This window comes from Nocardioides sp. WJ219, assembly GCF_058559815.1.
The window spans coordinates 674,017-785,033 of the sequence record NZ_JBZUJV010000002.1; the positions used below are offsets into that span (position 1 = coordinate 674,017).

The following is a 111,017-nucleotide window of genomic DNA, read 5'->3' on the forward strand; positions in this document are numbered from 1 at the left end:
AGGACCTGGGTCGTCCCCGCGCCGGTCGCGTCGACGACGACGCGGGTGACGGCACCGGTGACGAGCGGCATCCAGGGCTGGGTGTGCCCGATGTCGGCACCGAGCACCAGGGGCACGTCGAGCCCGCCGAGGGCGTCGAGCACCGCCTCGCGCTGGGTCCAGCCGTCGGCGTCGGGTGCCGGCGTACGACCGACGACGACGGCCGTGGCGTCGTCGAACCAGCCGGCGAGCCGCAGCGAGTGCAGCGAGCGGCCCACCGTGTAGGGGTCGGCCTCGGCGACCTCGAGGAAGACCACCAGTCCGTCGTCGCGGTGGGCGCGCCCGAAGCCCGGCACGTCGCCGTACGGCGTGGCGGCGAGCAGCGACACGATCTCCAGGCAGCCGCCGACGAGCCGCCCGGTCACGTCGACCCCGCCCCCGCCCACGACCTCCCAGGCGCCGGTGCCCTCGAGCGTCAGCTCCTCGACGGCCGGGTCGGCGCGGTAGTCGTCCCAGGTGCCGACCCGGTGCCTGCCGGGGCTGCGCTGGTCGAAGGGGCCGCCGCCCGAGACGAGCTCGGTCCAGTGCAGCAGCCCCTCCGGCTGCCGGTAGGCGGTGTCCATGAGGTTGGTGCCGTGGACCGTCGCCCACCCCAGGCGGGTGGTGAACGGCAGCATCAGCGAGCAGAGGTCGGAGTAGCCGACCAGCCAGGTGGGTGGGAGGGAGGCGAGCTCGTCCCAGTCGAGCTGGTCGAGCAGGTCGATGGCGAGCTCACCGCCCCAGGGCGGCACGACCGCGCGGACTGCCGGGTCGCGCAACAGCTGCATGAGCTCGGCCGCGCGCTGGGCCTTGGGCGCCGAGACGGGGCCGTCGTCGCCGAGGCACTCGCCGACCCGGACGTCGTACCCGCGCCGGCGGAGCCAGGCCACGTTGTGGTCGAGACGCGGACGCAGCTCGGCGCCGACCCCGCTGGAGGGGGCCGTGACGCCGACGGTGTCGCCCGGACGCAGCGGGGCGGGATAGCGGATCGGCATGCCGTCAGCCTGGCAGGGCCTCCCCCCGGCTGCGACGACCCAGGAGGGTGGGTCAGCCCGCGCGGCCCAGCAGCTCGTGGGCGGCGTAGGAGCCGCCCAGCACGACGGCGAGGCCGACGACGGTGACCACCACCGAGTAGACGACCGGACGGCGCTGCGCCAGCGAGAAGGCGCCGCGGTGGCTCCCCGCGACCTCCCGCAGCGTCGCGGGCCCGTCCTCGCGCACCACCGGCGCGTGTGCACCGACCCGCTCGACCAGCGTGGCGAGCGCGTCGGCCGGCCACGTCGTCGAGGTCAGCTGGAACAGCCGCCGTCCGCGGCGACCGCGCGGCACCACCCAGGTCGCCTCCGGCTGCACCGACGTGCCCGAGACGCGCGTCGCGTGCAGCACCGAGGCGACCTCGTCCCAGGCCCAGTGCCGGGTGCTCAGCACGCGGCGGTGCACGAGACCGTCGTCGTGGATCTCGACCGCGACGCGGGACTGGGCGCGGTGGATCGCGATCACCGCCGCCACGCCGACCACGAGGCCGACCGCGGCGCCGATGATCCCGCCCCGGGAGCCCAGGATGATCGCGACCGCGACCACCGCGGCGCGCGGAGCGCCCTTGAGGCGGTTGCCGTCGTGGGTCCGGCGCGAGCGCCGCAGCACGGTCGGGCCGGCCGCGACGCGGGCGCGCCTGGACGTCGGTCGGGAGGGCTCGCTCACGGGTCCAGCGTCGCACCCGACCGCGGCTCGCGGCCGAGGGTCTCGTCCGCGACCAGCCAGGGCAGCAGCGCCAGCAGGCTCACCAGCGCGGTGACGCCGAACGCCCAGTCGTAGCCGGCGCGGTCGGCGACCAGGCCGACGAGCACGGGCCCGAGGATCGCGCCGGCGTCCTGGGCCATCTGGAAGGTGCTCAGCACCGTGCCCCCGCTGCGCTCGGTGCCGACGATGTCGGCCACGGCCGCCTGCTGACCCGGGTTGACCAGCCCCGCACCGACTCCCGACAGCGCCGACAGCAGGAGCAGCAGCACCAGGTCGCCGCTCAGGCCGACGAGGCCGAGACCCACGGCGGTCACGCCGAGCCCGACGACGACCAGCGGACGACGGCCGACCGAGTCGGCCACCCGGCCGGCCACCTGGAGCGTGAGCGCGGTGCCGAGCGCGGCCAGCGCCAGCGCGACGCCGGCGACCCAGGTCTCGTCGTGCACCGCCACCGCGAACTGCGGCAGCACCGCCACCCGGACGCCGAAGTTGCACCAGCCGTTGGCGAACGCCGAGGCCAGGCACGCCCGGTAGGCCGCGTCGCCGAGTGCCTCGCCGAGTCGCATCGGTGGGCCCTGGGTGGCCGGGTCGACCTGGCGCAACCGGGTGCCGGACAGCCGGATCGCGACCACGAGCGCGGCGACGACGAGCGCGGCGGCGTACACGACGAAGGGCAGGCGCAGGCCGAACGTCGCCAGCGCACCGCCGACCACGGGGCCCAGGGTGCCGCCGATGAGGAACGAGCTGGCGTAGGCCGAGGAGACCCGGCCGCGCATCGTCGGCGGCGCCAGCCGGACCAGCAGGGCCATCGCCGAGATGGTGAACATCGTCGAGCCGATGCCGCCGAGCCCGCGGAAGACGAGCAGCTGGGCGTAGGACTGCGCGAAGGCGGTGGCCAGCGACGACGCCGCCACCAGCAGCAGCCCGGTGACGTAGACGGGGCGCTCGCCGAGCCGGGTCACCAGCGCGCCGCCCGCGGGTGCGAACAGCAACCGGAAGAACGCGAACACCGAGACCACGACCGAGGCCGCCGCGACCCCGACGTCGAAGCTGCGGGCGTAGGCCGGCAGCACCGGCGAGACCAGCCCGAACCCGATCGCGATCACGAACGCCGAGGCGATCAGGACCCGCAGCTCCGAGGGGATCGGCGTCCTCGGGGCCTTCGTCGCGCTGGTCACGGGGCGAGGCTGTCGAGCACCTCGCGCACCGTCTCGAGGCCACGCGTGACCTCGGCGTACGACGTCGAGAGGGGGGAGAGCCCGAGCCGCAGGCCGTGGGGGTCGCGGTAGTCGGGGATCACGTCGCGGCGCCACAGCTCGGCGGTGGCCTCGCGCATCAGCGGGTGCTCCAGGGTGACGTGGCCGCCGCGGCGCCCGGCGTCGCGGGGGCTGGCGAGGGTGGCGTCGGGCAGCAGCTCGGCGGCCACGGCGATGGCGTGCTCGGTCAGGCCGACCGACTTGGCGCGGACGGCGTCCATGCCGACCTCGTCGACGAGGGCGAGCATGTCCTGGAGCGCCAGCATCCCGACCACCGGCGGGGTGCCGGAGAGCATCCGGCGCACACCGGCGGCGGGCGCGTACGTCGGCCCCATCAGGAACGGGTCGCTGGCCCCCATCCAGCCCTGCACCGGCTGGGTGATCTCGTCGTGGAGCCGGGCTGCGACGTGCACGAACGCCGGCGAGCCCGGGCCGCCGTTGAGGTACTTGTAGGTGCAGCCGACCGCCAGGTCGACGTCCCAGTCGTCGAGGTCGGTCGGCACGGAGCCGACCGAGTGCGACAGGTCCCAGAGCACGAGGGCGCCGGCGTCGTGGGCGATCCGGGTGAGCGCGGGCGCGTCGGCGAGCCACGCCGACCGGTAGGCGACGTGGCTGAGCACGACGAGCGCCGTCCGCTCCCCCACGGCCTCGGCGAGCAGCTCGGCGGTGACGCCGGCGCTGGTGTCGACGTCGATCCAGCGCAGCGTCAGGCCGCACTCGCGCGCGACGCCGTCGGCGACGTAGCGGTCGGTGGGGAAGTTGTCGCGGTCGAGCACGATCTCGGTGCGCCCGGGCCGCAGCGCGACCGCAGCCCGCATCGCCTTGTAGAGCAGCACGGTCGTCGAGTCGCCGACGACGGTCTGACCGGCCGCCGACCCCAGGCAGACCCGGCCGATCTCGTCACCGACCACCTCGGGCAGCGCGAACCACGACTCGTCCCAGCCCCGGATCAACCGCCCGCCCCACTCCTCCTCGACGAAGCCGCGCAGCCGCTCCCCGGTCACCCGCAGCGGCCGGCCGAGCGAGTTGCCGTCGAGGTAGACGAGCGTCGACTCCGACCCCACGAACCGGTCCCGGTACGCCGCCAACGGGTCCCGCGCGTCGAGCTCGCTCACGTCGGCGACAGTAGCCGCGCCGCACCAGCCGGCCGACGCTGGTCGACCGGTGGTCTCGAGACAGGCGCTAGCGCGCCTTCCTCGACCAGCGTCGGTAGCCGTACGCCGCGCCTCCTCGACCGCCGCCGGTGATCCACGCTGGTCGAGGAGGTTCCGCTAGGAACCGTCTCGAGACACCCGGCACGGCCCTTCCTCGACCAGCGTCGACCACCGTCGGCGGGGACAACCGGGTCGACACCCGGCCGGTCCGGACGGTAGACAGCGACCCGTGGAGATCCGCCGCCTCACCCTCGATGACCTCCCGGCGTCCAACCGGCTGTCGGCCGAGGCGTTCGGGCGGCGACCGGGCAGCAGCCCGCCGCCGGTGCCGACCGAGCTGCCGGCCGGGCGGGACGTGTGGCTCGCCGTCGACGGCGACGACCTGGTCGCGCGGGTGGCGGGGCACTCCTACGAGTCCTGGTGGCACGGCGCGCGGGTGCCGACGTGCGGCGTGGCGAGCGTGGCGGTGGCGTCCGAGAGGCGGGGCGAGGGGGCGCTCCGCGCGGTGTTCGAGGCGGCGCTGGGCGCCGCGGTCGAGCGCGGCGAGGTCCTCTCGACGCTCTTCCCGACCGCCACCGGCATCTACCGCCCGCTCGGCTACGAGCTCGTCGCGTCCTACGACACCGTCGAGCTCGCGACCGCCGAGCTCGCCGCCGTCCGTCCGCCCGCGGCCACGCGCACCCGGCGCGCCCGGGTCGACGACGTACCCGCCGTCAAGGACGTGTACGACGTGTGGGCGGCCGCCCAGAACGGCCCGCTCACCCGCACCGGCCCGCGGTTCGCGGCACCCGACCAGGAGCTGCTCGACGACGTCACCGCGGTGAGCCTGGCGGTCGAGGGCGACCGGGTCGTGGGCTACGCCGTGTGGGACCGCGGCGACGGCTACGACCCCACGTCGTCCCGGCTCGTGGTGCACGACCTGGTGGCCGTGACCGCCGACGGCTACCGCGCGCTGTGGCGGATGCTCGGCAGCCACACCTCGGTGGTCGGCTCGGTCCGCGTGCGCACCTCCGGCGACGACCCCGCGCGGCTCGTGCTGCCCACCGCCACCTGGGACGTCGTCGGCCGCAACCCCTACATGCTCCGCGTCAGCGACCCCGCCGGGGCCCTCGCCGCCGCCGGCCTCGAGCTGCCGGGCGTCGCGGCCGAGGTCGACCTCGCGGTGACCGGCGACCCCCTCGGCGTGGCCGACGGTGGCTACCGGCTCACGCTCGGCGACGAGCCGGGGGTGTGCGAGCGGGCGGTCGTCGGTGACGACGTGCCGACGTTCACGCCCCAGGGCCTCGCGCTCGCCTACGCCGGCGCCCAGTCGTGCGCCAACCTCCGGATGGCCGGCCACCTCACCGGTGCCACGACCCACGACGCGCTGCTCGACGCGCTCCTCGGTGGCCGCCCGCGGCACGTGCGCGACTACTTCTGAGACCACGTGGGCAAGGGTGACCCCATGAGCACCCCCGGCGACCAGCCGGCGCCCCACGACGGCAGCCGCCCTCCTCCGCCCACCCACGCGCCGCCCACCCACGCGCCGCCCACCCACGCGCCGCCCACCCACGCGCCACCGCCGGCCTCCTACGCGCCGCCGCCGGCACCCCACGCGGCACCCGGCCCGACGGGCTACGTCGACGTCGACCCCGGCTCGGCCGGGCTCGTGCGCGAGGAGAAGCTCGGCTGGGCCCTCCCGCTCGCGCTCCTGGGCGCGCTGACGATGGTGGTCTCGCTGTTCCTCGACTGGGTCGAGACCCAGCTCTTCGCCTCCTACGAGCCCGACACCGTCGGCCCGCTCGAGAACCGCCAGGAGTACACGAGCCTGTTCGACGCCGTCGACACGGTCGAGGACGTCACCGGACCGGACCCCGCGGGTCCTGACGTGGGTCCGTGGGCCGAGCTCTTCTTCCCCCTGCTGGCGATCGTGCTCACCGTCGCGTGCGTCGTGCTGGTGCTCGCCGCCGCCGTCGGGCTGCGCCGCGCGGCACTGACCAACGCCGCCCGGATCGCCGCCGTGGTCGTCGCGGTCGCCGCCGGGTGCGCCGCCGTGCTGGCCGTCTACAGCCTCGGCTTCACGCCGTCCAGCGGCGGCGACGCGCCCACGACGATCCCCGTGGATCCCGGCGGAGGGCCCGTGCCGACGTTCCTCGCCTCCGAGGTGCAGCCCTCGACGGGCCTCTACCTGTGGGTCGGCGGCGCGGTCCTGCTGGCCATCGCCGGTGCGCTCGGCCCGCGGATCGTGCACCGGCTCCCACCCGGCGCCCAGCCGTCGTACGCGGCACCGCCCGGCCAGCAGCCGTACGCCGGCCAGCCCGGCTGGGCACCCCACGCCGGCACGGCGTCGGCCGGGATCGTGAAGCACACCACCCAGGTCGTGGCGATCGTGCTCACGGCGATCGGTGCGGGTCTGTGCGTCCTGGGCTACGGGTTCCTCTCCTGGGCCCAGGGCGACGACTGGGTCACCTTCAGCGACCTGGGCGAGGCCGCCCGGGACCAGGGGTTCGTGGACCGGCCGGTCGCCGAGGCCTACTTCGGGTGGCTGGGCTGGGTCGTGCTCGTCCTCGCCGTCGTCGCGACCGTGCTCGTCGCGCTGGGCAAGAAGCCGACCGGCGTCAACCCGCGGGTGGTCCGGCCGATCCTGGCCATCAGCGCGGGCCTGGGCCTGCTGGCGCACCTCGCCGCGCTGGTCGAGATCGACACCGACTTCGGGGTGGCGGCCTACCTGGTGGGGCTCGGGCTGGGCCTGACGTTCCTCGGCGCGTTGCTGCCGCTGCGCGCCCGGGCCCGGGTCGCGGTGCGGCACGGCGGGCTCACTGGAAGCTGACGAACCGCACGGCCGGCCTGAGCCGGCGCACGTCGCGCGCCGACATCAGCGGCACGTCCTCGTCGTAGAACAGCTTGAAGCCCATGTGGAACTGCTCGGCCCGCTCGACGGTCGTGTACGTCGCGAGCTTCTGCCCCGGCGTGCCGAACCCGTCGACGTGCTGCACCATCGCGAGGCCGGGGCGTGCCGCGACCCGGTCGATGCCCTGGACCATGTCGGTGCGGAACTGGTGCAGCACGAAGAGCTTCTCCGGCAGCCGGTGCCGGCGGACCAGGCCCGCGAGCCAGCCCGAGACGAGGTCGACCTCGCTCGCGCGCACCGAGCCGATGACCTCGCCCGGCACCTGGTCGCGGCCCATCCGCCACTCGGGGTCGAGCGCCAGCCCGACGTGCGGCTCGCGCAGCGCCCACTCCCAGCGGCGGGCGACGTCGACGAAGCGCGCCCGCCCCGGCTGGAGGTCGAGCAGCAGCAGGGCGCCGGCGCGGCGGGCGGCGACGACGTACTGCTGGACCACGGCGCGGGAGACGTCGTGGCTGTAGTCGCCGTCGGGCCCGGGGGTCGCGTCGGCGACCGTGACGATCAGCTCGTAGACGGGCTGGACCACGGCCCCGGACCGGGCGAACGGCCGGGCGGCCGCGGTGAGCCGCCGGTGCATGGTGGCCGGGTCGGTCTCGCCGAGCACGCCCAGCGAGCCGGTCCCGCCGGTGCCGTAGTAGGCGACCAGGAACCGGCCCTCGCCGAAGATCCGGCCGTTGGCGGCGTGGGTGGGCGGCGCCGCCCGTGCCGGCCGGCGCGAGGACGGGGCCGTCGCCGACGGCGCACCCGACGGGCCGGCGCCCTCCCTGGCCGACGTGCCGGCGCGACCAGAGGCCCGGGCACCGTCGTCGCCGTCGACCAGACGTACGACGCCCGCGGTCGCCAGCAGCAGGAGCACCGCCGCGACGACCGCGCGGGCGGCGAGGGCGTCGCGGTCGGTGGAGCGGGCGGGCGCGGTCAGGAGGTGACCGCGCCGTGCGCAGCGGAGGTGACCGTGCGGGCGTACTTGCCCAGGACCCCGCGGGTGTACCTCGGCGGCAGCGGCTCCCAGCCGACCCGGCGCGCCTCGAGGTCGTCGATCTCGACCTCGAGGGTCTTGTTGAGCACGTCGAGGGTGATCGGGTCGCCGTCGCGCACGAACGCGATCGGGCCGCCGTCGGAGGCCTCCGGGGCGACGTGCCCGACGCAGAGCCCGGTCGTGCCGCCCGAGAATCGGCCGTCGGTGAGCAGCAGGACGTCCTTGCCGAGCCCGGCGCCCTTGATGGCGCCGGTGATCGCGAGCATCTCGCGCATGCCGGGGCCGCCCTTGGGGCCCTCGTAGCGGATGACGACCACGTCCCCGGCGACGATGCGGCCGGCGGCGAGGGCGTCCATCGCGGCGCGCTCGCCGTCGAAGACGCGCGCGGTGCCGGCGAAGACGGACTCGTCGAAGCCGGCCGACTTCACCACCGCACCCTCGGGGGCCAGCGAACCGGTGAGGATCGTGATCCCGCCGGAGGCGTGGATGGGCCGGTCGATCGCCCGGATGACGTCGTCGTCGAGCGGCGGCGGCGCGAGCGCCTCGAGGTTCTCGGCCATGGTGCGGCCGGTGACGGTGAGGCAGTCGCCGTGCATGAGGCCGGCGTCGAGCAGCGCCTTCATCACCACGGGGATGCCGCCGATCTTGTCGACGTCGTTCATCACGTAGCGCCCGAACGGCTTGAGGTCGCCGAGGTGCGGGACCTTGTCGCCGACCCGGTTGAAGTCGTCGAGGGTGAGGTCGACCTCGGCCTCGCGGGCCATCGCGAGCAGGTGGAGGACGGCGTTGGTGGAGCCACCGAGGGCCATCACCACGGTGATCGCGTTCTCGAACGCCTCCTTGGTCATGATCTGGCGCGCCGTGATGCCCTCGCGGAGCAGGTTGACCACGGCCTCGCCCGAGCGGTGCGCGAAGCCGTCGCGGCGGCGGTCGACGGCCGGCGGGGCGGCGCTGCCCGGCAGCGACATCCCGATCGCCTCGGCGACGGCGGCCATCGTGTTGGCGGTGTACATGCCGCCGCAGGCGCCCTCCCCGGGACAGATCGCGCGCTCGATCTTGTCGACCTCCTCGCGGCTGATCTTGCCGGCCAGGCAGGCACCGACGGCCTCGAAGGCGTCGATGATCGTGACGTCACGGCCGTCGACGCTGCCGGGCATCGTCGAGCCGGCGTAGAGGAACACCGAGGACAGGTCGAGCCGGGCGGCGGCCATCATCATGCCGGGCAGCGACTTGTCGCAGCCGGCGAGCAGCACCGATCCGTCGAGCCGCTCGGCCATCATCACCGTCTCCACGGAGTCGGCGATGACCTCGCGCGAGACCAGCGAGAAGTGCATCCCCTCGTGGCCCATCGAGATGCCGTCGGAGACCGAGATCGTGCCGAACTCGAGCGGGTAGCCACCCGCCGCGTGGACGCCGTTCTTGACGGCCTTGGCGAGCCGGTCGAGCGAGAGGTTGCAGGGCGTGATCTCGTTCCACGACGACGCCACGCCGATCTGCGGCTTGGCGAAGTCGTCGTCGCCCATGCCGACGGCCCGGAGCATGCCGCGCGCGGCCGCCCTCTCGAGTCCGTCGGTGACGTCGCGGGAGCGGGGCTTGATGTCGGGCTTCTCGCTCATGCCTCCAGCCTAGGTGCGCCACCCCGTCGCCCGTGGCGGGACCGGTGCGCGCGAGACACCGAGGTGACGGTGGTCGAGCCGCGCGGACGAGGACTGCGCGAGCCGAGGCCCCCTGCTGGCTGCCTTCCCTCGACCACCGTGGGTCGGTGACCACCGTTGGTCGAGGAGGTTGCGCCAGCCACCGTCTCGAAACCACCGGAGGATGCACACCTCGCCGGGTCTCGACCCGGGCTCGCTGGCGCGCGCCCGGTCGACCACCGTCGACGGACGACGTCCGGGCCGTCGTTACGGTGGCCCGGTGCCCCGCCCGTCCCCGATCGTGCTGGTGCTGGTCGGGATCGCGTCGGTGCAGCTGGGCGCGGGGGTGGCCAAGTCGCTGTTCGACGACGTCTCGCCCTCGGCGCTGGTCTGGCTGCGCCTCGCCACGAGCTCGGTGATCCTCCTGGCCTGGGCCCGTCCGCGCCTGCACGCACCGTCGCGGCAGGACCTCGCCGTGCTGCTCGGCTTCGGGGCCAGCCTGGGCCTGATGAACCTGGCGATCTACCAGGCGTTCGCGCGCATCCCGCTCGGGATCGCGGTCACCATCGAGTTCATCGGCCCGCTCACCCTCGCGGTCGCCGGCTCGCGCCGGGCCCGCGACCTGGTGTGGGTGGGGCTGGCCGCGGTCGGTGTGGCGCTGCTGGGGGCCGAGCGCGCCGACCTCGACCCGGTCGGGGTGCTGTTCGCGCTGCTGGCCGGGGCGTGCTGGGCGTCGTACATCTTGTTGTCGGGGGCCACCGGACGCCGCTTCGAGGGCCTCGAGGGGCTCGCGCTGGCCAGCGTCGTCGCGACCGTGCTGGTCACGCCGTTCCTGCTCGTCGGCGACGCCGCCGCGGGGATGCTCGACCCCCGGATCCTGCTGCTCGGCGCGGCCGTCGGGCTGCTCTCGTCGGTCATCCCCTACAGCTGCGAGCTCGTCGCGCTGCGCTCGTTGCGACCGGCCGTGTTCGGGATCCTGATGTCCCTCGAACCCGCGGCCGCGGCACTCGCCGGCCTGCTCGTGGTCTCGGAGACCCTGAGCGTGCTGCAGTGGGCGGCGGTCGGCTGCGTCGTCGCCGCCAGCATCGGCGCGACCCGGCAGGCCGGGGTGCTGCGCGAGCCCGTGCCGGACTGAACCGGGTGATCCCGGCCGTGTTCACGTGTTCGTCACGCCAGGATCACGACAGACGGCGGATGCGGGCGTAGCGTCGTCCCATGCTCGGTACCCCCCTCTCGACCGGCCCCTTCCGGGGTCTGGTGCAACGCCTCCAGGACTGGCCCGTCGCCTCCCAGCAGCAGGCCCGCCGCAACGCGATGATCGCCTCGACCTCGTGCGCCAAGCGCCGCGCCGAGCGCGAGGACGTCGCCGACTACCTCGCCTCGCTGTCCGCACCGATGTCCGCAGCGATGGCCGCCCCGACGTCCGACGACACGCCCCACGCCACCCGGCGGCGACACGCGCACCACGCCTGACGCCCTCCGGTGGGGCAGAATCGGCGCCATGCCGACCTCCGCCGCGCACGCCGTCACGGCTGCGACACCGGCCTTCCGCGACATCCTGTCCGACGACGGGACCCACCTGCGGGCGTGGACCAACGACCCCGACGGGCTGATCGACGGTCCGACCGTCGTGCTCTGCAACGGCCTCGGCACCAACGCCTGGTGCTGGCCCGCGCTCCTCGACCCCGGGTGCGGTGTCCGGGTCGTGTCGTGGAACCACCGCGGCGTCGGCGGGTCCGAGCGACCGGTCGACCCGACCCACGTCGAGGTCGAGCACTTCGTGGAGGACGGCCTCTCCGTCATGGACCACTTCGGCATCGAGCGCGCCGTGCTGATGGGCTGGTCGATGGGCGTCAACACGATGTTCGAGCTCGCCGCCCGCCACCCCGAGCGGGTCACCGGGCTCTTCGCGGTCGCGGGCGTGCCCGGTGACACGTTCTCGACCATGCTCGCCCCGCTGCGGCTGCCGCGGGTGGTCGCACGCGCCCTCACGGTGAACCTCTCGCGGGTGATGTCGCTGGCCGGCAAGCCGCTCACCCCGATCGTCCGCGCCCTCCCGGTCGGCCCCCGCGTGGTCGCGCTGATCTCACACTCGGGGTTCATGCTGCCCGTCGCCGACCCCGGGCTCGCCGCGGTCGCCATCAAGGAGTTCCTCACCACGCCCGTCGACTGGTACTGCCACCTCGCGCTGAGCACGTCGCGCCACATGCGGGTCTCGCTCAGCTCGATCGACGTACCCGCGATGTTCGTCGCCGGCCGCTGGGACCTGCTCGCCGGCTCGCGGCACATGGAGTCGGCCGCGGCCCGGATGGACGACGCCGAGTACGTCGAGCTGCGTGCCTCCCACTTCGTGCAGATGGAGAAGCCCGACGTCGTGCACCGGCTGCTGCTCGAGTTCCTCACGAAGGTCGGCTGACGCGCGTGCGGACCCGCAGTGGGGCGGCGCTCGCGCTCGCCCTGACCCTCCTCGTCGCCGGCTGCGACCAGGGCGGCAACGAGACCGACCTGGAGATCTCCGGGACGACGCCGCCGGCGTCGGAGTCGCCGACCACCCCTTCCGACCCGGCGTCGACCCCGCCGCCCCCTCCCCCGACGTCGTCCGCCCCGGGCGGACCGCCGGAGGTCGTCGGCACGATCGCGACCGACCTCGAGGCGCCGTGGGGGCTCGACTTCTTCGCCAACGGCGACGCCATCGTCACCGAGCGCGACAGCCGCCGGGTCCTCCGCGTCACGCCGGCCGGCGACGTGACCGAGCTCGGCGTCGTCGACGAGGCCGTCCCCGCGGGCGAGGGCGGGCTGCTGGGCGTCGCCCTCTCCCCCGACTTCGCCGAGGACTCGCTGGTCTACCTCTACGTCACCACCGCCGAGGACAACCGGGTCCTGCGCGCGCCGCTGACCGACGACCGGCTCGGCGAGACCGAGGTGCTCCTCGACGGCATCCCCAACGCGTCCATCCACGACGGCGGCCGTCTGGCGTTCGGTCCCGACGGGTTCCTCTACGTCTCCACCGGCGAGTCCGGCGAACCCGAGATCTCCCAGGACCGCGACTCCCTCGGTGGCAAGGTGCTGCGGTTGACCCCCGACGGCGACCCCGCCCCCGGCAACCCCTTCGACTCCCCCGTCTACTCCTGGGGCCACCGCAACGTCCAGGGCCTCGCCTTCGACGACGCCGGCCGTCTGTGGGCCTCGGAGTTCGGCGACTCCGCCTTCGACGAGCTCAACCGGATCGACGCCGGCGCCAACTACGGCTGGCCCGAGGTCGAGGGCGAGGGCGGCGCCCCCGAGTTCGTCGACCCCCAGCAGACCTGGGCCACCGGCGACGCCTCCCCCTCCGGCCTGGCCCACCTCGACGGTGAGCTCTGGATGGCGGCCCTCCAGGGCGAGCGGCTGTGGCGGGTCACCCTCGACGGCCGTCGCGCCGTCGACCAGGAGAGCTTCTTCGTCGGCACCTACGGCCGGATGCGCACCGTCGCCGCCGCCCCCGACGGCACCCTCTGGGTGACCACCAGCAACCGCGACGGGCGCGGCGTACCCGCCGACGGTGACGACCGGATCCTGCAGGTGCGGCCGTAGGTCCTGGGTCTGGTGCGGGCGCTGGGGCTTGTGGGGCTCGTGGTGTCAGGGCAGTGTCGGGATTTCACCGGTGAACCGATGAAATCCGCAGACGCCCGGCCCCGGCAGTCACATGCATCCCTGACGCACCAGACGCACCACGCCCCAGGCAGAACCTGAACTTCCCGGGCAATGCATTGACTGGGAAGTTCAGACTTCCCCGGTCCACCGGTGAAATCTCGCCCGGCCGCTCAGCCCCCGTTCGCCTCCCGCTCGGCCTGGTTGCGGATGACGCAGAACTGGTTGCCCTCGGGGTCGGCGAGGGTGACCCAGCCGCTGCCGGGGCCGTAGATGCCGCGGTGGTCGGCGACCTCGACGGCGCCGTGGGCGAGGAGGCGGGCGACCTCGTCGTCGCGGGCGCCCTCGCGGGGGGCGATGTCGAAATGGATCCGCTTGGCCGGCAGCTCGGCGTCGGGCACCTCGAGGAACAGCAGCTGCTGGCCGCTCTCGGGGTCGCGGATCATGCACTCCTCGTGGCCGGGCTCGTTGGGGTCGCCCTCGATGTCGACCCAGCCGAGCACGGGCTTCCACCACTCGGAGAGCTCGTAGGCGTGGTGGCAGTCGATGGTGGTGTGCGAGAGGTACGACGTCATCGCCCCAGCCAACGCAGCCCCGACCGGTGGGGCAAGGCGTTATCGCTCTCAGCGGAACACCAGCACCTGCACGACGTCGAGAGCGCCGCCACCGCTAGGAGATGTCGTTCTCCGCGATCCAGGCCAGGATGCGGTCGGCCAGCTCGGGACGGCACACGACGAGGTCGGGCAGGTAGACGTCGTCCTGGTTGTAGCGCAGCGGGCTGCCGTCGATGCGGCTGGTGAACAGGCCGGCGGCCCGGGCGACGGCCACGGGTGCGGCGCTGTCCCACTCGTACTGGCCGCCGGCGTGCACGTAGGCGTCGGTGACGTCGCGCGCGACGGAGAGCACCTTGACCCCGGCCGAGCCCATCGCGACGAGCTGGGCGTCGAGCTCGCGGGCCAAGCCGTGCACGAACTCCGGCGGGCGGCTGCGCGAGACCGCGATCCGCGGCGACTCGCTCGTGCTCGGGGGTACGACGGGCGGCGCGCCGGTCGTGAACGTCTCGCCGAGGGCGGGCTGGGCCACGGCGCCCGCGGTCAGGTCGTCGGCACCGCGCTCCCACAGCGCGACGTGCACGGCCCAGTCGTCGCGCGGCGGCTCGGAGAACTCCCGGGTGCCGTCGAGGGGGTCGATGATCCAGACCCGCTCGGAGGTCAGCCGGACCTTGTCGTCCTTGCCCTCCTCCGACAGCACGGCGTCGTCCGGCCGGTGCTCGGCGAGCAGCGTCATCAGCAGCTCGTGGGCCGCTGCGTCACCCGCGTCCTTGAGCTCGCGCCCGGTCAGGCCCTCAGCACGCACCTCGAGGAGGCGACGTCCGGCCTCCTCGGCGAGCCAGGCGGCCAGCACGTGGTCGTCGGTGGCGGCGGACTCCGGCGGCAGCGAGGGCTCGTAGGGCACGGCACGACCCTAGTGCCCGCCGGGCGGGCCGGGCGGGGTGCCTTCCCGCGCCGGTCTCGACTCAGTCTCGCTGGCGCTCGCCCGGCTCGACCACCGTCAGCGCCGGGTCAGAGCCGGGTCAGAGCCGCATCAGAGCCGGGTGGCGGTGCGCACCAGCCCGGCCACGCCGGGCGACCGGCTGTGCCGCGGCCAGGCGATCAGCGTATGGACGGTGGGGGCGTCGGGGACGGGCACCGCCGTGAGCTGTTCGTTCAGCTGCGCCCGCACCGAGTCGGGCAGGACGACGGACGCTCGGCCGAGCGCGACGAGCTGGAGCAGCTGGGTGTGGTCGCGGACCTCGGCCCCGGGCCCGGCGGCGTACGTGCCGTCGCGGTCGGGCCAGCGCGGGGTCGGCAGGTCGGGCAGCGTGGTGGCCTCGGCCAGGGAGATCTCGGTGCGGGTGACGAGCGGGTGCCCGGCCGGCAGCACGAGCACCTGTCCCTCGGAGGCGAGCTCCTCGGTGTCGAGGCCCGACGGGTCGTCGTAGGGGAGGTGGAGCAGGGCGACGTCGGCGTGGCCGTCGCGGAGCAACCGGCCCTGCTCCCCCGGTCCGCACAGCAGCACCTCGACCTCGACGGCGTCGGGCTCGGCGGCGTAGGCGTCGAGCAGCTTGGCGACCAGCTCGCTCGAGGCACCGGCCTTGGCGGTGAGCACCACCGCGGGTCCGCCGGTGGCCTCGCGGGCCGCTCGTCGGGTACGCCGCTCGGCGGCCTCGACCGCCTCCAGCGCCGCCCGTGCCTCGCCGAGGAGCACCTCGCCGGCCGGGGTCAGCGTCACGCCGCGCGGGGTGCGGTCGAGCAGCACCACCCCGAGCCGGCGCTCGAGCTGGGCGACGGCACGCGAGAGCGGCGGTTGGGCCATCCCGAGGCGCTCGGCCGCCCGGCCGACGTGCTGCTCCTCGGCGACCGCGACGAAGTAGCGCAGCTCCCGGGTCTCCACCTCGTCCAGGTTACCCCTGACCTGGGGCGATACCCGTGCGGTATCGGTGGTGACCGGATCGGTGTTGGAGCCGACCGACGCCGGCGGACACGCTCGGACGCATGACCACCAACCCCGACATCCCGACCACTCCCACACCCACCGGCGACCGTCCCGTCGTCGCCCTCGTCACCGGAGCCAACAAGGGCATCGGCTACGAGATCGCCGCCGGCCTCGGCCGCCTCGGCTGGCGCGTCGGCGTCGGCGCCCGCGACGCCGTACGCCGTGAGGAGGCCGTCGCCAAGCTGCGCGCCGACGGTGCCGACGCGTTCGGCGTACCGCTCGACGTCACCGACGACGCGAGCGCCGCGGCCGCCGCGGCGCAGCTCGAGGCCGAGGGGGGCCTCGACGTGCTCGTCAACAACGCCGCGATCACCGGCGGCCCGGAGCAGCTGCCCACCCGCGTGACGCCGGAGACGATGCGCGCCGTCGTCGAGACCAACGTCGTCGGCGTCATCCGCGTGACCAACGCGGTGCTGCCGATGCTGCGTCGGTCCGCGGCCCCGCGCATCGTCAACGTCTCCAGCAGCGTCGGCTCGCTGACCCTGCAGACGACCCCCGGCACCGAGACCGGGCCGGTCTCGGCGGCGTACTCGCCGTCGAAGTCGTTCCTCAACGCCGTGACGATCCAGTACGTCAAGGAGCTCGAGGGCACCGGCATCCTGGTCAACTCCTGCTGCCCGGGCTTCGTCGCGACCGACCTCAACGGCTTCCGCGGCACCCGCACCCCCGAGCAAGGCGCCGCAGCCGCCATCCGCCTGGCGTCGCTGCCCGACGACGGCCCCAACGGGGGCTTCTTCTCCGACGACGGCGTCGTCCCCTGGTGATCGCCTGACGACGGTCGGGCGCGGGTCCGCCGGCCCCCACCGCGGCGTCGCTACCACCCGGGCGGGGGGGAGCGGGGAGGGCCGGATGCCCCCTAGCGTGACGAAGGGGCCGGGCCGGCCCTCCCGACACGGCAGCGCCGTCGATCTTCGACAGGACCCATGACCTCCTCCCCCCTCGTACCCGACCTGCTGACGATCAATGCGTCAGGGTCTCGTGGCGCGCTCGCGGAGATCAGCCGGGACGAGCGTGGGGACCGCACCCGCGCGCTGCTGGCGGAGGCGGCGACCGCCGACGCCGACCGCCGCGACGTGCTGCTCGGCGAGGTCGTGGTGCTCAACTGCCGGGTCGCGGACGCCGTCGCTGCGCGCTACCGCAACCGGGGCGCCCCGCTGGAGGACCTGCGGCAGACGGCGTACGAGGGCCTGGTCAAGGCGGTCCAGCGCTACGACCCGGTTGCCGCCGAGGACCTGCTCACCTTTGCGGTCCCGACGATCCGGGGCGAGGTGCAGCGCTACCTGCGCGACCGGACCTGGATGATCCGGCCGCCGCGCCAGGTCCACGTCCTCAACGCCAAGATCCGCGCGGCGTCCTCGCACCTCGTCGAGGACTTCGGCCGCGAGCCGACCGCCGGGGAGATCTGCGACTACCTCGGGCTGGACCCGGAGGAGTACGAGCACGTGCGCAGCACCATGGCGCAGCTCAAGCACGAGTCCCTCGACCGGCCGCTGAACGACGAGTCCGGCTCGGCCACCCTCGCCGACCTGGTGGACACCGAGGACTCCGGCGACGAGATGCTCGCCGTCGAGGCGCGCGCCCTGCTCGGTCCCGCGCTGCGGCGCCTCAACGACCGCGAGCGTCGCATCGTCTTCCTGCGCTTCTTCGAGGAGCGCACGCACAGCGAGATCGCCCAGGACTGCGGCATCGGCCAGAGCCAGGTCTCCCGGATCCTGGAGCGCGTCATGCGCAAGATGCGGATGTCCATGGAGGAGGCGCCCGACGGCCAGGGCACCACCGCGGCGCGGCGTGCTCCCGTCGGCGCGACCCTCGCCTCGTGACCGACCGCTGATCGACGGCTGACGGCTCAGCTGTTGTAGCGCTGCTGGGTGCGCTCGAGGCCCTCGGTGACCAGTGACTCCACCGCGTCGGCGGCGGTGTCGACCTGGAAGGGCAGTTCCTTGCGCTCGGTGGAGGAGTAGTTGGACAGCACGAAGTCGGCGACGTCCTGGCGTCCCGGCGGTCGGCCGATGCCGACCCGGACGCGGTAGAAGTCGCCGGTGCCGAACGACGAGCGGAGCGACTTCAGCCCGTTGTGCCCATTGTCGCCGCCGCCGAGCTTGGAGCGCAGGGTGCCGAAGCCGATGTCGAGCTCGTCGTGGATCGCCACGATCCGGTCGGGTGCGACCTTGTAGAAGGTGGCCAGCGCCTTGACCGGTCCCCCGACCTCGTTCATGTAGGAACGGGGCCGGGCCAGGACGACCCGGGGGCCGTCGCTGCCGGGCACGCCGAGCCGCGCCTCGGCGACCTCGGCGCGCCCGGTCTTGTGGGCGCGCAGCGGGGTGCCGAGGCGGCGTACGAGCTCGTCGACGACGAGGTAGCCGACGTTGTGCCGGTGCCCGGCGTAGCCGTCACCGGGGTTGCCGAGCCCGACGACGAGCCACACATCGGCCATGTCGTCGGGCTCCTCGTCGGTACGGGGACGGGCGGGCGAGATCAGGCGGCCCAGGTACCACCTGAGCCGGGTGAGGATCACTCGTCGCCGGCAGCGGCCTCGCTGTCGCCCTCGCCGGAGGCGGCCTCGATGGCCTCGTCGGACTCCTCGCGCTCGATGCCGGCCTCGGCCTCGGCCTCCTCGAGCTCGGCCTCCAGCGCCTCGGCGCTGATCTGCTCGGTGACGTTGATGATCAGGGTGTCGGCGTCGACCAGCAGCGTCGTGCCGGCCGGCAGCTCGAGCTCGGAGGCCAGGATCTGGGTGCCCGCGGGCAGGCCCTCGATGCTGACGTCGATCTGCTCGGGGATCGTGGTGGCCTCGGCCTCGACCTGGACGGTCGCGTTCTCGGTGACCACGAGGGTGTCGGGGGCGGCGTTGCCGACGACGTTGATGGCGACGTCGACGGTGACCTTCTCGCCCTTGCGGACGACGACGAAGTCGATGTGCTCGAGGGCGCGGCGGATCGGGTCGACCTGGACCTGCTTGGTCAGCGCGAGCTGCGAGGTGCCCTCGATGTCGAGCTCGAGCAGCGCGTTGGTCCCGCCGCGCTTGAGCGCCATCATCGTGTCGTGACCCGGCAGGGTGACGTGGATGGGGTCGTTGCCGTGGCCGTAGAGGACCGCGGGCACCTTGTTGTCGCGGCGGATGCGGCGGGCCGCGCCCTTGCCGAACTCGGTGCGGGTCTCGGCGGTGATCTTCTCGGTCTCGCTCATGCTGGTGCTCCTCGTGGTGTGGGTCCGTGGGGCCCGGCGGGACGAGGCGCTGCGCAGCAGCACGCCTTGTCGATCACGGAGCTCCCGCTCCCTCGCCGAGGCAACCCGGGAACCTTACGGGAGACCAGCGCCCGTGGGCCAATCCGGCGCTCCTACAGTGACGACGTGAGCCTCACCCTTGCCGAAGCCCGTGCCCGGGCCGCTGCCGTGTCCGACGTGTCCTACGACCTCGACCTCGACCTCACCGGTCCGGAGCAGGGGCACTACGGGTGCCGGGCCGTGGTGCGGTTCTCGTGCAGCGAGCCGACGACGTTCCTCGAGCTCACCGACGCGACCGACGTCGTGGTGACGCTCGACGGCGAGCCGGTCGACGCGGCGTACGACGGCAGGCGGATCACGCTCACCGGGCTGGGCGGCACCCACGAGGTCGTGGTGACGGCGCGGGTGCCGCACGTCACCGACGGCGACGGGATGCACACCTTCACCGACCCCGCCGACGGGGCGACGTACGTCTCGGCGTACGTCGGCATGGACGTGGCCCAGCGCGTCTTCCCGTGCTTCGACCAGAACGACCTCAAGGCACCGGTGTCGCTGGCGGTGACGGCCGACCCGGCCTGGACCGTGATCGCCAACGGCCGGGTCGAGCACCACGACGAGGCGGCGGGGCGTTGGACCTTCACCACGACCCTGCCGATCCCCGTCGCGATGTTCGTGGTGTGCGCGGGGCCGTGGCACTCCCACCGCTGGGAGCACGCGGGGCTGCCGTTCGCGTGGCACGCGCGGGCGTCGCTCAGCGCCGAGCTCGACCGCGACATCGACGACCTCAAGGCGACCACGGTGGCTTGCTTCGACCACTACGCGACGCTGTTCGACGAGCCGATGCCGTTCGACTCCTACGAGCAGGCCTTCGTGCCGGGGCAGAACTGGGGTGCGCTCGAGACGCCGGGGTGCGTGACCTACCGCGACGAGTACCTCCCCCGCGGTCGGGCGACCGAGCGGCTGCGCTCCTCGCGCGCCACCACGATCGCCCACGAGATGGCGCACATGTGGTTCGGCGACCTGGTCACGATGACCTGGTGGGAGGACACCTGGCTGCAGGAGTCGTTCGCCGACTACATGGGGTTCCGGGTCGCCGAGGCGGCGGCCGGACACTCGCACCTGCTGGTCGGGTTCGAGACCACCCGCAAGGTCAACGCCTACCGCGCCGACGCGCGGCGCTCGACCCACCCGGTGGCGCCGGCGGCCGAGGACGTGCCCGACGTCGACGCCGCGGCCACCAACTTCGACATGATCAGCTACGCCAAGGGCAACGCGTCGCTGCGCCAGCTGGTGACCTGGCTCGGTGACGAGACGTTCCTGCGCGGCGTCAACGCCTACCTGTCCCGGCACCGGTTCGGCAACACGGTCCTGGCCGACTTCGTGGCCGCCCTCGACGAGGTCTCCGACCGCGACGTCGTCGGCTGGGCCGACGCCTGGCTGCGCACCACCGGGTTCGACACGATCCGGGTCGAGCGCGAGGGCGACGGGACGCCCGTGCTGCACCGCGACGGGTCGCGGCCGCACCGGCTGCAGGTGGCGTCGTACGACGACTCGCTGGCGCCGCTCGACCGGCAGGTCGTCGACCTCGCCGACGAGCCGGTCCGGCTCGAGGGCTGGACCGGCCGGGTCGTGCTGCCCAACGTCGCCAGCGAGACCTACGGCCAGGTCGCCCTCGACCCGGCCTCGGCCGAGGCGTTCGCCAACGGCCTGTCGGCGGTCGAGGACCCGCTGGCGCGCGCCGTGGTGTGGGGGCAGTGGTTCGACGCGGTGCGCACCCGCCGGCTCGACCCGATGACCTACCTCGGCCTCGTCGCCTGGCACCTGCCGGCCGAGACGCACCCGATGATCGTGACGTCGGTCGTCAGCCGCACCGTCTCGGTCGTGCTCCCCGAGCGCGTCGCCGCCGACGACGTCGCCGCGGCCACCCGGTCGCTGGCCGAGGCCTTCGGCACCGGGCTCGCCCAGGCCCGCGACGAGGAGCTGCGCCTCACCTTCGTCGAGGGCCTCGCCTCGACCTCGACGGACGCCGCGCTGCTGCAGGGCTGGCTCGACGCCGACGGCGTCCACGGCCTCACCTGGTACGCCGCCCTCCGCTGGCGCGTCGTGACCCGGCTGGCCGCGCTCGGGGCCGCCGACGCGGCGTACGTCGAGAGCGAGCGGCTCCGCGACGGCACCGTCGACGGCGAGCTGGGCGCCGCCCGTGCCCTCGCCGCCCGCCCCACCCCCGAGGCCAAGGACGCCGCCTGGGCCGCCGCCACCGAGCCCGGCGTCGCCAACCGCCGCTTCGAGGCGCTGACCGGCGGCCTGTGGCAGGCCGAGCAGCTCGACCTCGTCGCGCCGTACGTCGACCGCTACCTGGCCGAGGCACCCGCCCTCGCCGAGCGCGGCCAGGCGTTCGCCCAGGCCGTCGGCCACGCCTTTCCCTCGGTCCCGCTCACCCCCACCCAGCTCGACGCCGTCGAGGCGGCGCTGCCCGGCGTGACCAACACGATCCTCCGGCGGGACTGGGAGGACGCGCTCGACGACCGGCGGTGAGGCGGGCCTCGGGCGACGGACCGAGGCCCCCACCCGTCCTCGCGAACCGCCAGCAGGGCCCTCACCGGGTCTCGACGCGCCGGTTCGCGTCCTTCGCAGGCTCAGTCCGCGACGGCTTGCTCGACCACCCTCGATCGTCCGGACCTCGTCCCTCGGTCCGGAGCGATCAGGCGTGCCCGTCGAACATCGAGGTGACCGAGCCGTCCTCGAACACCTCGCGGATGGCGCGGGCGACGAGGGGGGCGATCGACAGCGTGGTGAGCTTGTCGAACTCGCGGTGGGGCGGGATGGGGAGGGTGTTGGTGACCACGACCTCGACGGCGGGGCAGTTCTTCAGCCGGTCGACGGCGGGGTCGGACAGGATCGCGTGGGTGGCGGCGATGACGACGCCGGCCGCGCCCTCGGCCACCAGCGCCTCGGCGGCGTTCACGATGGTGCCGCCGGTGTCGATCATGTCGTCGACCAGCACGCACATGCGGCCGGCGACGTCGCCGACGACCCGGTTGGCGACGGTCTCGTTGGGGCGGTCGGTGCGGCGGGTCTTGTGGATGAACGCCAGCGGGGCGCCGTCGAGCCGGGCCGACCAGCGCTCGGCGACCTTGATCCGGCCGGCGTCGGGCGAGACGACGGCGAGGCGCTGGTCGCCGTACTTGCCCCGGACGTAGTCGGCGAGCAGGGGCATCGCCATCAGGTGGTCGACGGGGCCGTCGAAGAAGCCCTGCACCTGGTCGGCGTGGAGGTCGACCGAGATCAGTCGGTGCGCCCCGGCAGCGTGGAACAGGTCGGCCATCAGGCGGGCGGTGATCGGCTCGCGGCCGCGGTGCTTCTTGTCCTGGCGGGCGTAGCCGTAGAACGGCATCACCACGGTGATCCGCTTGGCCGAGGCGCGCTTGAGCGCGTCGACCATGATCAGGTGCTCCATGATCCACTCGTTGACCGGAGCGGTGTGGCTCTGGATCACGAAGGCGTCGCAGCCGCGCACCGACTCCTCGTAGCGCACGTAGAGCTCGGAGTTGGCGAACTGGTAGGCCGACGTCGGCACGATCGGGGTGCCGAGCAGGGCGCTGACCTCGGCGGCGAGCTGGGGGTGGGCCCGGCCGCTGAAGACCATCAGGTTCTTCTCGGTGGTCCGCTGGATGCCGCTCACGCGTGCGCCTGCACTTTCAGTCGTCGGCCGTGGGGTCGTCCGTCGGGTCCGATTCTGCCAGGGCCGCCTCGGCGGCCGACGCCTGGTCGGTCCCCGGACGGCGGCGCGCCGCCCAGCCCTCGAGGTTGCGCTGCGGGCCGGCGCTGACGGCGAGCGCACCCGGCGGCACGTCCTCGCGCACCACGGTGCCGGCCCCCGTTCCGGCGCCGTCACCGACCTCGACCGGGGCGACGAAGGTGTTGTTGGAGCCCGTCTTGGCGTGCCGGCCGACCCGGGTGCGGTGCTTGGCCACGCCGTCGTAGTTGGCGAAGATCGTGCCGGCGCCGATGTTGGTGCCCTCCCCGATCTCGGCGTCGCCGACGTAGGACAGGTGCGGCACCTTGGCGCCGTCGCCGATGACGGCGTTCTTGGTCTCGACGAAGCCGCCGATCTTGCCGCGGGCACCGAGCTGGGTGCCGGGGCGCAGGTAGGAGAACGGCCCGACGGTCGCCCCGTCACCGATGACGGCCAGCTCGCCGTGGGTGCGTACGACGCGCGCACTGGCACCGACCTCGCAGTGCTCGAGCGTGGTGTCGGGCCCGATCACGGCGTCCTCCCCCACCACCGTCGCGCCGAGCAGCTGGACGCCGGGCAGGAGGGTCACGTCGGGGGCGAGCACGACGTCGGCGTCGATCCAGGTGGTGGCGGGGTCCATCACGCTGACGCCCTCGCGCATCCACCGCGTCACGATGCGCCGGTTGAGCTCGGCGCCGAGCTCGGCCAGCTGGGCGCGGTCGTTGACGCCCTGGGTCTGGACGACGTCGTCGATCGGGTAGGCGCTGACGGTGAGGCCGTCCTGGCGGGCCAGGCCGATCGCGTCGGTGAGGTAGTACTCGCCCTTGGCGTTGTCGTTGCCGATCCGCGGGAGCGCCTCGGCCAGGAAGGCGGCGTCGAAGGCGAGGATGCCGGAGTTGATCTCGCGGATCGCCCGCTGCTCGGCGGTCGCGTCCTTCTCCTCCACGATCGCGAGCACGTCGCCCTCGTCGTCGCGCAGCACCCGCCCGAGGCCGAACGGGTCGGGCACCACGCCGGAGAGGATGCTGACCGCCGCCTGGGACGCGGCGTGCTCGGCCACGAACGACCGCAGGCTCTCGCCGGTGAGCAGCGGGGTGTCGCCGGTGGCCACCACGACGGTGCCGGCGGTCTGGCCGGTGGCCTCCATCGCGACGCGGACGGCGTGGCCGGTGCCGAGCTGCTCGTCCTGCACGGCCAGGACGGCGTCGGGCACGACGTCCAGGACGTGCGGGCCGACCTGCTCGCGCTGGTGGCCCACCACCGCCACCACCCGGTGCGGCTCGGCGGCCAGGGCCGCGGTCAGCACGTGGCCGATCATGCTGCGCCCGCCGACGCGGTGGAGCACCTTCATCGTCTTCGACCTCATCCTGGTGCCGCCACCGGCGGCGAGGACGACGACGGTCAGCTCATCGGAGGCGTGGGGCACCGGGTCACTGTAGGACCTGTCGCCCGTCGGGTCCCGTGGAGCAGGTCGCAGGGCCGCTGCGCTCCCACGTGCGGGTGGTACGCCGGCCCGCCCTGGCTGACAGCGTGGCTGGGGCAGCCCGTCCCACGGACGCCTGCCCCGGATGTCGGGCACGTGCCCGACGACGCTGATCTCGAGGAGTCGACACATGTCCGAGAATTCCCCCAGCCCGGCCGGCGGCGCCGCGAGCGTCCGCAAGGCCGTCAGGAAGACGATCGAGCGCGCGGCCGAGCTGGCGCTGCAGCGGCTCGGCGACACCCCGCCCGAGGTCCCCGGAGCGCCCGGGGTCGCGCCCCCGACGCTGGCCGAGCCGACCAAGCCGCGCCCGCCGCTGCCGTCGAAGCCCGACCAGTCGGCGCCGGAGCGACGTACGCCGACCGGCGCCGAGACCGACGTGCCGGCCCCGGCGATGGGCCAGCAGGGCGCCTTCCTGACCACGGCGCACGGGGTGCGGCTGCGCGACAGCGACCACTCCCTCAAGGCCGGCGAGCGCGGCCCGACGCTGCTGCAGGACCACCACCTGCGCGAGAAGATCTCGCACTTCGACCACGAGCGGATCCCCGAGCGCGTGGTGCACGCCCGCGGTGCCGGCGCCCACGGCGTCTTCGTCGGCTACGGCAACGCCAAGCCGATCACCACCGCCGCGCTGTTCGGGCGGCACGTCGAGACCGACGTGTTCGTGCGGTTCTCCACCGTGCTCGGGTCGCGCGGCTCGGCCGACACGGTGCGCGACACCCGCGGGTTCGCGGTGAAGTTCTACACGCCGCAGGGCACGTGGGACCTGGTCGGCAACAACATCCCGGTCTTCTTCATCCAGGACGGCATCAAGTTCCCCGACGTGGTCCACGCGGCCAAGCCCCACCCCGACCGCGAGATCCCGCAGGCCCAGAGCGCCCACGACACGTTCTGGGACTTCGTCTCGCTGCACACCGAGGCCCAGCACCACACGCTGTGGAACATGTCCGACCGCGGCATCCCGCGCTCCTACCGGACGATGGAGGGCTTCGGCGTCCACACCTTCCGCACCGTCAACGCCGCCGGCGAGACGTCGCTGGTCAAGTTCCACTGGAAGCCCAAGGCGGGCGTCCACTCCCTGGTGTGGGAGGAGGCGCAGATGCTCGCCGGCAACGACCCCGACTTCCACCGCCGCGACCTGGCCGACTCCATCGAGGCCGGCGCACTGCCGCAGTGGGAGCTCGGCGTCCAGGTCTTCCCCGACACCCCCGAGGAGACCTTCGAGGGCATCGACCTGCTCGACCCGACCAAGATCGTGCCCGAGGAGCTCGCGCCGGTGCAGCCGATCGGCCTGCTCACGTTGACGCACAACCCGACGAACTACTTCGCCGAGACCGAGCAGGTCGCGTTCAGCGTCGGCAACCTGGTGCCCGGCATCGACGTCACCAACGACTCGCTGCTCCAGGCGCGGCTGTTCTCCTACGTCGACACCCAGCTGACCCGGCTCGGCGGCCCCAACTGGAACCAGCTGCCGATCAACCGTCCCCACGCCCCCGTCAACGACATGCTGCGTGACGGCATGCACCAGACGGCCGTGCACGCCGGGGTGGCGCCGTACAAGCCGAACTCGCTCGACGGCGGGTGCCCGTTCTTCGCCGGCGGCGTCAAGGACGGCGCGTTCGTCGACCTCCCGGTCGAGGTGGCCGAGTCGGCCAAGGTGCGCGCGCTCTCGGCGTCGTTCGACGACCACTTCAGCCAGGCGCGCCAGTTCTGGCTGTCGATGACCGACGTGGAGAAGGAGCACATCATCGCGGCCTACACGTTCGAGCTGGCCAAGTGCTTCGAGCAGGTCGTCAAGGAGCGGCAGCTGCTCGCGCTGGCCAACATCGACCCCGAGCTGTGCGCCCAGGTCGCCACCGGCCTCGGCCTCCCGGCGCCGGCCGCGACCGTCCCGCTCGGCGACCCCGAGCCCAGCCCGGCCCTCTCCCAGGTCGGCGGTACGTGGCCGGTCGAGGGACGCATGGTCGGCATCGTCGTCGACGCCGAGGGCGACCTGAGCGGACTCGAGTCCGTCGCTGACGCCGTCCGCGCCGCCGGCATGGTGCCGCTCGTCGTCGCCGCCCACGGCGGCAAGCTCCCCAACGGCATGGCGGTCCAGCGCGTCTTCACCGCCACCCGGTCCGTCGAGTACGACGCCCTGCTGATCGCCGGACTCCCGGCCCCGGCACCCGACGCCTGGGTCGCCCGCGACGCCAAGGCCGGCGAGGCCACCCCGGCCCCGATCGACCCGCGCGTGGAGCAGATGCTCGGCGAGTGCTGGCGCCACGGCAAGGCCATCGGCGCCTGGGGTGCCGGCACCGCTGCGCTCGAGGCCAACGGCATCGTCCCCGACCCGGCCGCCGGCATCGTCGCCGGCGACGACCCGGCGACCGTGGTCGCCCAGGTCACCGAGCTGCTCGGCGCCCACCGCGCGTGGGGGCGCTTCGCCACCCCCGTCGCCTGACCGACGGCGCGGTCAGCACCGGGCCTCGGGCTGCTTCGGCAGCCCGGGGCCCGGTTCGTCCCTCCGGTGCCGTCCCGTCAGTGGTTCAGCGGAACTGGGTGACCAGCACGTTGTTGGCCTCGTCGAAGCAGCCGGAGTTGACGCGCGCCCGGGTCGCCGTGGCGTTGATCCCCTTCGCCCACACGCTGAGCGTGTGTGCGCCCGGTGCCAGGGCACCGAAGACGGCCGTGAGGTTGCCGTAGTGGAGCCCGTCGTCGCGCACCAGGTAGGTCGAGCGACCCACGGAGGTGGGCTGGTCGTCCACGCGTAGCTCGAACTGCACGGCGCTGGAGCCCCCCTGCTCGGCCGACCACGTCGTCGAGTACTCGAGCCGCGTCCACCGGGCGGAGGCGGTGGCGGTGAAGGTCGCGACGTCGGTGACCTTGCTGTACGTCGTGGGCACCGGTGCGAGGCTGGTGCAGGCCTCCGAGCCGACCCCGGTGACCCGCTCGGCGAGTGCCGCGGAGTCCAGGCCGTCGAGGAGGTCGGCGTTCAGCTTGGTGACCTTGCCGCTGCTGTTGACGGCAAGGGGCGGGGAGCCTGGCTTGACGCGGACACCGAGGGCAGGTCCCACGGTGGTCCGGGTGAGCACCGTGACCTTGTCGGCCTTGTTGTGCTTGCCCAGCACCATGCTCTTGCCGGTGGCGCCGTAGGCGACGTAGTCGAGACAGACGACCAGCATCAGGCCGACTGCGACGGTGGACAGGACCGACTTGATGCGCATGGGTGCTCCTCGGTGGTGGAGTCCCGACGGTAGGACCGCGATCGGCGGTCGCTAAGGCCCGATGAGGTCTTGACAAGACCGTCGCCACCGGGCTCGGGTGGCGAAGGACCCGGGCCCGCGATCGCCGCGAGACGACAGGTCGGACGTGCCCTCCGGGCGCAGGCCACCGTCTGGCTCCCCGGGATGGAGTCGAACCATCGTCGCTAGTCCTGATTCAAAGTCAGGCGGGCCCTGCCGGCAGACCAACCGGGGAATGTGCGGGCAAGCCTAAGCCGTGCGGCCGGCACCGCCGTGGCCAGGACAGTGCGGTAGATCGCATCAACCTGGTTGACGCGATCTACCGCATTGATCCACAGGCAGGGACGATGCCGTGGCCGCGAGGGCGTTCGCGGACGGACGATCGCGGGATGGACGAGGTGGCGCGCTTGCTGCGCGAGCAGGACGGCGTGGTCTCGCGCCGCCAGGTGCTCGCTGCCGGGACCACGCAGACGGCGCTCGCCCGACGGCTGCGCCGCGGCGAGCTGGTCCTGCGCCACCCGGGCGTCTACCTCGAGCACAACGGCCCACCGACCTGGCAGCAACGGGCCTGGGCCGCGGTGCTGCATGCCGAACCGGCGGCGCTGTGCCTCGACTCCGCGCTCCGGGCCGCGGAGGGTCCCGGGCGGCGCGGCCGCGACGACGCCGTCGTCCACGTGGCGGTGGCACGAGAGCGCAAGGTGGTCGAGGTGCCCGGCGTCCGGGTCCACCGGATGACCGACGTCGACCGGCGCGTGCAGTGGCACCTCGGGCCGCCACGCGTGCGCTACGACGACTCCGTGCTCGACGTCGCGACCGCCGCGCGTGACGACCTGGCCGCGATCGCCGTGCTCGCCGACGCCTGTGGCTCGCGACGTACGACGGCGGCCCGGCTGCTGGACCGGCTCGACGGGCGGGCGCGGGTCGCCCGGCGCCGGTGGCTGGCCGACGTGCTGCGCGACGTCGCCGACGGCACCTGCTCGGTCCTTGAGCACGGCTACCAGACCCGCGTGGTCCGGCCCCACGGTCTCCCCCGGGGCGAGCTCCAGGCGCCACGGCTGGTGTCGAGCGGGCTGGTGCTCCGCGACGTCGAGCACGCCGACCTCGGACTCGCCGTGGAGCTCGACGGACGGCTCTTCCACTCCGCGCCGGAGGACGTCGACCGCGACCTCACCCGCGACCTCGACGCAGCCGTCCTCGCCGACCTCCGCACCGTGCGACTCGGCCACGGCCAGGTCTTCCGCGACGGGTGTCGCACCGCCGCCCGACTCGGACTGCTGATGCGTCGGCTCGGGTGGAACGGGCAGCACGCCCCCTGCCCGCGCTGCCCACCCGACGCGCTGCCCTGCGTGGTTAGGTAGGACCGTGGACCTGCCCGTGATGCCACCCGTGCAGCCGATGCTCGCCAAGGCGGTCGCCGGCGTGCCCGACCCGGCCAAGCACACGGCCGGGGGGATCACCGGGCTCAGCTTCGAGCCCAAGTGGGACGGGTTCCGGTGCCTGGTGTTCAAGGACGGCGACGAGGTCGAGCTGACCAGCCGCAACACCAAGCCGCTGACCCGCTACTTCCCCGAGCTCGTCGCCGCCGCCCGCGAGCAGCTGCCCGAGCGGTGCGTGCTCGACGGCGAGATCTTCGTCGCCGTCGGCCAGCGGCTCGAGTTCGAGGTGCTGCAGGAGCGCATCCACCCGGCGGCGTCGCGGGTCGACATGCTGAGCGAGAAGACGCCGGCCAGCTTCGTGGCCTTCGACCTGCTCGCCCTCGGCGACACCTCCTACGTCGACCGGCCGTTCGCCGAGCGGCGTGCGGCGCTCGTCGGTGCGCTGTCCGGGCTCACCGGCCCCTGCTACCTGACCCGCACCACCGACGACCCCGCCGTCGCCCAGGAGTGGTTCCACACCTTTGAGGGCGCCGGGCTCGACGGGGTGATCGCCAAGCCGCTCGGGGCGCCGTACTCGCCCAACGGCCGCACCATGATGAAGATCAAGCACGAACGCACCGCCGACGTCGTCGTCGCCGGCTACCGCGAGCACAAGACCAGCACCCCCGAGCGACCGCTGCTCGGCAGCCTCCTGCTCGGCCTGTACGCCGACGGCGAGCTGCAGCACATCGGCGTCAGCGCGAGCTTCACCGAGAAGCGGCGCGCCGAGCTGATCACCGAGCTGCAGCCGCTGGTGTGCGCGATCGAGGACCACCCGTGGGGCCGCTGGCAGGAGTTCCTCACCGCCAACCCCGACCGGGTGCCCGGCACCCAGAGCCGGTGGAGCCAGGGCAAGGACCTCTCGTTCGTGCCGCTGCGGCCCGAGCGCGTGCTCGAGGTCAAGTACGACGCGATGGAGGGCCGGAGGTTCCGGCACACCGCCCACTTCAAGCGCTGGCGTGACGACCGCGACCCCACCTCGTGCGGCTACGACCAGCTGGAGCAACCCGTGAGCTACGACCTCGCCGAGGTCCTTTCAGGAGGTACGTGATGGCCGACTACGACGTCGTCCTGCTCGTCGAGCAGGCGCTCACCCCGCAGGACGCGGTCCAGGTGCGTTCGCTGCACGAGGGTCTCGACGACCCGGTGACCTACCACGTGCTGCTGCCCGTCGACGACGCCGCGGCCCGCGTCGAGGCGTCGCTCGGGTCGCTGTCGGGGAGCGAGCTGCTCGCCGCGCCGCACGTGCCGATGGAGCACGTCGACCTCGACGCCGTGAGCAAGGAGCTGCACGAGCAGGCCCGCGCCGACCTCACCGCCACCGTCGCCGTCCTGGAGGACGCCGGCGCCACCGTGGCCACCAGCGCCCTGCTCACCGGACCCCCGGTCGACGAGCTCGCCGCCAAGGTCAAGGAGGTCGACGGCCGGGAGACGATCATCCTCACCCGGCCCCACGTGGTGGCCGACCTGTTCCACCTCGACTGGAGCAGCAAGGCCCGCCGCAGGCTCGACGTGCCGGTGCTGCACCTCCTCGAGCACGAGACCTTCACCGAGCAGGCGGGCGGGTCCGAGGGCAACACCGGGATGTAGGTCACTAACCTGTCGCGGGTGAGGTTGCGTCGGCGGGTCGAGGAGTCGCCCGCGACGGTCGACGCCGTGTTCGCCGGCACGCTCGACGGACGACGCCTCTGGCTCGCCGTCGCGGAGCAGCCCGGGACGTTCGAGCTGCGCTCTCCCGACGGCCGAGCGGTGCACCTCCCGGTCGAGGTCGACGACCAGCCCGGCCACCTCTCGGTGCGCGTCGACCTGGCCCCGCTCCCGTCGACCGCCGGTGCCCACGACGTCGTGCTGGTCACGCCCGGTGGCGTCCGGCGCGTGCACGGCGACCCGGGCTCGCGCCGGGTGCCGCTCGCCCCGGGCGGGCGGGCGCGCCACCGGCTCGAGCAGGCCGACGACGGCGCCCTGCGCCTGGTCACCGAGCCGGTCCCCGACGCCCACGAGCTGCACGCGCTGACCGTCACCGACGAGGGGGTGCACCTCGACCTCGACGGGCGCACCCACCTGGTCACCAACGCCGACGGCTCCTGGTCGCGGGTGGTCGTCGACGGCCTGTCCGTACGCCGCCGCGACGACGACCTGCCCGAGCCCGGCCGCTCGGCGCCGCTGCCGTCGGTCGGCCGGCTGCGCCTCCGATGGTCGGGCGAGGGGTTGCTCCAGGCGCGCTCGGCGGAACCGTCGGGGGACGACGGATGAGGGTCGGGTTCCTCGTCCTCAACCTCGACGGCATGGGCGGCACCAGCCGCTCGGCCATCACCCAGGCCAACGCCCTGGTCGCCCACGAGGCCGTCACCGGCGTGCGGATGCTCAGCGTCACCCGCTCGGCCGACCGGCCGCACTACGCGATCGACCCGCGTGTCGGCGTCGAGCACCTCGTCGACGTGCGCGAGCCCGACCCCGACCCGCGCGAGTCGGCCCTGGTGCCGGCGCGGTGGGACGCGCAGTTCACCGCCGCCACCGACGCCGCGCTGGAGAGGGCGCTGCCGGACCTCGACGTCGACGTCCTCGTCACCGTGACACCGGGCCTGCTCACCGCCGCGCTCACGCTGGCACCCGGCCGGGTCGTCGTCGTCCACCAGGAGCACCGCGCCTCGCACGACCGCAGCGGCGGGCTCGAGCCCCTGCTCGCCCAGGCGCCGCGCGCCGACGTCGTCGCCCTGCTCACCCCGAGCGTCGAGTCGTGGCTGTGCGAGCAGCTCGGGGCGATCGCCCCGCCGACCGTGGTGGTGCCCAACCCGCTGCCGCTCGGGTTCGTGCCGCGCGCGGCCCTCGACCGCCGGCTGGTCGTCACGGCGGGCCGCCTGGTGGGCGAGAAGCAGTTCCCGCGGCTCGTCGACGCCTTCGCCGAGGTGGCCGACCGGATGCCCGGGTGGCGGCTGCGCATCTGCGGCGAGGGCCCCCAGCGCACCGAGCTCGTCCGCCAGGTGCGCAAGCACGGACTCTGGGACCGCGTCGAGCTGCCCGGCTCGGTCGCCGACATGAGCGCCGAGTGGGCCCGGGCGTCGGTCGCGGCGCTGGCCTCGCGCACCGAGGGCTACCCGCTGGTGCTGCAGGAGGCGATGGCCGCCGGCGTGCCGGCCGTCAGCTTCGACTCCCCCTCGGGCCCGCGCGAGATCGTCGAGCACGAGGTCAACGGGCTGCTCGTCGCGCCGCAGTCGACGAGCGGCCTCGCGACCGCCCTGCTGCGCCTGGCCTCCGACGACGACCTGCGCGCCCGGCTCGGCCGCGGCGCCCTCGCCACGGCCACTCGCTGGGACGCCCACAAGATCGCCGACCGCTGGGTCGGCGTCTTCGCCGACGCGCTCGAGCGCCGTGGCGGCCGGGGCCGGCTCGAGGCCCGTGCCGGCACGCCGTCCTCCACGTCGGCGCCAGACCCGACCGCGGGGCTCGCCGGCGCGACCGTCGGCGTGACCCCCGCCCGCGCCCGCCACGAGGCGCTCGCCTGGGCGGTCGAGGCAGCCCGGGCGGCCACCGACACCTGGCTGGTCGTGCCGGCCCACGAGCACGCCGCACCGACGGTCGTCGTACCGGCCGAGGCGCGGGGCGCGCTCCTCGACGCGCTCGCCCGTCCGGGCTGCCCGGCGTACCTCTGCCTGCGCGACCCGGCCGAGGCCGGCTGGCCCGAGCGCCGCGGCCCGGTCGCCGACCTCGCCGCCGACCTGCGCCGGGGCCGGACGTCGGTCGTGGTCCTCGAGCCGTGGCCCCACCTCGACGGCGAGCCGACCCTGCTGTCGACGGGCTGTGGCGTCGAGATCGAGCTGTGGGAGACCGACCCCCACGGCGACCTGGTCGCGCCCCGTCGCAACCCCTACGCCGACCGTCTCCCCCGGGCGCTCGTCGCCGGTGCCGTCGACGCCGAGGTCGACGGCGTCACCGTCCGGTCGCTGCCGCTGATGCTGGCGCCGACCGTGACCGAGGTGCGCTTCCCGGTCGACGTCGTCTACACCTGGGTCGACGGCACCGACCCGGCCTGGGACGCCGCGCGCGCCGCCCGGCTCGCCGAGGTGGGCGGACCCGCCCACAGCCGCGCAGCGAGCGGGGCCGCGCGCTACGTCGACCACGGCGAGCTGCGCTACTCGATGCGCAGCCTCCATCTCTTCGCACCGTGGGTACGCCGCATCCACCTGGTCACCGCCGGGCAGGTGCCGGCCTGGCTCGACCCCGACCACCCCACGGTGCAGGTCGTCGACCACCGCGAGATCCTCCCCGCCGACGCGCTGCCGACGTTCAGCTCCCACGCCATCGAGACCGCGCTGCACCGCGTGCCCGACCTGGCCGAGCACTTCGTCTACCTCAACGACGACTTCCTCCTCGGCCGTCCGCTGCGCCCCGAGGCCCTGTTCAGCCCGGCCGGCCTGACGTCGGTGTTCTTCTCCCGGCAGAACGTCGGGCTGCCCGACGCGGACGCCAACGCCGCGCCGTTCCTGCACGCCGCCCGCAACAACCGCCGCCTGCTCCAGGACGCGTTCGGCGCCGTCACCCTGCGCAACCTGGCCCACGCGCCGTACGCCCACCGGGTCTCGGTGCTCACCGCGCTGGAGGAGCGGTTCGGCGACGCGCTCGCGGCCACCGCCCGCAGGCCGTTCCGCAGCGACCGCGACGTCTCGACGCTGAGCTCGCTGGCCCAGCACTACGGGCTGCTCACCGGCACCGCCCACGTCGCCTCGCTCGACGACCACCCGCTGACGTTCGTCAACCTGGCCCAGGCCAACGTCGACGGCCAGCTGCGCCGGGCGCTGCACCGCGAGCAGGACTTCCTCTGCCTCGGCGACCACCACGACCACGCGCTCGACGCCGCCCGGCTCGACCAGTCCCTCGCCGACTTCTTCGAGCGCTACTACCCGATCGCCGCACCCTGGGAGCGTGACTGAATGGGACTCTTCACGAGGCCGACCAGCGCCGAGGCGGTGCACGCCCGCGTCGCCGACGGTGAGCACCTGTGGCTCGCGGTCCGCGGCGCCGACTCCCTCACGCTGGTGCGCGACGGCGGACCCGACGTCGACGTCGACGCCGCCACCGAGACCCACGGCGACGAGGAGCTGCTGACCGCCGTCGTCCCGCTCGCCCGGGCGCTGGCCGCCGACGACAGCCCCACGGTCGAGCTCCGGCTCTGCCACGGTCGCAAGCGCCAGCCGGTGACCGCCGCATGGGCAGCGCGCCCGGCCTCGCCGACGCTCGAGGCACCGACCACCGTCGACCGGCGCTGGCAGCTGTCGGTCCACGACGTCGACGGCGAGGTCGTCGTACGCCGCGCGCCCGCGGCCCCGGTCGTGCCCGTGCTCGCGGTCTCGGCCGTCGACGGCGGCGTCGCCGTCCGTCTCGCCGGTACGCCGTCGCAGGTCACCGTCGCCGGGACGAGCCTGCCGGTGTCCGACGGGGTGTTCGTCGTCGGCACCGTGCCCGACCTGCCGCTCGAGACCAACCTGCCGTTCGAGGCCGACGGCGTGCCGGTGTCGCGGTTGCGCAACGTCGTGCAGCGGCCGCACTACGCCACCGCGCTGCCGGCGCTGCCCGAGCCCGAGGTCGAGCTGCGGTGGCTGCGCGACGGCCGGCTGGCGCTCTTCCGCCGCGAGACCGCGCTCGTCAGGCCCCTCGCATGAGCCCCCGCACGAGCTCGATGAAGGTCGCCTTCCTGGTCGCCACCGTGCACGACATCGGCGGCACGGCCGGCGCGGTGGTCACCCAGGCCAACGCCCTGGCCCGGCGCGGGGTCGACGTCGAGATCCTCAGCGTCCTCCCCGCCGAGGGCGGCACCCACTTCCCGCTCGACCCCGGCGTCGTCGTCCGCGACCTCGTCGACGGCTCGCTCGACCACCTCACCGGACGGACGCCGCTGCTCGTCCCCGACAACGCCGACCCCGGGCTCGACGCGCGCGTCGACGCCGCGCTCGAGGCGGCGCTGCCGTCGCTGCGCGCCGACGTGCTGGTCAGCGTGACCCCCGCGATGCTCTCCTACGCCGTCCAGCTCGCCCCGGCGCGCACGGTCGTCGTCCACCAGGAGCACCGGTCGTCGCACTCGCGGCCCAACAGCCGCCACCTGCTGCTCGACGTCGCCCGCCGCGCCGACGTGGTCGCGATGCTCACCGAGCCGATGGCCCACTGGCTGCAGGCCGAGCTCGGGCCCGACGCCCCCGAGGTCGTCGTGGTGCCCAATGCGCTCGCCCCCGGCTACCGACCCCGCTCGCCGCTGACCGAGCCGGTCATCGTGTGCGCCGGCCGGCTGGCCAGCGAGAAGCAGTGGCCGGTGCTGGTGCGCGCGTTCGGCGCGGTCGCCGACCGGATCCCCGAGTGGCGGCTGCGGATCTTCGGCGACGGCCACGGCCGCTTCGAGACGATGGGCATGGTGCGCAAGCTCGGGCTGCACGACCGGGTCGAGCTGCCGGGCCCGACCTCCGACATGCAGGGCGAGTGGGTGCGGGCGAGCATGTCGGCGCTCACCTCGCAGGCCGGCGAGGGCTTCCCGCTGGTGATCCAGGAGGCGATGGCCGCCGGGGTGCCGGTCGTCGCCTACGACATGCCCACCGGCCCGCGCGACCAGATCACCCAGGACGTCGACGGTGTCCTGGTCACGCAGGGCTCCGAGGCCGGGCTCTCGGCCGCGATCCTCCGCCTGGCCACCGACCCGGCGGAGCGCCTGCGGATGGGCGCCGCGGCGCTGACCAGGTCCGCCGACTGGCACAGCGACGCCATCACCGACCGGTGGCTCGAGGTGTTCGAGGCGGCCCTCGGCCGCCGGGCCGCCGGGTCCGGCGGCGCACGCGCCGCTGCCGTGACCTCGCTGCGCACCGACCGCGAGGTGCCTCCCCACCCCGACCTCGCCCCCCACGGCCGCGAGGGCGTCGGGGTCACGCCCGCCCAGGCCCGCCACGAGACCCTGGCCGCCGCCACCGCGCTCGCCGACGGGCTGGGCGAGGTCGCGACCGGGTGGTTCGTGGTGCCCGGCCGCCTCGGCGCCCCGGCCACCGTCGTGCTGCCGATGGCGGCCCGGGCGGCCTACGTCGCCGCGCTGGCCGCCGACGGCGCGCTGCCGGCGTACGTCTCGGTGCACGACCCGGAGCACCGCGGCTGGCCCAGCCGGCGCGGTACCGGCGCCGAGATGGCCGCGCCGCTGCTGCGCGGACGCACCGGACGCCTGCTGCTCGAGCAGTGGCCGACCACCGAGGGCCCCGACGGCGTGCGCGGCACGCTGCTCGGGCGCGGCTGCGGGGTGGCGGTGGAGTTCTGGGAGACCGGGCCCGACGGTGACCTGCACGCCGTACCCGGCCACGTGACCTGGACGCCGACGGTGCCGCGCGGCGCGGCCACCGTGCCGGTCACGGTGCACGACGTCGAGGTGCCGACGCAGCCCGCGATGGCGGTGCCGACCGTCTACGAGTGCACGTTCCCCGTCGACGTGGTCTACACGTGGGTCGACGGCGCCGACGAGGAGTGGGAGGCGCGCCGGGTCGCCCGGCTCGCGGAGGTGACGGGCACGGACCCCACGGTGGCCACCCGGGCCTCCAGCGGCCGGGCCCGCTACGTCGACCGCGGCGAGCTGCGCTACTCGCTGCGCAGCCTGCACCTGTTCGCGCCCTGGGTGCGCACGATCCACCTGGTCACCGACGGGCAGGTGCCCGACTGGCTCGACCCCGACCACCCCCGGGTCAACCTCGTCGACCACCGCGACCTGCTGCCGCCCGAGGCGCTGCCGACGTTCAACTCCCACGCCATCGAGTCGGTGGTCCACCGCATCGACGGCCTCGCCGAGCACTTCGTCTACCTCAACGACGACTTCTTCGTCGGCGCCCCCACCTGGCCGGAGGCGTTCTTCTCCCCCGCCGGCACCGCCGCGGTCTTCCCGTCCTCGACGGTCGTCGGGCTGCCCGGGCAGGGCGTGCTGCCGTGGGCCCTCGCCGCCGACAACAACCGCCGGCTGCTGGCCGAGGCGTTCGGCGCCACCACGGTCAACACCCTCGTGCACGCGCCGTACGCCCACCGGGTCTCCACGCTGCACGAGGTGGCCGAGCGGTTCGCCGACGCCGTCGACGCCACGACGCGCTCGCCGTTCCGCTCCTCCACCGACGTCTCGATGCTGTCGTCGCTGGGACAGCACTACGGCCTGCTCACCGGCGCCGCCCACGTCGGCGAGGCCGACTACGCCTTCGTCGACATCACCGAGACCGTCGTACGCCGCCGCCTCCTCGACCTGCTGCGGCGCGAGCGCGGCGGCTTCTGCCTCGGTGACAGCCACGACTTCGGCCGCGACCCCGCCCAGGTGGAGGCCCTGGTCGCCCAGTTCCTCGAGGACTACTTCCCGATCGCCGCCCCCTGGGAGCGCTGACCAGCCTGACGCTGGTCGAGCCGGGCGAGCGCCAGCGAGCCCGAGTCGAGACCCGGCGAGGCAAGGCACCCTGCGGGGGTCTCGACTCGCGGAGACTTCGTCCCCGCGGCTCGACCACCGGCGGTGACCCACGCTGGTCGAGGAGGGCCGCCAGGCCCGTCTCGAGACCACCCCCGACGCAGGTCTCCACCGAGGGTGGTTTCGAGACGGTTGCTAGCGCAACCTCTTCAACCACCGACACACGCTGGTCGAGCCGGGCGAGCGCCAGCGAGCCCGAGTCGAGACCCGGCGAGGTGCGCACCCTCGGGGTGGTTTCGAGACGGTTGCCAGCGCAACCTCCTCAACCACCGTCGGGGTCGACCGGCGTACGCCCCTAGCGGCGGCGGCCGAAGAGGCCGCGGGGGCGGTCCTCGTCGACCTCGGGGTGGTGCTCGGCCTCGAGCTGCTGCTCCAGCTCGGCGACCTGCGCCTCGTACTCCTCGCGCACGTTGGCACGGGTGCGGCGGCGGACGTGCACCTCGCGGGCCTGGGTGTGGTCGAGGGCGACGCCGACGGCGTGGTCGAAGATCCGTTCGTAGTCGGCGCGGAGCCGGGCCAGGTCGTCGGCGACCGGGGCCGCCGGGTCGTCGGCGAGCCGGCTCATCTGCTCCCACGTGCCCTCGGCGACGACACGGAGGGTGTCGGGCACGTCGACGGAGTCCCACGTGGTCTCGGACCGGCGCAGGCTGGGCTCGATGAACGCGTCGACCCGGGACGCACCGGCGTCGAGGTCGACCACGAGGCCGAGCCGGTCGACCACCGTGTCCAGCACCGGCCGCCACGACGCGAGCAGGTCGACGTAGCGCACGAAGACGCGGTCGTCGGGCCGGGTGACCTCCTCGGTGACCAGGCAGGCGTGCACCCAGCCGGCGATGTTGGCGGTGGCGCGCTGGCGGCGGAAGCTCTCGCCGCGGTCGGTCGGGGTGTAGTGCGTGTCGCGCGACTTGGCGACCTCGACGGGGTGGCGCAGCATCGTCAGGAACCCGAGGCCGGCGCCGCCGCGGGCGGCCGCCTGACGCCACAGGTCGTGGAACCAGAAGGCGCGCGGGTCCTTGACGAGCACCTGCCCGTGGTCGGCCTCGCGCAGCGCCACGGCGAGCCAGTCGTCGAGGGCGTCGGCGTCGTCGGCGGTGGGCAGCTGCCCGGCGAGCGCGGCCGCGTCGGGGCGCGAGTCGAGCGTGCGCACCACCGGCGTCCGCTTGAGCATCGCCTTGTGGAAGTCGACGACCCACTGCGACTCGTAGAACCCGCGCGGGTTGGTCTCGTCGGCCGGCACCTGCGGCTCGGGCAGGTGCAGGCCGAGCATGCTCAGCGCCCCGGCGATGGTGCTGGTGCCGCTCCGCCCGGCGCCCGCGACGACGACGACCCGGCTCATGCGGTGCCCCCTTCGGCCAGGCGCGCCTCGGCCTCGCGGAGCCTGCGGCGCAGCTTGTCGAGCCGCTCGTTCTTGACCGCGAGCCGGCCCTCGAGCTCGGTGCGCAGGGCCTGCAGGTCCGACGACGTCTCGTCGGAGACGATCGCGGCGGAGGTGCGGTAGAGCTCGGCGTACTCGACGTGCAGGGCCTCGAGCGCGGCGACCGCCGCGGGGTCGTGCGGGGCGTCGACGAGGGTGTGGGCGGCGGTCCAGGTGCGGTCGGCCAGGTCGATCAGCACGTCGGGCACCGACAGGCCGTCCCAGGTGGCCGCCGACCGGTTGAGCGAGGTCGTCACGAAGTCGTCGACGGGGTGCGGCCCGGTCAGGTCGCCGGGGTCGACGCCGAGCTGGCCGCAGGCGCGGGTCATCGCCGTACGCCAGTCGCCGATCAGGTCGTAGTAGGGCACGAACGCCCGGGCGTTGCCGCGGGTGGCCCGCTCGGTGACGAACACCGAGTTCATCCAGGCGGCGACGTTGGTGGTCTCGCGCTCGCGGCGCAGCTCGTCGGAGCGGCCCGAGAGGTACGCCGAGTCGCGCGAGCGCACCACCTGGGCGGGGTGGCGCAGCATCGTGAGGCTGGCCAGCTCGGCGCCGGTCGCGGCGACGACGCGCTGCCAGAGCGGGTAGACCCAGTAGGCGCGGGTCTCCTTGACCACCACGACATCGCCGTCGGACCGCTGGGCCAGCTCGCCGGCGAGCCAGGCGCGCAACGTCTCCTCGCGCTCGGGCGTCACGTCGGCCATCGCGACGTCGCCGGCGTCGGGGCGGCTGTCGATCGTGCGCACCGGGATCGCGTTGAGCCAGTGCTTGTGGAACTCCGCGACCCACAGCGGCTCGTAGTAGCCGCGCGGGTTGCGCTCGTCGGTCTCGACCTCGGGCTGCGGGATGTGGAACCCCAGGCGTTTGAGGGTGCCGGCCACGCTGCTCGTGCCGCTGCGGCCGGAGCCCGTGACGACGAGGACCTTGATCACGGACGCGAGGTTATCGGAGCACCGAGGTCGCCGTACGACGGTGGTCGAGCCGCGGGGACGAAGTCACCGTGAGTCGGGACCCCCGCACGGTGCGTGCCCACCCTGGGCGTGCACCGTGCGGGGTCTCGACTCGGGCTCGCTGGCGCTCGCCCGGCTCGACCACCGTCAGCACGACGACGCCGGACGACGCTCGTCAGCCGGCGATGAGCGAGTTGGGCACGAACCGCGGTTCCTTGTCGCGGTCGTCTCCGCCGGGGCGGACGTACTCGAAGCCGGAGGTCAGCACGACCTCGCGACCGGCGCCGAGCCGGCGGCGTACGTCGTCGGCGCAGGTGGCGTGCATCGGGGGCGCGTGGAACTCGTTGCGCGCGACCTCGCGGGCGTCGCCGACGAAGGCGATCGGCCGGCCGAGCGGCCGACCGCAGCCGCCGCAGACCCGCGACAGGGCGCACTGGGTCACCTTGCGGCGGACCAGTGCGCCCTCGTCCCAGGCGAACATGGTGCTCACGCGCGCGCGTCGGCCTGGGAGCGCGACCAGCTGCCGAGCTCGAGGCGCCGGCCGTGCGTGTCCTCGTGCCGGACCCGCTCGCTCTGCTCGATCGTGACGCCCTCGCCGGTGGGCGGCCGGTCGTCCTTGGTCCAGCCGTTGGGCAGCGAGAGCTTGTGGATGGTGCGCAGCACCTGTCCGTACTGCTTGTGCAGCGGGCCGGTGGTGTAGGGGATGCCGTACTTGTCGCACAGCGCCCGGACCTCGCCGGAGATCTCGCCGTAGTGGTTGCTGACCAGGTCGGGGAAGAGGTGGTGCTCGATCTGGTAGCCCAGGTTGCCGCTCATGATGTGGAGCAGCTTGCCGCCCTCGAAGTTGGCGGTGCCGAGGATCTGGCGCAGGTACCACTCGGCGCGGGTCTCGTCCTCGAGCTCCTCCTCGGTGAAGTGCAGCGCACCGTCGGGGAAGTGGCCGCAGAAGATGATCATGTAGGACCACACGTTGCGCATGACGTTGGCCGCGACGTTGGCCTTGAGGGTCGACTTCCACCGCCTGCCGCTGAGCGCGGGGTAGATGACGTAGTCCTTGAGGGCCTGGTCGCGACCCTTCTTCGCGATCTGCTTGAGCTGACGCTTCATCTCGACCGGGTCCTTCTTGCCCTTCCGGATCGCCTCGAGGTCGAGGTCGTGCAGGGCGACGCCCCACTGGAAGAGCCCCGCCAGCAGCGCGTTGAAGACCGGCTGCCCGAGGTAGTGGGGGTGCCACTTCTGCTCGCGGGCCATCCGCAGGATCCCGTAGCCGATGTCGTTGTCGTAGCCCAGCACGTTGGTGAACTGGTGGTGGATGTAGTTGTGGCTGTGCTTCCACTGCTCGGCGGGCTGAGCGGTGTCCCACTCCCACGACGACGAGTGGATCTCGGGGTCGTTCATCCAGTCCCACTGGCCGTGCATGACGTTGTGGCCGATCTCCATGTTCTCCAGGATCTTGGCCAGGCCGAGGGAGATGGTGCTGGCGGCGACGATGGGGCGCCGGTACCTCGCCTCGAGCGGCGAGCTCACGAGCATGCCGATGCGGGCGGAGGCCGCCATCCAGCGCTGGGTGCGGATCACCCGGCGGATGTACGCCGCGTCCTTGGCGCCGCGGGCCTCCTCGACCCGCTCGCGGATGGCGTCGAACTCACGTCCGAGCGCCTCCACGTCCTCGGTGGTGAGGTGGGTGTACTCCTTGACGTCGGCAATCGCCACGTCGGACTCCTTAGGTTCGGGCTGTCGGTCGGGTGGGTCGTCGATCAGATGTTGAGGGTGCAGGCGCCGACCGGGACGGTCACGCAGGTCTGCACCTGCTCGTTGGGCTGGTCGTACTCGTCGCCGTTGCGCAGGTCCTTCACGGTGCCGGAGATCTTGGTGACGGTGCAGGTGTGGCAGATGCCGACCCGGCAGCCGTAGGGCATGCCGACGCCGGCCTTCTCGCCGGCCTCCAGGACGGTGGTCGCCCCGTCGACCTCGGCCTCCTTGCCGGTGTTCTGGAACGAGATCACGCCGCCCTCGCCGCCGTCGCTGCCGAGCTGGAGCGAGAACCGCTCGATGTGCAGCTGGTCCTCGAGGTCGGCGTTCTCCCAGTGGCCCTCGACGGCGTCGAGCATCGGCGCCGGGCCGCAGGCCCAGGTCTCGCGCTCGCGCCAGTCGGGGGCGAGGTCGTCGAGGTCGGCGAGGTCGAAGATGCCCTGGTCCTCGGAGAACCACTCGTGCACCGTGAGCGAGGGGTGCTTCTCGTGCAGCTCGCGCAGCTCGTCGCGGAAGATCATCCGCTCCGGCGTCGTCGAGGAGTAGTGCAGGACGACGTCGCGCATCGTGTCGCGACGGTCGAGGGTGCGCAGCATCGACATCACCGGGGTGATGCCGCTGCCGCCGACCAGGAACAGCGACCTCTCCGGCGGCGGGTCGGGCAGCACGAAGTCGCCGTTGGGGGTGGCCAGCCGCACGATGGTGCCCGGCTCGAGGCCGTTGACCAGGTGGGTGGAGAGGAAGCCCTCGGGCATGGCGCGCACCGTGATCGCCAGGTTGCGGCCCGACCGCTTGGGCGGCGAGCTCACCGAGTAGGAGCGCCAGTGGAACTTGCCGTCGACCTCGACCCCGATGCCGACGTACTGCCCGGGGCGGTGCTGGTAGCGCCAGCCCCAGCCGGGCCGGATCACCAGGGTGGCGGCGTCGTCGGTCTCCCGGATCACCTCCTCGACCCGGCCGCGCAGCTCGCGTGAGCTCCACAGCGGGTTGAGCAGGGTCAGGTAGTCGTCGGGCAGCAGCGGCGTGGTGAGCTTGTCGGCGCTCTTGCGCACGCGCTCCCAGGTCAACCGCCCCTCGGGTGGCTTGGTGTCGCTCGTCACCCGCTCAGTGAACAACTGTCTACTGAGGAGCGCAACAGGTTCGACCGAACTGGTGAGTAACTTCACCCCGAAGTGGGGTCGGCGGGCGGCGCGACCCAGGACCCGCGACCGGGTCAGTGCCGCGGACCGACGAAGTTGCCGTCGTCGTCCCAGTGCTCGGCGACCTTCTTGCTCGGCTGCACGCGTGGCGGCTCGCCCGGCATCTTGGGGTAGTCGGGCGGGAAGCTGAGCTCGACGGCGCCCTGCTCCTCCCACAGCGCCAGCAGCGGGTCGAGCGAGTACGCCGTGTCGTCGATGGCGGCCCACGGGTCGCCGTCGGCCACGCGGTCCGGGACCGTGAAGAGGTTGAGGTCCTCGGGGCCGCGCAGGTCGGCCAGCTCGGACCAGGTGACCGGCGTGGAGACCGGCGCGCCGGGGATCGGGCGCAGCGAGTAGGCCGAGGCGATCGTGCGGTCTCGGTTGTTCTGGTTGTAGTCGACGAAGATCCGCTCGCCGCGCTCCTCCTTCCACCACTCCACCGTCACGCCCTCGTCGCGGCGGGCCAGCTCGCGGCCGAACCCGATCGCGGCGTGGCGGACGTCGGTGAACTCCCACCGCGGCTCGATCCGCACGTAGACGTGGATGCCCCGGTTGCCGCTGGTCTTGGGGTAGCCGACCAGCCCGAGCTCGCGCAGCAGCTCGTCGGCCAGCCCCGCGACGCGCACCGCGTCGGCGAACGACGTCCCGGGCTGCGGGTCGAGGTCGATGCGCAGCTCGTCGGGGCGGTCGACGTCGTCGCGGCGCACGGGCCACGGGTGGAAGGTGAGGGCGCCCATGTGCGCGCACCAGACCGGCACCGCGATCTCGGTGGGGCAGATCTCCTCGGCCGTGCGCCCGCTGGGGAAGGTGATCTCGACCGACTCCAGGTAGTCGGGCGCCCCCTTGGGCACGCGCTTCTGGTAGAACGCGTCGGCGTCGCGGTCCTGCGGTCCCGTGGCCAGCCTCATGCCCTCACGGACGCCCGAGGTCCAGCGCTCGAGCGCCGTCGGGCGGTCGCGCAGGGCGCGCATCAGGCCGTCCTCGACGCTGACGAAGTACTCCGCCACCATCAGCTTGGTGACCTCGGCGGTGCGGTCGGTGGCCTCGTAGATCACCCGGTCGGGGCTCGAGACGCGCACCGCGCGCCCTCCGGCCTGGACCTCGGCGGCGGGGGTCTTCGCCATGGGTCCGACCGTACTCGACCCGGCGGGATCGGGTCGGGCTCAAGTACGGCGTCACGATGCCGATGCTCCAGGTGGCGGGTCCGTCCCCCGGACCGCCGACGACCCCCACCTGACCTCACCGGGAACGCCATGCGCACGCTCCGACAGCACGCCCTGCTGGGCCTCGTGCCTGTCGTCACGACGGCGATGGTGGTCGCGATCGGGGTCGCGGGCAGCCCGGTCCCCCGCGCCAGCGGGCCGGCGGAGCCGCCGTCGGACCCCGGGATCGTCGCCGTCGGCACGGTTCCGGCCGGGACGGCCGCGACCGGGATGACGACCCTGCTCGCCTCGAACCGCGCCCGGCCGGCGGCGGGACCGTCGGCGCGGGTCTCCTCGCGCGGCGTCGACCTCGCCCGGATCAGCGCCGAGTCCGACCACGGGCTGCCGGTGGCCGCCCGCAAGGCCTACGGCCGCGCCGCCCGCACCATGGAGCGCGTGCAGCCCGGGTGCGACCTGCCCTGGGAGCTGCTCGCCGGCATCGGGCGCGTCGAGACCGACCACGGCCGCTACGGCGGCTCGCGGCTCGGCGTCGACGGCGTCCCGCGCCCGCCCATCCTCGGCCTGCCGCTCAACGGCGTCGGACCGGTGGCGGCGATCCCCGACAGCGACGGCGGACGCCTCGACGGCGACCGCACCTGGGACCGCGCGGTCGGTCCGCTCCAGTTCATCCCCTCGACCTGGCGCACCGCGGGCCGCGACGGCGACGGCGACGGCCGCCGCGACCCCAACGACCTCGACGACGCCGCGCTGGCCGCCGGCTACTACCTGTGCCCCGACTCCGGCAGCCTGAGCGACGAGGCCGTGCTGCGTGCGCAGGTGTTCTCCTACAACCACTCGACCTACTACGTCGACCTGGTGCTGGCCTTCGCGGTCGGCTACCGCACCGGTGTCTTCGACCTGCCCAGCCCGCCCGCCGAGCCCGCCGACGGCCCGCGTCGCGGGAAGGGCGCCCGGGACGACGAGCCGACCGACGAGCCGGCCGACGAACCCGCGGACGAACCCGCGGACGAACCCGCCGACGAGCCGGCCGACGTCACCCCGCCCGCCCCGGCGACCGGGTCCGGCCAGGGCGGCCAGGGCGGTCAAGACGGTCAAGGCGGTCAAGGCGGTCAAGGCGGTCAAGGCGGTCAGGGCGGTCAAGGTCCGCAGCAGCCGGCGCCCACCCCCACGCCCACGCCCACCCCCACCCCGACCCCCACCCCGACGCCCACGCCCAGCCCTGCGCCCAGTCCCGCGACACCCACGGCGCCGGCGCCGTCGGCGTCCCCCTCGGCCACGGCCTCACCCCGGCCCGAGGACCCGGCCGCCTCGTAGGCTGGCGGCGTGCGGCTCTTCGGCAGGCGGCGGCGTCCCCAGCAGTGGGCGGCCGCCCGTAGGCTCGAGGGCATGGCCTACGACGTGGAGAAGACCGACGAGGAGTGGCGCGCCGAGCTCTCGCCCCAGGAGTACCAGGTGCTGCGCCAGGCCGGCACCGAGCGCGCGTTCACCGGGGAGTACACCGACACCGAGACCACCGGCATCTACCGCTGCAAGGCCTGCCAGGCCAAGCTGTTCGAGTCGGACACCAAGTTCCACTCCGGCTGCGGCTGGCCGAGCTTCTACCAGCCGATCAGCGACACCATCGAGTACATCGAGGACACCACCCTCGGCATGAAGCGCGTCGAGGTCCGCTGCGCCGGCTGCGGCTCCCACCTCGGGCACGTGTTCCCCGACGGCTACGGCACGCCCACCGGCGACCGCTACTGCATCAACTCGATCAGCCTCACCCTCGAGCCGGTCGAGCCGGTCGAGCAGGACTGACCGGTCAGGCCGGCTGCAGGGCCGACGACACGAGGACCACGCCCTCGCCGTGCTCGCGGTCGAGCCAGGCCTGGATGCTGCCGTCGTCGTGGACGACGCCGACCTCGACCCGGTCCTCGGCACGACCACTGGACAAGACCCCGGGCACCGCGTCGAAGACCTCGTCGGCGATCCGGTCCAGCTCGGCGGCGGTGTACGTCGCCTCGGTGACGCAGAGCCCACCACCCCACACCTCGCGGATCGCCGCCTCCGCGGCAGCCGGGTCCTCGGTGACCGCCACCTCGACGATCCACGGCGAGACCGCGGGAGAGGTGCCGGCGGCGGCGTCCTGGTCGACCTCCTCCGGCGGCCGCGGGTCACCGGCGGTGTCCACGAACGACGACGCGTACGCCTCGAGCCGCTCGGCCACCTGGAACGCCCGGTCCACGTCGGCCTCCGTGGCCAGTGCCGGGTCGACCACCCAGCCACCGGACGGCTCGACGCACGCCGTCCGGCGTTCCGGCTCGTCGGGGACGGTGCCGGCGGGCTCGTCGGCGTCGGCCGCGGCGACGACCTCGGTCGGCGTCAGGTCGGTCCCGTCGAACGTGCCGGTGACCACGAACTCACCCCACCGCACCCCGGAGGCCTCCTCGAAGTGCCCCCGGTGCTCGGCCCAGTCCCAGCCGACCAGGCCCGGCCCCCCGCACTGCGGCGGGTAGGACTCGGCCACGCCACCCAGGCACAGCTCGGCGCCCCCGCCGTCGTCGAGCACCATGACGGCGTACGCCGTCGTCACCTCCCCGTCGGCGACCGGCACGTCGACCGGCACCTCGGCCGGTCCGGGGACCTCCTGGACCGTGCCGGGGTCGTCGCCGCCCTCACCCGGCTCCGCCCCGCCGGTGCGGTCACCGCACGCGGAGAGGCCGACAGCGAGCGCGAGCGCGGGCAGCACCACGGCGACGGGTCGGGTCCTCATGGTGTGTCTGACGTGAGGTCGCCGCGGACGGTTCCCGGGCCGGCCGGTCAGGGCAGCCGGTCGACGAGCACGGCCACCGGCGTGAGCGACCCGGTGTAGAACGGGACCTCCTCGCGGACGTGCCGCCGGGCGCGGCTCGCGCGCAGGTCGCGCATCAGGTCGACGATCCGGTAGAGGTCGTCGGCCTCGAAGGCCAGCATCCACTCGTAGTCGCCGAGGCCGAACGACGCCACCGTGTTGGCGCGGACGTCGGGGTAGGGCCGGGCCTGCATGCCGTGCTCGCGCAGCATGTCGCGACGCTCCTCGTCGGGCAGCAGGTACCACTCGTAGGACCGCACGAACGGGTAGACGCACACGTGCCGGCGGGCCGGCTCGCCGTCGAGGAACGCCGGCACGTGGCTCTTGTTGAACTCCGCCGGCCGGTGCAGCGCCGCCTGCGACCAGACGGGGGCGAGCCGGCTGCCGAACGCCGTGCGGCGGAACCGGTGGTAGGCCCCCTGCAGCTGCTCGGACTCGGCGGCGTGCCACCAGACCATCACGTCGGCGTCGGCGCGCAGGCCGCTGACGTCGTAGACGCCGCGGACGACGACCCCCGACTCCGCGAGCTCGGCGAAGAGCTTCTCTACCTCGGCGCCCTCGGCCTCGCGGTCGGCGCCGTCGCCCAGGACCCGGTCGAGACGGAACACCGACCACATCGTGTAGCGGATGGTCTGGTTGAGCTCGCGGAGCCGGGCGGCGTTGGTGTTGGTGTCGCTCACAACCCCATTGTGCCGTCAGGATGCTCGTGTGCCGTTCCCGGACCCCTCCTCCCCCGACCCGTTGCCCGACCCGTCGACCGACCTCGACTCCGACCTCGCGGACTGGCTCGCCGGTCTCGTCGGCGACGGCGAGCCCGGCGCCGCCGTCTGCGTGATGCGCGACGGCGTCGAGCTCGCCGAGCAGCACGTCGGCACGCGTGACGGGACGACGCCGTGGGACCGCGAGACGCTGGTGATGGCCTACTCGGTGGCCAAGCCGTTCGCGGCCCTCACCGTCCTGGACTGCGTGGCCCGCGGCGCCGTCGGGCTCGACGACGCGGTGGGGTCGGTGTGGCCGGAGTACGCCTGTCGGGGCAAGGAGGCCACCACGGTGCGGCACGTGCTGACGCACACCGCGGGACTCCCGGCGTTCCCGGCGGCCGCGGCAGACCTCTCGTTCACCGACCGTGACGCCCTCGTCGCGCTCCTCGCCGAGGCCGAGCCGGTGCACCCGCCGGGGAGGGGGGTGGCCGAGCATGCGCTGACCTACGGGCACCTGTGCGACGAGATCGTCCGCCGCACGACCGGCGAGGGCCTGGCCGACCGGTTCGCCGCCATCGCCGACGTCCACGGCTGGGACCTGCACCTCCAGGTCGCCCCCGCCCACCTCGGGCGGGTGGCCGACGTCGTGGTCGTCGATCCCGACTGGCCGCAGCGCTACCTCGACGACCCCCGTTGGGGCCCCGCGCTCGGCCGTCCACCGGGCCTGCTCGACCCCGCCGTGGTCAACAGCGAGGAGTTCCGCACCACGAGCTTCCCGGCCGTCTCCCTGCACGCCTCGGCGCACGGGCTCGCCAGGTTCCACGACGGGCTCGTCGACCCCGGTGGACCCGTGGCGACGCTGCTCGGGGCCGACCTGCACGGCGCCCTCGTCGGTCGCCGCGACGCCGACCGGGTGACGGGCCACGACCTCGTCCTCGACCGACCGGTGACCTGGTCGTGCGGGTTCCAGGTCGACGAGGAGGACATCGGGATGGGCGGCGCCGGCGGGGGCATCGCCTGGTGGTCGTTCGGCGGGCGGTACGCCGCCGCGTTCGTCAGCCGGGGCCTGGGCACCCAGGACCGGCCGACGGCGGTGTGGGAGCTGCTGGAGGAGCGGCTCAGCCGCTGAGCACCGCGGCGGCCGCGGACCGGGCCGAGGCGATACAGGCGGCGACGCCCACCCCGTCGTACGCCGCGCCGCACACGGCCAGGCCCGGCACCGTCGCGACCGCGGCCCGCACCCGCGCGACGCGGTCGAGGTGGCCGACGGCGTACTGCGGCAGCCCCCCGCCCCAGCGCTGCACGTGCACGTCGACGGGCGTGGCGCGCAGGCCGACCGCGTCGCGCAGGTCGGCGCGGGACGCCGCGACCAGTCCTTCGTCGGGGCGCTGCAGCAGGCCGCTCTCCCCCGCCCGCCCGATCGAGGTGCGCACCAGCACCACCCCGTCGGCGGCGGCGTCGCGGCCCCACTTCGACGAGGTGAACGTCGACGCCTTGATCGCGCGGCCGTCGACCGGCGGCACCAGGAACCCCGACGCCGCCCGCACCGCGTCGGGCACGTCGTCGGCGGCGAAGGCGAGCGTGACCACCGCGACCGAGGCGTAGGCGAGCCCGGCGAGCTCGGCGGACGCGGCCGGCGCGACGTCGGCCAGCAGCCGTGCGGTCGGCGGTGCCGGGGTGGCGAGCACGACGGCGTCGGCGGGTTCACCGCCGACCCGCCAGCGGGTCCCTCCCGCGCCGGCGGGGTCGAGGAGCAGGAGCTCGCGGACGAGGATCCCGGTGCGCACGTCGAGCCCGGCCGAGAGGCGCTCGACGAGGTGGCCCATGCCGCCGGGGATGCCGGCGAAGACGGGGGTGCCGGGGTCGGGCGGGACCGCGAGCGGACCGGAGCGCAGGGCGAGCAGCTGGGGCGCCGCCGCGCGCGCGGAGATGCGGCGGGCGTGGCCGGCGTACACCCCGCCCAGGAGCGGCTCGACCAGCCGGTCGACCACCTCGTCGCCGTACCGCGCGGCGACCAGGTCGCCCACCGACGCGTCCTCGGCTCCGTCGCCGTCGAGGACCTCGCCCACGTCCTCGCGGGCCCGGGCGATCCCGGCCGCGGACAGCACGCCGGAGGCCTCGAGGCCGTCGAGGTCGAGCGGCGCTCCGAGGAGGGTGCGCGGCAGCGGGCGGAGGGCACCCCGGGTCCAGATCCGCGAGGACGCGACCGCCGGGTGCACGACGTCGAGCCCCAGCTCGCGCGCCAGGCCCACGCCCTCCGGGCGCCGGTTGACCATCGCCTCGGCGCCGACGTCGACGTTCACGCCCGCCACCGGCGTACGACGGATCTTGCCGCCGGCGCGGTCGCCGGCCTCGAGCACCACCACCTCGGCGCCGGCCGCGGTCAGCACGTGCGCAGCCGTCAGCCCCGCGATCCCGGCTCCGACGACGACGACCCGCACCCTGCCAGCCTAGGAGTGACCCGGGCGCGTCCCTCGCCCGGCCTCGTCCCCCGCGCCTCAGACCGCCATCGAGCCGAACCCGCTGCGGTGGAAGACCAGCGGGGTGGCGGCGTCGGCGGCGTCGGCCCCTGCGTCGACGGCGTGCAGCAGGAGCAGCACGATGGTGTGGTCGCCGGCCTCCACCTCGCGGTAGATCGTGCAGTCGAAGCGCGCCAGGCCGTCGTCGAGGGTGACGGCGCCGTCGTCGCTCACGGTGGCCTCGACGCCGTCGAAGCGGTGCTCGACCGGTCCGGCGAGCCCGCGGCAGACCTCGCCGTGGTGGCCGGCGAGGATCGTCACGCCGAGGTGGCCGGCGCGGCGCAGGTCGGGCCAGGTCTTGGAGGTGTTGGCGATCGAGAACGACACCAGCGGCGGGTCGAGGCTGACCGAGGTGAACGACGACGCGGCCAGACCGACGCGCCGGCCGTCGACCTCGGCGGCGACGGCGACGACGCCACTGGGGAAGACCCCGAAGGCGGCCCGCAGGCTCGCCGGGTCGAAGTCCTGGTTGGTGGGCATCTGCAGGGCGGTCATGAGCGGGCTCCTGTCCGAGCGGCGAGCAGGGTGGAGACGACCGGGCGCGCGGTGGCCAGCCAGTCGGCGTACGCCGCGGGGTCGTCGTGGGCGGAGTCGAGCACGTAGAGGCCGCGCACCGGCACGGTCGCGCCGATCTCGGTGAGCACCGGCCGCAGGGTCAGCTCCGGCGCCAGTGCGTGGGCCGGACCGCCGCCGAGCATCAGGGGGACGGCCAGGCCCGTGAGGCCGGTGCCGGACGCCGGGGCGAACCGGTCGAGGAACAGCTTCAGCAGTCCCGTGTACGTCGCCTTGTACGTCGGCGAGGCGGCGACGACCAGGTCGGCGGCGGCCACCTCGGCGACGAGCGCCGCGACGGCCTCGTCGCCCCAGTCGAGGAGGCCGGCGCCGACGGTCGCCAGGTCGACGACCAGGGTCGACTCCTCCCCCGCCAGCTCTCGGGCGAGGTGGGTCGCGGCGGTGAGCGTGCGCGACCCCGGCTTCGGGTTGCCGACGACCACGGCCGTGCGGGGAGTGGGAACGGTGGTGCTGGACATGGCGCCTCCTGCACGCGCGGCCCGAATACGGGATTATTTAGAGTGACTTTATCTAGTTAAGCCGGGTATGCAAGGTCCGGCGCGCCGCGGCCCTCGGTCCCGGAGGCCTAGGCTGCCGGGGTGACCGGCCCCACCGACCGCACCATCGCGGTCCTCATCGACGCCGACAACACCTCCGGCGCGCACGCCGCGGCGATCCTCGAGGAGTGCGCCAGCTTCGGCCTGCCGACCGTCAAGCGTGCCTACGGCGACTGGACGACCCAGAACCTGGTCGGCTGGAAGGACGCGCTCCTCGCGCACGCGATCCAGCCGATGCAGCAGTTCGCCAACACCAAGGGCAAGAACTCCACCGACTCCGCGCTGATCATCGACGCGATGGACCTGCTCTACGCCGGCAACGTCGACCGCTTCGCCCTGGTCTCCAGCGACAGCGACTTCACCCGGCTCGCCACCCGGCTCCGCGAGGCCGGCAAGTACGTCGTCGGCATCGGCCGGCGGACCACGCCCGAGGCGCTGGTCGCCGCGTGCGACGAGTTCAAGTTCCTCGAGGTGATCACCGGCACCGCCGACACGCCGGCCGCCGAGGTCGACGTCCCGCTCCGCGAGCTGCCCGACCTGCGCGGGATCCTCCGCTCGGCCGTCGAGAGCGCGAGCAACGACGACGGCTGGGCCCACCTCAGCGCGGTCGGCAACCACATCCAGAAGCGGCACGCCTCGTTCGACCCCCGCAACTACGGCTTCGCCAAGCTGGTCACGCTCGCCCGCGCCCAGGACTACCTCGAGGTCGAGCAGACCGGCGGCAACGTGACCCGGATCCGGCTGCGCCCCAAGAAGGCGACCGCGAAGCGGTCCTAGGACGCGCCGGCCGCCGCGCGTGCCCAGCGCTCGGCGACCCGGCCCATCTCGGCGCGCAGCTCGGGCGGACCGACGACCTCGACCTCGGCGTCGTAGCGCCCGATCATCGCGACCAGGCCGGCCCACGACCAGGAGCCCGCGACGAGACGGGTGCGGTCGGGCCCGAGCGCCTCGACGACGGCGTCGCCGGCGTACGGAGCCACCTCGCGCGCCGGGAGGTGCAGCACGACCTCGCCGCGACAGGGCCACTCGTCGGCACCCGGTGAGCCCTTGAACCTGGCGGCGACGAAGGTGTCGACGTCGACGCCACCGGGCAGCTCGCGGCGCTGGAAACGCGGGCCGTTCGGCGTGCGGAGGCGGAGGCGGTCGGCGCGGTAGGTGCGCCAGTCGTCGCGGTCGAGGTCGTAGCCGACGAGGTACCAGCGTCCGGACCGGGTCACGACGTGGTGGGGCTCGGCGCGGCGCGGACTTCTCCGGTCGTCGCCAGGGCCGCCGCCAGGGTCGTCGCCGTGGTCGAAGCGCACCACCTCGCGCGCCCGCACCGCGCCGGCCAGGGCGACGAGCACCTCGGGGTCGACGCCGTCGCCGGGGTCGCCGCCGCGGCGCAGGGCCGCGACCTCGAGGACGTCGACGCGGTGCCGCAACCGGGCCGGCAGCACCTGCCGCACGGTCGCCAGGGCGCGGACCGCCGCCTCCCCGATGCCGGCCCCCGAGCCGGCCGCGATGCGCAGCGCGATCGCCAGGGCGACCGCCTGCTCGTCGTCGAAGAGCAGCGGCGGCAGCTCGGCGCCGGCCTCGAGCCGGTAGCCGCCGTCGGGCCCCTTCGTCGCGTGGATCGGGTAGCCCAGCTCGCGCAACCGGTCGACGTCGCGGCGCACGGTGCGCTCGCTGATCTCGAGCCGCTCGGCCAGCACCTGGCCCGGCCAGTCGCGGCGCGCCTGGAGCAGGGACAGCAGCGCGAGCAGGCGGGCGGAGGGTCCGGACATGTCCCCAGATTGCCACGAGTACCGGACAGGATCTGGCCGCTTCTGTCGCCAGGCTGGGTCCACCGGGCCACCAGGGCGCGGACCGACACGAGGAGCGACCATGACGATCGACGTCACCCCCCACCTGAACTTCCGCGGCCAGGCACGCGAGGCGCTGGAGCACTACCGGTCCGTCTTCGGCGGCCAGGTGGTCGTCGCGACGTACGCCGACCTGGGGCAGGTCGAGGACCCCGCCGAGGCCGACCAGGTCGTCTTCGGGATGCTCACCGCCGACAACGGCTTCCGGCTGATGGCCTACGACGTGCCGGCCAGCCGCGCGTGGAGCCGCGGCGAGGACCCGTTCTTCGTCTCGGTGCGCGGCACCGACGCCGACGAGGTCGCCTCCTCCTGGGCCCGGCTCGCCGAGGGCGCCACCGTCGTCCAGCCGCTGGAGCCGGCTCCGTGGACCCCGCTCTACGGGATGCTCACCGACCGGTTCGGCATCACCTGGGTCCTCGACGTCGCCGTGGCGTACGCCGGCTGAGCCACCGCGGCCGCCACTGGTCCAGACCGGTGGAACGAGGTGGTGGGCGAGGACGTCAGTCATGCATGACCCTCCGCGCCCGCCGCCTCGCCGCGGCCACCGCCACCCTCGCCCTGCTCGGCCTCGTCGGCGCCGCCTGCTCGGCGGGCGACGACAGCGACAGCGGTGGGGACAGCGGCGGCTCCGTCGCCGCGACGAACGACGACACCGCGATCGCGCCGGAGGCCGCCGAGGCCGAGGCCGAGGCCGGCTTCAGCGACCTCGCGCAGGACGCGGCGCGCACCGGCACGGCCAGCGCACAGGATCCCGCCGAGCCCGCGGTCAAGGCGGGCCCGGAGCCGGGCGACCCGCGGTCGCTGATCAAGAAGGGCACCGTGGCGCTGCGCTCGGCGGACGTCGAGGACACCCTCTTCGACGTGCGACGGGTCCTCGCCAAGCACGGCGGCGAGGTCGCCGAGGACAACACCGAGGCCGACGACGACGGTGAGGCCGAACGGGCGCTGCTCACGGTCCGGGTGCCGGTGGACGCCTTCGAGTCCGCGCTCGACGAGCTCAAGGTGGTCGGCAAGGACGAGGGCGTCGACCTGGTCGACAGCAGCTCGACGACCAGCGACGTGAGCACCCAGGTCATCGACGTCGACGTCCGCGTCGAGCTGCAGCGGCGCAGCATCGACCGGATCAGCTTCCTGCTCGACCGGGCGACCAGCATCCGCGACATCGTCAGCATCGAGCGCGAGCTCGCCCGCCGCGAGGCCGAGCTCGGGTCGCTGCAGAAGCGCCAGGCGTTCCTGGCCGACCAGACGTCGATGTCGACCCTCACCATCTCGGTCGAGCGGCCGCGCGAGGAGCGCCAGGAGGAGGAGAAGAAGGACGACGACGAGTCGGGCTTCGTCGCCGGCCTGGACAACGGCTGGGACGCCTTCAAGAGCGTCACCACCGGACTGCTCACCGGTGCCGGCGCGCTCCTGCCGTTCGCGCTGCTCGCCCTGGTCCTCGGCGTCCCGCTGCGGCTGTGGCTGCGCCGCCGGCAGTCAGCCGCCCCGACCGCCACCCCGGACGCCCAGGTCCCCGCCGGCGCCTAGCCGGCCGTCCGGGCTCAGCACCACGCTGGTCGAGCCGGGCCGACCGTCGTACGACGCCCGCTGACGCTGGTCGAGCCGGGCGAGCGCCAGCGAGCCCGAGTCGAGACCCGGCGAGGTGCGCACCCTGCGGGGGTCTCGACTCGCGGAGACTTCGTCCCCGCGGCTCGACCACCGCCGGTGACCCACGCTGGTCGAGGAGGGCCGCCAGGCCCGTCTCGAGACCATCCCCCACGCTGGCCGAGTCGAGACCCGGCGAGGTGCCCACTGACGTCCCCGCGGCTCGACCACCGTCGGTGATCGGGCGTCGTACGACGCGGTGGGCGACCGCTCAGCGGGGGGTGAAGTCGTGGGGCTCGCCGTCGACCATGTAGTTGCGGTCGGCCTTGATGCCGTCGACGCACCGCTGCAGCCACGCCTCGTCGGCCGTCTCGACCTCGCGCTCGGCGAGCTGCTCGCGCAGGTGGTCGAGGAGCTGGTCCTCGGTCACCAGGCCTGCGTCCTTGGCGACGGAGGTGGCGTCGACGGCGGCTTGCAGGTCGGCGTTGTGGATGGCCATGAGCCGATCCTGTCAGGCAGGCGGGCGGGCCCCGTCCGGGTGAGCCTCGAGCGGGTAGGTCTGCACGAACTCGGTCAGCCGCGCCAGCTGGTCGGGATCGGTGGACGGGATCACGCCGTGCCCGAGGTTGAAGACGTGCCCGCGCGCGGCCCGGCCGGCCTCGATCACCTCGGCGGCCCGGGCGGTCATCACCTCGGTGGGCGCGAAGACCAGCGTCGGGTCGAGGTTGCCCTGCACGGCGCGGTCGCCGACCTGGGGGACGGCGGTGGCCAGCGGCGTGCGCCAGTCGACGCCGACGACGTCGGCGCCGGCCTCGCCCATCAGCCCCAGCAGGTTGCTGGTGCCGACGCCGAAGTGGATGCGGGGCACGCCCAGCTCGCCGGCCTGCGCCAGCACCCGGGCCGAGTGCGGCATCACCGAGGCCTGGTAGTCGGCGGGGGTGAGCGCGCCGGCCCAGGAGTCGAAGAGCTGGACGGCGGAGGCACCGGCGGCCACCTGCACCTCGAGGTAGGCCGCGGCGATGCCGGCGATCTTGCGCATCAGCGCGTCCCACACCTCCGGGGCGCCGAACATCATCGCCTTGGTGCGTGCGTGCTCCTTCGACGGCCCACCCTCGACCAGGTACGACGCCACGGTGAACGGCGCGCCGGCGAACCCGATCAGCGGCGTCCCGCCCAGCTCGGCCACCAGCCCGCGCACGGCCTCGGTGATGAACGGGACGTGCTCGGGGGTCAGGTCGGGGATCGCCTCGACGTCGGCGAGGGTGCGCACCGGTGAGGCGACGACCGGTCCGACGCCGGGCTTGATGTCGAGGTCGACCCCGACCGCCTTGAGCGGCAGCACGATGTCGGAGAAGAAGATGGCCGCGTCGACGCCGTAGCGCCGGACGGGCTGGAGGGTGATCTCGACGACCAGCTCGGGCCGCATGCACGACTCGAGCATCCCGACGCCCTTGCGGATCTCGAGGTACTCCGGCAGCGAGCGTCCGGCCTGCCGCATGAACCACACCGGCGTGTGCGGCACGGGCTCACCACGGACGGCCTTGAGGAAGGCGCTCTGGACCAGGTCGGGGTGCGGTGCCACGTGACAAGCGTCGCAGGTGCCCCCGCGTGTCCCGATATCGGATCTCCCCTCGGCGCCTACCCTGGCGACATGGTCGTGCGCCAGCCCTCGGGCGATCCCAGCGCCGCACCCACGGAGTTCCGGGCCGCGGTGGCGGCCATGCGTGCCGCCGTGCTGCGGCCCGAGGTGCTCTGCGAGGAGATGCCCGCGCCCCAGCGCATCGCCCCCTACGCCGCCGCGCTGTCGGCCGACGTCACCGTCGACGGCGTCGACGTCGGGACCGGGCGGATCATCCTGCTGCACGACCCGGCCGGCAACGACGCGTGGGACGGCACCTTCCGCTGCGTGGCCTACTGCCGCTGCGAGGTCGAGCTCGAGCTGGTGGCCGACCCGATGCTGGCCCACGTCGGCTGGTCCTGGCTGGTCGACGCCCTCGAGTCGAACGGCGCCGACCACACCCACGCCTCCGGCACCGTGACCCGCGTCGCCACCGAGTCCTTCGGCGGCATGGCCGAGGACGGCGGCACCGCCCAGATCGAGGTGCGCGCGTCGTGGACTCCGGTCCTCGGGCCCGCCGGTCTCGAGATCGGGCCGCACGTCGAGGCGTGGGGCGAGCTGCTCTGCACCGCCTCCGGGCTCGAGCCCGTGCCCGAGGGCGTCGCCGTGCTGCCGAGCCGACGAGGGCAGCGGGGCACCCCGTCCCGATGACCTCCGCCCCAGACGACACCGGCCCCGCCACCGCTGCGGAGTCCGAGACCCCCGAGACGCCCGAGACGCCCGAGACCCCCGAGGTCGTCGAGCCGCTCGCCGAGCTGCTCACGCTCGCCGACGGGCTCCCGCCGCTGATCGAGACCCCCGAGGCGTTGGCGGAGTACTGCGCCTCCCTCGCAGCCGGCACCGGACCGGTCGCCATCGACGCCGAGCGGGCCTCGGGCTACCGCTACTCCGGACGCGCCTACCTGATCCAGCTGCGGCGCAACGGCTCGGGCACCGCGCTGGTCGACCCGATCGCGTTCGACTCCCTCGCGCCGCTGGCGGAGGTGCTCGAGGGCACCGAGTGGATCCTGCACGCCGCGACCCAGGACCTGCCTTGCCTCAACGAGGTCGGCCTGTACCCCGCCGCCCTCTTCGACACCGAGCTGGCGGGCCGGCTGCTGGGCTACCCCCGGGTCGGGCTGGCCACCCTGGTCGAGACCCTGCTCGGGTTCCGGATGAAGAAGGAGCACTCCGCAGCCGACTGGTCGACCCGGCCGTTGCCGGCGTCGTGGCTCGAGTACGCCGCCCTCGACGTCGAGGTGCTCGTTGAGCTCCGCGACCGGCTCGCGGCCGAGCTCGAGGAGACCGGCAAGGCCGAGTGGGCGCGGCAGGAGTTCGACGCGCTCCGGTCGTTCCAGGCGACGCCCCGCGCCGAGGCGTGGCGGCGTACGTCGGGGCTGCACCGGGTCCGCGGCCGTCGCTCGCTCGCCGCGGTCAAGGCGCTGTGGGAGACCCGCGACGAGCTGGCCGCCCGCCGCGACGTCACCCCGGGCCGGATCATCCCCGACGCGGCGATCGTCGCGGCCGCGACGGCGATGCCGACCGACCGCGCCGCGCTGGCCGAGGTCAAGGGCTTCCACGGACGTGGCGCCGAGCGCTACGCCGCCCGCTGGGTCGAGGCGCTGGCCGAGGTCGCCGCACTCGAGGAGGACCAGCTGCCGCCGCGCTCGCCGCGCGGCGACGGTCCTCCCCCGCCGCGTGCGTGGGCCGAGAAGGACCCCGTGGCCGCCGTCCGGCTGCAGCTCGCGCGGGCCGGGGTGGGCGAGATCGCCGAGCAGCACTCCCTGCCGGTGGAGAACGTGCTGACCCCCGACACGCTGCGCCGCACGCTCTGGACGCCGCCGGCCACCCGCGACCCGGGCGACCTGCTCGACCGCGTGGTCGACCAGCTCGGGCAGCTGGGCGCCCGCCCCTGGCAGGTCGCGCTCACCGCGCCGGTCATCGTCACCGCGGTGCTGCAGGCCGACGAGCAGGCCGCCCAGCAGGCCGCGCAGAAGGCCGCCGACCGGGCCGCCAAGGCCGAGCGGAGCGCCCAGGCGGCCGCGGCTCAGGACGTCGAAGAGTCCGAGGGCGACGGCGAGTAGTCGGGGTCGAGCACCGACTGCGAGGCGTCGTCGATCTCGTCGGCGACCTCCGAGACGTCGATGACGCCCACGCTGGTCAGCATCGACTCGATCAGCGGCTCGACCGCCTCGTCGAGGGCGGCGGCGTCGTCGACGAGCGGGAGGAAGACCAGGTTGTCGACGCTGACGTTGAAGACACCGGCGTTCTCGGGGTCGTCCGACGGCTGCAGGAACGCGTCGGAGCGCGCGACCGTGGTGTTGGCCGGGACGACGTAGCCGGACTCGGCGAGGGGCTCGACCGCCTCGTCGGAGATCGCGTGGACCAGGAAGTCGGCGGCCTGCTCGACGTGGTCACCGGGGGCGATGCAGAGCCCGCTCACCTCACCGACCGTCGCCGGACCGCCGACCTGCGGCATCGGCATCACGTCGAAGCGCAGCCCGTCGACCTCGCGCAGGGCAGGGGTGAGGTCGCGGTAGCCCTCGATCATCCCGAGCTCGCCCCGCTCGAACCACTCCAGCGGCGTGGCCTCGGCGAGCTGCTCGTCGCTCAGCGTCAGCCGCGGGTCGCGCAGCAGCTGCAGCACGGTCTCGAGGGTGTCGACGTTGTCGCTGCTGCCGAACGCCAGGGACGTCGGGTCGCTGCCGTCCTCGAACGGGCTCCCGCCTCCGGAGAGCAGGAACGGCGCCAGGCCCGACAGGCTCGGCGAGATCGACACCCCGCGGTTGTCGCCGCGGCGGCTGGCGAACGCGGCCGCGGCGGCGAACTCCTCGAACGTCCAGCCCTCGATCTCGTCGCTCGGGGTCGGCAGGTCGCGCTCGCCCATCAGCTCGAAGTCGATGAGGTCGGTGTTGTAGTAGATGACCATCGGCGAGACCGCCGACGGCATGCACTGCAGGTCGTCGTCCTCGGAGAACGCCTCGATCGTCGACTGCACGTACTCGTCGCCGTAGCTGACGTCGCGGGCCTCGAGCAGCTCGAACAACGGCACGTTGCTCTCCTCCTCGATGACCTCGGCCAGGTCGCGCCGCGCCACGAGGTAGACGTCGGGCGGGGCGGTGCCGGCGTCGAGGTCGGTGCGCATCTCCTCGCGCGAGGGCCACGAGACCAGGTCGACCTCGACGCTCTGGGCCTCGGCGTTGTAGTCGTCGACCATGGACTGGTAGGCCGCGACCAGCTCGTCGGGCCCGAAGACACCGAAGCTCAGCCGGACGACGCCCCCCGGCGGGTCGGGCTCGGGCTGCTCCTGCTCGCAGGCGGTCACGGGGACCAGCACCAGCACGAGGGCCGTGACGATCGCGAGCCGCCGGCTCCAGCGTCGTCTCATCAGTCTCCTCGGGTGCGTCACGCGTGGGTCGCGTGCGGCGTCACCCTACCCAGACCCACGGACAGGACCCGACCTGTTTCCGGCCGGCGCGCACCTCGCCGGGTCTCGGCTCGACCAGCGTCGTACGACGTCCATCACCGTCGGCGCGCACCTCACCGGGTCTCGACTCGGCCAGCGTGGGTCACCGACGGTGGTCGAGCCGCGGGGACGAGGTCACCGCGAGCCGAGACCCCCGCCCACGACGACCGACGCTGGTCGAGGAGGCCGGCCACGGCCGTCTCGAGACCACCGCCGGTGGGCAAACCCACCCGGTCTCGACCGGCTCGACGAGCGTCGTACGACGTCCATCACCGTCGGCGCGCACCTCACCGGGTCTCGACTCGGGCTCGCTGGCGCTCGCCCGGCTCGACCAGCGTGGGTCACCGACGGTGGTCGAGCCGTGGGGACGAGGTCACCGCGAGTCGAGACCCCCGCAGGGTGCGCATCTCACCGGGTCTCGACTCGGGCTCGCTGGCGCTCGCCCGGCTCGACCAGCGTCGATCACCGACGGTGGTCGAGCCGCGGGGACGAGGTCTCCGCGAGTCGAGACCCCCGCAGCATCCCCGCCCACGGCGACCGACGCTGGTCGAGGAGGCCGGCCACGGCCGTCTCGAGACCACCGCCGGTGGGCAACCCGCCGGGTCTCGGCCCGGCTCGACCCGCGTCGTACGACGTCCATCACCGTCGGCGTGCACCTCACCGGGTCTCGAGACGGTTCCTGGCGGAACCTCCTCGACCGCCGTCGGGTGAGGTGGACGTCGAGCACGCCGGACCGGGAGCGCCTCACGGCGCGTGGCCGCTCGTGGCGGCTTGTTGTGGGACCCGGGGCTGCCGCGGCCCGACGTGCTCGACAGGTACAACGCTACTCCGCCCGGGGCATTCCTCAACAGGGAGCGGCGCGGGTCGGGGGTGAGGAGTCCCTCAGTCGTCCTCGCCGGGGGCGGGGTCGGGGTGCGGGCCGGGCGGTGTCTCGCCGTCGGTCTTCGGCGGCTCGGCGTCCTGGTCGGGTTCGGGCTGCGGGGTGTCGGTGGTCATGCGGCCCGGTACCCAGGGACCCGCCGGGTCAGGCCAACCGGCCGGCGAGCTCGAGCCGGGCGGCGGCCTCGAGCTGCTCGGCCAGGCCGAGCATCCGGCGTACCTCGGCGTCGGTCGGTTCGGCCAGGACGGCGCGACCGGTGGCGACGACGTGCGCGAACGCCGCCGCGCGGAGCAGAACGTCGGCGAAGTCGCCGATCGCGATGCCGCGGAGCGCCTCGTCGATCATCGCCCGCAGCTCGTCGGGGCCGGGCGGGATGGCGACCCCGGCGACGACGACGGCGACCTGGGCGCCGGTGCGGCCGGCGTCGTACTCCCGCGCGGCGCGGACGGGCTCGCGGTGCACCCACGAGCGCAGCAGGAACAGCCGCCACAGGCAGCCGGCCAGGGAGTCGGCGGGCGAGCCGGCCCACACCTCGGCAATGGTCTCGATGCCCTCGGTGTCGGCGAGGTGCAGCAGCCGGTCGGCGACCTCGGAGTCACCGCTCCCGCCGGCGCCGCGCACGAGCAGCGTGGCCGCCCGGTCGGCAGCGTCGCTGACCAGTGCCGGGTCGGCGCCGCCCTCGACCTCGTCGAAGAAGGACGACCAGCGCTGCATCGGCCGGTGGTGGGGGCGTTCGGGCACCGCACCAGCCTAGGGCGTGTCTGGGAGGGCTCAGCCCAGCGCCTTGCGGATGCGCTGGTCGCTGACCGGGCCGTCGGTGCCGAGCTGCTGGGCCCACAGCGAGACGCGGTACTCCTCCAGCATCCAGCGCACCCGCCGCAGCCGGTCGTCGGGCGGGCGGCCCTCGGGCAGCGCGTCGAGCCGGTGCTGGTAGGCGTCCTGCAGCGGCACCACCTGGTCCATCAGCGGCCGGTCGCGCTGGATGCCGGCCCCGGTCAGCCGCTCGCGGCGCGTCTCCAGGGCCCGCAGGTACGTCGGGTAGCGGCGCAGCCGCCGCGCCCCGGCCTCCCCCACGAACCCCCGCTGGACCAGCCGCGCCAGCTGCCCCTTCATGTCGGTCAGCGCCGGCAGCTGCGCCATGTCGGCGCGCCCGCCCAGGGCCTTGTCGGCGCCCCGCCAGCGGTCGAGCACGACGATGACGTCGCCGACGACGGCCCGCACCGCGGCCTCGTGGTCGCGGGTCGCCTCGGCCACGAGCGCGGCGAAGGCCGCCTCGTCGCGCACCTCGTCGCGGTCGTCGACCAGGTCGGCGAGCACCGCGACCCGGCAGTCGGCGAGCAGGTCGGCCACGCTCGGGTACGGCGACCCGGCGAGCCCGAGCTTCTCGAGGTTGCTGAGCCCGGCGAGCACGCGGGCGGCCGGGTCGGGCACGGCCAGGGCCAGCAGGCGGCGTACGCCGAGGCGGTGACGGGCCGCGGCCTCCTCGGCCGACCCGAAGACCGCCAGCCCGGCGGTGGTGCCCTCGTCGACGAGGCCGGGGTAGGCCGTGACCTCGTGCCCGGCGCGCCGCTCGGTGATCGACGGTGCGAGCGAGCCGAAGGTCCAGGCGGTCTGCCCGGTCGCCGCCAGCCCGCTGTGGCTGGCGACCTCGTCGAGGGCGGCGGCGAACTGCGGTCGCAGCGGCGCCTTGAGCGCCTCGAGGTCCTTGCCGCGGGCCTGCTCGGCGCCGGCGTCGTCGACCACGCGGTAGGTGGGTCGCAGGTGCTCGGCGACCTTGGACCAGTCCCAAGCCTCGCGCGGCACCACGACCCCCGTGGTCGAGCGGCACCAGCGCTCGAGGGCGTCGAGCAGCGGCTCCTCGCCCGGCGGGGTCTCGCGCAGGAAGGCGCGGGCGCGGTCGGGGGCCGGGACGAGCGAGACCCGCAGGTTCTTGGGCAGGCTGCGGATCAGGCTGGTCACCAGCTCCTCGCGCAGCCCCGGCACGTTCCAGGAGAAGTCGTCGTCGCCGACCTGGTTGAGGGTGGCGACGGGCACGTCGATGGTGAGGCCGTCGTCGGCCGCGCCGGGCTCGAAGTGGTAGCTGATCGGGAAGGTCAGCCCCTCCCGGCCGCCGGCCCACGCCGTCGGGAACTCGTGCTCCTGCACGTCGGCCGCGGTGTCGTGGGTGAGCAGGTCGAGGGAGAGGTCGAGCAGCTCGGGACGGCGCTGCCGCTCGCGCTTCCACCAGGTGTCGAAGTGGGCGCCGCTGACGACCTCGGGGCCCACGCGGGCGTCGTAGAAGTCGAAGAGGGTGTGCTCGTCGACGACGATGTCGCGGCGCCGGGCGCGGTGCTCGAGCTCGGCGGCCTCCTCGAGCAGCGCGCGGTTGCGGGCGAAGAACGTGTGCCTTGTGTGCCACTCGCCCTGCACCAGCGCGTGCCGGATGAACAGCTCGCGGGCGATCGACGGCGCGACCTTGCCGAAGGAGACGAGCCGGTCGGCGACCAGCGGGACGCCGTACAGGGTGACGCGCTCGTGGGCGAGCACGGCGGCGCGCTTCTTGGACCAGTGCGGCTCGGAGTAGGTGCGCTTGACCAGGTGGGCACCGAGGCGCTCGGCCCACTCGGGGTTGATCGCGGCGTTCTGGCGCGCCCAGAGGCGGCCGGTCTCGACGAGCTCGCCGGCCATCAGGAACGGAGGGTTCTTCCGGTGGAGGCCGCTGCCGGGGAAGATCGCGAACCGCGCGCCGCGGGCGCCGACGTACTCACGCATGCCGCGCTCCTTGCGGTCGCGCTCCTCCAGCAGGCCGATGTGGGAGAGCAGCCCGGACAGCAGCGCCTGGTGGATGCCGTCGGCGTCGGGGACGTCGGCGGGCTGGCCGACGTCGATCTTCATCTCCTTGCAGACCTGGCGCAGCTGGGACTCGAAGTCCTGCCACTCCCGCACCCGCAGGTAGTTGAGGAACTCCCGCTTGCACATCCGTCGGAACGCGCTGCTGCTCAGCTCCTTCTGCTGCGCCTTGACGTAGCGCCACAGCTCGAGCCAGGTGAGGAAGTCCGATCCCTCGACCTTGAACCGCGCGTGCTGCTGGTCGGCCTGCGGGCGCTGCTCGGCGGGCCGCTCGCGCGGGTCCTGCAGGCTGAGCGCCGCCGCGATCACGATCACCTCCCGCACGCACCCGAGCCGCTCGGCCTCGAGCACCATCCGCGCCAGCCTCGGGTCGATCGGCAGCCGCGCCAGCCGCCGTCCGACCTCGGTCAGCCGCGGCCCGTCGTGCTTGGACCGTCGGTTTCGAGACGGGCCTGGTCGGCCCTCCTCAACCACCGGTGGTTGAGGAAGGCGCGCTGGCGCCTGTCTCGAGACCACATCCCCGGCAGTCACCGCGCCGAGCTCCTCCAGCAGCTGGACGCCGGCCTGCACGTTGCGCTTGTCGGGCGGCTCCACGAACGGGAAGCGGCCGACGTCGCCGAGGCCGAGGGAGGTCATCTGCAGGATGACCGAGGCGAGGTTGGTGCGCAGGATCTCGGGCTCGGTGAACTCCGGACGCGAGGTGTAGTCCTCCTCGGAGTACAGCCGGATGGCGATGCCCGGGGCGACGCGGCCGCACCGGCCGGCGCGCTGGTTGGCCGAGGCCTGGCTGATCGGCTCGACGGGCAGCCGCTGCACCTTGGTGCGCACCGAGTAGCGCGAGATGCGCGCGACGCCGGTGTCGACGACGTACCGGATGCCGGGGACGGTCAGCGAGGTCTCGGCGACGTTGGTGGAGAGCACGACGCGGCGGCCGCCGTGGGAGGCGAAGACGCGGTGCTGCTCGGCCGCGGAGAGCCGCGAGTAGAGCGGCACGATCTCGGGCCCGCGCTCGCCCAGGGCGGTGGACAGCGCGTCGGCGGTGTCGCGGATCTCGCGCTCGCCGGGCAGGAACACCAGGACGTCGCCGGGTCCGTCGCCCGCGAGCTCCTTGACCGCGTCGACGATCGCCTCGGTCTGGTCGCGGACGATGGGCTCGCCGTCGTCGTCGTCCTCCAGGACGTCGACCAGCGGCCGGTAGCGGACCTCGACCGGGTAGGTACGCCCGCTGACCTCGACGACGGGGGCGCCGTCGAAGTGCTCGGAGAACCGCTCGACGTCGATCGTGGCCGAGGTGATGATCAGCTTGAGGTCGGGCCGGCGCGGCAGCAGCCGCTTGAGGTAGCCGAGCAGGAAGTCGATGTTGAGGCTCCGCTCGTGGGCCTCGTCGACGATGATCGTGTCGTACTTGCGCAGCTGCCGGTCGCGCTGCAGCTCGGCCAGCAGGATGCCGTCGGTCATCAGCTTGACCCGGGTCGCGCGCGAGGTGCGGTCGGTGAACCGGACCTGGTAGCCGACCAGGCTGTCGGGGTCGCCGATGCCGGTGCCGAGCTCGCTGGCGATCCGCTCGGCCACCGAGCGCGCGGCGATCCGGCGCGGCTGCGTGTGGCCGATGATCCCGCCCTCGCGGCCGCCCTGCCCGCGGCCGAGGTCGAGGCAGATCTTCGGCAGCTGGGTCGTCTTGCCCGACCCGGTCTCCCCGGCCACGATCACCACCTGGTGGTCGCGGATCGCCTCGGCGATCTCGTCGCGCCGCTGGCTGACCGGGAGGTCGGGCGGGTAGGTGATGCCCCGCTCGACCGCCGACTCCGTCATGGTCCTGCCATTCTGCCGGGTGCCCGGCCGGGACGACGACGGTGGCGTGGAACCGGGGCGGCCGGGGATGCTGCACCCGTGGACTGGCGAGCGACGAGGGACTGGTTTCGACGGGCGCTCGACCTGGACCCCCATCCGCCCGGGTGGGCGCCCGACCCGGTGCACGGGCCGGTGCTCGTCACCCCGGTGCACCCCGACCGGGGGCCGGCCCCCTACCGCGTCGAGTCGCCGGCGCTGGGCGTCCTCGAGCTGGTCGACGAGGCGCGGGCCGTGCGGACGCCGGACTTCGTCGGGCAGGTCCGGCGACCCACCGGCGCGGTCGCGCGACGCTCCGCCGACGACGTCCGGGTGCACTGGGAGGGCCACGAGCTGCGCCTGCGGCACACGGGCAACACCAAGGCCCGGCTCGACCTCGACGGCACCACCGTCGCGCGCCTGGCCCGGACGAGCCGGTCGAACGGGGGCGACGACCGGTCCCGCGTGTCCTACGACGTGCAGTGGGAGCGGCCGGTGCCCGGGTCGGTCGCCCTGCTCGGCCACGCCCTGGCCTCGCGCTACGGCGTCGGGGCGGAGGGGACGTTCTCCCGCGTGATCGAGGATCTCCCGTGAACGACCCGAGGCAGTCGAACTAGAACACGTTCTAGACTCCCGCCATGAGTGCGGACGAGGGCCAGTACGACGTCATCGTGGTCGGCTCCGGCGGGGGCGCCCTGACCGGCGCCGCGGTCGCGGCCAGGGCGGGGCTGCGCGTCGTCGTGGTGGAGAAGACCCCGCTGCTGGGCGGCACGTCGGCGTACTCCGGTGGCGCGTGCTGGCTGCCCGGCACCCAGGTGCAGCAGCGTGCCGGCATCCCCGACTCGACCGAGGGCGCCCGCGCCTACCTCGACGCCATCCTCGACGCCCCCGACGCACCCGCCACCCGGACCAAGCTCGAGGCGTTCCTGGCGCACGCACCCGAGCTGGTCGCCGACCTCGAGTCCGACCCCGGGATCGACTTCGAGTGGCTCCCGTTCCCGGAGTACTACGACGCGCCCGGCCGGGTCCCGTTCGGCCGCTCCATCCAGCCCACCAACGTCCGGCGGACCGAGCTGCACCCGCTGGTCAGCGAGCTGGTGCGGCCGCCGGTGGAGCTCGACCGGGTCGGCGCTCCCGGGCACCGCACGCTCACCGGCGGCCAGTCGCTGATCGCCCGGCTGACCCAGGTCGTGGTGCGCGAGGGCGGTGCGGTGCTGACCGGTCACCGGGTGACCCGGCTGCTCAGCGACGACACCGGGCGGGTCACCGGGGTCGGCTGCGTCGTCGACGACGGCGAGACCGAGCGCCTCGTCGAGCTGACCGCGACCCGGGGCGTGCTGGTCGCCGCCGGCGGGTTCGAGGGCAACGCGGCGCTGCGCACCGAGCACGGCGTGCCGGGTGACGTGGCGTGGAGCATGGCCCCGCGCGGCGCCAACCTCGGTGAGGCGCTCGAGGCCGCGCTGGTGCTCGGCGCCGACGCCGACTGGAGCCCGCTGGGCTGGTTCTGCCCGGGACTCGAGCAGCCCGACGGCGGCGGGTCGTTCACGCTCGGCTTCCGCAGCGGGCTGATGGTCGACCAGACGGGGCAGCGCTACGCCAACGAGTCGCTCCCCTACGACCGGTTCGGCCGCGAGATGGCGAAGGCCCCCGAGCGGGTGCCGTCGTGGTTCGTCTTCGACGCCGCCGAGGGCGGCGGGCTGCCGGCCATCGCGATGCCCGAGGGCGACGCCGAGGCCCACCTCGCCGCCGGCACCTGGGTGCGGGCCGACACGCTCGCCGGGCTCGCCGGACTGGTCGGCGTACCGCCCGACGCGCTGGTTGCGACCGTCAAGCGCTTCAACGACCTCTGCGCCACCGGCGTCGACGACGACTTCGGCCGTGGCGCCGACGAGTACGACACCTTCTTCACCGGCGGCACGGGCCCCAACAAGGCGCTCACCGGCGTCACGCAGGGCCCGTTCACGGCCGCCCGGTTCGTGCTCTCCGACCTCGGCACCAAGGGCGGCCTGGTCACCGACGCGGCCGGTCGGGTGCTGCGCCGCGACGGCTCCCCGGTCCCCGGCCTGTACGCCGCCGGCAACTCGACGGCGTCGATGTTCGGCGGCGTCTACCCCGGCCCGGGCGCCCCGCTCGGCTCGGCGATGGTCTTCGCCAGCCTGGCCGTGCGGGACATGCTCGGGACCTGAGGCCCGCGGGTGGCTTGCCCTACCTACCGTTTTTCGATAGATTCCTGCCGTTGGTCGACATCACCACCGGAGGTCCCACGATGAGCAGTGCCACCGTCCTCGCGCTCCGCGCCGTCCTGGCGGGCGGGCTCCTCGGCTCGGTCCTCGTGCAGGCGGTGATGGTGCCGCTGCTGGCCATCGACCTCGACGACGCCCCGGCCGGGGTCCGCTGGCCGGTGGTCGCGATCGTGCTGCTCGGCATCGCGACCGTCCAGGTCACGATGGTCTGCGTGTGGCGGCTGACCACGTTCGTGCGCCGCGGCACGGTCTTCTCCCAGGCGTCGTTCCGCTACGTCGACTGGATCGTCGGCGCCGTCGCCGTCGCGGCGCTGCTGCTGTTCGCCCTCGGCGTGGTCGCCGCACCCGGCGAGGCCGTCGCCCCGGGTGTCGTCCTGCTCATCGGCGGCGCAGGAGTGCTCGTCGCCGGCGTGGCGCTCCTCGTGCTCGTGCTGCGCACGCTGCTGGCCCAGGCCGTGGCGCTGCGCACCGAGCTGGACGCGGTGATCTGATGCCCATCGTCGTCGACGTCGACGTGATGCTGGCGCGCCGCAAGATGCCGGTCGGCGTCCTGGCCGAGCGGGTCGGGATCACCCCCGCCAACCTGGCGGTGCTCAAGAACGGGCGCGCCAAGGCCGTCCGGTTCTCCACGCTCGAGGCGCTGTGCGAGGTGCTCGACTGCCAGCCCGGCGACCTGCTCCGCTGGGAGCCCGACGGCGTCGGCGCCTGAGGGTCCACGCAGTCAGGCGTCGGCGTCGCCGTCCGCCGACGACGTGCTCGGCGCGTCGGGCGTGACCTCCTCGTCCGGCGGCGTGGCCGGCGGTACGCCGCCACCCGGCGGCGCTCCCTCGTCGGGCCACACGTCCCGGCTGCCCGGGCCCCCGCGGCCGTCGAAGCCGTGCAGCTCACCTCGGCCGCCGGGCCCCCGGCCGCCGCCGTCCCGGTCGACGAGCGCGCCGACGGCCGCGCCGCCGAGCCCGCCGAGGACCAGTGCCGCGAGCGCGAGCGCCACCACGGCTCGGAGCCGGAACACGCGTTGGCGCAGCGGCGTCCGCCCGGGCGCGGGCTGGTGGGCGGCCGGGTCGGGATCGGGGGTCGGCGGGTGGTCGGTGCGGGTGTCCATGCCTGCGACGATCGCGGCGCGACCTGTGCCCGGCCTGTGGCCCCGCCGTGCGCGGCCTACCAGCTCGCGGCGTCGGTCAGGCAGAACGGGTGCCCGGCGGGGTCGAGCAGCACCCGCCACGTCTCGCCCGGCTGCGGGTCGGCCAGGCTGGCACCGAGCTCGAGCGCCCGTGCCTCGACGGCGGCGATGTCGGCGCACGCGAGGTCGAGGTGGAACTGCTTGCGGCCGCCCTCGTCGGGCCACGACGGCGGCTGGTAGCCCGGCACCTGCCCGAACCCGAGGGCCGGCTGGCCGCCGCCGGGCGCGGCGAGCATCGCGTACTCGTCCTGCACGTGCGCCACCTCCCAGCCCATCAGCCCCGACCAGAAGGTCGCCTCGGCGCGCACATCGGCGCAGTCGAGGGTGGTCATCTTCAGCTCGGCGGTGGCCCGCCCGGTCGTCGCGTCGGTCATGTCGGTGATCCTTCCTAGGATCGCGACGTGGCGACTAGGACAAAAGCGACCTCCACCCGGGCCGGCATCCTGCGTCCCGAGGAGTTCGCCCGGCACGTCTCGCTCGAGCGCACCGAGACCACCGCCGAGCTCACGCCCTGGGTCGAGTACCACTGGACCCTGACCTGGGACCTGCCCGAGACCACGACCTTCCCCAGCGCCGTCGTCCCGCACCCGGCGTGCAACATCACCGTCGAGCGCGGCGACGCCCGGCGCCCCGAGGCCGCCGGCGAGGTCGTGCTGGTCACCGGCGTGGTCACCCGCCGGTTCGACGTCGACGTGCGCGGCCGGGGCTGGGTGCACGGCGTCAAGCTGCGACCCGGCGGGCTGGTCGCCCTCACCCGTCCCGACGCCGGCGCCCGTGCCCTCACCGACCGCACCGCCCCGGCCAAGGAGGTGCTGCCGGTCGCCGTCCACGACGCCCTCGACGACCTGGCGGCCGGCACCCCCGCCGACGCCGCCACCCGGCACGCCTGCGCGGCCCTGGCGCCGCTCGCGCCGGCCGCGGCCGACCCGTCGTACGACGTGCTGCTCGGCGTCGTCGCCGACATGCTGGGCGACCGCACGCTGCTCCGGGTCGGCGAGGTCGCCGAGCGGCACGGTCTGTCCCCGCGCAGCCTCGAGCGGCTGTTCGCCCGCTACGTCGGCGTCGGGCCCAAGTGGGTGCTCGCCCGCTACCGCATGCACGACGTGGTCACCGCCCTCGACGAGGGGTACGCCGGCTCGCTGGCCGACCTCGCAGCCGCCCACGGCTGGTACGACCAGGCCCACTTCGGTCGCGACTTCACCGCCCTGGTGGGCGTGCCGCCCGGTGAGTACCGCGCCCGGTGAGCGTCGCGGCGGTCGGCGTCCGCGGCGTCGGCTTGGAGCCCACCGCGGTTGTCTGACAATCTGGCGGCGCCGCCCCTACAGTGGGGAACGCCCACGGAAGGGGACCTGATGACCGCGTCCACGACGGACCGCCGCACGACGACCGAGTTCGAGCGCGCCGAGGCCCGCACCGCGCACAACTACCACCCCCTGCCGGTCGTGGTCGCGCACGCCGAGGGCGCCTGGATGACCGACGTCGACGGCCGCCGGTTCCTCGACCTGCTCGCCGGCTACAGCGCCCTCAACTTCGGTCACTCCCACCCCCGGCTGCTCGAGGCGGCGCACGCCCAGCTCGACCAGCTGACACTGACCAGCCGCGCGTTCGTGCACGACCGGTTCGCCGACTTCACCGCCGGGCTCGGCGACCTGTGCGGCAAGGACCTGGTGCTGCCGATGAACACCGGCGCCGAGGCCGTCGAGACCGCCATCAAGGTCATGCGCAAGTGGGGCTACCGGGTCAAGGGCATCGCCGCCGACCGCGCCGAGATCATCGTCGCCAGCGGCAACTTCCACGGCCGCACCACCACCATCGTCGGCTTCTCCGACGACCCCGACGCGCGCGACGACTTCGGTCCGTTCGCCCCCGGCTTCGTGACCGTCCCGTACGGCGACCTCGCGGCCCTCGAGGCCGCCATCACCCCGCAGACCGCCGGCGTGTTGATCGAGCCGATCCAGGGCGAGGGCGGCGTGGTCATCCCGCCGCCGGGCTACCTCCAGGGCGTCCGCGAGGCGTGCACCCGCGAGAACGTGCTGATGGCCGCCGACGAGATCCAGGCCGGCCTCGGCCGCACCGGGCGCACCTTTGCCTGCGACCACGAGGACGTCGTCCCCGACCTCTACGTCCTCGGCAAGGCGCTGGGTGGCGGCATCGTCCCGGTCTCGGCCGTCGTCGCCGACCGCGACGTGCTCGGCGTGCTCGAGCCCGGCCAGCACGGCTCCACCTTCGGCGGCAACGCGCTGGCCTGCGCGGTCGGCAGCGCCGTCGTCGACATGCTCGCCACCGGCGACTTCCAGCGCCGCGCCGAGGAGCTCGGCGGCCTGATGCGCCACCGGCTCGAGTCCCTCGTCGGACACGGCGTGGTCGGCGTCCGGGTGCGCGGCCTGTGGGCCGGGATCGACATCAACCCGGCCGTCGGCACCGGCCGCGAGGTGTGCGAGGCGCTGATGGCGCGCGGCGTCCTGGCCAAGGACACCCACGGCTCCACGATCCGGCTCGCTCCCCCGCTCGTCGTCTCCGAGGACGACCTGGCCTGGGGCCTCGACCAGCTCGCAGCGGTCGTCCAGCGCTGACCTGCACCGACGGTGGTCGAGGAGGTTGCGGGTCGGCAGCACCCACGGTGGTTGAGGAGGTTGCGGGTCGGGCAGCACCCACGGTGGTTGAGGAGGTTGCGCTAGCAACCGTCTCGAAACCACCCCGGCCACGCACCCACGGTGGTTGAGGAGGTTGCGCCAGCAACCGTCTCGAAACCACCCCGGCCACGCACCCACGGTGGTTGAGGAGGTTGCGCTAGCAACCGTCTCGCAACCACCCCGGCCACGCACCACCACCGGGCCTCTACCCGGGCTCGCTGACGCTCGCCCGGCTCGACCAGCGTCGGGCGGGACCGGACGACCGAGGTCAACCCGCGTTGACCAGCTCCAGGGTCAGGTCGGGGCGCTGCCACAGCCCGGCGATCCGCAGCCGGCGGAGGCGGCCGACCTGCTCGGGCTCCCAGGCGTGGTAGGCGAGCCGCAGCGAGCCGTCGGCGACGAAGGCGCTCGCGCCGCCCGGGCCGAGGCGCCCGGTGCTCGTCGTGCTGAGCAGGGGAGCCGCCGACGGGCGCCCGCACGGACCGGCCGGGCCCTCGCAGATCGCGTAGCCCGTGGCGTAGTCGGCGGTCGTGTACTTGTGCGCGGAGTAGAAGAGGTAGGTGACCCCGCGGAAGCTGATCATGCTGGGGTTCTCGATCGTCCCGCCCTCCCAGCCGCCCTCGTGGGCGAGCACCTCGTAGGTCTGCGAGCCGCGCGCCCAGCCGGTCCCGGTGGCGTCGAGGCGCCGGCTGAAGATGGCGGTGGGACGCCCCGGGTCGCTGGAGAACTTCCAGAGCATCCACGGCGCGCCGTCCTCGTCGACGTACAGGTCGGGGTCGATGACGCCCTGGGGCGAGGTCGACGCGCAGACCAGCGGGTCGCCGAGGTGCTCGAACGGACCGGTCGGGCTGCTGCTGCGGGCGAGGCCGATGCAGTTGTGCCGCTCTCCCCCGACCACGCCGTACTGCGCCGAGTAGGCCAGCGTCCAGCCGTCGCCGATCCGCTCGATCCCGGGTGCCCACAGCCCGCCGCCGCGGTCGCGGTTGCGCACCCAGTCGCCGACGCGGGGCAGCGCGTCGGCGTCGAGCGCGGTCCAGGTGCGCAGGTCGGTCGAGGTGAGCGTGGGCACGTGCCGGCCCGAGGTGTTGGTCGCGTAGGCGAACCACCGGTCGCCGATCCGGGCGACGTCCGGGTCGGCGAAGTAGCCGCGGTAGCTCGAGCCCGGCCGCCAGGCGGTGTCGGCCCCCTCGACGACGATCTCCTCGGGCCGCACCTGCTGCGGCACCCTCGCGGCGATCCGCTCGGCCAGCGCCGCCAGCCGGACCATGTCGTTGTCCGTCTGGCTGGGCGGCTGCGGCGGGGGCGCGTCGACCTCGGCGGCCGGGGGCACCGCCGTGGCCGTGGGCTCCTCCGACGGCGTGGCCGATGGCGCGGCGGACGACGTGCCCGACGGTGTGTCGGCAGCCTGCGGCGCGTCGGCGCCACCGCTGCAGCCGGCCACGAGCGCGCAGGCCAGCAGCGCGGTGACCGCCTGGGCGAGACGGGCTCGACTGCGTCGCATCGGGCTCCTCGCTCGGCCGGGGTGGACGGCGTCCATCGTGCCGCATCGGGCCCGGCGCCCGTCGGGGGTCGCCGGGCAGCGCCGAAACACAGTGGTGCCGGCGGGCATCGGCGGCGCAGGCTCGCGTCGTGGACGAGATCAGCCTGACCGGACGCGCGGCGCTGGCGTCGGCGACCGAGGTGCTCCGACGGGCGCGGCGCGCCGACCCGGTCGGGGGCACCTGGGAGGCCGCCGACCTGCACTGGTGGTGGCGCCGCGAGCGGGCCTCCGACGCGGTCGAGCAGGTGTGCTGGGTCGACGAGGACGGCCCGGTGGCCGGCGTCTACCTCACGAGCTGGGGCGACGACTGGCAGTGCGACCTGCTGGTCGCGCCGGGTCCCGCCGCGCCGCGACCCGAGGTCGTGTGGGCGCGGGCCCTCGAGGTGCTCGCACCCGTCGTCGGCCGGGTGGTGGTGCCGGTGCGCTCCGACGCCGTCGCGCTGCGGGCGCTCGTCGAGGACGCCGGGTTCCTGGCCGGGCAGACCGACCACGTCGCCTGGCTGGACGCCGCCGACCGGCCGTCGCCGCTGCCGCTCCCCGACGGCTTCGTGCTCGTCGACCGCCTCGGGCGCGCCGGCACCCCCCACCCGATGGCCGGTCGCAACGGTGAGGCCGTCGAGGCCCGCCTGGCGCAGAGCCCGCTCTACGACGCCTCGCTCGACCTCGCGGTGGAGACCACCGACGGCCGGGTCGCCGGCTACTCGCTCCACTGGTTCGACCCGGTGACGCGAGTGGGGCTGGTCGAGCCGGTGCGCGTCGAGGACGACTTCCAGCGTCGGCGCCTGGCCACGACCATGCTCACCCACGGCATCGACCTGCTGGTCACGCGGGGCGCCGAGCGGGTCAAGATCTGCTTCGGCTCCGAGGCAGCCGGTGCGGTCTACACCGGCGTCGGGTTCGTGCCGACGTCGAGCGACGTCTGGTACGCGCGGCCCGCCGGCTAGACCCGGCTACGGTCTGCGCCATGGACGACTGGACGCTGCTCACCGCCGAACGGCCCCGGCTGGTCCGGCCGGACCGTGCCGGCGAGGTCACCGGACCCTCCCGACCGTGGGACCGCCCGCTGCCCGCGTGGGCCGACGACCTCGACCGGTTGCTCCGCGCCGCCACGATCACGCCCGTCAGCCTCGGTGGCGAGGCCGTCGAGGTGATCGGGTGGGCCACGCGTGACGGCCGGGCCGGCTGGTTGGCACCGGCGCCGCCCTCCGACCCGTTGCCCGGGCACCTGCACCCCGACCACGCGGCGCTCCTGGCGTCGTTCGGCGGCGTGACGGAGCGCTTCGACGAGCCGGACGGCTGGCTGTGCAACACCAACCGCTCGCTGACGGTCGGCGCGGCCCGCGGTGACGCCCACGTCCTCGACGACTACGAGTGGTTGTGGGAGGACGACGACCTCGTCTGCCCGATCGCCCCCGCCGACCGCGCCTCCTGGTACGTCCTCAGCGAGGAGGCCAACGGCAACTGCACCCTCGTCCACCAGGAGTCCGGCCAGGTCGCGATGTTCGCCGCCGACCACGCCTTCGACCACGTCACGCCCTGGCCCGGGTGCCCCGACTACTCGCTCTACTCGATCGACGGCGCCCCGGACCTGCGCAGCTGGGTCAACGCGGTGTCGCGTCAGTGGCTGGCCGCCACCACGGCCTGATCCCCCTCGGTGCCGGCGACCCCCCGCCGTCACCAGGCCGACCGCACCAGCGGGCTGTCGAGCGCAGCGGTCCCGGTCTTGCGGGCGCGGAACAGCGCCGCGGGACGGCCCCGACCGGCCGCGCGCAGCTCACCGGTCGCCGTGACCCAGTCGGGGCTGCTGCGCACCTTGCGCTGGAAGTTGCCGGCGTCCAGGGGCCGCCCCCAGACGACCTCGTAGACCGAGCGCAGCTCGGCGAGGGTGAACTCCTCGGGCAGGAACGCCGTGCCGACGGCGGTGTACTCCAGCTTGGCGGCCAGCCGCTCCACGGCGTCGTCGAGGACCTCCGCGTGGTCGAAGGCGAGGCCGGCGCGGCGTACGTCGGCGACCGGCCGCCACGCGGCGGTGGCCGCGTCGGTGCCCGCGAGCGGCGTGACCGGCTCGGCCAGCACGGCGAGGTGGGCGACGCTGACGGTCCGGGCCCGCGGGTCGCGGTCGGGGGCGCCGTACGAGCGCAGCTGCTCGAGGACGGGCTCGTCGACCCCGGTCTCCTCGCGCAGCTCGCGGCGGGCGGCCGTCTCGAGGTCCTCGTCGGGCCGGACGAAGCCGCCCGGCAGGGCCAGGGCCCCCTGCCACGGCTCGACGCCGCGCTCGACGACCAGCACCGACAGCTCGCCCTCGTCGATCGTGAAGGCGGCGACGTCGACGGCGACGTAGCTGACCGGGTAGCTGACCACGGACCTCACCTTAGTTGTCGAGTTGACAACAAACAACTCCGTGATGTTCTGTTGTCGTACCGACAATTATCAGGAGGGTTCCTCCCATGGACTGGACCGAGATCGCCGCCTTCGCCACCGGAGCGCTGTGCGTCTACCTGGTCGTGCGTCAGCACGTCGCCAACTTCGCGGTCGGCATGGCCAACAACGTGCTCTTCATCTACCTCTTCGTCGGCGCCGGGTTGTACGCCGACGCCGGGCTGCAGGTGGTCTACATCGGCCTGGCCCTGCTGGGCTGGTGGTGGTGGACACGTGGTGGCGAACGCGGCACGGGCGTGGTGGTGCACCAGCCGTCGGCGACCGCCCTGGTCGGCTGCCTGGTCGCGGTCGCCGTCATCACCGCGGTGCTGCAGTGGGTGCTGCTCACCTGGACCGACTCCACGGTCGCCGGGTGGGACGCGCTCACCACCGCCCTCAGCCTGGTCGCCCAGTTCATGCTCTCGCGCAAGTGGATCGCCAACTGGTGGTTCTGGATCGTCGCCGACCTGGTCTACATCCCCCTCTACGCCCACAAGGGCCTGTGGCTCACCGCCGCGCTCTACGTGCTCTTCCTCGGCCTCTGCGTGGCCGGGCTCGTGCAGTGGCGGCGGGCGCGGACCGCGGTCGCGGAGCGGCCGGCCGAGGTCGTGGCGGCGTGAGGCGGTTCCGGCACGGCCTGGTGCTCGGCAAGTTCTGGCCGCTGCACGCCGGTCACCAGCGCCTGGTCGAGGAGGCCCTGGCGCGCTGCGACCGGGTCACCGTGCAGCTGCTCGCCACCCGCGCCGAGGACGTGCCGCTCGAGGTCCGCGCCGCGTGGATCCGCGAGCTGCTGCCCGCCGCGCACCTGGTGGCGGCGTACGACGAGACGCCGGTCGACCTCGACGACCCGGCGATCTGGGACCTCCACATGGAGGTCGTCCGCGCCCACCTCGACCAACCCGTCGACGCGGCGTTCACCTCGGACGCCTACGGCGCCGAGCTCGCCCGCCGGCTGGGCGCGACCTGGGTGCAGGTCGACCCCGGCCGCACCGAGATCCCGGTCTCGGGCACCGCGGTGCGCGCCGACCCCGGCGCCCACTGGGACTTCCTCGCCCCTCCGGTCCGCGCCCACTACGTGCGCCGCGTCGTCGTCACCGGGGCGGAGTCGACCGGGTCGACGACGCTCGCCCGGGCCCTGGCCGAGCGGCTCGGCTGCCCGTGGGTGCCGGAGTACGGCCGACACTGGTCGCAGGTGCGTCCCGGCGGGCTCGAGGCGCCGTGGCTCACCGAGGAGTTCGTGCACATCGTGCGCCAGCAGTGCGCCGCCGAGGACGCCGCCGCCCGCGCGACCCCCGTCCCGTGGCTGGTCTGCGACACCGACGCGCAGGCGACGACGCTGTGGCACGAGCGGTACGTCGGCCACCTCTCCCCCGACGTCGCCGCCGCCGCGGCCGCCCAGGTGCGACCGCGCGCCCGGATCCTCACCGGCGACGAGATCCCCTGGGTCCAGGACGGGCTGCGCGACGGCGAGCACGTGCGCCACGCGATGCGGGACCGCTTCCGCGCGACGCTGGGCGACGACGGCGTGCCGTGGGTCGAGGTGCGTGGGTCGGTCGACGACCGGGTCGAGCAGGCGCTGGCGTTCCTGGACGGGCTCGCCGGTCCGGTCGCCGGTCCGGCGGACCCACACGCCGATCCGCTCAGACGGAGGCCGCCACCAGCGCGGGGAGGGAGACGGCGAGCAGGTGCAGGAGCTCCTCGCGGGTGACGCCGGCGGGGTCGGCGACCCAGGAGAGGACCAGGTCCTCGGCCATCGCCGACCAGCCGCGCACCAGCAGCCGGGTGGCGGGGGTGTCGGGGACCAGCTCGGTGCGGTCCTCGACGAAGATCCGGTCGGTCAGCGCCGAGCGCGCCTCGTCGTAGATCGCCCGGAGGGTCTCGTTGCCGCCCTGGGCGCCCTTGACGAGCGAGAGGTAGCCGGCGTGGTTGGCCTCGACGTAGTCGACGTAGGCGGCCATCGACGAGGCCAGCCGCTCCACGGGGTCGCCGCCGGGCAGCGGGGCGGTCTGGGCGATGAGGTCGTCGGCCGCGCGGCGCACGACGGCCTCGTGGAAGGCGTGCTTGTTGCCGAAGTAGTGGTAGAGCAGGCCGCGGGAGATCCCGGCCTCCTCGGCCAGCAGGTCGATCGAGAGCTCGTCGAGCGAGCGGTCGGCGAGCAGCCGGACGCCGAGGTCGAGCAGCTGGGCGCGACGCTCGTCGGGCGTGAGGCGGACACGTGTGCTGTCGGTCACGGGACGCATTCTATTGACACTTGTTCAATAACGCCAATACCGTGGGCCATGTGAGCCAGCAGATCATCGACCACCTCGTCATCGGCGCAGGCTTCGCCGGGCTGTGCGCGGCGATCAAGCTCGACGAGGCCGGCGAGCGCGACTTCGTGGTCGTCGAGCGCAGCCACGACGTCGGCGGCACCTGGCGCGACAACACCTACCCCGGCGCGGCGTGCGACGTGCCGAGCCAGCTCTACTCCTTCTCCTTCGCGCCCAACCCCGACTGGTCGATGTCGTTCTCGCCACAGCCGGAGATCCAGGCCTACATCAAGCAGGTCGCCGACCGCTCCGGCACGCTCGACCGGTTCGTCTTCGACACCTCCGTCGACGACGTCCGCTGGGACGCCGCCCAGCAGCGGTGGGCGGTGACCACGACTCCCGTCGCCGGCGGCGAGCCCACGACGTACGCCGCCCGCACGGTGATCAGCGGCGCCGGCGGGCTGTCGGAGCCCCGGCTGCCCGACATCGAGGGCATCGAGTCGTTCGGCGGCGAGCTGTTCCACTCGGCGCGGTGGGACCACGACGTCGACCTCACCGGCAAGCGGGTGGCGGTGATCGGCACCGGCGCGTCGGCGATCCAGATCGTGCCCGCGATCCAGCCGCAGGTCGCCCACCTCGACGTCTACCAGCGCACCGCGCCGTGGGTGATGCCGCGCCACGACCGCCGCTACTCGGCGGTGGAGAAGGCCGCGCTGCAGCACGTGCCCGGCCTGCAGAAGGTCTACCGCGAGGCCATCTACTGGGGTCGGGAGAGCTACGTGCTGCCGTTCACCCGCGTGCCGCGGGTGCTCGCGCCGGTCGAGCGGCTCGCACTCGGCAACATCCGCAAGGGCATCGACGACCCCGCCCTTCAGGCGAAGGTCACCCCCGACTTCCGGATGGGCTGCAAGCGCATCCTGATCTCCAACACCTACTACCCGGCGCTCGCGGCCGACAACACCGAGGTCGTCACCGACCGGATCGCGCGGGTGACGCCCACCGGCATCGTGACCGCAGACGGCACCGAGCGACCGATCGACGTCCTCGTCGTCGCCACCGGCTTCCACACCACCGAGCTGCCGATCACCGAACGCATCACCGGGCGGGAGGGCCACACCCTCGCCCAGCAGTTCGACGAGCAGGGCATGTCGGCCTACAAGGGCACGACCGTCCCCGGCTTCCCCAACCTGTTCTTCCTCGTCGGCCCCAACACCGGACTCGGCCACTCGAGCATGGTCTTCATGATCGAGTCGCAGGTCGCCTACGTCGTCGACGCGCTGCGCACCATGCGCACCCACGACTACGGCACCGTCGAGGTCACCCGGTCGGCCGAGCGCGCCTTCCACACCGACGTCCAGCGCCGGATGGGCCCGACGGTGTGGAGCACCGGCGGCTGCGCCAGCTGGTACCTCGACAAGCACGGCCACAACACCACCCTGTGGCCGCGCACCACCTTCGCGTTCCGGGCCCTGACCCGGTCGTTCGACGTGGCGGCGTACACCGTCGCCGCACCCCTCACCCGCACCACCGATCGGGAGGTCGTCCCCGCATGAAGTCGCTCAAGGACAAGGTCGTCGTCATCACCGGAGCCGGGTCCGGCATCGGCCGCGCCCTCGCGCTCAACCTCGCCGGCCAGGGCTCGCGGCTCGCGCTGTCCGACGTCGACGAGACCGGCCTCGCCGAGACCGCCCGCCTGGTCACCCAGCAGGGCGGCTCCGAGGTGCGTACCGACCGCCTCGACGTCGCCGACCGCGACGCCGTCAGCCGCTACGCCCTCGACGTCGTCGAGGACCTCGGCCGGGTCAACGTCGTGATCAACAACGCCGGCGTCGCGCTGGCCGGCGACCTGACCGACCTCGAGTACGCCGACATGGACTGGATCATGGGCGTGAACTTCTGGGGCGTCGTGCACGGGACTAAGGAGTTCCTGCCGCACCTCATCGCGAGCGGCGACGGCCACGTCGTCAACATCTCCTCGCTGTTCGGCCTCATCTCGATGCCGGGCCAGTCGATGTACAACGCCTCGAAGTACGCCGTGCGCGGGATGTCGGAGGCGCTGCGCGAGGAGATGCTCATCGCCAAGCACCCCGTCGGCGTGACCGTCGTCCACCCCGGCGGCATCAAGACCGCCATCGCCCGCAACGCGCGGGTCTCCGCCAAGGAGGACCAGGCCGCGACCGCCGCGTTCTTCGACAAGAAGCTGGCCAAGATGACGCCCGAGCGGGCGGCCGAGATCATCGTCAACGGCATCGTCAAGAACAAGGCCCGCGTGCTCGTCGGCATCGACGCCCACGCCCTGCACACCGTCGCCAAGCTGGTCGGCTCGCGCTACCAGGACGTCGTCGCCCACAGCGCCGGCCGGGTGCTGCCGGCCAAGGCCAAGGTCGTCTGAGGCGGGCCGGGCGTGGCGGCCCGGGCAGGTCGGCCCGGCGGGATGTTGCTCACCGTCGTGGCCACTACCTGACCCTGGCAACCGTCGGCTGGTAGCAACAACAGTGGGTGACACCGCCGCCTCCCGGCGCCGCCCAGGAGCGGCCGTGGCACCGTACGCACGTGGGTGAGACACCGACCGCCGGCGACGACGTACGGCTCGAGCTGACCAAGTGGGGCGGTCGCCCGCACTGGGAGTTCGACGCGACCTTCCTCGGGTCCGACGAGCACGGCGACTGGATCGGCATCGCGACCGGGACCCCGATGGCGCGTCCCGGGGCGGCGTTCGTGACCGAGACCGACCAGGTCGGGCTGGTGCCGCACGGGGTGGGGTGGCTGGCGACGTTCCACGCCCCCGGCTACGTCCTGTCGACCTACGTCGACATGACGTCGGTGCCGTGGTGGGACGGCACGACGTGCCGGGCGGTCGACCTCGACCTCGACGTGATCCGCACCGCCGCCGGCGACGTGTACGTCGACGACGAGGACGAGTTCGCCGAGCACCGGGTGACGCTCGACTACCCCGACGACGTGGTCAGCCTCGCCGAGGCCGCGTGTGCCTGGGTGCGGGATGCGGTGCTCCAGGAGCGGGCTCCGTTCGACGCGACGACGTCGGACCGGTGGTTCGCGGTCCTCGCCGCCCGATCATCTTGACCGGTCCGACCAGCCGGGGCCCGGCGAGCCGGGTCTCCACGCGGCGCGCCTCCCGGGCGAGCGGCTGGGCGAGGTACTCCCCCAGGAACACGCCGGCGGCGATCGCGAGGGCGACCGAGGCGGCGCCGATGAGGGCGACCAGGCCGAGCGAGGTGTCGCGGCGGCCGCCCTCGCCGAGGAGCGAGAGTCCGCGGTAGATCGCGATGCCGGGCAGCATCGGGACCACCGCCGAGACCACGATGATCAGCGGCGGCACGCGCAGCCGGCGGGCGACGGCGTACCCGACGAGGCCGACGAAGAACGCCGCGATCGCGACCGACCAGGTACGCCCGATGCCGGGCTCCTGCACCGAGCTCGAGATCACCACGGCGATGGCCGCGACGACGGCCACCGGGACCAGGGCGCGGCGCGGGGAGTAGGACGCGAACGCGAAGGCCGCGGCCGCGAGCGCGGAGCCGGCGGCAGCGAAGCCGAGGTCCTGGATGCCGGTGGCCCCGGGCTCGACCGTGGGCAGGTCGACCCCGACCGCGGCGGCGACGCTGAGCCCGCCGCTGACCCCGGCGATGATGCCGGCCGTCGCCACGATGGCCTCGGTGATGCGGGCGCCGGCGGTGATGTAGAAGCCGGTCAGCGCGTCCTGCAGGGCGCCCATGAAGCCGATGCCGGCCAGCAGCATCACGATGTTGGCGGTGACGACGAGCGAGACGTCGAGTCCCAGGTCGAGCCACCGGTCGACCGCGGCCGCGCCCACCGCGACCAGCGTCGCGACCACTCCCCCGGCGACCTGCTGGTAGAAGCCCGGCAGCCGCCGGCGCGCGATCCGCAGCTGCAGCCGGTCGATGAGGACCGCCGCGAGGGCGGCGAGCACCGCGACCACGGCGTCGCCGCCGAGCTGGACCGAGACGCCGGCCGACATCGCGGCCCAGCCGCCGGTGACCGCCCAGCGGGGCCGGTCGTGGCCGGTCAGGACGATGCGCCGCAGCTCGGCGCGCCCCGCCCGCAGCCCGAGGTCGCCGGAGATGACGGCGCGCACCAGGTGGTCGACGCGGGTGAGGTCCTGGTAGTCGATGGTGCGCTGGGAGACGTGGCGGGTCGCGATCAGCGGCGCCTCGTCGGGACTGGTCTGGTAGGTGATCGTCAACGAGGTGAAGGTGATGTCGACCTCGGCCTCGTCGGCGTCGAGGGCGCGCGCCACCGACAGCATCGTCGCGGTCACGTCGGCGGCACCGGCTCCCGAGGACAGGAGCAGGTCGCCGACGCGCAGGCAGAAGTCGAGGGTCAGCGCGAGTCGGTTGGGTAGCGGGATCTGCTGGGTCGTGGGGGTGTCCTGCTCGGCCATCGTTCGATGGTGTCGCACAGTGGTCGGCGGACCCAACCCGCACGGACGCGACATCGATCACCCGCGCAGGGGACCGGGCGACGCGGCGGGTGTGGAACGCTGGCGGGGTGCGGATCGACTTCCACGCCTCGGCCGACTACACGCTCGGCGTGGAGTGGGAGCTCGCGCTCGTCGACCGCCGCAGCCGCGACCTGCGCAACGACGCCGCCCACCTGTTCGCCCGGGCGCGACCGCGGCTGCCGCACCCCGAACGCCTGCACCAGGAGCTGCTGCGCAACACCATCGAGCTGGTCACCGGCATCTGCTCGACGGTGGACGAGGCGATGGCCGACCTCCGGGTCACGCTGGAGGGTGCGCTCGCCGCCGGCGACGACCTCGACCTCGACCTGTTCGGCGCCGGTACGCACCCCTTCGCGTCGTGGACCGGTCAGCAGCTGAGCCCCGGGCACCGCTACGAGGAGCTGATCAACCGCACCCAGTGGTGGGGCCGGCAGATGCTGATCTGGGGCGTGCACGTGCACGTCGGGCTGCCCGAGAGGTCACGCGTGATGCCCGTCCTGTCGGCGCTGCTCAACCACTACCCGCACCTGCAGGCGCTCTCGGCGTCCTCGCCGATCTGGGCCGGCGTCGACACCGGCTACGCCTCCAACCGGGCACTGATGTTCCAGCAGCTGCCCACCGCCGGGCTGCCCTTCCAGTTCGCCGCCTGGGAGGAGTACGAGGCGTTCGCGCACGACCAGCTGACCACCGGCGTCATCGACGAGCTCAACGAGATCCGCTGGGACCTGCGGCCCTCGGCGCACCTCGGCACGCTGGAGAACCGGATCTGCGACGGCGTCTCGACGTTGACCGACCTCGCCGCGCTCACCGCCCTGATGCACTGCCTGGTGGTCGACCTCGACACCCGGCTCGCCGCCGGCGAGGAGCTGCCGACGATGCCGCCGTGGCACGTGCAGGAGAACAAGTGGCGTGCCGCCCGCTACGGGCTGGACGCCATCGTCATCCTCGACGCCGCCTCGACCGAGCGACCGGTCACCGACGACCTCGCCGACCTGCTGGTGCGGCTGGAGCCGACCGCCGAGCGGCTGGGGTGCTCGGCGGAGCTGGCGTCGGTGGCCGACGTGGTGGCCGGCGGGGCGTCGTACCAGCGGCAGCGCGCCGTCGCCCGGCGCACCGAGGGCGACCTGGTGGCGGTCGTCGACGCGGTCGTGCGCGAGCTGCGCGACTCGGTGTAGCGCAGCGCGGGCCGGCGCTCAGCGCGGGTAGCCGCCCTCGGGCTCGACCATCTCGAGCCGGACGCCGACCAGCCGGACCCCGCGGCGGCGCTCGACCTTGGCCAGCAGCCCCACCGCCACCTCGGCCAGGGTCTCGGGGTCGTTGGTCGGACCGTCGGGCAGCTTGCGGCTGCGCTGCACCGTCTGGAACGCCGCATCGCGCACCTTGAGCCCCACCCGCCAGGCCGGTCGGCCCTCGGCGTCGATGTCGGCGACCACCCGGCCGGTGATCCGGCGTACGGCGGCCTCGACCTCGGCGTCGGTCTCGAGGTCGGTCTGGAACGTCTCCTCCCTCCCGTGGGCACGGGCCACCCAGGGCGTCGGGTCGACCGGGCTGGTGTCGACCCCTCGGCCGAGGCGGTGGTACCAGGGCCCCATCGTCGGACCGATCGCCGCCGCGAGGTCCTGCGCGTCGGAGGCCGCGAGCTGCGCGACGGTGTCGATGCCGAGGTCGGCCAGCCGCTTCTGGATCTTGGCGCCCACGCCCCACAGGGCCCGCGTCGGGCGGTGGCCCATCTCGGCGAACCAGGTGGCGTCGCTGATCCGGTAGACACCGCGCGGCTTGCCGAAGTCGGTGGCGATCTTGGCCTGCAGCTTGTTGTCGCCGACGCCGACCGAGCAGTGGAGCCCCGTGGCGGCCAGCACCTCGGCCCGGACCTGCTCGGCGTAGGCCATCGGGTCGCGCTCGCGCGACGGGTCGGCACCCGGCCGCAGTCCCACGAACGCCTCGTCCCAGCCGAGCACCTCGACATCGACGGGGTCGCCGTCCCAGAGCGAGGCGCGCAGGGTGGCCATCACGGCGGTCGACTTGGCCTCGTAGGCCGGGAAGTCGACCGGCAGGAACACCGCGTCGGGGCACCGCTTGAGCGCGGTGCGCAGCGGCATCCCCGACCGGACGCCGTGGGCCCGCGCCTCGTAGGAGGCCGTCGACACCACGCCCCGCTCGGTGGGGTCGCCGCGGCCGCCCACCACCACCGGGCGACCGGCCAGCTCGGGACGGCGGAGCACCTCGACGGCGGCGAGGAACTGGTCGAGGTCGACGTGCAGCACCGGCACCGGCATGACCCGATGCTGCCACCCCCCACCCCCGGCTACCCGTGGGCGCGGACCCAGGCCAGGGAGCGCTTGAGGTCACCGAGGTCGCGGTACCAGGTGCGCACCTCGACGCGGCACCGCACCCGCTGGAGGCGGGTGTCGTACTCCGAGCACTCGGCGATCGCCTCGGAGTCGGTGGGCGGGCTGATCGTGGAGCCGTCGGCGTGCACCAGGGTGAAGCCGTTGGCGCGGTCGCCCTCGACCTCGACGACGACCGGTCGCGAGCCGCGGAGCGCCTCGTCGGGCGCGGCCACGGCCAGGCCGGCGACGCCGAGCAGCGCGCCGAGGACGGCGGTGAGGATCAGGACGGGCAGGAGCAGGGTCTTCTTCGTGGATGTCATCAGGTCCTCCGGAGAGTCGGGTGCCGGCGGGTCCGGCAGCGCGAGGGACGCTAGGTGCGGGTGCGGACGGTGCGGCACCGCCGGCGCGGGGCCTGTGGACGACGGGGCCGTTGCGGTTGCCTGTGCACGACTCCGGGACGTCTCCACAGGCGGTCGGCCCCCGCGGGCGGCGGTCGGCCGCCCGCCCGGGTGCTTGTGGACGGCATCACGGCGCGACAGGATCGCCCCGGCCCACCGCAGCCTCACCACAGGCCGCCACCCCGACGAACGGACCCCCGTGCTGACCCCGATCGACCCGACCTCCACCGGCTTCCTGCTCGCCGAGAAGCGCAGCATGCCGATGCACGTCGGGGGGCTGCAGCTGTTCCAGCGGCCTGAGGGGGCGGGGCGCCACTACCTGCGCGAGATGTTCACCTCGATGCTCGAGGTCGACGAGGTCGCGCCCCTGTTCCGCAAGCACCCCCACCGCTCGGTGCGCACGGGCGGTCAGCTGGTGTGGAAGGACGACGAGCAGCTCGACATCGAGCACCACGTCCGGCACAGCGCCCTGCCCCGCCCGGGCCGGGTGCGTGAGCTGCTGGAGCTGTGCGGTCGCCTGCACGGCACCCGCCTCGCGTGGGAGCGCCCGCTCTGGGAGGCCCACCTGATCGAGGGCCTGCGCGACGGCCGCGTCGCGATGTACACCAAGATCCACCACTCCCTGCTCGACGGCGTCTCGGCCATGCGGCTGATGGCCAGCGTGCTGAGCACCGACTCCGACCAGCACGACATGCCGCCGCCGTGGGGTGCCCGCCCCGACGCGCGGCGGCGTACCCCGACGGACGACGACGACCACGGCCACCTGTCCGAGGTGCCGCTCGTCGCGCTGCGCACCGCCCTGGGCATCACCGCCGAGGCGGCCGGGATGCCCGCGGCGCTGGTCAAGACGCTCAGCAAGGGCCTGAGGAACGAGACGTCGGCCGTCTCGCTGCACGCGCCGCGCACCCTCTTCAACCAGGACATCACCGGCTCGCGCCGCTTCGCCGCCGACGACTGGCCGGTCGAGCGGCTCCGCGCGATCGGCAGGGCCACCGGCACCACCATCAACGACGTCGTGCTGGCGATGTGCTCCGGCGCCGTGCGCGCCTACCTCCTCGACCTCGGCGCGCTGCCCGACAAGCCGCTGGTGGCGATGGTCCCGGTCGGCCTCAACGCCCAGCAGTCGCAGATCGCCTCGGCCGACGGCGGCAACGCGCTCGGTGCGGTGATGGTGCAGCTGGCCACCGACCAGGCCGACCCCGCGCGGCGCCTCGGGGCGATCCACAAGTCGATGAAGGACGGCAAGGAGGCGCTGTCGTCGATGACGCCGGTGCAGATCCTGGCCATGAGCGCCCTCGGCCAGGCGCCGGCGATCCTGACGCCGCTGCTGCGGATGCAGGGCCTGGTGCGGCCGCCGTACAACCTGATCATCAGCAACGTCCCCGGCCCGCGGTCGACCCACTACTGGAACGGCGCGCAGCTGCTCGGCACCTACCCGCTGTCGATCCCGATCAACGGGATGGCGCTCAACATCACCTGCACCTCCTACGACGGCAACATGGCCTTCGGCCTCACCGGGTGCCGTCGCACGGTCCCGCACCTGCAGCGGTTGCTGACCCACCTCGACGACGAGCTGGCCGCCCTCGAGCGGGCGGCCGGCGTCTGAGCCGCTGCGATCGGCCGGGTCAGGCGGCGCGCCGCGACCCGGCGCGGCTCATCTCCTCCCAGACGGGGCCGAGGAGGAGCCAGGCGCCGACCGCCAGCCACAGCGGACCGGCGGCGCCGAGCGCGGCCGAGCGCTGGTCGGCGTCGGCGACCGCGGCGAGCGCCGCCAGGACGACGGAGGCGACGGCGGCGGCCACCACGACGCGCCGCCACTCCGTCCACAGCGCGGCCCGGCGGGCCGCCGAGCCGGCGGCCGGCCTCGGCGGCGGCGGGGGCCCGCCGGCGAAGCGGTGGGCGAACCGCACGTCGGCCCACCGGACCAGGCTGTGGCCGAACGCCAGGCTGAAGCCCAGGTAGACCGCGGCCAGCGCGTGGATCTGGTCGAACTCCGCGCCGCGGCGCAGGTCGACGGCGGCCGCGACCAGCAGGACGACGTCGACGAGCGGTGTGCAGGTGAGCACCACGGCGCCCAGGCGGGGCCGGCGCAGGGGGTAGCGCAGCGCCATGCCGAGGCCGAGGACCACCCAGAACCCGATCTCGCAGCCCACGATGACGGCGGCGATCATGGCGTCTCCTTGGTAGTACGGATGTGTCACCACGGAAACTAGCACAGTCGTACTACGATGACGGGGTGCCCCGGTTGATCGACCACTCCGCCCGCCGCGCCGAGCTGGCCGAGGCCGTCTGGCGGGTGATCGCGCGCGGCGGCGTGGGTGCGGTGTCGGTGCGCACCGTGGCGGCCGAGGCCGGGGTCTCCGCCGGCTCGCTGCGGCACGTGCTGCCCAGCAAGGAGGTCCTCCTCGCCGCCGCGATGGAGCTCGTCGTCGAGCGCGGCACCGTCCGCTTCCTCGCCCACGCCGAGCGGCCGATCCGCTCCCGCGCCGACGTGATCGCGCTGCTCGCCGAGATGCTCCCCCTCGACGACGTACGCCGCCTCGAGCTGCGCACCCACCTGGCCCTGGTGCTCGAGGCGGCCGGCCACCCCGGCCTGGCGTCGCTGCGCACCTCCCTCGACGACGCCGTCCGCCAGGGCTGCCTGACCACGCTCGCGGTGTGCCACGACGCCGGCCTGCTGCGACGCGGCCTCGACCTCGAGGAGGAGGCCGAGCGGCTGCACGTGCTCCTCGACGGCCTCGCGCTGCACCTCCTCGGACCCGACGAGCGGCTGGCGGTGACCCGGGCCGAGGCGCTCCTCGACGAGCACCTGGCCGCGCGGTGGGCGGCGTAGGTCGCCCTACTCCCGGTCCTCCACGAACCCGCCGCCCACGGCCTCGGCGACCGCGCGCAGCCGGGCCCGGGTGACGTCGGCGACGCATGCGTGGCCGGCGAGCGCCGCGTTGGAGCCCGGCCGCACCGGCTCGGCGACGTCGATCGACAGGCAGGTGCGGGTGCCGCCGTCGGCGGCGTTGGCCAGCGCGACCGCGTGCCCGGTGGTGCCGCTGCCGGCGAACGGGTCCAGCACCCGGCAGTCCTCCGGCATGGTCGCGAGCAGGCGCCGCAGCAGCCCCGTGGGCTTGGGCGACTCGAAGACGTGGCCCACCAGCGCCTTGAGCTCGGCGACCGCGGTGTCGGTGGAGCCGACCTCGTCGGCCAGCCAGACCGTCCGCAGCTTCTTGCGCCGCCCGGGCTCGAGCCAGTCCTTCTGGAACACGTCGACCCGCACGCCGTCGCGCCCGCGCACCTCGCGGCACAGCAGGTCGCGCGGCCGGGCGTCGACGCGGGGGGCGCTCCACCGCCACACCGCAGGCGTGCCGTCGCCGAAGACCGGCGTCACCTCCACCGCACCGCCGAACGGCGCGCTGCGCACCTCACCGGTGACCGGGTCGCCCCACAGCGGGAAGTGCATGGTCGGCGCGGTGACCGGGTTGAACTTCTTGTTGGTGTTGCGCAGCGGCAACCGCCTGTAGCGCAGCGGCTCCCCCGGGTCGGCGTGCGGGAAGTCGCGGGGGTCGACCGTCTCGGAGGTGGAGGCGTCGAGCACGCAGGCGGCGCGGTCGCGGGCGTGCACCAGGAGGTACTCGTGCGAGGTCGCGAAGCCGCGCCCGAGCTGGCGGCCCTTGGGGTTGAGGTTGACCACCACCTGCGCGAGGAAGCAGTCCTCGCCGAACACCTCGTCGAGCAGGAGCCGCAGGTGGGCGGCCTCGTGGTCGTCGATCGACACCGCCACCGCACCGCCCGGGGCGAGCACGCGGCGTACCTGCTCGAGGCGGGGACGCAGCATGGCCGTCCAGTCCGCGTGGGAGGCGAAGGAGTCGGCGTAGACGAAGCTGCTGCCGGTGTTGTACGGCGGGTCGAGGTAGGCCAGGTCGTACGCCGCGTCGGGCAGGCCGGCCAGGACCGCCAGGTTGTCGCCCACGACGAGACGGTTGGTCACCCCTCCAGGGGAGAGGTGATCCGACTCGGTCCCGGGCACCGGGACATCATGGACGACATGCGGGTACCGCGGGTCCGCGAGCGGGTGCTGAGCCTCGTCTCGCTCGCACTCACCCTCGGCGCGCTCACCGCCTACCTCGCCCTCAGCGACGGCCCCATCGGCACCCGCGTGCGGTCGGCCGTCGGGTTCGAGGACCGCGCCCGGCCGGCCGTGCCGGTCGACAGCGACGGCACCCACGCCTTCCTGCACACCCAGCCGGGCAGCCGGGAGCCGGTGGGCTTCAGCCCCTGCGACGAGGTCCGGTACGTCGTCAACCCGGTCGGCGCACCCGTCGGCTGGCTCGGTCAGGTCGAGGCCGCCGTGGCCGAGGTGGAGGCACGCACCGGGCTCGACCTGACCTACCTCGGCACCACCGACGACCGCGACTTCGGCCAGCGCCTCGACGACTCCGGGCCCGCGCCGGTGCTGATCGCCTGGGCCGACCAGGACGAGGTCGGCGGCCTCGCCGACGACGTCGCCGGCATCGGCGGACCGACCATGGTCGAGGTCGGCGGCAGCCGCGTCTACGTGACCGGCTCGGTGGTGCTCGACCGCGACGCCCTCGCCTGGTTCGAGGGCACCGACCGCGGCGACCGCCTCCAGCGGGCGCTCCTGCTCCACGAGCTGGGCCACCTGGTGGGCCTCGACCACGTGGAGGACCCCGCCGAGCTGATGCAGGCCGACGGGCTCGCGCGGGCGGCGTACGGGCCGGGCGACCGGGAGGGCCCCGCCCGGGTCGGCGCCGTCCCCTGCACGTGACCGGCGCCACACCGCCAGGCTCGACCGTCGTGTGACCATCGGCACACCGCGTCGTTGATCCCGGTGTGACCCCGCGCCGTGCCCCCGCCGTCCTGACCGCGCTGCTCGTCGCCGGGCTGCTCACGCCCGTCGCGACCCCACCCACGTCGGCCACGCCGGCCGCACAGGCCGCGCAGGCAGTCGCACCGCGGACCGGAGCCGTGGCGGCCAAGGCCCTGGCGACCAGGACCGAGGGTTGCGTCCGGAGCCGGCCCGAGCGCGGCACCACCACACCGGTGCGGATCTGCTACTCGCTCTTCAAGCCGGCCGGCGCCTCGGCCCGCCGCCGGGTGCCGATGCTGATGCACAGCCACGGCTGGGGCGGCTCCCGGACCACCCGGGCCGCCGACCTGAGGGAGTACCTGGCGGCCGGCTACGGCGTCCTGTCCTTTGACCAGCGCGGCTTCGGCGAGTCCGGCGGCTACGCACACGTGGAGAGCCCGCGCTACGAGGGCGCCGACGTGCGCCGCCTCGTCGACCTGGTCGCGCGGCTGCGGTGGGTCGTCAAGGACGGCCCCCGCGACCCGCGCCTGGGCGCGGTCGGCGGCAGCTACGGCGGGGGGTACCAGCTCCTCGGCGCCTTCGAGGAGCTGCACCTGCGCGGCAAGCCGGTCTTCGACGCCCTCGCACCGGAGATCACCTGGAACTCCCTCAGCGGCTCGCTCGCACCGAAGGGCGTGGTCCGCACCGAGTGGGCGCTGGCACTCGCCGCCGCCGCCCTGCCGAGCAACGCGCTCCAGCCGCGGGTCTACAAGGCCCTCGTCGAGGGGTCGGCGACCGGTCGGTGGCCCGACGGCTCGCTGCCCGGTGGGGAGGACCTCGAGTTCTACTTCCGCGCCAACGGCCCGAAGTGGCACGTCGACCACGGGCGCCGCCTCGACATCCCGGTGCTGTTCGGGCAGGGCACGACCGACGGCCTGTTCCCGCTCGAGCAGGGCCTGACCAACTGGCGCACCGCGATCACGGCCAAGGCGCGCAAGCGCAGCATCTTCGTCGGCTACAACGGCGGCCACGTGCTCCCGCAGCTGCTGCCGCGCGGCATCAACGTGACCTCCGACCCGTGCAGCAGGCGGCTGGCCGGTGGCGACTTCCGCCGGCTCTCGATCCGGTTCTTCGACGAGCAGCTCAAGGGCCGTCGTACGGGACTGCGCGGCTACGGCCGCCTCCACCTCGCCACCCCCGCCTCGCGGTGCACCACCGTCGACTCGGTGGCCGCCAGCCGGGGCATCCGCATCGCCGACGTCGTGAGCACCACCGCGGCCGGCGTGCCGCTGCCCACCAAGGTCGCGGCGGGTCCGATCCGCGTGGCCGGTACGCCGTACCTCACCGCGGCGGTGAGTGCGCTGGGCCTGGACAACCGCGCCTTCTACGGCCTCGCCGTCGGCACCAGCCCGCTCGACGCGCGCCTGGTGCAGAACAACGTGCTGCCGCACGTGGAGGCCCGACCGGTCTCGGGAGTGCGCCGCCGGATCGCGCTGCCGTCGGTGGCGGTCGACGTGCCGAGGGGGCAGAACCTCTACCTCCTGGTCTCGCCGCTGAGCGACACCTTCGTCGGGATGGCCTCGCGCACGCCCGGCGTGATCTCGCTCGCCGACACGGTCGTGCACCTGCCGGTGGTCCGCTGACCTGACCCCCGCTCCGCGGGACACACCACGGAAGTCGAAACACCAGCCTCACCCGTCACTCCGCTTACCCTGGACGGGTGCGGACCTTCCCCCCCGTCGTCCTCGCCTGCCTGCTCGCGCTCGCGGCGCCGGTCGCCGTCCCCTCGGCCGGTGCCGACGACCCGCGACCGGTGCCTGGCGCCCGCGCCGACGGAGACCGCCCCGACGGTTTCGTGCAGGGCACCCGGCGGCCGCAGACCAGCGACGGCGTCGTGGGCCCCGCCGCGACCGAGGTGCCGTGGTACCTGCGCGGCTACCGCCAGACCCAGCGCCCGGTCCGCTGGCAGGTCGCGCCCGGGGTCAACGTGCTCCAGTGGGACGAGCGCACCGCCCGCGGGCCCGTGCGGCTCTCGCTGATGACCGTGAAGTGGCGCACCCGCGGGCTGACCGTCGACTACGCCAACGCCGGCCCCGTCGGCCGCACCGCCACGGTGTCGAGCATGCTCGCCCGTGACCGGGCCGTGGCCGGGGTCAACGGCGACTTCTTCGACATCGGCGACACCGGCGCACCGCTGGGGCTGGGGCGCGACCGCGACCGCGGCCTGCTGCACGGACGCCAGCAGGGATGGACGGCAGCGTTCTCCCTCGCCCGGGACGGACGTCCCGACGTCGGGCCGCTCGCCACCCGCGTCCGCGTCCGCCAGTACCCGCGCCTCGAGATCGACGGCCTGAACTCACCCGAGGTCCGGCCCGACGGTGTCGCCGCCTACACCCCGGCGTGGGGCGAGGCGTCCGGCTACCGCTGGACCGGCGGTCAGCGCCGCGGCGTCCGGATCGTGCAGGTGCTGCGGGGGCGGGTGGTCTTCACCGGCACCCGGCTGCCCGACGACCGGCCCTTCCGCGGCACCCTCCTGGTCGGCCGGGGTACCGGCGCCCGGGCGCTCGCGGCGATGAGGCGCGGCAGCCGCGCCACCGTGTCGTCGTACGTCGAGACGCGGCCGCAGATGGCGATCACCGGCAACAAGTTCCTGGTGCGCGACGGCGTCATCACCGTCGTCGACGACCTCGAGATGCACCCCCGCACCGCGGTCGGGATCGACCGCGACACCCGCACCCTGCTGTTCCTCACCGTCGACGGGCGGCAGTCCTTCAGCCGTGGGTACACCATGGTCGAGCTGGCCGACGCGATGATCGACCTCGGCGCCGACGAGGCCCTCAACCTCGACGGCGGCGGCTCGACGACCCTCGTCGCCCGGCGTCCGGCGAGCGGCCTGCGGGTCGTCAACTCGCCCTCCGACGGCGCCCAGCGCGCGGTCGCCAACGCGATCGAGATCCGCTACCGCAAGCCCCGCTGAGGGCCCACCCGGGACTCAGCCGGGGATCGCCACGACCGCGACGGTCGTGATCGGCGCGGCACACTGGGGCGTGGGCACGGCGGGCTTCCGCGCCGTGATCGCGTAGCCGTCGTCGACCTCGGAGACCAGCACCCCCGGCGGGACGTCGCACCCGATCGCCACGACGGCGGCGTACAGGTCGCCCTCGGCGCGGGCCGAGACGATCCGCTGCTCGATCACCTGGCGGAAGTCCTCGCCGGTGAGCCCGGCGAGGAACGCGCCGGTCGCGCTCCCCTCCTCCGGCCCGACGGGCGTGGCGACGTCCTGGACCACCCCGCCGGCCGCGGTCTGGCTCTCCAGCGCGACCAGCGTGTGGGCCACGCCGCCGTCGGGGAGCGACGGCGGCGTGATCGGGGGCGACCTGGTGGGCTCCCCGCTCGGGTCGGGGGTCGGCGCGGTGGGGGCTGTGGACCCGTCCGTCGGCTGGTCCGTCGGCGCTTCCGTCGGTTCGGCGGTGTTCTCGCTCGTGGGCTCGTCCGCGGCCGTGCTCGTCGACTGGCTCGTGGGCTCGGTGGGGCCGGTGTCGCCCGCGTCCTGGTCGTCGCTGCAGCCGGCCAGGGCGATGACACCGATCAGGAGCACTCCGAGAAGTCGTCGCATGGTGGTCCGACGTTACCCATCCCGCCCGGGTTCCGGCAGGCTGGACGCCGTGGGATTCACGCGCGCCGAGCTCGAGTCGTACGTCGGCGCCGAGGTGCCCGACCTGCTCCCGGAGCCCGGCCACCCGCTGCGCCTGCTGTTCGTCGGGATCAACCCCGGCCTGTGGACCGCGGCGACCCGCACGCACTTCGCCCACCCAGGCAACAGGTTCTACCCCGCCCTGCTGCGCGCCGGCATCCTCACCCAGCGCATCGACCCGGCCGCCGGGATGACCGACGCCGACCGCGACCACCTGCGCTCGCGCGGTCTCGGCATCACCAACGTCGTGCGCCGGGCCACCGCCAAGGCCTCCGACCTCACCGACGACGAGCTGCGGGCCGGCGGGGCCGAGCTGGTCGCGCTGGTCGAGCAGGCCGGGCCGGCGGTCGTCGCGGTGGCCGGGGTGACGGCGTACCGCACGGCCTTCGGCCGGCGGAAGGCGGTGCCGGGGCTGCAGCCCGAGCCGCTGGGCGGGGCCGAGCTGTGGGTGGTGCCCAACCCGAGCGGCCTCAACGCCCACGAGACGGTCGAGACGCTGGCGGCGGCGTACGCCGGTCCGGCCAGGGCGGCCGGGATCGTCTGAGGCGCCGTCAGCCCGGGAAGGCCTGGTCCTTGCCGAGCACGGTCAGGCCCTCCTCGACCACGAACCCGTTGGCGCGGTCCTCCTCGTGGTCGACGCCGATCCGCGCGCCCTCCGGGACGACGACGCCCTTGTCGAGGATCGCGTTGCGCACGGTGGCCCCGGCACCGACGCGCACGCCGTTCATCAGCACGGCTCCCTCGACCGACGCGCCGGGCCCGACGCCGACCGACGGCGAGAGCACCGACCGCAGCACGGTGCCGCCCGAGACGACGACACCGGGCGCCAGCACCGCCTGGTCGACGTGGGCGGCGACGCCGTCGCCGGCGACGACCTTGGCCGGCGGCTGGGGGCCGTAGGAGGTGTAGATCGGCCAGTCGAAGTTGTAGAGGTTGAAGACCGGCAGTGGCGAGACGACGTCCATGTGGGCGGCGTAGTAGGACGCGAGGGTCCCGACGTCGCGCCAGTAGCCGCGGTCGCGGTCGTTGGACCCGGGCACGTCGTTGTCCTTGAAGTCGTAGACGCCGGCCTGGTCGCGGCGGGCGAACGCCGGCACGATGTCGCCGCCCATGTCGTGCTTGGACCCGGGCTCCGTCGCGTCGCGGGTGACGGCCTCGACCAGGGCGTCGGCGTCGAAGACGTAGTTGCCCATCGACGCCAGCACCTCCCCCGGGCTGTCGGGCAGCCCCACCGGGTCGGTCGGCTTCTCCAGGAACTCCCGGATCCGGCGGGGGTCGTCGGGCACCACGTCGATGACGCCGAACTGGTCGGCCATCCCGATCGGCTGCCGGATCGCCGCGACCGTGCAGGGCGCGCCGGACTCGACGTGCTGGGCGACCATCTGGGAGAAGTCCATGCGGTAGACGTGGTCGGCGCCGACCACCACGACGATGTCGGGCTTCTCGTCCTTGATCAGGTTGAGCGACTGGTAGATCGCGTCGCCGCTGCCGAGGTACCAGTGCTTGCCGACCCGCTGCTGCGCCGGCACCGGGGTGACGTAGTTGCCGAGCATCGTCGACATCCGCCAGGTCTGGGTGACGTGGCGGTCGAGGCTGTGGGACTTGTACTGCGTCAGCACCACGACCTGCAGGTAGCCGGAGTTGACGACGTTGGAGAGTGCGTAGTCGATGAGCCGGTAGATCCCGGCGAACGGAACCGCCGGCTTGGCACGGTCGGCGGTGAGCGGCATCAGGCGCTTGCCCTCGCCACCTGCGAGCACGATGGCCAGGACCTTCTTGCGCGGCGTCATGGCTGGCACCGTATCCGCACTAGGTTGTCCGCGTGAGGATCGACGTGCTGAGCAAGGAATACCCACCGTCCATCTACGGCGGCGCGGGGGTGCACGTCGCCGAGCTGGTGCGGGCCCTCCGCACCCGCGGAGTGGTCGAGACGCACGTGCACGCGTTCGGCGGGCCGCGCGACGAGCCGCTGACCTCGTCGTACGCCGACCCGGCCGAGCTCGCCGCCGCCAACCCGGCCCTGCGCACGCTCGGCGTCGACCTCGCCATCGCCGACGCCTGCGCCGGCACCGACCTGGTGCACTCCCACACCTGGTACGCCAACCTCGCCGGCCACCTCGCCGGGCTGCTGCACGGCGTGCCGCACGTGGTGACCGCCCACTCGCTCGAGCCGCTGCGGCCCTGGAAGGCCGAGCAGCTCGGCGGCGGCTACGCCGTCTCGTCCTGGGCCGAGCGGACGTCGTACGAGGCGGCGGCGGCGGTGGTCGCGGTGTCGGCGGCGATGCGCGACGACGTGCTGGCGGCCTACCCCGCCGTCGACCCAGCGCGGGTGCACGTGGTGCACAACGGCATCGACACCGACCTGTGGCGCCCGGCGCCCGACCCCGACCGGGTGCGCGAGCTGGGCGTCGACCCCGACCGTCCCTCGGTGGTGTTCGTCGGCCGGATCACCCGGCAGAAGGGGCTGCCGCTGTTCCTGCGCGCCGTCGCGGCCCTGCCGCCCGACGTGCAGGTCGTGCTGTGCGCCGGCGCGCCCGACACCCCGGAGATCATGGCCGAGGTGCGTGCACTGGTCGACGGCCTCGCCGCCACCCGCACCGGCGTCGTGTGGATCGCCGACATGCTGCCGCGCGCCGACGTGGTCGCGCTGCTCACCGCCGCGACCGTGTTCGCGTGCCCGTCGGTCTACGAGCCGCTCGGCATCGTCAACCTCGAGGCGATGGCCTGCGAGGCCGCCGTGGTGGCCACCGCCACCGGCGGCATCCCCGAGGTCGTCGTCGACGGCGTCACCGGGGTGCTCGTGCCGATCGAGCAGGCCACCGACGGCACCGGCACCCCACTCGACCCCGAGCAGTACGTCGCCGACTTCGCCGAGGCGCTCACCGCGCTGGTCAGCGACCCCGACCGGGCGGCGACGTACGGACGCGCGGGCCGGGCCCGGGCGGTCGCCGAGTTCGGGTGGGACGCGATCGCCCAGCGGACCGAGGACGTCTACCGCTCGGTGGGCTGACGCCGCGCGCGCATCGGCAGGATCACGGCGTCGGCGGTGCCGACGGCGTCGTCGTCGTGGTCGTCGTCCGGGAGCGGCAGCTCCTCGTCGGTGACGCGACCGAGGTCCACGCTGATCCGCCGCGTGCCCGCGAGGACGACAACGCCGCTGAGCCGGTGGCCGGCGCGCAGGCCCTCGGTCAGGGCCTCGTCGAGCGACTCCGCGGTGCTCGGCGCGAGGAACGTCCGCGAGAGGAAGCGCAGCCAGCCCGCGACGCTGTCGGGGTCGGCGAGCGCCTCGGCCTCGATGAGGTCGAGCGACCGCCCGTCCGGGCTCGGGCGCCACGGGCAGCGGCGGCTCGGCTGGCCCGGCCAGAGGCGGCGTACCCCGGACTCGGCGGTGAACGCGGCGAGGAACGAGACCTCGCCGGGCTCCAGGGGTGGATCGATGGCGACGAACGAGCGGTCGGGCACCGCGGTGGTCCTCCTCGAGGATGGGTGACCGTCCCGAGTCGTGCGGAGGGGGCTCGTGCGCGGAGGCGGTGGTGGGTGCTGCACGACGCCAGTACCCAGGACCGACCTCGACATACGCCCCACCGGGGCCCGACTACGGCACTACGGTGACGCCCGTGACCATCAAGCTGGTGTACGCGCTGTGGGAGGCCGACGAGACCGCGGTGCACGCGAGTGGGCTCCACCTCGCGCTGGCGACGTTCGGGGTCACCCGGGTGCAGGTCAACGTCGACGACGACGCCGTCGCCGGTGCGCTGCGGATCCCGGCGACGCCGGCCCCCATCGGGGCGTTCGTGAGCGTGTGGCTGCCCGACGAGCGGCGCGACCACCTGGACGAGGTCACCGTCACCCTCGCCGAGTCGGCCGGCCGGCTCGCCGGGTGGGAGGTCGAGGAGCGGCGTCCGATCGACCCGCCGGAGGTGTGGGACGGCGCCCGCGCCGAGGGCCTGGCCAACGTCGCGGTGCTCCGACGCCCCGCCGAGCTCGACGACGCCGAGTGGCGACACCGCTGGCTGGTCGAGCACACCCCGGTCGCCATCGCGACGCAGGCGACGTTCGGCTACGTGCAGAACGTCGTGGTCGCCCCCGTCACCGACCTCCCCGACGGCGTCGCCCCCGTCGCCGCGATCGTCGAGGAGCTGTTCCCCGCCGCCGGCATCTCCGACGTGCACGCCTTCTACGGCAGCGACGGCGACGACACCGAGCTGCACGACCGGATCACCCGGCTGATGACCAGCGTGGCCCGCTTCGGCGCCGACCGCGACCTCGACCTGGTGCCCACCAGCCGCTACCTGTACCCGCTGGAGCGGTCGAGCCGGGCGGTGTAGTTGTGCGGGGGGTCGTCGGGGGCCCGGGTGTGGCGGAGGTGTCGTTCCCGTGCGATCGCGCGGGAACGGCAGATCCGCGCGTCCCGAAACTGTCATTGCCGTTCGATCGCACGGGAACGGCAGATCCGCGCGTCCCAAAACTGTCATTACCGTTCGATCGCGCGGCAACGACACATCCGCCCGCCTCGAAACTGTCATTACCGTTCGATCGCGCGGCAACGACAGATCGCAACGACCGGTTGCAGCTCGTGCGGAACCCCTCCTGAGGCTGGCGGGCCACCGGGCTGAGTTCTCCACAGAAGGGTCTCTGGGGCTGTTGCCGACACGTGCCCGGAGGTAGTTTCGTGCCACTTCTCCCCTACTCGGGAAGGCACGGGGATGAGACGAGTACGCGGAGCCGTGGGAGCTCTCTGCCTGGTGCTGGCGGTCGGCGCCTGCACCGACGACCCGGAGCCGAGGTTCGCCGACCCGACGCCGGAGCCGTCGGGGACGAGTGAACCGACGGCCTCGCCCCCGACATCCGAGGCGACGTCCGAGCCGACGACGACGTCCACGCCGGAGCCGGAGCCGGAGCCGATGTCGCCGGAGGAGACGGTGCGGGCGTGGGTCGAGGCGCGGAACATGTTGGTTCAAGGCGGCACGACTGACGCTGTCTTCGACTTGAGCTCGCCGGGTTGCAGAACCTGTCGGGAGTCCATAGACCCCGTCGTTGAGGTCTACGCAGCGGGCGGCCGGTATGAAACTGATGGGTGGCGGGCCACCAAGGTCGAACGGAGCCCCGAATTCGAGTCCAATCGACAACTGATCGTGGCTTTGGTCTACGACAGTGGCCGGACGTTCGTTGACTCGGACGCGAGACCCATTGCCTACGACAAGGAAAACCACCTCACGGTCTTCACGATGAAAGAGGAAAACGGCGCTTGGCTCGTACACGAACTGGCCTACTTGTCATGACCAGCGCTCTACTGGCCCTGGTCTTTGTGCTTTCTGGGCAGTCGTGGTCCGTTCCCCAGTCGGCGGCCGCCACTCCGTGCACCAACCCAATCCGAGTGACGGTGGTGGTTCTGGAGCAAGGCAAACAGGTTGTTCGGACGACGCTGCAGTGTCCGACCACCGTGCAAGGCGTGGAGCACGATCCCTCCGATCCCGCCGCTGGCGTCGGACTCTGTGTCGGCTACGCCCTTCTCATCGGGCTTAATCCAAACCAGTTCTGCTTCGACCGTGATGTGCCCCCAGTCGTTACGCCCGGAATGGTGCTGAGCGCGTTCCAATCGGCTCCGTTACCGCCTGCCAACCTGCGCGTCCAACCACCCAACGGCCGCACCATGGTCAACTTCGACACCAACTTCTACACCGAGCGCGCACCGTTCACCCGGACCGTCACCCTGCTCGGGCAGCAGGTCCAGCTGCGGATCTTCCCGGAGCAGTTCACCTGGCACTTCGACGACGGCGAGCCGCTGTCGACGACGAGCCCGGGGGCGCCGTACCCGGATCTCGAGGTCACGCACCGCTACCTCCGGGCCGGTGGCTACGCGCCGCGGGTCGACACCACCTACGCGGCCGACTGGCGGCTGGGCGGCGGGGCGTGGCAGCGGGTGCCCGGCACAGTCACGATCGAGGGCGAGTCGGTGGCGCTGGAGGCGGTCGAGGTGCGGCCGACGCTGGTCGCGTCGTCCTGACCGGGCTCAGACCCGCTCGACCAGCGCGAACGGCACCCGCACCGTCGTGCGCCCGGCACGCAGGTGGTAGCTGGTGCGGCCCAGCTTGACCACCTTGCCGACGCGGCCCTCGTGGTCACCGGGCGCGGTGATCCGGACCCGGGTGCCGACGCCGTGCAGCGTGAGGTGGCTGCCGGCGCGGAGCCGGGCGAGCTCGGCCTCGTAGTTGGGGTGCATCACGGCCGGCCGGCCGTGGTGGGTCCAGGCGAGCACGTGGGCGAGGTCGAAGGTGCGCGAGCACCGTGAGCACGTCATCACCCGCTCGGGACGACGGTGCCGGCCGGCGGTGTGCCCGGCGGGGCAGGTGCCGAGCCAGGGCGCCTCGAGCCGGGGTGCGTCGGGCGAGACGCAGCGCTCGCCGCTGCACCCGATCCGGACGGCGATGGCGCGCCACGTCTCGTCGTGGCCGTGCCGCGGCCCGGCGAGCGCGTGGGCGATCTCGTGCAGGATCGTGTCGCGGACCTCGGCCTCGGAGTGCAGCGCCGTGAGCGGCGCGCTCAGGCCCAGCACCCGGGGCCCGAAGCGGCAGATGCCGGCGCGCTTCTTGGCACCGTCGTAGGCGACGGTCCACTCGCGCAGGCCGTGGTGCTCGAGGAGGTCCTCGGCCATGGCGAAGGCGTCACGCAGGTCCACGTCCGGGAACGTTAGCCGCCGGCACCGACGGCGAACTTCTCGACCAGCACGTCCACCGGGTCGGCCACGTCGAGCGTGGCCCCGGCCTCGTCGGGGTCGAGGGGTTCGAGGGTCGCCAGCTGCGAGTCGAGCAGCGAGGTCGGCATGAAGTGCTGACCGCGGCCGGCCTGGCGCCGGCGGATGAGGTCGGGTGCGCCGCCGAGCAGGAGCACCTGCAGGTCGGGGGTGACCGATCGCAACCGGTCGCGGTAGACCCGTCGCAACGCCGAGCAGGCGACGACGCCGGCCTCGCGCTCGGCCAGCCAGGCGCCGACGTCGTCGAGCCACGGCCACCGGTCGTCGTCGGTGAGCGGCGTACCGGCGCTCATCTTGGCGACGTTGGCGGCCGGGTGCAGGTCGTCGCCGTCGCAGAACGGGACGCCGAGCCGCTCGGCCAGGGCGATCCCGATCGTCGTCTTCCCCGAGCCGGACACCCCGGCCACGACCACCCTCATCGCATCGCTCCCATCCGGTCGGTGACGAAGTCTGCCGCAGCCTGCTCGAAGGTCCGCGCGTGCCGGAGCATCCCGTGCCGACCCCCAGGTACGACGCGGAGCTCGACGTCGGCCAGGGCGGCGAGCCGCTCGGTGACCCGGCGTGCGTGCTCGAGCGGGGCGACCCCGTCGCGGTCGCCGTGCACGACGAGCACGGACCTGCCCGGGAGCGGGACGCCGTCGCCGGGGTAGAGCCACGGGTTGAGCGCGACCACCACGCGGACCGCGTCGTGGGCTGCGGCCAGGAGCGCGGCGCGCCCGCCGAGGGAGTGGCCGATGAGCGAGACCGGTGTGCCGGGCCAGCGCTCCCGCACCTGGTCGATCGCCCAGGCGGCGTCGTCGAGCGGGGTGTGCTGGCCGTCCCAGCCCCGGTAGGAGTTGAGCAGGCGGACCACCGCGAGGCGTCCGGCACCGGCGCCGGCGATGCGCTGGGCGACGGGGACCATCCGCACCACCGACAGCTGGGCCGGGCTCACCGCCGTGCGGCCCGGCCGCGACGCGCCGCCGTGCAGGACCACGACCGCGCCGTCCGGGGCGGGCGGGGTGCGGACGTCGATCAGCCGGTGGGAGGTCATCCGCGGTCGGGGCTCGCGCCGTCGGTCTCCGCCAGACGTTCGTGCAGCCGGGCGCGCACCTCGTCTGGGGTGACCTGCGCACGACGGCGCTGGTTGCGCGCCACCACGGCACCGCCCGCGGCGACGCCGGCCACACCGGCCAGCCCGAGCCACTTCCAGAGCTTCATGCGACAGACTCCCTCACCATGACGACCAGCCTCGGACTCGATGCGGCGGTGGACCTCACCCGCACTGGCGACCTCTGGCTGTTCCGCGGCCGCTCGGCCGCTGACCACGCTATCCGGGTGGTCACCAACGCGCCGGTCAACCACGTCGGCATGGCGGTGGTCATCGACGACCTGCCGCCGCTGATGTGGCACGCCGAGCTCGGCAAGGGACTGCAGGACGTGTGGACGGGTGGCCACCACCGGGGGGTCCAGCTGCACGACCTGCGCGAGGCGGTCGTCCAGTGGTGCGGCCGCTACGAGCAGCGGGCGTGGCTGCGCCAGCTGGACCCCGAGGTGACCGCCGACCAGGAGGCGGCGGTGCTGCGCACGATCGCCCGCCTCGACGGCACGCCGTTCCCCTCGACCGTCGCGCTCGCCGGCCGCTGGGCACGCGGTCGGGTACGCCGCCCGGCCGGGGTCGAGATGACCTACTGCGCCGAGGTGGTCGCCACGACGTACCAGGCGATGGGGCTGCTCGACGGCCGGCGGCCCAGCAACTACTACGACCCGGGCAAGTTCTGGTCCGGTGACGTCCTCGAGCTGGTCGGTGGCGCGGACCTCGGCGCCGAGATCGCGGTCGACGTGCCGGTCACGCGCAGCTGACGCAGGTGCGCGCCGTCGGGCGCACCTCGAGCCGGGCCGGGTCGATCTGTCGGCCGCACACCTCGCAGCGCCCGTAGGTGCCGGCGGCGACGCGGTCGAGCGCGGCGTCGACCTCGGCGAGCGACCGTCGGGCCTGCCCCACGAGGGTGTCGATCTGGGAGCGCTCGAACGCGATCGTCGCGCCCTCCGGGTCGTGCTCGTCGTCGGCGTTGGTGTCGCGCGAGGCGGCGACGACCTCGTCGAAGTCACCCCGCAGCCGGGCCAGCCGCTCCGACGTACGACGTCGCTCGGCCTCGAGCCGCGCCCGGGGCCCCTCGGACGACGCGGTCACCGCTCAGGTCTCGCAGACGAAGCCGTCACCGTCGGCGTCGTCGTACCAGTCGTACTCGGGGTCCTGACCGGCGACGTAGTTGCCGTAGCCCGCGGCCGTGGCGTCCGAGCAGTAGTCGAAGCGGGGGTCGGTGGTGGGCACGGGATCGGGCGCCGGCGCCTCGACCGGGACCTCCTCCACGACCGGCTCCGGCACGTCGGCCAGCGCGCGGGCGACGGCGTCCTCGACGGCCGTGGCCTTGGCGGCCTTGGCCTGCCGCCGGACGGCGCGCAGGTCGGCGGCGGCCTCGTCCTGGACGGCGGTCAGCGCGTCCTGCTGCGCGACCAGCTCGTCCTCGAGCTCACCCACGGCTTCGTCGACCGCCTCGTCGACGGCCGCCTGCACCTCGTCGTCCGATGCCCCCTGCGGGACCGCGGCCTGGGTGGGCGCGTCGGCGGCCGACTCGGGCTCGGGCTCGGTCGGTGTCGCTGCCAGCGCGAACCCGAGCAGCAGCCCGAGGACCAGCCCGGTCCCCCCGACCTTGGGCCGGGTCCAGAACGGACGTCGGGGCGGCGGCGGAGGCGGGAAGGGGGTCCGAGTGGCGTCGTACATGACGCCTGTCTAGTCCGCCTTCCCGCCCGCCGGGCGCGAATCGCGCCGAACCACCCGAACGGGCCAGGACTACATGGCCGTCCGGTTGGCGTTGCTGCCCTGCCACTTGGCGCGCCCGATCAGGCCGAGCGCGATCATGCCGATGCCGAGCACCAGGTGGAGGTAGTCGTCGGCCTTGTTGACGGGAACGAAGTTGGCGGTGCTCGAGTGGCCCGTGGCGATGCCGTAGACGAACAGCAGCAGGTAGATGACCCCGCCGCCGATCAGGTAGGCGACGGCCGTGGAGGCCTTGCGGGCCAGCGCGAGGCCGGCGATGCCGAACAGCAGGTGCACGACGTTGTGCAGGATCGAGACCTGGAAGATGCCGAGCAGCTTGGCGTTGCTCTCGTGCCCGGCGAACTTCATCGTGTCGTAGTCGGTGGTGATGCCGGGGACGAAGCCCAGGATGCCGACGAGGAGGAACACCGCGCCGACGGCCATGGCGAAGGTCTTGACCAGCTTGTCGCGGCCGGCGTGCGGATCGGCGCTGGTGTGGTGTGCGGAACTAGTCATGTGAACTCCTGAGTCAGAAGGGACGAAGTTCGGTACCCGGCCCGGTCGACTCGACACCCGCCCTGCGGGTGAGGTCAGCGGTCTCGCTCGGACGCCTCGAACGCCTCGACGACCCTGCGGCGGATGCGACCCGCGGGCGCGACGACGTAGCCGTGGACGGCGGCCGACGCCGGATCGCCGACGGCGACGCCGGCGCGGGCGCGAGCGGCGACGCGTCGGCGAGGTCGGCCGCCGCGGCCACGCCGTGCCCGTCCTCCGCGCGGCAGCGACCCAGGCCCTCGAGCACGACCGCCGGGCGCACGTGGTCGAGGCCGAGGACCCGGGAGTAGCGGCCCTCCACGACGGCGGCACGCGGCACGGCGGCCAGGTCGGCCAGCTGGAACTTCAGCGTGCCGGTGGTCAGCGACGTGGTCAGGTCGGCCAGCCCGTCCTCAGGCCACCCGCACCGCGGTCACCACGAGGTTGTCGACGAAGTACGCCTGGCCGTCGCGGTCGCGCCGCATGCCCGCGCAGGTCACCAGGTGGAGAGTGCGCCGGCCGTCGGTGCGGAACAGGTCGGCCGGCAACCCGCGGCTGCGGTCGAAGCGTCGTACGCCGCGCACCACGAACCGCTCGGTGCGACCGCCCACGGTCCAGCGGACGACGTCGCCGCGGCGTACGTCGCGCAGTCCGCCGAGGCCGCCTCGCCGGCCGGAGACGTGCCCCGAGAGCACGCTGGAACCCATCAGGTCACCGGGACTGGCCGTGCTGCGCAGCCACCCGATCCGGTCGCGCCGGTCGGGCACCGCCATCGTCCCCCGGTCGAGCCCGACGCCCACGATGCGGACCCGCACCCCGACGCGGCTGACGGTGAGGGTGCCGCGCGGACGGCGTCCCTCGGCCGCGGGGGCTCGGTAGTGGGTGCGCAGGTAGCGCGACGCGGCCCGGCGCTGCGGGACGTACGGCGACGGGTCGGGCGCGGCGACGCTGCGCGGCGGGATGGTGGGGGCGGCGGACGACGTGGCCCACCCCGTCGGCACCTCTGGCACCTCCGGCGTGACCGGGCGTGTCACCAGCGAGGTCTCGACCGCGAGCCCGGGAGGCGACGACGCGGCGGTCGTGGTGGCGGTGGCCGGGACCACCTGGCTGTAGGTGTAGCAACCCGGGGCCCGCAGCAGGACCCCCGGCGTGCGGATCGTGCCGCTGCCCGTCGCGGACGTCGTGCCGGACGCCGCGACCGGCGCCCCCGACCACCGCAGCCCCTGGCACGACGGCCCCGACCTGGGCGCGAGGGGTCCGTGCAGGCGCCACTGCACCTGGACCGTGTCGGTGGGCGCCAGGTCGGTGAGCCGCACGGTGTCGTGGATCCGCGACCCGACGAGAGCGCGCTGGTCGGAGACGACCGTGGTGACGCCCGGCGTGCGCGGCGTGACCTGGGTGGTCTCCTCGACCAGCCCGCACGGGGTCGTCACCGGCTTGGTGTCCAGGTCGCCCGGCAGCCGCTGGACCCAGGTGTAGTGGCCGACCGACGGCACGACGACCGACGGGGTGCGGTAGGTGCCGTCGGCGGTGACGCGCGTCGTGACCCGCCCGGCGAGGGTGGCGGGCGTGCAGTCGCCGGGCCCGGGAGCGGTCGGGAAGGGACCGTGCAGCTCGGCGACGACGCGTCCGTCGTAGCCGGGCGGGAGCCCGGTCACCGTGACGACGTCGTGGATCGCGGCGCCCGGCGTGACCAGGGCCTCGGAGGTCTCGGTGACGACCTCGGGCCGGGCCAGGCGCACCCGGGCCCTGGCGGCCACGGCGGCCTCGGTGGTGTTGGCCTGCGCGATCCAGCCGCGCTGCACGCCGGCGGGGCGGGCGGTGGCGCCCCCGTGGGTCGACCAGCCGCGCTGGCGGTAGAGCACGCCGTCGGACGACGGGCCGGTGGCACGGGCGACGATGCGGTAGCGGCCGAGGTCGAGCGGTCGCACGCGCACGACGGCGCCGCGCCTGCTGGTGACCACCGGTCGCGGACAGCGCACCGGCCCGGTGCACCTCATCCGGACCCGGACGTCGGGCACGGGCCGCCCCGCGGCGGACACCACGCCGAGCCGGTAGGCGCGCACCTGGCCCAGCCGGACGGGTCCCGGCCCGACGCGGTCGAAGGTCATCCGCCACGGGCCCCGCAACCGCGACGCCGTCCGCCACATCTCGCGGGCCAGCGACATGATCCGCTGGTCGAGGCCACCGACCGGTGGCCGCACCCGCTCGCCGACGCGCAGCCCCGACGGGTAGACCACCAGCCCGCCGGGGCGGGTGCCGTCGCCCATCACCTCGCGGATGATCAGCGCGATCGCGGCGTCGCGGTCGTCGCTGCCGGTCGACCCGCGGCCGGCCCAGCGCGAGATGACGTGGTTGAGCGCGGCCACCTCGGCGTCGCCGACGCGGTCACCGAGCTGGTTGACGAGCCGGTCGGTCGGGACCCGGACCGCGCGCCGTGGCAACCGGGAGTCGTAGAGGAAGTCGATGCAGAAGAAGACACGGCCGTCGGGGGCGCGGTAGGTGCCGATCCAGGTCAGGCCGCTGCCGCGCGGCGTGGAGTAGCGCAGGCAGGCGCCGTTGACGAGGTTGGGGTCGATCCGGCGACAGTCGCCCTTGTCGACGCGGGTGGCGGCGTCGGCGGGTGGGGCGCCACCGGGTGGCGCGACGACGAGGGCCAGCGCGGCCACGACGAGGGCGAGGGCGGTGAGCACCGCGGGCAGGACGGTGGTGCGAGGGTTCCGAGAGGTCATGCCGCAGACCGTCGCCGCCACCGCCCCCTGTCCTCAACCGGGACCTCGCAGCCTGTGGATGGGAGCGTGAAAACGCTGCACGTTCGGCGCACCGCTACCTTGTCGGCCATGTCCCGACCCACCTCGCGGATGGCCGTCGCCGCGCCCAGCGAGGCCGCAGCCGACGCCGCGGAGCAGGTCGCGCACGCCGGTGGCAACGCCGTCGACGCGGCCCTGGCGGCCGCCCTGGTCGCGATGGTCAACGAGGTCGGGCTGGTGTCGCCCAGCTCGGGTGGCTTCGTGACGGTCCAGCCGCCGGGCGGGGCGGCGTACACGGTCGACGGCTGGATGGACGTGCCCGGCCGGGACGCCGGCGAGCACCGCGGGCCCGGCCGCACCTGGGACGTCTCGACCGAGTACGGCGGCGGCGTGGACATCACGATCGGGCCCGGGTCGGTCGCGGTGCACGGGTCGGTGGCCGCCCTCGGCGAGACGCACGAGCGCGACGGCCGGCTGCCCTGGCGCGACGTGGTCGCTCCCGCGGTCGCCGTGGCGCGTGGCGGGTTCCGGCTGGGGTCGGCGACGCGCTACTACCTCGACTTCGTCCGCGACGACATCTACGGCTGGGACGACGGCAGCCGGGAGGCACTGACCGGGTTCGACGGCGAGCTGCCCACCGACCTCGTCGTCGTGGCGGGCCTGGCCGAGTCGCTCGAGCAGGTCGCCCTCGACCCGCGCGCGATGCACGACGGCGACCTGGCCGACGCGATCAGCCACGACGTGCTCGACCGCGGCGGGCTGCTCGGCCCGGCCGACCTGGCGGCGTACCGGCCCGTCGTGCGCCCGGCGCTCACCCGTCGCCTCGGCGGCTGGACGCTGGCGACCACGCCCCCGCCGTCGGTGGGCGGCACGGTGGTCAGCGCGATCATGCGGCTGCTCGACGGCTGGTCGCCCGACGAGCCGGACGCCGGCGCCCGCCTCGTCGAGGCGCAGCGCCGGGTGCTCGGCCACCGGCTCGAGGTGCTCGACCACAGCACCGACCTGGCGACCGACGCCCCGGCCTACCTCCAGGTGCTGGAGTCGGGCTCGACGGCGCACGTCTCGGCGGTCGACGCCGACGGCCTCGCCTGCGCGGTGACCATCTCGTCGGGCTACGGCTCGGGGATGGTGGCCCGCGGCACCGGCATCTGGCTCAACAACTGCCTCGGCGAGCAGGAGCTCAACCCGCGCGGCCCCCTCGGCACCCCGCCCGGCACCCGGCTGCTGTCGAACATGGCACCCACCGTCGCCCGCCACGACGACGGCTCCGTGCTGGCCATCGGGTCCCCCGGCGCCGACCGGATCACCACCGCGGTCACCCAGGTGCTGGCCCGGTTCGTCGCCGGCACCGGCCTGCAGGCGGCCGTCAACGCCCCCCGCGTGCACGTCCACCGCGCCGGGCGGCCCGACGAGGTCGTGCGCGAGGAGACCGAGCCGAGCATGTACTACGGCGGTGTCGGCGCCACCCTGGCGCGCCCCGACGGGCACCTCGTGGCCGCCGCCGACCCGCGGCGCGAGGGGACCGTGCGCGTCGTCGGTGCGTGACGGCCGTCCGAGCGCGCCGGCTCAGCGGCTCTCGGCCCGCCGCCGCTGCGCGATGATCCGGACGACGTCGAGCGGGTGCTCGCGCCGCCAGGCCTTCAGCCGGGCCCGGTCGTCGCGGCGTCGAGCGGCCGGCGCGCCGGTGCGGGCGTGGTGCCAGCGCAGCGCGTCCTCGGCGTACCCGACCGCGGCGATGGGCCGGGCCGCGCGGATGGCGGCGATGGCGTCGACGACGTCCCAGCCCTGGGCGAGCAGCACGGCGAGCCCGAGCGACGGGCCGCGGTTGATCCCCATGTGGCAGTGGCTGAGCACGACCGCGGCGGGGTCGGCCAGGGCCGCCTCCACCCACGCGACGCCGGTGTCGAACCACGCCGCCGGCACCCGCTGGCCCAGGTCGTCCATGCCGTGCCAGTGGTAGACGACGCTGTCGGAGACACGCTCGACGAACGCCCGGTCGTCGGCCTCGATGCGGACGTCGATCACGTGGGTCACGCCGCGCGACAGCAGCTCACCGAGCTGGCAGTGGGCGAGGTGGTCGTCCCACTGGTCGAGGTCGCCGCCGACGACGAGGCGCGGCGTCACGAAGGACGCGTTGGCCAGGTCGAGGGTGGGGAGGCCGGTCACCTCCTCCACTCTGCCGCACGGGCGGGCACACGTCTCGGAGATCAGGGAGTTCGCGGGGTCCGGACGGCGTCGGGGCCGACCCGCTCGGCGAGCCAGGCCTGCACCTGCGCGGCGTCGGGGCTGAGGGTGTCGCTGATGACGTGCGGCACGACGCGGCTGAAGTAGTCGGTGACCGGGCCGTCGGACTCGCGCACGATCATCCCGGCCGCCTCGCCGTCGACGATCCACGAGCCGATCACCACGTGGTTGCCCTCGTAGACCGGCAGCTGCGTGTAGGCCTGGTAGACGTGGCCCTCGGTGCCGTAGTCGCCGGGCATCTCGAGGTCGGGCGTCCCGTCGTCGAGGTGGATGCGGATGTTGTCGCCCTCCCGGCCGTGCAGCGGCTTGGCCACCCACTCGACGAGGTCGCGCGGCTCGTCGAAGTACGCCGGCAGCAGCAGCCGGTGGCCCGGGTGCCGCTCCCACAGCACCGCGAGCAGCGCCTTGGTCGACAGCATCGCCTTCCACGCCGGCTCGAACCACCGCACCGGGCGCGCCTCGTCCTGGTCGATGAGGTGTCGCCCGAACGGCTGGCTGAGCATGTCCTCCCAGGGGTAGAGCTTGAACGCGTTGCGGATCGGCAGGTCGTGGGCGTCGCGGAAGTCGCGGGTCTCGAGGTTCCAGCCGACCTCGAGGATCGGGTGCCCCATCGCGACCAGCCCCGCCTGCAGGGCGGTGTCCATCAGGTAGTGGACGGTCATCTCGAGCTCGCCGCCGTCGTAGCTGTCGCCCTCGCCGAGGTCGTAGACGAAGTGGACCTTGTCGGTGTCGAGGGCCCCCGAGGCGCGCAGCCGCTGCCAGCCGGCGACGAGCCGGTCGTGCACGCTGTTCCACTGGTCGAGGTCGGGCATCACGTCCTCGAGCCAGCGCCACTGGGCGACGCCGGTCTCGACCAGCCCGGTGGGGGTGTCGCCGTTGACCTCCAGCATCTTGATCGAGCCGTCCGGGCCGTAGACCAGGTCGAAGCGCGCGTAGAGCGACGGGTCGGCGCGCTCGATGGAGCGGCGTACGACGTCGAGCGAGCCGGGCGGGAGCCCCAGCCGGGCGTCGGTCATCGTCGAGGCCATGTGCCCGGCGGCGTCGACGCACATCGCCCACAGCTCCTCGGTCGCGGCCTCGAGGGCCTCGACCTCGCCCATGGTCACCTCGTACCAGGCCGACTCGTTCCAGTACGGGACCGAGGTGCCGTCAGGCCGCTCGGTGACCGGGAAGATCAGTCCCTGCTCGGTGACGATGCGTTCCCACTCGGGCCGCGGCCTGATCCGGTGGCGCCACATCAGGCGATGCTGGCGCAGACGATCGCGGCCACCGAGAGCGAGGTCGCGGCCGCGACCATGGCCAGCGGGCGCACCGGTCCGGGCTGCGTGACGATCGATCGCAGGTCGCCCGGCGTGACGAGCTCGATGACGTAGAACATCACCGAGTTCAGCGCGATGCCGAGCAGGCCGAAGGTGAGGGTCCAGGCCAGCGCCCAGCCGAGGTCGGTCTCGCCGTTGGTCCAGATCGCGGTGAAGAGCACGAGGGCGTTGGAGACCAGCCAGGCGGACGTCACCAGGGCGGCCGACCGCGACTGGTGGTGCACCGACTCGGTGCCGGTCTCGTCGACGCCCTGCAGGTGCTTGCCGAGGTGGCCCGGGGTGAGCAGGTCGAGCACGTAGTAGGCCGCGACGAGCAGGACGCCGGCCAGGAGGGCGTACACGACGGCGTGGTAGAGGGCGGTGAGGAGGTCTTCGAGCATCAGGGTTCCTTGGGTCGTGGAGGGAGCGGGTCAGGACGAGCCGCGGCTGCTGCCGCCGCCGAACCCGCCCTTGGAGGTCGCGGACTTCACGGACGAGCCGCCCGAGGACGACAGGCCGCCGCGCTGCACCTTGCCGGAGACGGAGCTGGCGCTGTAGGTGCCGCCGGAGACCTTGGACCCGATGCCGGGGAAGCCACGGCTCGCGGCGATGTAGTACCAGAAGAACCCGCCCCCGACCGGGCGGGTCTCGTCGTAGTCGTCGTCGGCGTCGTCGCACTGGTCGTCGTCGACGCGCTCCTCGGTCTCGGGGTCGACGCACACGGCGGCGTAGTCGGCCGACTCGGAGCAGCCGGTGAGGCCGGCGGCCATCAGCGCGGTCACGCCGATGGTGACGCCGGTGGATCGCATCCGGCGGCGGACGCTCGTCATGGGGTGGTTCCTCTCCTCGGTGGTACGTCGTGCGTGTGGCGGGGCATGCCTACCCCACTGCGGCGCCGCTCAACCGGCGCCGCACCGGGAAATCGCGCCGCTACTTCTCGTCGTCGCTGAACAGCCGGAGCATGCTGTCGGCGCAGTCCTTGTCGGAGGCCTCCAGCTCGCTCAGCAGCTGCAGGTGCTCGCGCACCCACTCCTCGCCGTGCTCCTTGCCCATGGCGGCCACCAGCAGCCGCTCCATCATCTCGACGCGGTCGTACATCGCCTCGATCGTCGTCGCCAGCGCCACCTGCTCCTCGTGCGTGAACTGGTTGCGGTCGAGCACCAGCCCGGCGATGACGTGACCGATCGCGATCGGCACCAGGACGAGCATCGCGATGATGAGCACCGCGGCGAAGCCCCGGCCCGCCGTCGTCTCCGGGTAGTAGTCGCCGTACCCGACCGTCGAGCCGGTGACGATGCCCCACCACAGGCCGTCGACGGGCCCCTTGTCCTCGAGGATCGCGTAGGCCCCCGAGCAGACCACCCAGACCGCGACGATCGCGCCGACCAGGTAGCGCGGGGCGTTGACCAGGCGCTTGGCCGGGGTGACCACGACGGCCCGCGACCCGCTGCGCGCGGAGCCGGGGGTCCCCGCGGGGTCGTCGTGGGCGGTCGAGCCGGTGAGTGAGTCGGTCATGGCGTGCCTCCAGGAGTGGGCTGTCGGAGGACATCCTGCGGCACTGCGGGTCCCTTCACCCGCTGATCGACGGTTCGCCGCGCTCAGAAGATGTAGCCGAGCTCCTCGAGGTCCGCCGCGTGCGCCCGCTCGACGAGCCGCCGCCCGG

The 111,017-nt window shown here is 74.0% G+C and carries 109 protein-coding genes and 1 tRNA gene (2 of these 110 only partly in view); 51 read left to right on the top strand and 59 right to left on the bottom strand.

Translation table 11 applies throughout. From position 1 onward, the window contains the following. The 4 genes in view from AC4MBH_RS07315 to AC4MBH_RS07330 are tightly spaced (at most 52 nt apart) and all read right to left on the bottom strand, a layout consistent with a single transcriptional unit that may run on beyond the window. A protein-coding gene (locus AC4MBH_RS07315; protein ID WP_491793903.1) for a S66 family peptidase crosses the window boundary here: on the bottom strand, window positions 1-1,013 show its 5' portion. Its footprint begins 7 nt before the window's first position; 1,013 of the gene's 1,020 nt are visible here — the first part of the coding sequence; its start codon is at window positions 1,011-1,013; its stop codon lies off the left edge, out of view. 52 nt (window positions 1,014-1,065) lie between these two features. Continuing rightward, window positions 1,066-1,719 (bottom strand): hypothetical protein, encoded by a 654-nt coding sequence (locus AC4MBH_RS07320; protein ID WP_491793905.1) that lies wholly within the window; start codon window positions 1,717-1,719, stop codon window positions 1,066-1,068. Continuing rightward, complete coding sequence (locus AC4MBH_RS07325) at window positions 1,716-2,936, bottom strand: MFS transporter (RefSeq protein WP_491793907.1); 1,221 nt, start codon at window positions 2,934-2,936, stop codon at window positions 1,716-1,718. Before AC4MBH_RS07325 ends, AC4MBH_RS07320 begins: the two co-directional genes overlap by 4 nt. Further along, entirely contained in the window at window positions 2,933-4,129 is a 1,197-nt protein-coding gene (locus AC4MBH_RS07330) for a kynureninase (protein WP_491793909.1), read from the bottom strand. Before AC4MBH_RS07330 ends, AC4MBH_RS07325 begins: the two co-directional genes overlap by 4 nt. A 268-nt stretch (window positions 4,130-4,397) precedes the next feature. On the opposite strand from AC4MBH_RS07330, the gene AC4MBH_RS07335 reads away from it, so the two are divergent. Both AC4MBH_RS07335 and AC4MBH_RS07340 read left to right on the top strand, forming a co-directional pair. Further along, complete coding sequence (locus AC4MBH_RS07335) at window positions 4,398-5,588, top strand: GNAT family N-acetyltransferase (protein WP_491793910.1); 1,191 nt, start codon at window positions 4,398-4,400, stop codon at window positions 5,586-5,588. 24 nt (window positions 5,589-5,612) lie between these two features. Further along, window positions 5,613-6,977: a hypothetical protein gene (locus tag AC4MBH_RS07340; protein ID WP_491793911.1), complete on the top strand. Its 1,365-nt coding sequence runs from the start codon at window positions 5,613-5,615 to the stop codon at window positions 6,975-6,977. On the opposite strand, the gene AC4MBH_RS07345 is transcribed toward AC4MBH_RS07340, so the two are convergent. Together AC4MBH_RS07345 and ilvD are read right to left on the bottom strand one after the other, a co-directional pair. Then, window positions 6,964-7,911 carry a hypothetical protein gene (locus tag AC4MBH_RS07345; protein ID WP_491793913.1) on the bottom strand — a complete coding sequence of 316 codons (948 nt, stop codon included), beginning with the start codon at window positions 7,909-7,911 and terminating at the stop codon, window positions 6,964-6,966. The two genes, AC4MBH_RS07340 and AC4MBH_RS07345, sit on opposite strands and share 14 nt — an antisense overlap. A gap of 59 nt (window positions 7,912-7,970) precedes the next feature. After that, window positions 7,971-9,647, bottom strand: a complete 1,677-nt coding sequence (ilvD, locus tag AC4MBH_RS07350; RefSeq protein WP_491793914.1) for a dihydroxy-acid dehydratase — start codon at window positions 9,645-9,647, stop codon at window positions 7,971-7,973. A 298-nt stretch (window positions 9,648-9,945) separates the two neighbouring features. On the opposite strand from ilvD, the gene AC4MBH_RS07355 reads away from it, so the two are divergent. The 4 genes from AC4MBH_RS07355 to AC4MBH_RS07370 all read left to right on the top strand — a co-directional run bounded on the left by AC4MBH_RS07355 (window position 9,946) and on the right by AC4MBH_RS07370 (window position 13,238). Beyond that, a complete protein-coding gene (locus AC4MBH_RS07355) occupies window positions 9,946-10,800 on the top strand; it encodes an EamA family transporter (RefSeq protein ID WP_491793916.1) in 855 nt (284 codons plus the stop codon). Between the two features lie 80 nt (window positions 10,801-10,880). Next, entirely contained in the window at window positions 10,881-11,138 is a 258-nt protein-coding gene (locus tag AC4MBH_RS07360) for a hypothetical protein (protein ID WP_491793918.1), read from the top strand. A 28-nt stretch (window positions 11,139-11,166) separates the two neighbouring features. After that, a complete protein-coding gene (locus tag AC4MBH_RS07365; protein ID WP_491793920.1) occupies window positions 11,167-12,081 on the top strand; it encodes an alpha/beta fold hydrolase in 915 nt (304 codons plus the stop codon). A 5-nt stretch (window positions 12,082-12,086) separates the two neighbouring features. Then, complete coding sequence (locus AC4MBH_RS07370) at window positions 12,087-13,238, top strand: PQQ-dependent sugar dehydrogenase (RefSeq protein WP_491793922.1); 1,152 nt, start codon at window positions 12,087-12,089, stop codon at window positions 13,236-13,238. Between the two features lie 230 nt (window positions 13,239-13,468). On the opposite strand, the gene AC4MBH_RS07375 is transcribed toward AC4MBH_RS07370, so the two are convergent. The 3 genes from AC4MBH_RS07375 to AC4MBH_RS07385 form a co-directional block, all read right to left on the bottom strand. After that, complete coding sequence (locus AC4MBH_RS07375) at window positions 13,469-13,870, bottom strand: VOC family protein (protein ID WP_491793924.1); 402 nt, start codon at window positions 13,868-13,870, stop codon at window positions 13,469-13,471. Between the two features lie 94 nt (window positions 13,871-13,964). Continuing rightward, window positions 13,965-14,750, bottom strand: coding sequence for a 3'(2'),5'-bisphosphate nucleotidase CysQ (locus tag AC4MBH_RS07380; protein WP_491793926.1), 786 nt, complete (start codon window positions 14,748-14,750; stop codon window positions 13,965-13,967). A 129-nt stretch (window positions 14,751-14,879) separates the two neighbouring features. Beyond that, window positions 14,880-15,728, bottom strand: coding sequence for a LysR family transcriptional regulator (locus tag AC4MBH_RS07385; RefSeq protein WP_491793928.1), 849 nt, complete (start codon window positions 15,726-15,728; stop codon window positions 14,880-14,882). Window positions 15,729-15,829: 101 nt separating this feature from the next. Here AC4MBH_RS07385 and AC4MBH_RS07390 point away from each other — a divergent pair, with 101 nt between their 5' ends. Next, the gene (locus AC4MBH_RS07390; RefSeq protein WP_491793929.1) at window positions 15,830-16,594 is read left to right on the top strand and encodes an SDR family oxidoreductase; all 765 of its coding nucleotides are present in this window, start codon (window positions 15,830-15,832) and stop codon (window positions 16,592-16,594) included. Between the two features lie 159 nt (window positions 16,595-16,753). Continuing rightward, entirely contained in the window at window positions 16,754-17,650 is an 897-nt protein-coding gene (locus AC4MBH_RS07395) for a sigma-70 family RNA polymerase sigma factor (RefSeq protein WP_491793931.1), read from the top strand. A gap of 26 nt (window positions 17,651-17,676) precedes the next feature. Here AC4MBH_RS07395 and pth read toward each other — a convergent pair whose 3' ends face one another. Then, window positions 17,677-18,264 (bottom strand): aminoacyl-tRNA hydrolase, encoded by a 588-nt coding sequence (pth, locus tag AC4MBH_RS07400; protein WP_491793933.1) that lies wholly within the window; start codon window positions 18,262-18,264, stop codon window positions 17,677-17,679. 77 nt (window positions 18,265-18,341) lie between these two features. After that, the gene (locus AC4MBH_RS07405) at window positions 18,342-19,016 is read right to left on the bottom strand and encodes a 50S ribosomal protein L25/general stress protein Ctc (RefSeq protein WP_491793935.1); all 675 of its coding nucleotides are present in this window, start codon (window positions 19,014-19,016) and stop codon (window positions 18,342-18,344) included. 165 nt (window positions 19,017-19,181) lie between these two features. Here AC4MBH_RS07405 and pepN point away from each other — a divergent pair, with 165 nt between their 5' ends. After that, window positions 19,182-21,590: an aminopeptidase N gene (gene pepN / locus AC4MBH_RS07410; protein WP_491793936.1), complete on the top strand. Its 2,409-nt coding sequence runs from the start codon at window positions 19,182-19,184 to the stop codon at window positions 21,588-21,590. Between the two features lie 166 nt (window positions 21,591-21,756). Here pepN and AC4MBH_RS07415 read toward each other — a convergent pair whose 3' ends face one another. Then, window positions 21,757-22,737 (bottom strand): ribose-phosphate diphosphokinase, encoded by a 981-nt coding sequence (locus tag AC4MBH_RS07415; RefSeq protein ID WP_491793938.1) that lies wholly within the window; start codon window positions 22,735-22,737, stop codon window positions 21,757-21,759. Between the two features lie 16 nt (window positions 22,738-22,753). Continuing rightward, complete coding sequence (gene glmU / locus AC4MBH_RS07420) at window positions 22,754-24,217, bottom strand: bifunctional UDP-N-acetylglucosamine diphosphorylase/glucosamine-1-phosphate N-acetyltransferase GlmU (protein ID WP_491793940.1); 1,464 nt, start codon at window positions 24,215-24,217, stop codon at window positions 22,754-22,756. 187 nt (window positions 24,218-24,404) lie between these two features. Here glmU and AC4MBH_RS07425 point away from each other — a divergent pair, with 187 nt between their 5' ends. After that, window positions 24,405-26,714 (top strand): catalase, encoded by a 2,310-nt coding sequence (locus AC4MBH_RS07425; RefSeq protein WP_491793942.1) that lies wholly within the window; start codon window positions 24,405-24,407, stop codon window positions 26,712-26,714. Between the two features lie 85 nt (window positions 26,715-26,799). On the opposite strand, the gene AC4MBH_RS07430 is transcribed toward AC4MBH_RS07425, so the two are convergent. Both AC4MBH_RS07430 and AC4MBH_RS07435 read right to left on the bottom strand, forming a co-directional pair. Beyond that, window positions 26,800-27,477 carry a hypothetical protein gene (locus AC4MBH_RS07430; RefSeq protein WP_491793944.1) on the bottom strand — a complete coding sequence of 226 codons (678 nt, stop codon included), beginning with the start codon at window positions 27,475-27,477 and terminating at the stop codon, window positions 26,800-26,802. Between the two features lie 171 nt (window positions 27,478-27,648). Next, a tRNA-Gln gene (locus tag AC4MBH_RS07435) sits at window positions 27,649-27,730 on the bottom strand. 154 nt (window positions 27,731-27,884) lie between these two features. On the opposite strand from AC4MBH_RS07435, the gene AC4MBH_RS07440 reads away from it, so the two are divergent. From AC4MBH_RS07440 to AC4MBH_RS07470, 7 genes are read left to right on the top strand one after another with little or no spacing between them, the layout of a single operon-like run. Beyond that, complete coding sequence (locus AC4MBH_RS07440) at window positions 27,885-28,853, top strand: type IV toxin-antitoxin system AbiEi family antitoxin domain-containing protein (RefSeq protein ID WP_491793946.1); 969 nt, start codon at window positions 27,885-27,887, stop codon at window positions 28,851-28,853. A gap of 4 nt (window positions 28,854-28,857) precedes the next feature. After that, window positions 28,858-29,961 carry an ATP-dependent DNA ligase gene (locus tag AC4MBH_RS07445; protein WP_491793948.1) on the top strand — a complete coding sequence of 368 codons (1,104 nt, stop codon included), beginning with the start codon at window positions 28,858-28,860 and terminating at the stop codon, window positions 29,959-29,961. Beyond that, window positions 29,961-30,500, top strand: coding sequence for a hypothetical protein (locus tag AC4MBH_RS07450; protein WP_491793950.1), 540 nt, complete (start codon window positions 29,961-29,963; stop codon window positions 30,498-30,500). Before AC4MBH_RS07445 ends, AC4MBH_RS07450 begins: the two co-directional genes overlap by 1 nt. A gap of 18 nt (window positions 30,501-30,518) precedes the next feature. After that, window positions 30,519-31,163: a hypothetical protein gene (locus tag AC4MBH_RS07455; RefSeq protein ID WP_491793951.1), complete on the top strand. Its 645-nt coding sequence runs from the start codon at window positions 30,519-30,521 to the stop codon at window positions 31,161-31,163. Beyond that, on the top strand, window positions 31,160-33,838 hold the full coding sequence (locus AC4MBH_RS07460) for a stealth conserved region 3 domain-containing protein (RefSeq protein WP_491793952.1): 2,679 nt from the start codon (window positions 31,160-31,162) through the stop codon (window positions 33,836-33,838). Before AC4MBH_RS07455 ends, AC4MBH_RS07460 begins: the two co-directional genes overlap by 4 nt. Further along, window positions 33,839-34,567: a hypothetical protein gene (locus AC4MBH_RS07465; protein ID WP_491793954.1), complete on the top strand. Its 729-nt coding sequence runs from the start codon at window positions 33,839-33,841 to the stop codon at window positions 34,565-34,567. After that, complete coding sequence (locus tag AC4MBH_RS07470; protein WP_491793956.1) at window positions 34,564-37,287, top strand: stealth conserved region 3 domain-containing protein; 2,724 nt, start codon at window positions 34,564-34,566, stop codon at window positions 37,285-37,287. The genes AC4MBH_RS07465 and AC4MBH_RS07470 overlap by 4 nt, the downstream gene beginning before the upstream one ends. 373 nt (window positions 37,288-37,660) lie before the next feature. Here the strand turns inward: AC4MBH_RS07470 and AC4MBH_RS07475 are convergent, their stop codons facing one another. From AC4MBH_RS07475 to AC4MBH_RS07500, 6 genes are all read right to left on the bottom strand, one after another. Beyond that, window positions 37,661-38,701 (bottom strand): sulfotransferase family protein, encoded by a 1,041-nt coding sequence (locus AC4MBH_RS07475; RefSeq protein WP_491793958.1) that lies wholly within the window; start codon window positions 38,699-38,701, stop codon window positions 37,661-37,663. After that, window positions 38,698-39,711 (bottom strand): sulfotransferase family protein, encoded by a 1,014-nt coding sequence (locus AC4MBH_RS07480; protein WP_491793960.1) that lies wholly within the window; start codon window positions 39,709-39,711, stop codon window positions 38,698-38,700. The genes AC4MBH_RS07475 and AC4MBH_RS07480 overlap by 4 nt, the downstream gene beginning before the upstream one ends. A 193-nt stretch (window positions 39,712-39,904) precedes the next feature. Further along, window positions 39,905-40,219, bottom strand: coding sequence for a hypothetical protein (locus AC4MBH_RS07485; RefSeq protein WP_491793962.1), 315 nt, complete (start codon window positions 40,217-40,219; stop codon window positions 39,905-39,907). Beyond that, window positions 40,216-41,442: a fatty acid desaturase family protein gene (locus AC4MBH_RS07490; protein ID WP_491793964.1), complete on the bottom strand. Its 1,227-nt coding sequence runs from the start codon at window positions 41,440-41,442 to the stop codon at window positions 40,216-40,218. Before AC4MBH_RS07490 ends, AC4MBH_RS07485 begins: the two co-directional genes overlap by 4 nt. Window positions 41,443-41,486: 44 nt before the next feature. Further along, entirely contained in the window at window positions 41,487-42,581 is a 1,095-nt protein-coding gene (locus tag AC4MBH_RS07495) for a ferredoxin reductase (RefSeq protein WP_491793966.1), read from the bottom strand. 113 nt (window positions 42,582-42,694) lie between these two features. Next, window positions 42,695-43,783: a DNA polymerase domain-containing protein gene (locus AC4MBH_RS07500; protein WP_491793968.1), complete on the bottom strand. Its 1,089-nt coding sequence runs from the start codon at window positions 43,781-43,783 to the stop codon at window positions 42,695-42,697. 129 nt (window positions 43,784-43,912) lie between these two features. Here AC4MBH_RS07500 and AC4MBH_RS07505 point away from each other — a divergent pair, with 129 nt between their 5' ends. Continuing rightward, window positions 43,913-45,136 carry a lytic murein transglycosylase gene (locus AC4MBH_RS07505; protein ID WP_491793970.1) on the top strand — a complete coding sequence of 408 codons (1,224 nt, stop codon included), beginning with the start codon at window positions 43,913-43,915 and terminating at the stop codon, window positions 45,134-45,136. A 72-nt stretch (window positions 45,137-45,208) separates the two neighbouring features. Continuing rightward, window positions 45,209-45,622, top strand: coding sequence for a peptide-methionine (R)-S-oxide reductase MsrB (gene msrB / locus AC4MBH_RS07510; RefSeq protein WP_491793972.1), 414 nt, complete (start codon window positions 45,209-45,211; stop codon window positions 45,620-45,622). Window positions 45,623-45,626: 4 nt separating this feature from the next. On the opposite strand, the gene AC4MBH_RS07515 is transcribed toward msrB, so the two are convergent. After that, window positions 45,627-46,577 (bottom strand): hypothetical protein, encoded by a 951-nt coding sequence (locus tag AC4MBH_RS07515; protein WP_491793974.1) that lies wholly within the window; start codon window positions 46,575-46,577, stop codon window positions 45,627-45,629. A gap of 47 nt (window positions 46,578-46,624) precedes the next feature. Then, a complete protein-coding gene (gene hemQ / locus AC4MBH_RS07520; RefSeq protein WP_491793976.1) occupies window positions 46,625-47,335 on the bottom strand; it encodes a hydrogen peroxide-dependent heme synthase in 711 nt (236 codons plus the stop codon). Between the two features lie 28 nt (window positions 47,336-47,363). Here hemQ and AC4MBH_RS07525 point away from each other — a divergent pair, with 28 nt between their 5' ends. Continuing rightward, complete coding sequence (locus tag AC4MBH_RS07525) at window positions 47,364-48,485, top strand: serine hydrolase domain-containing protein (RefSeq protein WP_491793978.1); 1,122 nt, start codon at window positions 47,364-47,366, stop codon at window positions 48,483-48,485. Here the strand turns inward: AC4MBH_RS07525 and hemG are convergent. Genes hemG through AC4MBH_RS07540 form a run of 3 tightly spaced genes read right to left on the bottom strand, consistent with a single transcriptional unit; the run spans window position 48,475 to window position 50,906 of the window. Further along, complete coding sequence (hemG, locus tag AC4MBH_RS07530; protein WP_491793980.1) at window positions 48,475-49,797, bottom strand: protoporphyrinogen oxidase; 1,323 nt, start codon at window positions 49,795-49,797, stop codon at window positions 48,475-48,477. The two genes, AC4MBH_RS07525 and hemG, sit on opposite strands and share 11 nt — an antisense overlap. Window positions 49,798-49,854: 57 nt before the next feature. Next, entirely contained in the window at window positions 49,855-50,370 is a 516-nt protein-coding gene (locus AC4MBH_RS07535; RefSeq protein ID WP_491793982.1) for a flavin reductase family protein, read from the bottom strand. Next, window positions 50,367-50,906, bottom strand: coding sequence for an NAD(P)H-dependent oxidoreductase (locus AC4MBH_RS07540; RefSeq protein WP_491793984.1), 540 nt, complete (start codon window positions 50,904-50,906; stop codon window positions 50,367-50,369). Before AC4MBH_RS07540 ends, AC4MBH_RS07535 begins: the two co-directional genes overlap by 4 nt. 120 nt (window positions 50,907-51,026) lie before the next feature. Between AC4MBH_RS07540 and AC4MBH_RS07545 the strand changes: the two genes are divergently transcribed. Beyond that, window positions 51,027-51,761 carry an NYN domain-containing protein gene (locus AC4MBH_RS07545; RefSeq protein ID WP_491793986.1) on the top strand — a complete coding sequence of 245 codons (735 nt, stop codon included), beginning with the start codon at window positions 51,027-51,029 and terminating at the stop codon, window positions 51,759-51,761. Here AC4MBH_RS07545 and AC4MBH_RS07550 read toward each other — a convergent pair. Then, window positions 51,758-52,747, bottom strand: coding sequence for a helix-turn-helix transcriptional regulator (locus tag AC4MBH_RS07550; protein ID WP_491793988.1), 990 nt, complete (start codon window positions 52,745-52,747; stop codon window positions 51,758-51,760). The genes AC4MBH_RS07545 and AC4MBH_RS07550 overlap by 4 nt on opposite strands. Before the next feature lie 100 nt (window positions 52,748-52,847). On the opposite strand from AC4MBH_RS07550, the gene AC4MBH_RS07555 reads away from it, so the two are divergent. Next, window positions 52,848-53,270: a VOC family protein gene (locus tag AC4MBH_RS07555; RefSeq protein ID WP_491793989.1), complete on the top strand. Its 423-nt coding sequence runs from the start codon at window positions 52,848-52,850 to the stop codon at window positions 53,268-53,270. A gap of 65 nt (window positions 53,271-53,335) precedes the next feature. Further along, window positions 53,336-54,352: a DUF4349 domain-containing protein gene (locus AC4MBH_RS07560; protein ID WP_491793990.1), complete on the top strand. Its 1,017-nt coding sequence runs from the start codon at window positions 53,336-53,338 to the stop codon at window positions 54,350-54,352. Between the two features lie 328 nt (window positions 54,353-54,680). On the opposite strand, the gene AC4MBH_RS07565 is transcribed toward AC4MBH_RS07560, so the two are convergent. Next, a complete protein-coding gene (locus AC4MBH_RS07565; protein WP_491793992.1) occupies window positions 54,681-54,908 on the bottom strand; it encodes a hypothetical protein in 228 nt (75 codons plus the stop codon). Window positions 54,909-54,920: 12 nt separating this feature from the next. Further along, window positions 54,921-55,991, bottom strand: coding sequence for a uroporphyrinogen decarboxylase (hemE, locus tag AC4MBH_RS07570; RefSeq protein WP_491793994.1), 1,071 nt, complete (start codon window positions 55,989-55,991; stop codon window positions 54,921-54,923). A gap of 69 nt (window positions 55,992-56,060) precedes the next feature. On the opposite strand from hemE, the gene AC4MBH_RS07575 reads away from it, so the two are divergent. Both AC4MBH_RS07575 and AC4MBH_RS07580 read left to right on the top strand, forming a co-directional pair. Beyond that, window positions 56,061-56,678, top strand: coding sequence for a DUF3000 domain-containing protein (locus tag AC4MBH_RS07575; RefSeq protein WP_491793995.1), 618 nt, complete (start codon window positions 56,061-56,063; stop codon window positions 56,676-56,678). Further along, window positions 56,675-58,090 (top strand): ribonuclease D, encoded by a 1,416-nt coding sequence (locus AC4MBH_RS07580; protein ID WP_491793997.1) that lies wholly within the window; start codon window positions 56,675-56,677, stop codon window positions 58,088-58,090. The genes AC4MBH_RS07575 and AC4MBH_RS07580 overlap by 4 nt, the downstream gene beginning before the upstream one ends. Here AC4MBH_RS07580 and AC4MBH_RS07585 read toward each other — a convergent pair. The 3 genes from AC4MBH_RS07585 to hrpA all read right to left on the bottom strand — a co-directional run bounded on the left by AC4MBH_RS07585 (window position 58,054) and on the right by hrpA (window position 64,993). Beyond that, window positions 58,054-59,394 carry a sugar ABC transporter substrate-binding protein gene (locus AC4MBH_RS07585; RefSeq protein ID WP_491793998.1) on the bottom strand — a complete coding sequence of 447 codons (1,341 nt, stop codon included), beginning with the start codon at window positions 59,392-59,394 and terminating at the stop codon, window positions 58,054-58,056. The genes AC4MBH_RS07580 and AC4MBH_RS07585 overlap by 37 nt on opposite strands. Before the next feature lie 1,102 nt (window positions 59,395-60,496). Then, window positions 60,497-61,093, bottom strand: a complete 597-nt coding sequence (locus AC4MBH_RS07590; RefSeq protein ID WP_491793999.1) for a hypothetical protein — start codon at window positions 61,091-61,093, stop codon at window positions 60,497-60,499. Between the two features lie 30 nt (window positions 61,094-61,123). Next, window positions 61,124-64,993: an ATP-dependent RNA helicase HrpA gene (gene hrpA, locus AC4MBH_RS07595; RefSeq protein WP_491794000.1), complete on the bottom strand. Its 3,870-nt coding sequence runs from the start codon at window positions 64,991-64,993 to the stop codon at window positions 61,124-61,126. 78 nt (window positions 64,994-65,071) lie between these two features. Here hrpA and AC4MBH_RS07600 point away from each other — a divergent pair, with 78 nt between their 5' ends. The 4 genes from AC4MBH_RS07600 to AC4MBH_RS07615 all read left to right on the top strand — a co-directional run bounded on the left by AC4MBH_RS07600 (window position 65,072) and on the right by AC4MBH_RS07615 (window position 67,960). Further along, a complete protein-coding gene (locus tag AC4MBH_RS07600) occupies window positions 65,072-65,602 on the top strand; it encodes a hypothetical protein (protein WP_491794002.1) in 531 nt (176 codons plus the stop codon). A 44-nt stretch (window positions 65,603-65,646) separates the two neighbouring features. Continuing rightward, a complete protein-coding gene (locus AC4MBH_RS07605; protein WP_491794004.1) occupies window positions 65,647-67,194 on the top strand; it encodes an FAD-dependent oxidoreductase in 1,548 nt (515 codons plus the stop codon). Between the two features lie 80 nt (window positions 67,195-67,274). Further along, complete coding sequence (locus AC4MBH_RS07610; protein ID WP_491794006.1) at window positions 67,275-67,742, top strand: DUF2975 domain-containing protein; 468 nt, start codon at window positions 67,275-67,277, stop codon at window positions 67,740-67,742. Beyond that, the gene (locus AC4MBH_RS07615) at window positions 67,742-67,960 is read left to right on the top strand and encodes a helix-turn-helix domain-containing protein (protein ID WP_491794008.1); all 219 of its coding nucleotides are present in this window, start codon (window positions 67,742-67,744) and stop codon (window positions 67,958-67,960) included. Before AC4MBH_RS07610 ends, AC4MBH_RS07615 begins: the two co-directional genes overlap by 1 nt. A 12-nt stretch (window positions 67,961-67,972) precedes the next feature. Here AC4MBH_RS07615 and AC4MBH_RS07620 read toward each other — a convergent pair whose 3' ends face one another. Together AC4MBH_RS07620 and AC4MBH_RS07625 are read right to left on the bottom strand one after the other, a co-directional pair. Next, window positions 67,973-68,353 (bottom strand): hypothetical protein, encoded by a 381-nt coding sequence (locus AC4MBH_RS07620; RefSeq protein ID WP_491794010.1) that lies wholly within the window; start codon window positions 68,351-68,353, stop codon window positions 67,973-67,975. 56 nt (window positions 68,354-68,409) lie between these two features. Next, window positions 68,410-68,805 (bottom strand): VOC family protein, encoded by a 396-nt coding sequence (locus tag AC4MBH_RS07625; RefSeq protein WP_491794012.1) that lies wholly within the window; start codon window positions 68,803-68,805, stop codon window positions 68,410-68,412. Window positions 68,806-68,832: 27 nt separating this feature from the next. On the opposite strand from AC4MBH_RS07625, the gene AC4MBH_RS07630 reads away from it, so the two are divergent. Together AC4MBH_RS07630 and rocD are read left to right on the top strand one after the other, a co-directional pair. Next, window positions 68,833-69,675 (top strand): helix-turn-helix domain-containing protein, encoded by an 843-nt coding sequence (locus tag AC4MBH_RS07630; RefSeq protein ID WP_491794013.1) that lies wholly within the window; start codon window positions 68,833-68,835, stop codon window positions 69,673-69,675. A 108-nt stretch (window positions 69,676-69,783) separates the two neighbouring features. Next, complete coding sequence (rocD, locus tag AC4MBH_RS07635; RefSeq protein WP_491794015.1) at window positions 69,784-71,004, top strand: ornithine--oxo-acid transaminase; 1,221 nt, start codon at window positions 69,784-69,786, stop codon at window positions 71,002-71,004. 328 nt (window positions 71,005-71,332) lie between these two features. On the opposite strand, the gene AC4MBH_RS07640 is transcribed toward rocD, so the two are convergent. Beyond that, window positions 71,333-72,565 (bottom strand): glycoside hydrolase family 43 protein, encoded by a 1,233-nt coding sequence (locus AC4MBH_RS07640; RefSeq protein ID WP_491794017.1) that lies wholly within the window; start codon window positions 72,563-72,565, stop codon window positions 71,333-71,335. Between the two features lie 128 nt (window positions 72,566-72,693). Here AC4MBH_RS07640 and AC4MBH_RS07645 point away from each other — a divergent pair, with 128 nt between their 5' ends. Together AC4MBH_RS07645 and AC4MBH_RS07650 are read left to right on the top strand one after the other, a co-directional pair. Next, a complete protein-coding gene (locus AC4MBH_RS07645) occupies window positions 72,694-73,548 on the top strand; it encodes a GNAT family N-acetyltransferase (protein WP_491794019.1) in 855 nt (284 codons plus the stop codon). Window positions 73,549-73,568: 20 nt separating this feature from the next. Further along, window positions 73,569-74,249 carry a hypothetical protein gene (locus AC4MBH_RS07650; protein ID WP_491794021.1) on the top strand — a complete coding sequence of 227 codons (681 nt, stop codon included), beginning with the start codon at window positions 73,569-73,571 and terminating at the stop codon, window positions 74,247-74,249. 29 nt (window positions 74,250-74,278) lie between these two features. On the opposite strand, the gene AC4MBH_RS07655 is transcribed toward AC4MBH_RS07650, so the two are convergent. Beyond that, window positions 74,279-74,965, bottom strand: a complete 687-nt coding sequence (locus AC4MBH_RS07655; RefSeq protein ID WP_491794023.1) for an NUDIX hydrolase — start codon at window positions 74,963-74,965, stop codon at window positions 74,279-74,281. Between the two features lie 86 nt (window positions 74,966-75,051). Between AC4MBH_RS07655 and pnuC the strand changes: the two genes are divergently transcribed. Both pnuC and AC4MBH_RS07665 read left to right on the top strand, forming a co-directional pair. Next, window positions 75,052-75,642 carry a nicotinamide riboside transporter PnuC gene (gene pnuC / locus AC4MBH_RS07660; protein WP_491794025.1) on the top strand — a complete coding sequence of 197 codons (591 nt, stop codon included), beginning with the start codon at window positions 75,052-75,054 and terminating at the stop codon, window positions 75,640-75,642. Next, a complete protein-coding gene (locus AC4MBH_RS07665; protein ID WP_491794027.1) occupies window positions 75,639-76,730 on the top strand; it encodes an AAA family ATPase in 1,092 nt (363 codons plus the stop codon). Before pnuC ends, AC4MBH_RS07665 begins: the two co-directional genes overlap by 4 nt. On the opposite strand, the gene AC4MBH_RS07670 is transcribed toward AC4MBH_RS07665, so the two are convergent. Continuing rightward, on the bottom strand, window positions 76,663-77,253 hold the full coding sequence (locus tag AC4MBH_RS07670; protein ID WP_491794029.1) for a TetR/AcrR family transcriptional regulator: 591 nt from the start codon (window positions 77,251-77,253) through the stop codon (window positions 76,663-76,665). The genes AC4MBH_RS07665 and AC4MBH_RS07670 overlap by 68 nt on opposite strands. A gap of 50 nt (window positions 77,254-77,303) precedes the next feature. Here AC4MBH_RS07670 and AC4MBH_RS07675 point away from each other — a divergent pair, with 50 nt between their 5' ends. From AC4MBH_RS07675 to AC4MBH_RS07685, 3 genes are all read left to right on the top strand, one after another. Beyond that, window positions 77,304-78,824 carry a flavin-containing monooxygenase gene (locus AC4MBH_RS07675; protein ID WP_491794031.1) on the top strand — a complete coding sequence of 507 codons (1,521 nt, stop codon included), beginning with the start codon at window positions 77,304-77,306 and terminating at the stop codon, window positions 78,822-78,824. After that, the gene (locus AC4MBH_RS07680; protein ID WP_491794033.1) at window positions 78,821-79,663 is read left to right on the top strand and encodes an SDR family NAD(P)-dependent oxidoreductase; all 843 of its coding nucleotides are present in this window, start codon (window positions 78,821-78,823) and stop codon (window positions 79,661-79,663) included. The genes AC4MBH_RS07675 and AC4MBH_RS07680 overlap by 4 nt, the downstream gene beginning before the upstream one ends. Window positions 79,664-79,824: 161 nt before the next feature. After that, on the top strand, window positions 79,825-80,355 hold the full coding sequence (locus tag AC4MBH_RS07685) for a DUF402 domain-containing protein (RefSeq protein ID WP_491794035.1): 531 nt from the start codon (window positions 79,825-79,827) through the stop codon (window positions 80,353-80,355). On the opposite strand, the gene AC4MBH_RS07690 is transcribed toward AC4MBH_RS07685, so the two are convergent. Continuing rightward, window positions 80,237-81,694, bottom strand: a complete 1,458-nt coding sequence (locus AC4MBH_RS07690; RefSeq protein ID WP_491794037.1) for a threonine/serine exporter family protein — start codon at window positions 81,692-81,694, stop codon at window positions 80,237-80,239. The genes AC4MBH_RS07685 and AC4MBH_RS07690 overlap by 119 nt on opposite strands. A gap of 107 nt (window positions 81,695-81,801) precedes the next feature. Here AC4MBH_RS07690 and AC4MBH_RS07695 point away from each other — a divergent pair, with 107 nt between their 5' ends. Then, a complete protein-coding gene (locus tag AC4MBH_RS07695) occupies window positions 81,802-82,929 on the top strand; it encodes a glutamate--cysteine ligase (protein WP_491794039.1) in 1,128 nt (375 codons plus the stop codon). An 18-nt stretch (window positions 82,930-82,947) separates the two neighbouring features. Here AC4MBH_RS07695 and AC4MBH_RS07700 read toward each other — a convergent pair whose 3' ends face one another. After that, window positions 82,948-84,030 (bottom strand): DNA polymerase IV, encoded by a 1,083-nt coding sequence (locus AC4MBH_RS07700; protein WP_491794041.1) that lies wholly within the window; start codon window positions 84,028-84,030, stop codon window positions 82,948-82,950. Window positions 84,031-84,059: 29 nt separating this feature from the next. Continuing rightward, window positions 84,060-84,404 carry a hypothetical protein gene (locus AC4MBH_RS07705; RefSeq protein ID WP_491794043.1) on the bottom strand — a complete coding sequence of 115 codons (345 nt, stop codon included), beginning with the start codon at window positions 84,402-84,404 and terminating at the stop codon, window positions 84,060-84,062. A gap of 277 nt (window positions 84,405-84,681) precedes the next feature. Here AC4MBH_RS07705 and AC4MBH_RS07710 point away from each other — a divergent pair, with 277 nt between their 5' ends. Then, the gene (locus AC4MBH_RS07710) at window positions 84,682-86,088 is read left to right on the top strand and encodes a WS/DGAT/MGAT family O-acyltransferase (protein ID WP_491794045.1); all 1,407 of its coding nucleotides are present in this window, start codon (window positions 84,682-84,684) and stop codon (window positions 86,086-86,088) included. A 19-nt stretch (window positions 86,089-86,107) separates the two neighbouring features. On the opposite strand, the gene AC4MBH_RS07715 is transcribed toward AC4MBH_RS07710, so the two are convergent. After that, window positions 86,108-86,653 carry a 2TM domain-containing protein gene (locus AC4MBH_RS07715; protein WP_491794047.1) on the bottom strand — a complete coding sequence of 182 codons (546 nt, stop codon included), beginning with the start codon at window positions 86,651-86,653 and terminating at the stop codon, window positions 86,108-86,110. A gap of 65 nt (window positions 86,654-86,718) precedes the next feature. Between AC4MBH_RS07715 and AC4MBH_RS07720 the strand changes: the two genes are divergently transcribed. Next, a complete protein-coding gene (locus AC4MBH_RS07720; RefSeq protein ID WP_491794049.1) occupies window positions 86,719-87,315 on the top strand; it encodes a TetR/AcrR family transcriptional regulator in 597 nt (198 codons plus the stop codon). A gap of 6 nt (window positions 87,316-87,321) precedes the next feature. On the opposite strand, the gene AC4MBH_RS07725 is transcribed toward AC4MBH_RS07720, so the two are convergent. Continuing rightward, window positions 87,322-88,461, bottom strand: a complete 1,140-nt coding sequence (locus AC4MBH_RS07725) for a site-specific DNA-methyltransferase (protein WP_491794050.1) — start codon at window positions 88,459-88,461, stop codon at window positions 87,322-87,324. Between the two features lie 57 nt (window positions 88,462-88,518). On the opposite strand from AC4MBH_RS07725, the gene AC4MBH_RS07730 reads away from it, so the two are divergent. The 3 genes from AC4MBH_RS07730 to AC4MBH_RS07740 all read left to right on the top strand — a co-directional run bounded on the left by AC4MBH_RS07730 (window position 88,519) and on the right by AC4MBH_RS07740 (window position 92,257). Next, the gene (locus AC4MBH_RS07730; protein WP_491794052.1) at window positions 88,519-89,259 is read left to right on the top strand and encodes a hypothetical protein; all 741 of its coding nucleotides are present in this window, start codon (window positions 88,519-88,521) and stop codon (window positions 89,257-89,259) included. A gap of 65 nt (window positions 89,260-89,324) precedes the next feature. Beyond that, window positions 89,325-90,923: an alpha/beta hydrolase family protein gene (locus AC4MBH_RS07735; protein WP_491794054.1), complete on the top strand. Its 1,599-nt coding sequence runs from the start codon at window positions 89,325-89,327 to the stop codon at window positions 90,921-90,923. Window positions 90,924-91,000: 77 nt separating this feature from the next. Beyond that, complete coding sequence (locus tag AC4MBH_RS07740) at window positions 91,001-92,257, top strand: phosphodiester glycosidase family protein (protein ID WP_491794055.1); 1,257 nt, start codon at window positions 91,001-91,003, stop codon at window positions 92,255-92,257. Between the two features lie 15 nt (window positions 92,258-92,272). Here AC4MBH_RS07740 and AC4MBH_RS07745 read toward each other — a convergent pair whose 3' ends face one another. After that, window positions 92,273-92,896, bottom strand: coding sequence for a hypothetical protein (locus tag AC4MBH_RS07745; RefSeq protein ID WP_491794057.1), 624 nt, complete (start codon window positions 92,894-92,896; stop codon window positions 92,273-92,275). Window positions 92,897-92,945: 49 nt separating this feature from the next. On the opposite strand from AC4MBH_RS07745, the gene AC4MBH_RS07750 reads away from it, so the two are divergent. After that, entirely contained in the window at window positions 92,946-93,518 is a 573-nt protein-coding gene (locus AC4MBH_RS07750) for a mismatch-specific DNA-glycosylase (RefSeq protein ID WP_491794058.1), read from the top strand. A gap of 7 nt (window positions 93,519-93,525) precedes the next feature. Here AC4MBH_RS07750 and AC4MBH_RS07755 read toward each other — a convergent pair whose 3' ends face one another. Next, complete coding sequence (locus AC4MBH_RS07755; RefSeq protein WP_491794060.1) at window positions 93,526-94,764, bottom strand: glucose-1-phosphate adenylyltransferase; 1,239 nt, start codon at window positions 94,762-94,764, stop codon at window positions 93,526-93,528. Between the two features lie 32 nt (window positions 94,765-94,796). Between AC4MBH_RS07755 and glgA the strand changes: the two genes are divergently transcribed. After that, complete coding sequence (gene glgA, locus AC4MBH_RS07760; protein ID WP_491794061.1) at window positions 94,797-95,984, top strand: glycogen synthase; 1,188 nt, start codon at window positions 94,797-94,799, stop codon at window positions 95,982-95,984. Here the strand turns inward: glgA and AC4MBH_RS07765 are convergent. Next, window positions 95,966-96,436 carry a hypothetical protein gene (locus AC4MBH_RS07765; RefSeq protein ID WP_491794063.1) on the bottom strand — a complete coding sequence of 157 codons (471 nt, stop codon included), beginning with the start codon at window positions 96,434-96,436 and terminating at the stop codon, window positions 95,966-95,968. The genes glgA and AC4MBH_RS07765 overlap by 19 nt on opposite strands. A 155-nt stretch (window positions 96,437-96,591) precedes the next feature. On the opposite strand from AC4MBH_RS07765, the gene AC4MBH_RS07770 reads away from it, so the two are divergent. The 3 genes from AC4MBH_RS07770 to AC4MBH_RS07780 all read left to right on the top strand — a co-directional run bounded on the left by AC4MBH_RS07770 (window position 96,592) and on the right by AC4MBH_RS07780 (window position 98,981). Continuing rightward, window positions 96,592-97,302, top strand: coding sequence for a hypothetical protein (locus AC4MBH_RS07770; RefSeq protein WP_491794065.1), 711 nt, complete (start codon window positions 96,592-96,594; stop codon window positions 97,300-97,302). Between the two features lie 399 nt (window positions 97,303-97,701). Further along, window positions 97,702-98,256 (top strand): hypothetical protein, encoded by a 555-nt coding sequence (locus tag AC4MBH_RS07775; RefSeq protein ID WP_491794067.1) that lies wholly within the window; start codon window positions 97,702-97,704, stop codon window positions 98,254-98,256. A 371-nt stretch (window positions 98,257-98,627) separates the two neighbouring features. Then, window positions 98,628-98,981, top strand: a complete 354-nt coding sequence (locus AC4MBH_RS07780; protein ID WP_491794069.1) for a hypothetical protein — start codon at window positions 98,628-98,630, stop codon at window positions 98,979-98,981. A 6-nt stretch (window positions 98,982-98,987) separates the two neighbouring features. On the opposite strand, the gene AC4MBH_RS07785 is transcribed toward AC4MBH_RS07780, so the two are convergent. Genes AC4MBH_RS07785 through AC4MBH_RS07800 form a run of 4 tightly spaced genes read right to left on the bottom strand, consistent with a single transcriptional unit; the run spans window position 98,988 to window position 100,928 of the window. Next, window positions 98,988-99,653, bottom strand: coding sequence for a SprT-like domain-containing protein (locus AC4MBH_RS07785; protein ID WP_491794071.1), 666 nt, complete (start codon window positions 99,651-99,653; stop codon window positions 98,988-98,990). Window positions 99,654-99,664: 11 nt separating this feature from the next. Continuing rightward, entirely contained in the window at window positions 99,665-100,147 is a 483-nt protein-coding gene (locus tag AC4MBH_RS07790) for a gluconokinase (RefSeq protein ID WP_491794073.1), read from the bottom strand. Then, window positions 100,144-100,761: an alpha/beta hydrolase gene (locus AC4MBH_RS07795; protein ID WP_491794075.1), complete on the bottom strand. Its 618-nt coding sequence runs from the start codon at window positions 100,759-100,761 to the stop codon at window positions 100,144-100,146. The genes AC4MBH_RS07790 and AC4MBH_RS07795 overlap by 4 nt, the downstream gene beginning before the upstream one ends. Next, the gene (locus tag AC4MBH_RS07800) at window positions 100,758-100,928 is read right to left on the bottom strand and encodes a hypothetical protein (RefSeq protein ID WP_491794077.1); all 171 of its coding nucleotides are present in this window, start codon (window positions 100,926-100,928) and stop codon (window positions 100,758-100,760) included. The genes AC4MBH_RS07795 and AC4MBH_RS07800 overlap by 4 nt, the downstream gene beginning before the upstream one ends. Window positions 100,929-100,946: 18 nt before the next feature. On the opposite strand from AC4MBH_RS07800, the gene AC4MBH_RS07805 reads away from it, so the two are divergent. Next, window positions 100,947-101,570: a hypothetical protein gene (locus AC4MBH_RS07805; protein WP_491794079.1), complete on the top strand. Its 624-nt coding sequence runs from the start codon at window positions 100,947-100,949 to the stop codon at window positions 101,568-101,570. On the opposite strand, the gene AC4MBH_RS07810 is transcribed toward AC4MBH_RS07805, so the two are convergent. The 4 genes from AC4MBH_RS07810 to AC4MBH_RS07825 form a co-directional block, all read right to left on the bottom strand. Continuing rightward, entirely contained in the window at window positions 101,557-101,901 is a 345-nt protein-coding gene (locus tag AC4MBH_RS07810; RefSeq protein ID WP_491794081.1) for a TraR/DksA family transcriptional regulator, read from the bottom strand. The genes AC4MBH_RS07805 and AC4MBH_RS07810 overlap by 14 nt on opposite strands. A 3-nt stretch (window positions 101,902-101,904) precedes the next feature. Further along, window positions 101,905-102,492, bottom strand: a complete 588-nt coding sequence (locus tag AC4MBH_RS07815; protein WP_491794082.1) for an excalibur calcium-binding domain-containing protein — start codon at window positions 102,490-102,492, stop codon at window positions 101,905-101,907. A gap of 69 nt (window positions 102,493-102,561) precedes the next feature. Next, window positions 102,562-103,044 (bottom strand): DUF4383 domain-containing protein, encoded by a 483-nt coding sequence (locus AC4MBH_RS07820; RefSeq protein ID WP_491794084.1) that lies wholly within the window; start codon window positions 103,042-103,044, stop codon window positions 102,562-102,564. Window positions 103,045-103,475: 431 nt separating this feature from the next. Then, on the bottom strand, window positions 103,476-105,794 hold the full coding sequence (locus tag AC4MBH_RS07825) for a class F sortase (protein ID WP_491794086.1): 2,319 nt from the start codon (window positions 105,792-105,794) through the stop codon (window positions 103,476-103,478). Window positions 105,795-105,902: 108 nt separating this feature from the next. Here AC4MBH_RS07825 and AC4MBH_RS07830 point away from each other — a divergent pair, with 108 nt between their 5' ends. Next, window positions 105,903-107,357 carry a gamma-glutamyltransferase gene (locus AC4MBH_RS07830; protein WP_491794087.1) on the top strand — a complete coding sequence of 485 codons (1,455 nt, stop codon included), beginning with the start codon at window positions 105,903-105,905 and terminating at the stop codon, window positions 107,355-107,357. A gap of 21 nt (window positions 107,358-107,378) precedes the next feature. Here the strand turns inward: AC4MBH_RS07830 and AC4MBH_RS07835 are convergent, their stop codons facing one another. From AC4MBH_RS07835 to AC4MBH_RS07860, 6 genes are all read right to left on the bottom strand, one after another. Then, the gene (locus AC4MBH_RS07835; RefSeq protein WP_491794089.1) at window positions 107,379-107,978 is read right to left on the bottom strand and encodes a protein-tyrosine phosphatase family protein; all 600 of its coding nucleotides are present in this window, start codon (window positions 107,976-107,978) and stop codon (window positions 107,379-107,381) included. A gap of 41 nt (window positions 107,979-108,019) precedes the next feature. Beyond that, on the bottom strand, window positions 108,020-109,294 hold the full coding sequence (locus AC4MBH_RS07840; RefSeq protein ID WP_491794090.1) for a glutathionylspermidine synthase family protein: 1,275 nt from the start codon (window positions 109,292-109,294) through the stop codon (window positions 108,020-108,022). Then, entirely contained in the window at window positions 109,294-109,755 is a 462-nt protein-coding gene (locus tag AC4MBH_RS07845) for a DUF350 domain-containing protein (protein WP_491794091.1), read from the bottom strand. Before AC4MBH_RS07845 ends, AC4MBH_RS07840 begins: the two co-directional genes overlap by 1 nt. A 30-nt stretch (window positions 109,756-109,785) precedes the next feature. Next, window positions 109,786-110,184 carry a hypothetical protein gene (locus AC4MBH_RS07850; protein WP_491794093.1) on the bottom strand — a complete coding sequence of 133 codons (399 nt, stop codon included), beginning with the start codon at window positions 110,182-110,184 and terminating at the stop codon, window positions 109,786-109,788. Between the two features lie 100 nt (window positions 110,185-110,284). Continuing rightward, window positions 110,285-110,869: a potassium channel family protein gene (locus tag AC4MBH_RS07855; protein WP_491794095.1), complete on the bottom strand. Its 585-nt coding sequence runs from the start codon at window positions 110,867-110,869 to the stop codon at window positions 110,285-110,287. A gap of 83 nt (window positions 110,870-110,952) precedes the next feature. Further along, a protein-coding gene (locus tag AC4MBH_RS07860) for a hypothetical protein (protein ID WP_491794096.1) crosses the window boundary here: on the bottom strand, window positions 110,953-111,017 show its 3' end. The gene runs 565 nt beyond the window's last position; 65 of the gene's 630 nt are visible here — the last part of the coding sequence; the start codon falls outside the window, past its right edge; its stop codon occupies window positions 110,953-110,955.

Bases quoted from the DNA above. Each gene is read 5' to 3' on its own strand.
- AC4MBH_RS07340 (WP_491793911.1), top strand. From the start codon at position 5,613: ATGAGCACCCCCGGCGACCAGCCGGCGCCCCACGACGGCAGCCGCCCT.
- ilvD (WP_491793914.1), bottom strand. From the start codon at position 9,647: ATGAGCGAGAAGCCCGACATCAAGCCCCGCTCCCGCGACGTCACCGAC.
- AC4MBH_RS07360 (WP_491793918.1), top strand. From the start codon at position 10,881: ATGCTCGGTACCCCCCTCTCGACCGGCCCCTTCCGGGGTCTGGTGCAA.
- AC4MBH_RS07365 (WP_491793920.1), top strand. From the start codon at position 11,167: ATGCCGACCTCCGCCGCGCACGCCGTCACGGCTGCGACACCGGCCTTC.
- AC4MBH_RS07375 (WP_491793924.1), bottom strand. From the start codon at position 13,870: ATGACGTCGTACCTCTCGCACACCACCATCGACTGCCACCACGCCTAC.
- AC4MBH_RS07390 (WP_491793929.1), top strand. From the start codon at position 15,830: ATGACCACCAACCCCGACATCCCGACCACTCCCACACCCACCGGCGAC.
- AC4MBH_RS07395 (WP_491793931.1), top strand. From the start codon at position 16,754: ATGACCTCCTCCCCCCTCGTACCCGACCTGCTGACGATCAATGCGTCA.
- pth (WP_491793933.1), bottom strand. From the start codon at position 18,264: ATGGCCGATGTGTGGCTCGTCGTCGGGCTCGGCAACCCCGGTGACGGC.
- AC4MBH_RS07405 (WP_491793935.1), bottom strand. From the start codon at position 19,016: ATGAGCGAGACCGAGAAGATCACCGCCGAGACCCGCACCGAGTTCGGC.
- AC4MBH_RS07425 (WP_491793942.1), top strand. From the start codon at position 24,405: ATGTCCGAGAATTCCCCCAGCCCGGCCGGCGGCGCCGCGAGCGTCCGC.
- AC4MBH_RS07430 (WP_491793944.1), bottom strand. From the start codon at position 27,477: ATGCGCATCAAGTCGGTCCTGTCCACCGTCGCAGTCGGCCTGATGCTG.
- AC4MBH_RS07440 (WP_491793946.1), top strand. From the start codon at position 27,885: ATGGACGAGGTGGCGCGCTTGCTGCGCGAGCAGGACGGCGTGGTCTCG.
- AC4MBH_RS07450 (WP_491793950.1), top strand. From the start codon at position 29,961: ATGGCCGACTACGACGTCGTCCTGCTCGTCGAGCAGGCGCTCACCCCG.
- AC4MBH_RS07460 (WP_491793952.1), top strand. From the start codon at position 31,160: ATGAGGGTCGGGTTCCTCGTCCTCAACCTCGACGGCATGGGCGGCACC.
- AC4MBH_RS07465 (WP_491793954.1), top strand. From the start codon at position 33,839: ATGGGACTCTTCACGAGGCCGACCAGCGCCGAGGCGGTGCACGCCCGC.
- AC4MBH_RS07470 (WP_491793956.1), top strand. From the start codon at position 34,564: ATGAGCCCCCGCACGAGCTCGATGAAGGTCGCCTTCCTGGTCGCCACC.
- AC4MBH_RS07475 (WP_491793958.1), bottom strand. From the start codon at position 38,701: ATGAGCCGGGTCGTCGTCGTCGCGGGCGCCGGGCGGAGCGGCACCAGC.
- AC4MBH_RS07500 (WP_491793968.1), bottom strand. From the start codon at position 43,783: ATGGCGAAGACCCCCGCCGCCGAGGTCCAGGCCGGAGGGCGCGCGGTG.
- AC4MBH_RS07505 (WP_491793970.1), top strand. From the start codon at position 43,913: ATGCGCACGCTCCGACAGCACGCCCTGCTGGGCCTCGTGCCTGTCGTC.
- msrB (WP_491793972.1), top strand. From the start codon at position 45,209: ATGGCCTACGACGTGGAGAAGACCGACGAGGAGTGGCGCGCCGAGCTC.
- AC4MBH_RS07515 (WP_491793974.1), bottom strand. From the start codon at position 46,577: ATGAGGACCCGACCCGTCGCCGTGGTGCTGCCCGCGCTCGCGCTCGCT.
- AC4MBH_RS07535 (WP_491793982.1), bottom strand. From the start codon at position 50,370: ATGACCGCCCTGCAGATGCCCACCAACCAGGACTTCGACCCGGCGAGC.
- AC4MBH_RS07540 (WP_491793984.1), bottom strand. From the start codon at position 50,906: ATGTCCAGCACCACCGTTCCCACTCCCCGCACGGCCGTGGTCGTCGGC.
- AC4MBH_RS07550 (WP_491793988.1), bottom strand. From the start codon at position 52,747: ATGTCCGGACCCTCCGCCCGCCTGCTCGCGCTGCTGTCCCTGCTCCAG.
- AC4MBH_RS07555 (WP_491793989.1), top strand. From the start codon at position 52,848: ATGACGATCGACGTCACCCCCCACCTGAACTTCCGCGGCCAGGCACGC.
- AC4MBH_RS07560 (WP_491793990.1), top strand. From the start codon at position 53,336: ATGACCCTCCGCGCCCGCCGCCTCGCCGCGGCCACCGCCACCCTCGCC.
- AC4MBH_RS07565 (WP_491793992.1), bottom strand. From the start codon at position 54,908: ATGGCCATCCACAACGCCGACCTGCAAGCCGCCGTCGACGCCACCTCC.
- AC4MBH_RS07575 (WP_491793995.1), top strand. From the start codon at position 56,061: ATGGTCGTGCGCCAGCCCTCGGGCGATCCCAGCGCCGCACCCACGGAG.
- AC4MBH_RS07580 (WP_491793997.1), top strand. From the start codon at position 56,675: ATGACCTCCGCCCCAGACGACACCGGCCCCGCCACCGCTGCGGAGTCC.
- AC4MBH_RS07585 (WP_491793998.1), bottom strand. From the start codon at position 59,394: ATGAGACGACGCTGGAGCCGGCGGCTCGCGATCGTCACGGCCCTCGTG.
- hrpA (WP_491794000.1), bottom strand. From the start codon at position 64,993: ATGACGGAGTCGGCGGTCGAGCGGGGCATCACCTACCCGCCCGACCTC.
- AC4MBH_RS07605 (WP_491794004.1), top strand. From the start codon at position 65,647: ATGAGTGCGGACGAGGGCCAGTACGACGTCATCGTGGTCGGCTCCGGC.
- AC4MBH_RS07610 (WP_491794006.1), top strand. From the start codon at position 67,275: ATGAGCAGTGCCACCGTCCTCGCGCTCCGCGCCGTCCTGGCGGGCGGG.
- AC4MBH_RS07615 (WP_491794008.1), top strand. From the start codon at position 67,742: ATGCCCATCGTCGTCGACGTCGACGTGATGCTGGCGCGCCGCAAGATG.
- AC4MBH_RS07620 (WP_491794010.1), bottom strand. From the start codon at position 68,353: ATGGACACCCGCACCGACCACCCGCCGACCCCCGATCCCGACCCGGCC.
- AC4MBH_RS07625 (WP_491794012.1), bottom strand. From the start codon at position 68,805: ATGACCGACGCGACGACCGGGCGGGCCACCGCCGAGCTGAAGATGACC.
- rocD (WP_491794015.1), top strand. From the start codon at position 69,784: ATGACCGCGTCCACGACGGACCGCCGCACGACGACCGAGTTCGAGCGC.
- AC4MBH_RS07640 (WP_491794017.1), bottom strand. From the start codon at position 72,565: ATGCGACGCAGTCGAGCCCGTCTCGCCCAGGCGGTCACCGCGCTGCTG.
- AC4MBH_RS07650 (WP_491794021.1), top strand. From the start codon at position 73,569: ATGGACGACTGGACGCTGCTCACCGCCGAACGGCCCCGGCTGGTCCGG.
- pnuC (WP_491794025.1), top strand. From the start codon at position 75,052: ATGGACTGGACCGAGATCGCCGCCTTCGCCACCGGAGCGCTGTGCGTC.
- AC4MBH_RS07680 (WP_491794033.1), top strand. From the start codon at position 78,821: ATGAAGTCGCTCAAGGACAAGGTCGTCGTCATCACCGGAGCCGGGTCC.
- AC4MBH_RS07690 (WP_491794037.1), bottom strand. From the start codon at position 81,694: ATGGCCGAGCAGGACACCCCCACGACCCAGCAGATCCCGCTACCCAAC.
- AC4MBH_RS07700 (WP_491794041.1), bottom strand. From the start codon at position 84,030: ATGCCGGTGCCGGTGCTGCACGTCGACCTCGACCAGTTCCTCGCCGCC.
- AC4MBH_RS07705 (WP_491794043.1), bottom strand. From the start codon at position 84,404: ATGACATCCACGAAGAAGACCCTGCTCCTGCCCGTCCTGATCCTCACC.
- AC4MBH_RS07715 (WP_491794047.1), bottom strand. From the start codon at position 86,653: ATGATCGCCGCCGTCATCGTGGGCTGCGAGATCGGGTTCTGGGTGGTC.
- AC4MBH_RS07730 (WP_491794052.1), top strand. From the start codon at position 88,519: ATGCGGGTACCGCGGGTCCGCGAGCGGGTGCTGAGCCTCGTCTCGCTC.
- AC4MBH_RS07745 (WP_491794057.1), bottom strand. From the start codon at position 92,896: ATGCGACGACTTCTCGGAGTGCTCCTGATCGGTGTCATCGCCCTGGCC.
- AC4MBH_RS07755 (WP_491794060.1), bottom strand. From the start codon at position 94,764: ATGACGCCGCGCAAGAAGGTCCTGGCCATCGTGCTCGCAGGTGGCGAG.
- AC4MBH_RS07780 (WP_491794069.1), top strand. From the start codon at position 98,628: ATGGTCAACTTCGACACCAACTTCTACACCGAGCGCGCACCGTTCACC.
- AC4MBH_RS07790 (WP_491794073.1), bottom strand. From the start codon at position 100,147: ATGAGGGTGGTCGTGGCCGGGGTGTCCGGCTCGGGGAAGACGACGATC.
- AC4MBH_RS07795 (WP_491794075.1), bottom strand. From the start codon at position 100,761: ATGACCTCCCACCGGCTGATCGACGTCCGCACCCCGCCCGCCCCGGAC.
- AC4MBH_RS07800 (WP_491794077.1), bottom strand. From the start codon at position 100,928: ATGAAGCTCTGGAAGTGGCTCGGGCTGGCCGGTGTGGCCGGCGTCGCC.
- AC4MBH_RS07805 (WP_491794079.1), top strand. From the start codon at position 100,947: ATGACGACCAGCCTCGGACTCGATGCGGCGGTGGACCTCACCCGCACT.
- AC4MBH_RS07815 (WP_491794082.1), bottom strand. From the start codon at position 102,492: ATGTACGACGCCACTCGGACCCCCTTCCCGCCTCCGCCGCCGCCCCGA.
- AC4MBH_RS07820 (WP_491794084.1), bottom strand. From the start codon at position 103,044: ATGACTAGTTCCGCACACCACACCAGCGCCGATCCGCACGCCGGCCGC.
- AC4MBH_RS07825 (WP_491794086.1), bottom strand. From the start codon at position 105,794: ATGACCTCTCGGAACCCTCGCACCACCGTCCTGCCCGCGGTGCTCACC.
- AC4MBH_RS07830 (WP_491794087.1), top strand. From the start codon at position 105,903: ATGTCCCGACCCACCTCGCGGATGGCCGTCGCCGCGCCCAGCGAGGCC.
- AC4MBH_RS07840 (WP_491794090.1), bottom strand. From the start codon at position 109,294: ATGTGGCGCCACCGGATCAGGCCGCGGCCCGAGTGGGAACGCATCGTC.
- AC4MBH_RS07845 (WP_491794091.1), bottom strand. From the start codon at position 109,755: ATGCTCGAAGACCTCCTCACCGCCCTCTACCACGCCGTCGTGTACGCC.
- AC4MBH_RS07850 (WP_491794093.1), bottom strand. From the start codon at position 110,184: ATGACGAGCGTCCGCCGCCGGATGCGATCCACCGGCGTCACCATCGGC.
- AC4MBH_RS07855 (WP_491794095.1), bottom strand. From the start codon at position 110,869: ATGACCGACTCACTCACCGGCTCGACCGCCCACGACGACCCCGCGGGG.